The following is a 115,343-nucleotide window of genomic DNA, read 5'->3' as shown; positions in this document are numbered from 1 at the left end:
AGCAAAGGCTTCAACGAAAATCTGCGTCGGCGCGAATGAACCGAAATCGACAACGGTACCCGCCCAGTCCAGGACCACGGCTTGCAGTTGTGTAGGGTTTTCATAATTCATGATGATTGCTCCAGCGTAGTTTAAGGACAGATTTGATTCAGGAGTTGGTACCCACAACGACAGGCTTTATCGAAGCCGAAACTAACTCCGTGTTCTCAACCGTTTTCGGGCGGCTATTCCAGAAGGGGATCAACATAATGCTGGCCAGCAGAGCGGCGCCGGTGAACACCAGGAATACCGTGATGGTGTCGAAATAGCCCGGCAGCAGTCCGCCGAGCACCGCACCCACCGAACCACAGCCGTTGACGAAGCCGGCAGCGGACGCTGCGCCGTCCTTGCTGCCGAAGTCGATGGCTGCCGAACCACTGATCATCGAATCCGGCCCGTACAGCGTGAGCCCCATCATGAACAGGAGGCCAACCACCACGTACAGGCTGCCGCTCTGCATGGCCGGAACGAACAGGGCCAGGCAGATCGTAAGCACCACCAGGCTGAGGACGCAGGCAGGGATGCGACGAGCGCCGAAGTACTTGTCCGAGGCAATGCCGATCAGAATGGGTCCGATCAATCCGGCCAGTTCGAACGAGGTCGGAACGATGGCCGACGCCACCTTTCCGATCTCTGGCATCCGCTCGTAGATAATCACGGGCCCCCACAACAGGATGGCGTAACGGGCAGGCTTGAGCATGAAGTAGGCAAGGCCTAGGAACAGCACGGTACGATTCTTCACCACCGTACGTAGGCCGGCCCACATGCTTTCGCGCGGCACCGCTACCTTGCTGATGGGTTCAAGCTCGATCTCGACGGGAGGCAGCCCCACGTCTTCCGGGCGATTGCGCTGCAGCAGGAAGAACAGGACGGCTACCACCAGTACTACGGCGGCGCTACTGAAGAACGCGATGCGCCAGTCGTGAAAGGCGTCGTACGCCCACCAGCCCGCGAAGGGTGTCGCCACCAAGCCGCCGAACGCGTAAGAGGTACTCCAGTAGCCCAGTACCCGGCCACGTTCACTGGTGCTGAAGAAGCTGCCAACGTTCTTGCACAGCCCCGACCAGCCCGTGGACTGGGCAAGGCCTTGGATCAGCATGCAGGAAGCAAAGATCGGCAGGGTGGCGTAGGTACCCATAAGCACAGCTGCCACCGCGGAGATGACTAGCCCGCTGAGTACCACGACCCTAGGGCCAAAGCGGTCGGAGAAGTTGCCCCAGAGAAACTGGCCCACGGCGTAGGCCGTCAGGTAGAAGGCATCGAGGTTGGCCATCATGGACTTTTCAAGTACAAAATCCGGGTCTTCGCCAATACCTAATTTGGCTACGGAAAATGCCTTGCGAGTGAAGTAGAAGGCGGCATACGCCACCCAGGTAATTAGAAAAACTTGAACGCGCCAACGCTGGAGAGATTGCCAGCCAGTTGCGAGAGAAGCTGCATTCTTGTTCATGGTGTTCTGATCCCGGTAATGGTGCCAGACAGCGCAAATCGTTAGTTTTATTGTTGTTTTGGACACAGAGAATTTATGCACGCACACACCATCGCTAGATAGCAATGAGCTGGCATCAAGTATGAAAAATTTAATAGTGCGATCGCTGACTCCTGCTCGGCGTTACCCACCGATAAGTCACCGAATCCATGGTAAAAAAAGGTCCTTGTCCAAAGGCGCGATCCACTCGCACCCATGCTCGATTAACAAGGACCTTTAAAGGGGTTGATCAAGCAGCCGATTGCTGGATGTCTACATCCATAGCTAGCAGACTATCGGCAATGGCTCGAAGCAATTGATGCACAACGTTTTCATCAATCTGACCGATGCAACCGATGCGGAAACTCTCGGCGACGGTCAACTTTCCTGGGTAGATGATGAATTGACGAGCTTTCAATTCGTCGTAAAATCGCTTGAACTCAAAGTTCGGATGTTCAGGGCTGAAGAAGGTGGTAATAATCGGCGACAACCAGCGGTCTTCGAGCAGCGTTTTGAAGCCAAGCTCGCGCATGCCGGCCACCAGCACGTCGCGGTTGCGGGTATAACGTGCTAGTCGGCCATGCACACCACCTTCGGCGTCATGCTGTTCCAGCGCCTTATGGAAGGCCACGACGCTGTGGGTCGGGGGCGTGAACCGCCACTGGCCGGTCTTCTCCATATAGACCCATTGCTCATATAGGTCGAGGCTCAGGGAGTTGGCACGGCCTTTCGCGGACTCCAGAACACTGCGTCGAATGATGACGAAACCGAACCCAGGAATGCCCTCGATGCATTTGTTGGCGGAAGATACCACCACGTCAAATGGAATGTCCTGGACGGTCAGCGGCACCGCGCCAAAGGAGCTCATCGCATCGATGATCAGGCTCTTGCCATGAGCTTTCACAACATCGGCGATTTCCCGCAGCGGGTTGAGGATGCCCGAGCTGGTCTCGCAGTGGACAAGAAACACGTTGGTGACGTCTGGGTTGGCCTTGAGCAGGACATCAACTTCGTCGGGCTGCGGCGGCAGGTAATCCCCCTTGTCCAGGATAATGAAGGCGCGGCCGAGGTATTCCAAGGTCTTGGTAGCGCGTTGACCGTAAGCCCCATTCATCAGCACTAGCGCCTTGCCATCACGGGGGATGGCGGTGGCCAGCGCCGCCTCTACCGAGTAGCTGCCACTGCCTTGCAGCGGCACGCAGGCGAAGCTGTCATCGGTTACACCCGCCATGGCCAGCAGGCTCTTGCGAACGTCCGCAGTCACCTGGTTAAAGGCCTTGTCCCATGAACCCCAGTCGCGAAGCATGGCTTCCTTGGTGGCTTTAGAAGTGGTCAGAGGGCCTGGCGTGAGCAGGTAGGGTTCGCCCAAAGCTGGTGCTGCTAGCGTCTGAGATCTTGGAAACTCAGCTTTGATCATGATCTTCTCCGGCATGCTGTTTTTGTTAAGGAGTGATGCATGGGCTGATCAAAACACTCGCCTTTGAATAAGTGAAATCGATTTATCACATTTCACAAATAAGCTGAACTTATTAGTCGCAATCTTCACCGCAAGTCGTTATTTTGGTTCGTTTTTTCAAACATCATGTCTCGATAGCAGATACTCGATTCGTAAGCTAGGTTTGTAACCACTGTCGGTATAAGTGTACCTTCGAACAGGATTCAGCCTATTGGACAGTTTGCGAAGGGACGCCTCAACCAATGCGCATGGTGCAGAATTCAGCTTTGGCTTATACGGTAGTGCTGTGGTTAGTGACTACATTGGCGTGCTTCATCGCTGCAGCCAATGCTGATCCACAACCCAGTAACGCCGCATTACCCAAGATGCCCTCGACGGAAGTTTCACCGATTGCATTGGCCGACATCCTTAATCGCGCTGATGAAGACCAGCAGCGTGTGGATAGGGTGAAGAGGCTGCTTGCTTCTCCCGATCCTGTTGCCCATCTAGGTCGCTCGCTCGACGACATAGCTCGTCCGGCCTACGCCAAGCAGCACAGTGCTCACAGCCTATTTTTTGGTGAGCTGCCTGTAATGCGAATTGAAAGCCTGGCTCGACATTGGGAGTTCGATGCGCACCGTCTGGAGCGGTGGGAAATACAAGCGCGCAGAGCATTTAGCCCTTACTCGGATAACGCCCTGCAATTGGCACAGCGACGCGCGATTTGGTCATCAACCAAGGCTGCGGGGGTGTTAGATACGATTCCATCAGTGCTTTCCGCTCGCATCACAAGCTTGATTGCTCAAATTGATGCCACAGAGGCCGCTCTCGAAGTAGAGCTCTCGCGTCAACTTGCCCTCACGCAGCGAGCAAGCGAGCTCAAAGCCACCATCGAAGCCGGAAGTAACCGTGTGTCGGTCGCACTAGATGAGCTTGATCGCAGGTTGCTGCGTCTCGATGTGGCGCCTCTTTGGCAGACCATCGGCTTGAGTATGGATCAGACCTCGACATGGGACGCCATGTGGCAAGGCCTGGATATAGAAGAACAATTTGCTCGCAACTACAACTCGGCAACCACTCCAAATCAGCTTGCGCTTAAGCTGGTGCAGCTACTATTGCTGCCCCTGATCTTTTGGTTGGTCATTCGTAGCCGACGCTCGCAACGCATTAAAGCCGAGCCGAGGAAGCTTACGCGTGCGCTGCGGCGCCCTTTCTCAACTTCACTACTACTGTGCATACTCGCCATGCTTGTGCTCGAGCCAGATGCCCCGTTACTGGCTCAGGAACTTGCGCTTTTAGCAGCCCTGGTGCCAGTGCTGCGGTTGCTGCCCAGCGGCGCGCTTCGTGCCCTTGGCGTGTGGCCCTATATAGCCATTTTCCTTTACGGGCTCGATAGCCTGGGCATCCTGGCAGCCTACAAGGGTGGGATCTACAGGCTCTACCTTCTTGCTGTGAATGCCATCGCACTGGTGCTAACCGTCTGGCTTCTTTGCCGGGCGTTACCTGTCATACAGACTCCTGACAGTCGACTACAGAAAGTCATGCGCCCCATCGGCTGGGTGGCCGCAGCCCTACTCATCACAGGACTTTTAGCCAACATTCTCGGTAATACTTCACTGGCCGAAACACTTACAACCGGCGTGATAGATAGTGGCTACATGGCATTATTGCTTTATGCAGGCATCGCCGCATGCGCTGGGCTATTCCAAGCGCTGCTCGACCAGCCGGAACTGGCTAATCGCCATTTCATTCGTAATCAAGAGACTTCTCTGCAGTCAGGGTTTACTCGTCTGCTAATAGTCGGCGCTGTAATCGGTTGGCTCATCTACAGCATGGATCGGTTCCGCGTCCTCCGACCAGTGTATAGCGTGGGTAGCACCGTCATGGAGTTTGGTATCAATGTAGGGGAGGTATCCCTGGATATCGGTGACTTACTTGTTTTCCTGTTATCTGCCTGGGTTGCGTTCTGGGCGGCCGGCATCGTAAGGCGGGTGCTCCGTGCAGAGTTGCCACACCATGCAGGGTTGCCCAGGGGGGTTGGCAATAGCATCGCATCGCTCAGCTACTACGGCGTTCTGTTGTTGGGTTTTCTAGTGGCACTCTCTGCGGCAGGATTCAAAGTCAGCCAACTGACGCTAATCTTTGGTGCGCTGGGTGTAGGGATCGGTTTCGGCCTCCAGAACGTGGTTAACAACTTTGTTTCTGGGTTGATGCTCATGTTTGAGCGGCCGATTCAACCTGGCGATCTCGTGGATGCAGCAGGAACCTCAGGCACGGTGCGTGAGATCGGATTGCGCGCTACCACCATTCGCACATCAGATGGCGCCGATGTGGTTGTGCCCAACGGCTTGCTGCTCAATGGCAATCTTGCCAACTGGACTATGTTTGATAAGAGCAGGCGTATTGAAATTCCTATAAGCGTTGCCTACGGCTCTGATCCTTCTACGGTAATAGCGGTGATAAGTGCAGTCTTATGTGACGCACCGGAGTTGGCTGAGCGGCCAGCACCTTCAGTTATATTGACCGGATATGGGGAGGCCGCTTTGAATTTCACGATAAGTGCATGGACGCACGATATCAGCATCTGGGGGAGGCTGCGTGGTGAGATACTTTCCCGTACGCTTGCTGCGCTGCAACAGGCAGGCGTCTCGGTTCCCTCTAGGCAGCTTGATGTGAATTTGCACACCTCGCGGGATGCAAAAACACAGCAGCCTTAGCATGGATAAGATGCCGATGCATCATCGGCAGATGACTCGATCACATTAAAACTCAGATCTACGCTTTCCCCGCCTGTTCGGGCAACGCATGGGGCTCACCGGCCAGATAAGAGACGAACGCGTCAGCGCTCATTGCCTTGGCGAAGAACCACCCTTGAGCGTAGCGGACGTTGTGGGCGCGTAAATACGCTGCTTGCTCTGCAGTCTCAACACCCTCCGCGACTATAGCCAAGCCTAGCGAATCCGCCATATCGATTAAGTGGTCGATGAGCGACGCGGCCGACTTTGGTTGAGAAATACGATCAACGAAAGATTTATCAATTTTCAAGATATCCAGCGGTAGCTGTTGGAGGTTCTGCAGATTCGAATATCCCGTTCCAAAATCGTCCAGTGCCGTCACATAACCCGACCCGCGGGCTTTGCTCATGGTCTCCTTCGCCGATCTCAAATCCATGAACCCCGTCTCAGTTGCCTCTAGCCAAATCTGTGAAGGGTAAACACCGGCTTTCGTTCTCATCTCATCCAGGACATCGATAAAACGTCCGCTGGCCACGTCTGATGCTGCTAGGTTGATAGAGACATGCATGGAGCGATCGGCCACAAGCACATTTCTCAGGTCGCGTATCACCTGGGTCATGACCTGCTCAGTAATGGCTTGGATAAGGCCGCTCTTTTCGGCCAGGGGGATAAAAACGTCAGGGCTGATTGTCACATGATCGGGCTTTATCCACCTTATCAACGCCTCCGCACCCACGCATCGCCCCTGCTCAAGCTCGATAATCGGTTGATAATGCACTACGAACTCGTGCCGCTTCACCGCGCGCTCAAGGGCTGCCACGGGTGATAGGCGCCGCTTCGATATTCGCACGATACCGAGCACCGCGAAGCCTGCAAGCAATGCGCCCAGCGGGAGCATGTAGGCCGAGTGCCTCAGAAGGATACGCAAGAGTTCTGGGCGGGGTATTGCTGCAATCGCTACCCAGGAACCTTGCCGGATGGATGTGTAGAGGTAACCCTCCCTGAGACCTCGGGTCGGGCCCATGTGCGCCAGCGTGACGATGGTTTTGCTTCCTTGGCTGGTGGCACCTATGAGATCACCGTTAGTCGTCGCTATTGCAAGCCTGACACGATGATCCAACAGCACATCCAACAATTGCTCGGAATCGACAAGCACGTTGAAGGCCGCGTATTCCAAAGCCATCAGTGGCTTGGCAGACCCCAATAGGGGTGAGACCCGAATCGATATTTTCACACCATCGTCAGTTATAAAATCTGCAGGTAGTGCGTCGATTTTTTTACCAATCATCCCCCAAGAGCCACATACGAAAATGTCCTCCTGAACGTAACCTACTGATTTCACTGAAAAGGTATTGATCGCAACAAGACGCATCTGGTCGATGCTCTCCGGGCTGCAAGGAAGCAGGTCGCTGGACGCAACTGACTTTAGAGCAGTTGAAGCTTGAAGGAGTACTGCCTGGGCACGCTGGGACAATAAAACAGCAATGTCTTCTAGCTGCCGCTCGGTGCTATGGAGCGTCAGCAGCCATCCGATCCCACCCATCACGCCCAATGCCAGGCAAGTGACGAGAACACTCGCGATAACGCCCTGCCAGATCACAGACGACCGCATTGGCTCCGCCTAGTTTATGAAAAAAGGAAATAATGCTCAAAATTTAGACCGCCATCTGAACGCGACCAAACAAGACTGGTTGCCACGGGTTTGGCGAACACCTCTCGTCAGGCATCCACGTCAAGAATCGAATCCAGAATAGGATAATCCTATTTACCAATCGCTCCCCTAGGTATCAGTCAATTCTGAAGCTGATCTTGTATGGCACAGCCTCACCCCGCCTGGCGGATGCGCGCATCTGAAACACCTGCACCTTGTACTTACCCGATGCCGGTAGTGCTCCAGTCCAATCTGAGCCAATACCACCGCCACCCAATGCGCTGGACTGTCCCGGCTGATCTCCGGGCGCGAACACATTGAAGTTGGCGTTGCTGTTGCCGGTGATCTGCACGGTCATGCGCTGTCCTGACTTCGCTGCCAACGTGTATTCGACGGTGTCATAGCCCTTTATGGTGCCGTTAAGCTGCGCATTATTGGCTCCTTTCACGAAGCTCACCGGTACGGATGAGGCCTTGTCTGCGGCCCAGCAAAGGGATGACACGAATGAGAGTGCTATGCCGTAAATCATGACCTTTTTCATGAGCATTCCTACAGTTAAGAGCTTTACAGGAAGATACGTAGTAAAGGTACCAAGGATTGCTAAAATAGCCAGCGATCGAGAATAAACCTGTGAACGAGACGTTTGACCCTGTTCCGCAGCCTACGAAATCAAGACCACCGGCTTCAAGATTCAAACTACAGCCCTTGGCAGTCAGGCCTTGACCCACAGCCTAGACAAGTAGGTAAACGCGATAATGGACAATTTCCCAACCCAGGCTCTGCCCCTGATCCTCTTAGAATCCAACGGCTTTCGCATCAGCATGTGGCCCAACATCCTATTTCCGTCGATTAGTCCGTGACACGTCTTAGCGCATACGCAAGTTAATGGCTTAAGTTTGTATGCAGGCTTTGTCCTGACCATCATCATGGGCTAGGTGCGTGCTTGACTGGTTTGGGTTGCGTGAGTTTTCTATCCATGTGCCTAGTGTGTTTGCCCTGCACCAAGCGTCTGTCATTCTGAAATACCTGAATAGCACTAGGTGCTGGCAGGTAGATGACCATCCCCCCCGGCAGGTATTCAATCTCCAATGAAGCAGATCCAATTGGCGCCTCCATAACCACCTTCACCGATGCTCCGCGATCAATCCAAAACTCACTTGAAGCGGGTTCGACTACAAGTAGAAGGCGAGCCGAACCGCTATTAATAAATCTTAATTCCTGCTCGTTTCTCATCTTTAACACATCTGGCTCGGTTAGGCTTGAGGGGTATGGGAAGTAATATTTTTGCCACAGCGACAGCCGTTGAGTCCTGCAAAGGCAACTGAAATACACCTCCCGGGTCCGCTCAAAAACAGTTGATTGGCAACTCAAAAATCAGCATGTGCATGTTCACATCGCCATCCGGCTGTCCACGTTTCGCATCATGCAAACCCTCACGTATACGTATCCGCAGGTCCTTGGCTACACCAGACTGAACCACATATCTCGCCTCCAGATCGAGCTCTTGATGTTGTGCGTCATCAGCGCCGTTCCAAGCTCCATAGTGGCTGTTCTCTGAACTCTGGATGTCGTAGCCGACTACGTAGCGAGCCATGAAACTCAAGCCCGGGAAACCGCTTGCAGCCATGTCGAGGTCGTAGCGTAACTGCCAAGACTTTTCATTAGGTCCATTAAAGTCCGACGCCATTATCGGATTGCTCAGGTAAATGGAGTTGCCAAAGGCGCCAGATCCGTTATTGCCAAAACCAATATAATCGAACGGGGTATCACCAATGATCCGCTGGTAGGCGATAGCCAGCCGATGCCTTCCAAAGACATAGGAAACCTGGGAGGAGTAAGCCGTTGTGCGAATGTCGCCGGCGTTAGCCCGTCCTTGGTCCCAAGTGTGGTAGAGGTTCACGTCCAGAGAGAGTCGGGATCGGTCATCCAGGTCCCAGAGGTAGTTTCCTCCTAGATAAGCTTGCCGCCAGAGGTCTTCGAAGTCCGCAGCATAAGCGCTCACGCCCCAGTGTTTCTGGTCATAACGCCCGCCGGCGAAGCTGACCGAATCGGTGGGTACGAATGCATAGTTCGCCCAGAGTTCACCTTTGTTACTGGTAGACGAAGGCTCGGTGCCGGCCGTGAAGCGCCCCGTCTCCAGAAGCAACCCTTCGACATCGCGGTTACTTAGCAGAAAGCCAGTGGCCGTACTGGGAAACAGCCGAGTGTCCGACGTTGCAAAAACCGGGTTCGTAACTTGCATCTGGCCGTAGCGCATTTCAGTAAAGCCGTACTTCGCCTTGATCAGCACACCGGCGCGGCCAAAGCTTCGCTGCGCCTCCCCCTCGTGGTTCATCTGGATATTGCCGTAGCCCGCATGACCATTACCACCCTCAAGCTTGAAGCCGCTGAATCCATAAGCATCAAGACCAATGCCTATCTCGCCCTGAGTGAATCCCGACGCGAAGTTTGCTCGCATACCCAGTGACACGTCGCGAGGGTCACGCCTGTCATGAGTGAAGCGATGATGTCCATCACCCTTCATCTGGCTATTGAGTACTGCGGATCTGCTTGTTATCACGAGATGACTGTCCTCAATAAAACCATTTTCAGCATGCGAGTACGCGGAGAAAACCAGCGGACACAGGAGAATCAGCGGCCTATAGGCCGATAAGATCGTCATCAATCTACTCACCAGAAATCTATCTATCAGTTTTTTTTATTGTCGAGACAGTTGGTGCTACCTATTACATGCCCGGCTTAATCCAGCCGCTTGCCCACGGTTTCGTTCACCATCGTCAGGCCTAACAGGGTCGCAATGAGGCAGAACATCACGTAGAAAGCAGGTGCGTGTTTATCGCCCGTAAGATCGATCAGGCCAGTGGCGAAGAATTGAGCAAAGCCTCCGAAAATGCACACACCCAAGCAGTATACGAGCGACAGCCCAGTGGCCCGGATCGAGCGAGGGAACATCTCGGTCAGCATCACCATGGATGGCACAGTGATCAGCACAAGCAGGAAGGTAGTGGCGAACGACACAAACAGCAGAGTGCCCAGCGTGGGAAAGTGGGTCATCAGCATGAATGCCGGATAAATCAGAAACAGCATTGGAATGGTGCCCATCGCGATGGTGCGACGCCGACCGATACGGTCACTCAGGCGCCCGGCCCAGAGCGACAAAATGATCTGCACCGCGGCCCCCAGACAGGAAGCGCCAATGCCTACCTGCATGGGTAGCTTGAGAATCGCTACCGTGTAGTTGGTCATGTAATCGAGCACAATGTAGCTACTAGCGGTGCCACCGATGGCCATGAGTACCCCGGCAACGAGGGTGCGTCGATGCCGAGTGACAATCTGCTTCAATACCGGCATTTCCTCATCGCCGATTTCACGCTTCTCTGCTGTTTCCTGAAGGTGTCGGCGCATGTAGACGCCGATGGGCAGAATGAACAGGCCCACTGCAAATGGTACACGCCACCCCCAGCTTTCCAGTGCCTCGGCACTCAGGCACGTGGTCAGCGCCAGGCTGATAGCCGATCCCAGAAGAAAGCTCAGTCCTTGGCTGAAGAATTGCCAGCTGCCATAGAAGCCGCGGTTATGATCGCCTGCGTACTCCATGAGCATGGCAGTGGATGCTCCGACTTCGCCGCCTATGGCGAATCCTTGGATAAGCCGGGCGAGCACCACCAGCACTGGAGCGGCGAGGCCTATCTGGGCGTACGTTGGCGCAGTCGCCAGGACCGCCGACCCCAAAGCCATCAAGCTAAGGGTCAGCAGCATGGCCGGCTTGCGACCCGCCCGATCGGCGTAGGCGCCGATAACAATTCCGCCCAGAGGGCGCATTACGAAGCCCAATCCGAAGGTCGCCAACGCCAGCAGTAGCTGACTGAGCTCACTTTGTGCCGGGAAAAACTGGCGACCAATCAGTGTCGCGAAAAAGCTGAAGACGGAAAACTCGAAAAACTCCAAGGCCGAGCCGATGGTGATTGCCGCGATTGCACGATAGGTCAGTACTCTTGAAGCCGGTGCGGCTCCAGCCGCTTGGGATACGGTTGCAGACATGACAGGTCCTCTGCCTCGCAATTGTACGAGGCTGGCAGTTAGCGATGATCAGGCCAGGAAGGTTTCCACCAGACGTACCCAGTAGCTGGCGCCCAGCGCCAGAGCTTCATCGTTGAAGTCGTAGCCAGGGTTATGCACCATGCAGCCACCCTCCCCATCGCCATTGCCGATGACTAGGTAACAGCCAGGACATTCTTCAAGAATTACCGCGAAGTCTTCGCTGCCAGTTAATGGCTGGATTTCGCCGATAACCGAATCCGCTCCTATCCAGTCGAGCGCTACTTGCCGTGCGAAGGCGGTAGGCTTTTCATGATTGAACAACGCTGGGAATCGTTGCCCCTCATCCACCGAAACGCTGACCCTAGCCCCAAAGCTTTCCGCCTGAGACTGGGCAATCTTGGTGATTCTATTAATGAGGTCATCACGCACCGTTGTCTTCAAGGCACGGACACTCAACTGCAGTCGGCAGTGTTCAGGAATGACGTTGGCCGCGTGCCCGGCGTTGAACGCGCCTACTGAGATGACGCCGCAGTCGAGCGGGTCGATATTCCTGGCCACTACGCTTTGGAGCGCCATGACAATCGCAGATCCGGCGAGAATGGAGTCAACGGCCTTATGCGGCATGGCACCATGACCACCGACGCCGTGGACATCGATAGTTACCGTGTCTGTCGAGGCCATGAATGGGCCAGTACGAAAACCGAATTTGCCCACTGCCAAGCCAGGCATGTTATGCATCGCGAATACTGCGTCGCAGGGGAAGCGCTTGAACAGCCCATCCTCGAGCATGCTTCGTGCGCCTCCATCTCCTTCTTCGGCGGGCTGGAAGATCAGATTCAGGGTGCCATCAAAATTGCCATCCGAAGCGAGAGCCTTGGCTGCCGCCAGCAGCATAGCCGTATGGCCGTCATGCCCACACGCGTGCATCTTACCTTCGAAGCGGCTCGCGTAGGGCAGCCCGGTCATTTCCTCTATGGGCAAGGCATCCATGTCAGCACGTAGACCAATGCTGCGCAAACCTTTACCGCGCTTAAGTTGACCAACTACACCTGTCTTCCCTATTCCACGATGAACTGCATAGCCCCATTCCTGAAGCCTTGATGCAACCAGGTCGCTGGTCGCGTATTCCTCAAAACTCAACTCGGGATTTGCATGCAGGTGTCGACGTACACCTATCATTTCTTCTTCGATGGCCTTGATGCCTGGGAGAACCGCAGAGTTGCTCATGATGTTTCCTTCTTGTTGTTCTTGGCATGGTTGGGCATGCTCGGGACCATCATAAAAAACCACCTAACGCCTCAGGCAGCCGCAAAGAGGTTGGCCTGAAAACCAAGGGTTTACGCCGGAACCTCTGTCTTATGAAGCTGCATCAACTCCAGGCCCTGGTATCGATAGCCGACAATGGCAGTATTCGTGCCGCGGCTCGCAAGCTCGGTATTTCCCAGACCGCCGCGGCGAAGGCTGTGCGAGAGCTCGAAAGCGAGCTGCAGTTACCCCTACTCAATCGCAATGCCAGCGGCGTGGGTCTGACGCACTACGGCAGATCCTTGCTTACCCACGCTCGACAGATGCTTGAGCAAATGGGTCGCGCACAGCAGGAACTCGCCCATCTCAGGGGGGAGACTGAAGGCCATTTACGGTTCGGGATATCGCCCTGGATGGGAATGTCGCTGCTTCCTGAGGCCGTTCGCATGTTTCGCCAGCAGATGCCTGGAATCCGCCTGGAAATCTTCGAAGGCTTGATGGCGGTGACACTCCCTCGTCTGCGCGAGGGCACCATGGATTTCGCCATAGGGTTGGTTTCCGCCATGCTGCCGCGACCGGAATTCACTTGCGATCCCTTGTTGTCCTACGAGATGTCGGTTATTGCCCGAAAAGGTCATCCGAAGGCTGGCAGCGGCTCGATTCACGATTTGCTGGACCAAGACTGGATAGTCAACTATCCGGACACAAGCCAAGAAGACTTCATGCACGAGCTGTTCTGGCAGCACGCAGCGCAGATACCTATTAACCAGATTCAGAGAGCCCAGTCATTACAGTTGATGTTTTCCCTCATGGAGCAAACCGACATGCTGGGATATTGTCCTGAGCCAATGCTGACGGTGCCGATGTTTCGCGAGCGTATAGTTCGCCTGGATTTAGCCGAGGCATTCGCAACCGACACCATAGGCATCGTCACGCCTCGCAACGCCCAACTAGGCGCTGCCGCCCGGATCTTCGTCGAGTGTTTGCTGCAGACAATTCGCCGCCGAGCGCGCTCGTCCAGACCAGAGGATACGGTCTTGTTCAACACTCTTAATTTACTCATCTAAGACTGGTTCAGCGGCGCAACTGAAAATGGTTGTTTTCTACCACCATCATTTTTAAGTCCCGAGGCAGCTCATCAGCCGTATAGTTCTGAAACGCAGTACGATCGTCGCACTGGACGATTTTGGTACCGGCTACTCGAGCTTGCAGTACCTGCAGCGTTTGCCCGTCTATCTGATAAAAATAGATAGGGGGTCGTCGAGCGCATTGACTAGGTGGATGACTACCCAATGCTAGAACACACCAACGGCCTAGCTCATGAAATGGGGCTGGCCATGGTTGGCGAAAGGCAAAGGACAACACAATCCTGATTCATGCGAGACGATCACGCCCGCCGTGCCTGCTGGTTCGATGATCCAACAGCTCGACCGGTTACCCCTCGCCCTACGGAGACACATGATGGAACGAGTATCCGGCACTGCAAGCACGGATGGCCAGTCGCCTAGAAAGGTCGACAGACTGCATTTACGCTGGTTGATCCTGATATTCGTGATGGTTTCGGTATTAGCGACTTTGGCCAACAGCTTGATCACAGCCTACCGAGTGCAACAGGATGCTTTGATCGAACATGCCCTGGAGTCCAACCGCGCGTACGCAGCAAAGGTCGCCTCCAGCATCGGCGAGTTCCTGCAGTCGGCTCATAGTCATCTCCGCTTCAGTGCAGACGAGTTGGGTAAGCATTGGGGAAATGCTGAAGTGCTGCGAGCTGAAGCTATCCGCTTGCAACGCCAGGATACCGATTTCAACTCCATTGCCATCATCGATGCGACCGGGAGGATCAAAGAGGCCTACCCGGATCGGATGCAGATCAAGGGATCCACGCCTCATTCTCCGGTAGCCGACGAATTCCTCGCTGCGCGCCGCCCGGTGGTCAGTTCCGCCTACATGTCTGCTGCCGGCAACCTGGTCGTCATGATCTCCCAGCCGATCTTCGGGCCTTCTGGAGAGTACTTGGGCGTAATAGGTGGATCGGTGTATCTGCAAAAGCAGAGTGCTTTGCACACCCTCATCAGTCGACATTTCCATCATGAAGGGACTTTCGCGTTCGTGGCTGATAGCCAGCGACAACTGCTCTCACATCCCGAAGAACAACGCATCGGCGAAAAACTGGGATGGAGCAAAACAGTAGATGCAGCGCTTCGAGGAGAGAGTGGATCGATGGCCGTAGAAAATTACAAAGGCGTACCCATGCTGGCGGGGTATGCTCAAGTGCCAGATGCCGACTGGGCAGTAGTCGCGCAGCAACCACGAGAAATAAGCCTGGCGCCTTTGAAGGTCCTGATGCGAGATATGGTATTGGGAATGATACCTGCCAGCTTGCTCGGGCTGCTTATGATCTGGTTTGGCGCAGTCCTTATTTCAAGACCGCTGCAACAGCTCTCGAAGATTGCAGCGCAGTTGTCAGCGTCCGATGCGACCGAGCGACTGAAGGGTATTCGCACCTGGTATAGCGATGCGGCTGCAATTCGCCGAGCGATGCTGGTAGGGGTTGAATTACTGCAGGTGAAGATCGGGCGTCTGAACGAGGAGGCGCGGACAGACCCTCTGACAGGGTTGGCCAATCGCCGAGTCATGACCGATTCGCTGGCCCGGCTGGATGCTTCATTACGGAATTACTGCGTACTGGCTCTCGATATCGACTTCTTCAAGAAGGTCAACGACACCTATGGCCACGATATAGGCGACGTTGCACTGAAGCATGTCGCCGAGATTCTTCGCATCAGCTCCAGAGCCAATGATCTGGTATGCAGGGCGGGAGGCGAAGAGTTTACTGTCGTATTGCCGGATACGGATATCGAGGCAGCCAGGGTTATCGCTGAGCGGATCCGCCAATCAATAGCTAATCATCCAGTTCCTGGCGTAGGCAGCATGACTGTCTCCATCGGTGTCGCAGGCAATGGCCGAGGCAAACCTTGCTCTCAAACCCTGCTCAAGCACGCAGATGAGTATCTGTATGAGGCCAAGCACAGCGGTCGGAACCGCGTCTGCAGTGGCGTCGTTGAACTGACCTCTGATCAGTAGCTTGAGGGTGTTGAACAACATAGTGCCCTCTGGCATGCACGAGCGGGCACACAAGCGAATCTTTTGCAGCAAGCACTCGGCAGAGACTTGCGCAGCCGCGTTCAGTTGGACATTCAAAGGTGGGCCGATGCCTACCGTGTCGGTCGCGAATCAAACCCACCTGTTCTCCACGATTGCAGCATAGGGTAATGCTCTTTAGAAATAATCTGAGGTTCTGCATGATCAGGACAATGGGCACCTGCGCATTCACCTGATGGGTTCACATGCGGAATCAAGGAAAAGGTGGTCGCTCCTAGCTGTCGATGTATTCTCTGAAAAGATACCTGAACATCCCGATAGAACGCTCAACTGGGGCCTTCAGTGCCGGTCTGAAAGCAACGTATTGCTCTGCTAGAGTGAAGACAATGGCCGCTGCGAGTCAGCTCCAAGGCCGGCTGGCAAGCAGTGCTAAGGGCGGCCAAGCAGGACCGCTCATAAGCGGAGCTCAATGGCATCAATATGTGCTGAATGTGCATTACTAGGTATGAAAATGTCGGTATCCAATGCGCAATTGAAAGCCTTTCATGCAGTCGCCGTGCATGGCAGTTTCACACTGGCCGCCCAGAGTCTATTTCTGACTCAGCCTGCCATTTCCGATCAGGTACGCAAACTTGAGGAGCGCTACGGCGTGATGTTGTTTCACCGGAACAAACGGTCGGTGAAACTCACGGATCTAGGTGAGCAATTACTAAAGATCACACAGCGTCTGTTTGCTATAGAGCTTGAAGCAAAGGAGTTACTCCAGGATTCGCGAGCACTGCAGACTGGCACTTTGACGCTGGCAGTCGATGCAGCAGTGCACGTGCTCCCCTTCATCGCCCAGTTCTGTAAACGTTACCCAGGTATCGTAGTAAGGATTGAAACCGGCAATACCGACGATTCCCTTCACCGCCTTTTCGCCTATCAGGCCGATCTCGCGCTGCTTGGACGAGACGTTATTGATGAGCGGCTGATGGCGATTCCTTTGCGCAGCGACCCGTTTGTAGTGTTCGTCGCCCTTAATCATCCATGGGCAGAACGCGCTTGCGTCACGCTTGCCGATCTGCACGAAACACCATTGGTACTGCGTGAGCCAGGTTCAGTTACGCGCCAGGTTTTGGAAGAAGAAATGATTCGTTTGGGGCTGACAATTCGCCCAGCTATCCAGGTGGAAGGCCGTGAGGCCGCGCGTGAAGCCGTTGTCGCCGGAATCGGCGTGGGTATGGTCTCCGCCGCTGAGTTTGGTGCCGATGCGAGAGTGGCCGCATTACCAATCCTCGACTGCACGCGCCGCATGACAGAAACCCTCGTTTGCCTGCCGGAACAGACTTCGCGACGAGTGGTGGCAGCCTTCTTGGAAATGGTAAACGGGATGCTCACTCAATACTCGCCAGATGATCAGGAAGCTTGATCTCCATAAGGTTGCATTAAGCCATGGCTCGAATGGGTTCCCCAATGCATTCAGGCCGTAAGGAAGCATCCCATTCACTGGAGTGACTTTCCTGGCCAAGGCAAATATTTCGCTCAACATAGGAACGAAGAGATTCACCTGATTGGTTTCGCAACTGCATTTTTGGCCGGCCTCCAGCTGGAGGGTTGAGGGTTGGGCGAGGGCGAGGTGATCGCAGGAGCGGATGAGAAAGACCTCACCGGCTCCTGCGACATTTTTAATTTCCTACATCCACCAGTGGATTTAGAGAATTAAAACTGTCGCAAAGAGGCCCAGTTTCCGTGGCCTTCAGCCCGATTCGGAGTAAACGCAAAACTGTCGCGAGCCCCCAAAACCGTTGACTCGGACAAATGCGCCAGAGAATAAAAACTGTCTAGCCCAGTAATGACGGGCCTTACAGCCACCTCTGAGATTTCAGGAGTGGATGTCCTGCCCGCTATTCGGGTTGAACCCAGCAGCCCGGGCTCTCACTGTCGAAGAAATCGACGTCAACTGGCCCCAGGTCATCCTGAATGATTTGGTAAGCCATGTTGCAATAAGGCTGATATCCCCGAAAGACTGAGACGGCTACGCGCTCAATGCCCGTCCCCTTCATTCGCTTGAGCAAATGCCTGTCGTGCTCCCCCAAGCCCCAACCGAACAGTGTCAGTGTCTTCCGGGGCGCCGTAAGCACCTCTCGATAGACAGTCGACAGGTAGTAGCTATTTTGAATCGAAGCTACCTTCTGACGCATGGTTCCTTCACTGACAAACAGCGGTACCACACGCTCGTTTTTCCACTCCTGAAGAATGGCTTCCAGCAAGCCGCCGCCCAATGCGCGGATCTTGAACTCTTCCTCTATGTTGTTGCGGCATAAAGCTAAGCTGCCATGGGGGTAGAACACCAACGTATTCACTCGCTCCTTGTACAGCTTCCGGAATCGACGCCAGTCGTCATCGAATACCCCGCCATCGACGAAGCAGTCTTTGAACATATGGCCGTCCGGGATGTTGAGACCATAGGCCACCGTCCAGTAAACCAGCAGGTCATAGTTTAGCGACAAGACCGTGTCGAACTCCTTCAGATACCGGTACATGTTCGGCAGATGATCGGTGATCTGGTGATATTCAGGGTGAACATCCCGCACTGCCTGGATCAGGCAATCCCGGACGCGCACGTAGGCTTCGTGGGTACGCTGATCTGGGATCTCCAACGATTTGTTGACGTTGGATGCTTGCCAGACGACCCGCAGAATTAGCTCAAAATCTTCTGTCTCAAAAAACTCGAACAGACGCGCCACGTCGTTCTGGAGCAGCTCATTTTCCCTGACATGTTCTAGCAGTGAGCGGTACGCAAAACTCTGCGACACAGCGATACTCGCGCCGTTGCCCAACAAGATGGTACCGCGCTGATAATGCTGAGCTATTTCTGCCCATGGCTTTACGGGGTATGGCATAGAGGCCACCTTCGAGTTGTGATCGCAGGATCATATCTCTGATGGTTCCATCGAGTCTTCTAGGCCGCCGACGTGTCTTCGCAACACGCTAGCTCAGATTCAAGCCCTGGTGACGAAACGCTCAGCGGCCGCTCAAATGGACCCTTCAAAATGGACCTCATGTTCTAACGCGGCATCGGGATTTGGGATAAGAAGCTTGTAGGAGCCTCAGGCCGACAACCCTCGCCACCGAAATCAAACCGCCAATATCCCACGTCATGCCACGCACCGAGTTTGAACCCGACCTGCGAAAACGTACCGATGTGCTGAAAGCCGAGTCGCTCATGGAGACCCACGCTTCCTTCGTTCGGTAAAGAAATACCCGCGTATGCAGAACGATATCCTAGCTGCTTCAGAACCGGCAGGAGAACGTCATAAAGCTGCCGGCCAATCCCACTCCGACGCTGCCCCTCTGCAACGTAGACGGTCACATCTACCGCCCACCGATATGCCGCTCGCGCTCGATGCTGGCTAGCATAGGCATAACCGACCACCCGACCTTGCTGCACAGCCACAAAATATGGATAGGTATGAAGCGTCGTCTCGATACGCTGGCGCATTTCTTCCGCGCTCGGCGCTACCTCTTCAAACGAGATGGCAGTGTGGAGCACAATCGGAGCGTAGATAGCCTGTATGGCTGCAGCGTCTTCTGGACCAGCAATACGAATCTCGATTCCGCTATGCATCCGGCTGCTCCAAGCTGTTCAGGTATTCCACTACTTCGTTTACGGTGCTGCGCGCGGTACGGGTGACGCCGATCAGCGTCGCCGAGGCCAGGGCGGTCCAGTCGCCATATCCGACCAGCCAGAGGCGCGGCTCGCGAATAGAGCGCGACCCGTCAACCTCGACCTTACCGCTGTCATCCAGCACGTCCAAGTCCCGCAAGTGATCCAGAGCCGGCCGGAAACCGGTACACCAGATCACCGCATCGACCTGGGTTTTCTCACCATTGGGCCAGACGACCCCGTCAGGCGTGAATGAGACAAAAGGCCTTACAGACCGTAGGGCTCCTCGCTCGCGGGCCCGGACCACCGGGGGCACCATGACTATATCGCCAAGCCCGCCGACCGGTACGTTGATAACACGGCCCTCCTGTTGAGCCTTGAGGCGCTCGGTAGCCCGCTCGAACAGCACCCGGCCATCGACATCATCAGGCAGAAACGCCGGCTCCTCCGTGGTTACCCACGTTGCGTCGGCGACCTCGGACAGCTCCGCATAGATTTGCGCCCCCGAGTTGCCACCACCAACGACCAGCACGCGCTTTCCTTGGAAAGCCTCTGGTGACTGATAATGGGCGGAGTGAATTTGCTGCCCCCCGTACAGCTCTATCCCCGGATAAACCGGAACATAGGGTTTGCTCCAAGTCCCCGTTGCGCTGATGACGGCACGGGCTTCCCAGTCGCGGTCCTTCGAGCGAACACGAAGGCCACGCCCGGTTCGCTCCACCGCCGTAACGCTGACGGGGCGAACGATAGGAAACCCGTAGCGCGCCTCGTACTGCTCCAGATAGCTGACCACGTGATCCCTATCGGGATTACCTTCGGTGACTAGCGGCATCGGCCAGCCCGCGATCGAGCTCCATGCTGAGGGTGAGAATAGCGTCAGCGAGTCCCAGCCATGGCGCCACGCCCCGCCCGCAGCCTCTTCGGCGTCGAGCAGCAGAAACGACAACTTGGCCCGCTTGAGAAAATAGGCCACCGTAAGCGCGGACTGCCCGCCGCCAATCACGATGACATCGAGTAGTTCGCCGTCGGTGGCCATGGTCTCTCCTGTCTGGCTGGAGCGCTCAGTCTTCGCCGAATTGGTTGATGTAGTTGATGTGCGCAGGCTTCTGAATCGCCCGTGGGCGAAGCTCCTGCACCCAAGCGATCGCCTCGCGACGCGGCATTCCGGATTCGATCAGCAGACGGGCAGCGAACAGCCCGGTGCGACCGGAGCCGCCCTTGCAGTGGATGGCCAGGGCCTTGTTGGAAGCGAGCAAATCGTCTAACTGGTGGCGAATCTCCCCCAACCGAGCCTCGAAGGTTTGATCAGGAGCCTGATCATCCTCGATCGGCAACTGGTACCACTCCAACCCATACTGCCTGGCCGCGACGCCAAGCTCACCAACGCCGTTTTCCTGAAGCTCTGTATCCGACATCAGGGTAACCAGCGCCACGGCGCCAGCCTGCTTCAGCGTCTTCAGGCTTTCAGCAAGATCGCTGGCCTGGGTGCCCGGGCAGGGTGTGAAAATTAGCGCTCCTGGGGCATGGGGCAGCGATTTCATCGAGTAGGGATGTGACATGCTCATGACCTCAAATGGACCGCAGATTGACTCGCTTGGACAGCTCTTCCGCCGACTCCTTGCGCTCGGAGTAGCGATCCACCAGGTAATCCTGGCGGTCGCGCAATAGCAGCGTGAACTTGGTCAGTTCTTCCATCACATCAACCAGCCGGTCATAGAAGGAAGAAGGTTTCATGCGCCCGGCATCATCGAACTCCAGGAAGGCTTTTGGAACCGACGACTGGTTAGGGATAGTGAACATGCGCATCCAACGGCCCAGCACGCGCAATTGGTTCACCACGTTGAACGACTGCGAGCCACCACAAACCTGCATCACCGCTAATGTCTTGCCCTGGGTCGGACGTACGGCGCCCATGGCCAAAGGTACCCAGTCGATCTGCGCCTTAAAGACTGCGCTCATAGAACCGTGACGCTCGGGCGAGCACCACACCTGGCCCTCGGACCATTGCATCAGCTCGCGGAGTTCCAGCACCTTCTCGTGGGAGTCCGGAGCGTCATCCGGGAGCGGCAGGCCGGAAGGGTCGAAGATACGGGTTTCGGCGCCGAACTCTTCCAGCAGGCGCGCAGCTTCCTGGACCATCAAGCGGCTGAATGAGCGTTCGCGGGTCGATCCGTACAGCAGCAGGATGCGTGGTTTATGCGTGGAGGGATCCTTCGGCTCCAGACGCTCCAGCGACGGCAGATCGATCAGTTCTGGCTGGATATTTGGCAGGTGGTCGTTCATTTCAGTCTCCATTGATCCAGGGCCTACAGCGCGCCGATGCGAGCAAGTTCGGCTTTCAGTTCGTCCTGGCTCAGTTGCGAGAAGGGCAGCGCAATGAAAGCGCGCACGCGCTCATCGATCTTCGCAAGTGTGGTCTGGAAGGCTTGTTCGATTTCCGCCTCACTGCCGGTAACCGCCGAAGGGTCGGCCAGGCCCCAGTGGGCTTTGAGCGATGGACCGAAGAAGATCGGGCAGGCTTCGCCGGCAGCTCGATCGCACACGGTGACGACTATGTCGGGAGGAGAGCTCTCGAAGACATCCGAGGCCTTGCTTGAAAGACCAGCGGTGGGGATACCGGCGGCTTCCAAGGTCTTCAGCGCCCGCTCATTGACCTTGCCGCTTGGGAAGCTACCCGAGCTCACAGCTTCCATACCCTCGGGGGCCAGATGATTGAACAGCGCCTCGGACAGGATGCTGCGGCAGCTGTTGTGGGTGCACATGAACAAGACTTTCATCAGATATCTCCGGTTCAAAAGCTCAGGCGTATGGCCAATGCGGCCAAGGTGGCAAGCAGGATCGGCAGCGTCAGGACGATACCGGTGCGGAAGTAGTAACCCCAGGTGATAACGATGTTTTTGCGGGCCAGCACGTGCAGCCACAGCAAGGTGGCCAGGCTGCCGATTGGGGTGATTTTCGGACCGAGGTCACAGCCGATGACGTTGGCGTAGATCATGGCCTCACGCACGATGCCAGTGGCCTCGGCGGAATGGATCGACAAAGCTCCTACCAGTACAGTGGGCATGTTGTTCATGACCGACGACAGGCCAGCGGCGAGCAGCCCCGTCCCGAGGGATGCGCCCCAGACCCCGTAGCCGGTGAAGACATTGAGGATCTGCGTCAGGTAGTCGGTGAGGCCGGCATTACGCAGGCCATAGACCACCAGGTACATGCCAAGCGAGAACACCACGACCTGCCAAGGCGCGTCCTTGAGCACCTTGCGGGTTGAGATCACGTGCCCATGCGCAGCGATCAGGTAGAGGATCAGCGCACAGGCAGCAGCGATGGCGCTGATCGGAACGCCCAGCGGCTCGATGGCGAAGAAGCCGACCAGCAACAGCGCAAGCACCCACCAGCCGGCAACGAACGTCGCCTTGTCGCGGATAGCGGCTTCGGGAGCCTTCAGTTGGTCGAGTTCATAGGTTCGCGGCAGGTCCTTGCGGAAGAACCACAGCAGCATTCCCAGCGTGGCGGCGATACTGACCAGGTTCACCGGCACCATGATCGAGGCGTACTCGCTGAAACCGATGCCAAAGTAGTCGGCGGAAACGATGTTCACCAGGTTGGACACCACCAGCGGCAGGCTCGCGGTATCGGCGATAAAACCTGCTGCCATGACAAATGCCAACGTCGCCGCCGGGGAAAAACGCAGGGCAAGCAGCATGGCGATAACGATCGGCGTCAGGATCAGCGCTGCGCCATCATTGGCGAATAACGCCGACACTGCTGCTCCCAGGAGAATGATGAAAGCGAACAGCTTGCGGGTACTGCCGTTGCCCCAGCGGGCCACATGCAACGCTGCCCATTCGAAGAAACCCGCCTCATCCAGCAAAAGGCTGATGATGATGACAGCGATAAACGTTGCGGTGGCGTTCCATACTATCTGCCACACCACTGGGATATCAGACAGATTCACTACGCCCGCCAGTAGCGCCACGACCGCCCCTAGACCAGCGCTCCAGCCCACCCCCAGACCCTTTGGCTGCCAGATCACCAGAACGATCGTTGCGAGAAAAATCAAAAATGCGATGAACATGGCTCAACTCAGTCAGCGAAGTGAAAATCAAGCACAAGCAGCAGGGCTTTGTGGACGCTCGCCCATTTCAGCAAGGCGCACAGCATCGGCGCTTAGCCACTGGGCGTTTGCATCGACAACACTCTTGAGCATCATCTGCACCCATTCTGGCAAGGACGGATTGAGGCGGTAATACACCCATTGTCCCTGCCGCCGGTCCATGAGGATTCCGGCTTCTCGCAATTGAGCAAGATGCCGAGAAATCTTCGGCTGGCTGAGGTCGAGTGCGCAGGTCAACTCACATACGCATAGCTCGCCTTCACTGGCGATCAGCAAGGTCATCCGGGCTCGTGTTTCGTCAGCGAGACATTTAAAAACGATGGGGGGGGTTAGGGTTTCCCGCATTTGACCTCCTGGGGAACGCAGCACGGGCGGCTCATATCTGGAGGCTCGAATATATGACCATTCAGATATACGGTAAAGCAGATATTAATTCACTGACCAGATGACCGAGTCACAGTAGGAGGCAAAATCCAGGGTTCGCGCCCTTATCCGGATATTGATTCCCTTCCCATCGAGTCCACGATGAACCACCCTGAGATGTCTCTCCGATTGCTTGGTGCCGATCAGATCCAGGGGTTGGATGAGTATCTTTCCGCAGCCGGCTTGCCTACCCCGGACCTTCTGCAGCACGACCGCATGTTCTATTCCTTTCACCGTGGAGAAACGGAACTGGGATATGGGGCATCGAAGGATGGCCAGGCTCGTCTAATTCGTTCGCTGGTTGTGGATCCTGGGAAAGAGGATCCGGGGTCGGTACCTTGCTGCTTAGAGCACTTGAACGCATAGCCGAAGCCGACGGGGCTTAAAGCCTCTGCGGACCACAATTGCGCCCGATTTATTCGAGGCTCGGGGATATGAGCGCAGAGAGCGATCCCTAGCCCCTAGGGTGATTTCCAACTCCGCAGAGTTTGAAAAGCTCTGTCCCGTGTCGGCTTTACCTTAGGCACCCGCAAACTGTCTATGAGGGAATAGCGCTGTCAACCCAGCACAGCCTTACAAAGATGTAATGCCTGGATCACATGGATGACAGCTACCGGGCCTTAGGCTGCAGTCATGTTTTCATGGAGTAATTGAAATGATCAAAGCCAAATGCATCGCCGGCCTACTTCTCTTAATCGCCTCCTCATCCGCTTTTTCCGAAGGAGGTTCTGATCGTTTGCACGGAAAAATGATTCAGGCGAATGAGCAGGCTATGCGTGCATACGCAGCGGCCAATGGAAAAAAGCCACCTGAGGTGATCCATTATCGCTATGGAATGAAGCTGGACGTGGCGAGAGTCATCAGCAGGACTTCGACCAACGGCAGCTGCGACGTGATGCCGGCACAGATGAATTACGAGGACTCAACAGGAGAGCTGAAAATCCTTGAATATCGCACTGCCGGAATTAACTGCAGGGGTCAAAACTGACCGAAGCACAGGTTAATTCTTGAAGTCAGCTGATCACCAGTAGCGCCAGCTGATCGGCCGCCAGGGGGCTTGTGATCGACCGACCGAGGTCTTCCCTAAGTACTTTGCAAAAGAACGACGGTCGGTCGAAATTAATTAGGCAGCCATTGCTTCGCAGGATTGTGCGCAGGCCAAACAGGCTTGTGCGCAATGCTGACAGTGGTCTGCCGTGTGCTTACTGCACTCCTCCCCGCAGGCGCGGCAAATCCTGGCGCACAACGCACAAAATTCCTTGGCGAGCATGCTTTCTCGTGCCATCAAGGTAGCCGCCAGCCTGCACATATCTGCGCAATCCCTGTCCAACTTGATGCAGTCAGCCATCATTTTTACGTCCTGCTCTTGCAGGCAGGCTGACGCGCAGCCTTCACAGGCCAGCGCACAGCGCAGGCATTCCGAGATGCATTCATCAAAGCTACTGTTCATGATCATATCTCCGGTATCGGGTCGATGTGATGCCAGTGCACCGTCTCATGACGGTATGTAGCGTTCGACCTGAGGGGTTCCTGAAGATTGATTACATTTCTGTAAGCTTGTCCGAATCATCTCAGTATGAAGGCGTGCCCGATCATTCAAGGCTTTTCAATCACTGCTTCTGGATGCTCACGATTTTCGCGGAGCTTCCCTCCATGCGGAACCCAAATTTCACCTTGTCGCCTACGTTCAAGCCCTTCAGCTGTGCAGGCTCAGATTGGAAGCCCATGGTCATCGCCGGCCATTTGAGCTCTGCTACCGGGCCGTGCGCTAAGGTGATTTTCCCGCTTTGAAGATCCAGCGCCTTTATTGTCCCCTCAGCATGCGCAGTGGGAGCCGCCTGGCTCCCTTGGCCCCCCTCGGCGGAGGCTGGCATTTTCTTCATGTCCATACCATCCATGTCCTGGGCATGCACACTGGTGGCAAAAGCGGTGACCAGGCCTGCGATGACAATTAGCTTTTTCATTGGATTTCTCCTGAGAGGTTGGGGGTAGTTACAGCAAGTTCGCGGCGACGGATCAGCCAGTACGCCGCAGGGATTACAAAAAGGGAAAGCAAGGGGGCGGTGAGCATGCCGCCCACCATGGGAACCGCGATGCGGCTCATGACCTCGCTGCCGGTACCGCTGCTCCAGAGGATGGGCAGCAAGCCTGCAACGATGACCGCCACAGTCATTGCCTTGGGCCTGATGCGTTGCACCGCGCCCTCACGGATCGCGTCGAGCAGCGCTGTTCGTGTGGTTTCGCCTTTGGCTTGACGCTCAGCCCAAGCGTTATTCAGGTAGATGAGCATGATCACTCCGAACTCCGCCGCTACGCCGGCCAGGGCAATGAAACCAACGCCTGTGGCCACCGACAGGTTGTAGCCCAGCAGGTACAGCAGCCAAACGCCTCCGGTCAGCGCGAACGGTAGTGTGCCCATGATGAGCAACGCCTCACCGAGGCGCCCAAAGGTCAGGTAGAGCAGCACGAAGATGATGGCCAGCGTCGCCGGCACCACCCAGGCCAGACGGGCATTCGCCCGCTCCAGGTATTCGAACTGGCCGGAGTAGCTCAAGCTCATGCCTGGATCGAGCTTCACCTCGCTGTTGATCGCCTGACGAAGGTCTGCCACAACAGACGATAGATCCCGGCCGCGCACATCGATGTACACCCAACCCGAGGGGCGAGCATTCTCGCTCTTAAGCATGGGCGGGCCATCAGCGATACGTATGCGGGCCACGCTGCCGAGCGTCAGCTGACCGCCCTGCGAGGTGTAGATCGGCAGCTGACGCAACGCCTCCACGGAATCACGCCATTCGCGTGGATAGCGCACGCTGATGGGATAGCGGGCCAAGCCTTCAACCGTTTCTCCAATGGTTTCGCCACCAATGGCGCCAGCCACGAGGGCCTGTACGTCGGTGATGTTCAGACCGTAACGGGCAGCGGCATGGCGATCGATATCCAGATCAATGTAGCGGCCACCAGTCAAACGCTCCGCCAGCGCCGAAGTCACTCCAGGAACCTTTTTCGCTGCCCGCTCCACAGCGAGGGTAGCCCGGTCTATCTGGTCTAGGTCGCTGCCGGCCACCTTGACGCCTATTGGGCTCTTGATACCGGTGGCCAGCATATCGATGCGGTTGCGGATGGGCGGGATCCAGATGTTGGTCAGCCCAGGCACACGCACAGTGCGATCAAGCTCCTCGATGAGCTTCTCCGTGGTCATTCCTGGACGCCACTCACTCTTGGGCTTGAGCCGAACGATGGTCTCGAACATCTCCAGCGGTGCCGGGTCGGTAGCGGACTCGGCGCGGCCGGCTTTACCAAAGACACTGGCCACCTCGGGAACAGTTCGAATCAGACGATCCGTTCGCTGCAACAGCTCTGAAGCTTTCTGCGCCGAGAGTCCAGGCAAGGCTGAAGGCATGTAAAGCAGATCACCTTCATCGAGCGGAGGAAGGAACTCGCCCCCAAGATGATTCAAGGGCCACAGACTGCTGAGCAGGATGAGCAATGCTCCAGCGAGGGTAACCAGAGGCCGGCGCAGGACGACCTCTAATGCCGGACGGTACAGCCGGATGAGGCCCCGGTTGAGCGGGTTGCGCTGTTCCGCAGGCAGTGGCCCTCTGATCCAGTACCCCATCAGCACCGGAATCAGGGTCACCGATAGCGCAGCCGCCGCTGCCATTGCGTAGGTCTTGGTAAAGGCCAGGGGTGCGAAGAGACGCCCTTCCTGGGCTTGCAGCGTGAACACCGGGATGAACGATAGCGTGATGATCATCAGGCTGAAGAATAGTGCCGGTCCTACCTCGACGGCCGCCTCTGTCATTACCCTCCAATGCGCTTCGCCTCGCAAGGGTTGACCAGGATGCCGGGCATGCCAAGCCTCAACACGTTTGTGGGCGTTCTCGATCATGACCACGGCAGCGTCCACCATTGCACCGATGGCAATAGCGATTCCGCCAAGGGACATGATGTTGGCATTGATACCCTGATGACGCATGACAATCAGCGCAATCAAGATTCCCACGGGAAGCGACACGATAGCCACCAACGACGAGCGCAGGTGCCAGAGAAACGCTGCGCATACCAACGCCACTACTACGAATTCCTCGATCAGCTTGTGACTGAGGTTCTCCACGGCACGGTCGATCAACTGGCTGCGGTCGTAGACGGTGACAAGCTCCACCCCGGCTGGCAGGCCTTTCTTCAGGGTTTCTAGCTTGGCCTTGACGTGCCCGATGGCCTCACGAGCATTCTTCCCGCTGCGCAGGATCACCACCCCTCCTACGGCTTCGCCGAGGCCGTCCAGTTCGCCTATGCCTCTGCGGGCTTCCGGACCTATCTGCACCGTAGCGACGTCGCCTAATGTCACCGGCACGCCCTTGGTAGCCAGTCGCAGCGGTATCGCTCTGAAATCATCCAGCGATCGCAGGTAGCCGGCCGCACGTACCATGAACTCCGCTTCGCCCTGCTCCAGTACACCGCCACCGGTCTCCTGGTTGGCCTTGCCTATAGCCTCAACCACCTCAGCCTGGGTGATACCGAGGCTGGCCATGCGCAGCGGATCGAGGACGACTTGGTACTGCTTGACCATACCGCCGATGGTGGCTACCTCAGCGACATCCGGCAGGGTCTTGAGCTCATAGCGCAGGAACCAGTCCTGCAGGCTGCGCAGTTGCGACAGGTCATGGCCGCCGTTGCGATCGACCAACGCATACTGATAAATCCAGCCCACTCCGGTGGCATCCGGGCCCAGTACCGGCTTGGCTGCCTCAGGTAATCGCGATTGCGCCTGGCTCAGGTACTCAAGCACCCGTGAGCGCGCCCAATACAGATCGGTGCCGTCCTCGAACAGCACGTAGACGAAGCTGTCACCGAAGGCGGAGAAACCGCGTACCGTTTTGGCCCCCGGAACCGAGAGCATGGTTGTGGTCAGCGGATAGGTCACCTGATTCTCAACGATTTGGGGAGCCTGGCCTGGGTAGGACGTGCGGATGATCACCTGCACGTCCGACAGGTCGGGCAAGGCGTCGATTGGCAGGCTACGCACCGAGACGAAGCCCCATGCCACCAGAAACAGCGTGGCGAGGAGCACCAGCACACGGTTGCCTACCGACCAGCGGATCAGTTTGGCAATCATGGTTGGCCCTCCACCACGTTGATCTGCTCAACTACCATGCCCTCGTCGCGTTCGCGTATGCCAAAGCGAATCTGCGCACCGACCTTGAGGCCATCAAGGAGAGACTGATCAACCACAGGAAAGGTCATGGTCATCCCTGGCATGCCCAGGGTGATGAAAGGACCGTGGGCAACGGTGAGCTGGGTGCCGTCTATCTGCACGACACGGCCATCCGCTTCATGCAGGGCTGGCCCCGCATTAGGCTGACTATCCTGCGCCGTCGCCGCCTCGATGCCTTTCAAATTAGCGTCGGAGTCCAACAGGAATTGCCCGGACGCGACGATGCGCTGTCCTGGCTGAAGGCCCTGCAACACCGCAACTTTCCCTCTGCTCTCCTGGCCCAACACGACTTCCACCGGCCGGAAGCGACCACCGTCTTCAGCCAGCATCAACAGGTCTCGCTTGCCGGTGCGGATGACCGCCTCGGCAGGCACCAAGAGGCTTTGCTCGGAAGACTCGCCGGGATGGAGAGCCACTTGAGCGGTCATCCCAGGACGAAGCCGTCCATCCGGGTTGGGCAACTCGATACGCAGGCGCAACGTGCGGCTCTGCAAATCGGCATCGGCGAGCAACGCGGTCAACTTGCCCGGTATGGGATCGCCTGGGAACGCTGGCAATTGCGCCCGCACAGGCTGGCCTTCGCGAAGACCTTGAGCCTGGGCTTCCGGCACAGCCGCTTCCAGCCAGACGTTGGCCACTCCATTGATCTTCGCCAAGGTAGCCCCCGGCGTCAACGTCATTCCGGGTCGCAAATCGAGAACCTGGATGACTCCGGCCGTGGGTGCGGAGAGTGTGACCGAGAGCTGCACCTTCCCAGTGCTCGCGACCCGGTTGATCAGGTCGGCCGGCATGCCGGCGAGCACAAGCCGCTGTCGTGCCGCCGCCGTCAGCTGCGTGTCGCCGGAATGCCGCAGCGCCAGGTATTCCTCCTGCAAACCAGCCCACTCCGGGGTTAGCACATCGGCTAGAGGAGCCCCTTTGGCAACGATGTCGCCCGTCGCTCGACCATAGACGCGCTCGACGTAGCCGCCAGTCCGGGCCTGCAATACGCTGAAGTCGCGTTCGTCGAACGTTAGAACGCCGCTCACACTCAGGGTCCGTTCTAGCCGGCCAGCCGTCACCGTCGCCAATCGAATCCCAAGGTTTTGCTGGAGCCCAGCCGAGACCTGAACCGCAGGCTGCTCCTCGCCAGCCGTGTCATCCGAATACTTGGGCACGAGCGGCATGTCCATGAACGGCGATTTTCCGGGCGCCGGGAAGTGCTGCTGGGGATACATCGGGTCATACCAGTACAGCGCTTTTTTTTCCTCACCTACTGGCTGGGATGAGGAATACGCACCTCTTCCACCTAGCCAGAAGCCCGCGCCTATCCCAATAGCAAGGGCAGCAGCCACGAGCAAACCAATCGACCTATTCCTCATGCCCGCACCTCTCCATAAACGAAATGCAGACGCGCTGCTGTTGCCGCCAACTGTCCTTGCAGGTCCACATCCTGTAGCAGCGCTTCCACACGCTGCCGGCGTGCCGACAGCACTTCACTCAACGGCGAATTACCGGCGCGGTAGTCCGCCAGAGCGAGGCGTACCCGGTCCTCGGCCAGGGACAAAAGTGTTTCGCGACTGCGCCGTACAGCCCGTTGCAAGCGTTGGTACTCGGCAAGGTCTGTTTCAAGCTGAGCTTGATGCTCGCGCAGGGCAGCGTCCTGCTCATTTTCCAATTGGCGAACTTGTGCGCGTCGTGCCGCAATCATTGGGTCTTGCCGGGAGCTGGTGAACAACGGCAACTGGAAGCTGACTTGCAGGCTGACCATGTTGCTGAAGTCCGGACCACGGCGCTGATAATCCACCCCCCAGGACCAATCCGATTTCTTTTCCGCCTGAGCCTGGTGTACCTGGGCTTGAGCCTCGCGTGTCATGGCGTTGTAGGTATTGAGCTCCGGATGGGCATGGACGGAGTGCAAGTATTCAGCTGCATCTACAGGCCAGACAGGGAACGTCGGCGCGCCAACTTCGGCGTCCTGCCCAATCCAGCGCTTCAGCGCGGCTCGCGCCTGAGCTGACTGACTCAACAGAACGTCTTTCTGCTCGTCCAACTGTGCCAATTCCTGTTTGGGAGCCAACGTATCGGCCGTTGAGCCTGCGCCTCCGGCCAGGCTGGCCCGCACCGTGGAAGCCAGCAGCTGGTTTTCTTTGTAGAAGGCGTCGAACTGTTCAAGCTTTCGCTGCACGGTGTATGCAGCCACCCAAGCCTGTGCGGTTGCCGCCCGAACTTTCAGCCGTTCGAACAGCGCCTCGGCATCGGCTCGCTCGACCGTGGCCTGCGCTGTCTCTATGCGAGCTTTGCGTTTGTCCCGGTTCGGTACTTCTTGGGACAGGCCAACCACCTGCATGGTCATGAAGTCTCTGTTCATGCTCCAGCGGTCGGTGCCTTCAATCGGCAGGTTCTGTACCCCGAGATTCAGGCGCGGATCGGGTAGTTCGCCCGCTGGAATGACTGCGCTGCGCGCAGCTGATGCCTGCTCCTGGCGGGCCTGTAGAGAGGGAGCGTTGCGTTCAGCCAGTTGCAGCGCCTCATCCAGCGACAGCGTTGCAGCCTGTGCCGAGACAGCCGGCAGCAGTATGAACAGGACGGCCGTGGTTATCCGTCCCTGAAAACGTTGGGGAGTCATGAAAATGATTCCTCGAAAGATCAGCGCCCAGGCGCGTGCCATCGCCCCGCTGCTAGGCGGAACGACGGTGTGAAATTAAGAGGGAATCAGACGCGGGGAGGCCGCCATGGATCGGGGGGAGAGCCTGTCGCTATGCCTACCGCGTAGGTATCGGCAGGTCGTGGCTTGGCAAAGGTCAGCCCAGGCGTCAGGAAGCTGAGCTGCACTGTGCTAGCAGTCCTGCACTCCTGGCCGACCTTGCAGGATTTGGCGTGATCGCCGGCCTTGCCCAGGTCTTGGTCCTGGCAGCAGTCATGATCCATACCCGCCATCATTTCCATGCCCATGGTCTGCATTGGGCAAGGTTCAGTCGCCGAATCGATGCCCGCCATCCCGTTAAGCGGAAGCGCCACGATAAGCATCAGGATGGTGAGCAGTCGAATGAACCGATTCATGATGGGCGAGTATAGATTACCGGGATGAGTTCAGCATTAAGGGGTTGGGGCTGCACTAACCCACCGCTTAGAGGCTGGGAGACTGATGAAGAAGGTTGTGACACCCTCCGCTGAAGTACACCAGATTCGTCCGCTATGAGCCTCGATGATAGAGCGGGTTATCGACAGACCCAGGCCTGCATTGCTTGGGCCGCCTTCGCGCCTGGCTGGATCGGCTCGATAGAATCGGTCGAAGATCTTGCCAATGTGCTGGGAATCGATGATTACCCCGCTGTTACGCACGGAAAGCGTCACGCTTTCAGGCGTCTGCTCGATTCGCACTGATATCTCGTTACCTTCCGGGGTGTAGCGCAACGCGTTGGATAGAAGGTTGGAAAGCGCTCGGTCAATCATCAGGCGATCGCCACGAACCTTACCCTGCCCGTGTAGGGTCAGCTGGATGCCTTGATCCTCAGCCAGGAACTGGTAGTACTCGAACAGCTTGGAAACGAGGTCGGAGAGCTCCACATCAATCTGCTCAGGGACGATCAGACCGTTATCCGCCTTGGCGAGGAACAGCATGTCGTCGATCATGCGCGACATACGCTTGAGGTCTTCCAGGTTCGAATAGAGGTTCTCCTCATAGGCATCCAGGTCACGCTTCTTGGTGAGCACCACTTCAGTATGGGTCAGAAGGTTGCTGACTGGCGTTCTCAACTCGTGAGCGATATCGGCAGAGAAGTTGGACAACCGAACGAATGCATCCTCCAACCGTCCCAGCATCCCGTTGAAAGACAGGATGAGCTCCTGAAGCTCTAGCGGCACGGGCTCCAGGGGAATGCGCTCGCGGAGCGATCTTGCCGACATCCCGGTGGCCACTTTGGTGATTTGCCCAACAGGCCGAAGCCCACTCTTGGCCACGACCCAACCCAAGCCTGCGCTTACAATCGCGCTGATCACCAGGCCAATTCCGAACCACCATTGCAGGGTGACAAAGAAATGGGCGTGAGTGGTGACATCGAGCATCAGCACGGCCGTCACCGGTTCCGGCTCGCCTGCAATGGTCAGCTGGGCGGTAATGCCGCGAAAGTTCTGCGATTCATCCTGCCATTCCCAGACCGCACCCCGGTGCGCCTGCTCGAACCGCTGGGGAATTTGGGAGGCTTTGGGGTCTGAAAACAGGACCGTACCGTCAGCCTTGGTGATTTTCGCCGACAAATCCTGATGTGCGCCGAGCAATGCCCGCAGCTGCTGCTCCTGATCGTGGAGCCCGCCTCGCGCTGCTGAGATGGACAGGATATGACGCGTTGACTCCAGCTTTTCGGAAAGCGCCTGCTCATCCAGCATCCGGAAATGGTGCTGGCTGAGCCCGTAGAAAGCCACCCCGGCAACCACCAGGACAGCAGTCACTGCGAACATGAACATCAGGGTCAGTCGCTTGACGAGCGATGATTGCGGGCGCATCACTCGGGCACATCCATCATGTAGCCCATGCCTCGGGCGGTATGGATGAGCTTTGGCGCGAAGTCGTCATCTATTTTGGCCCGCAGTCGGCGAATCGCTACCTCAATCACGTTGGTGTCACTGTCGAAGTTCATGTCCCAGACCTGAGAAGCGATCAGCGACTTGGGGAGCACCTCGCCGCGTCGGCGCATGAGCAGCTCCAGCAGGGAAAACTCCTTTGCGGTAAGGTCGATCCGCTTGCCGTTTCGCGTAGCTCGACGCTTGAGCAGGTCTACCTCAAGGTCTGCCATCTTCATGGTGGTTTGAGCAGCACCACCGTTGCCTCTGCGCAACAACGTGCGAACCCGAGCCAGCAGCTCCGAGAACGCAAAGGGCTTCACCAGGTAGTCATCAGCGCCCAGTTCCAAACCTTTCACGCGGTCGTCTACGCCGTCTCGGGCCGTCAAGAAAAGAACCGGCACATCCTGACCCGCCGCACGGATCTTGCGCAGGACATCCCAGCCATCGAGCCCCGGCATCATCACGTCGAGTATCAGCAAGTCATACGCTTCGCTCTGTGCCTGTTGCAGGGCGTCAGTGCCTGTCATCACCCGGTCAACGGTGAAGCCAGCTTCTGTCAGACCTTGCTGGAGGTAGACACCGGTTTTTGGCTCATCTTCGGCTACGAGTAATTTCATCTGCTCTCATCCACGCGGGGTGCATCTCCAGTTTGCAGGAAAAAAGACGCCCAACCAGAAGCTGACGGAAAAGTAATGTCGAGATCAGTTTTCTGACAGCACCGCGAAGCTAACTTGACCCTGTACCTGACGCCATGAGGCGCAGAACCCACTGAGGATCTCCAGATGAACATGGTCAAAGCAATTGTGATGGTCGTTACCTTCGGCATGGCAGGCATCGCCCTGGCAGAGGGCGGCGCGGACCGGACCTTTGCGCGGATGGAAGCGGCTCGCCAAAGCTCCATGCAGGCATTCCAAGTTGCGCAGGAGAAGAAAGAGCAGGCGCCAGTTGCCGCCCAGTCCAGCAAGCATGCCGGCCACGAAAGCTGCTGATCCCAGCTTACAGAAATGTAATCACCCCGGAATCTGAACTATGGCAGTTTCAGACTACGGCCTCTCATCAGCCTCGCGCAGTGACGAAAGTCTACGAGACTGGTGAGAGCTCCAATGAACCCAAGGGCTGCCCCATCGAGCAGCCTGGATATCAGCGATCTACCTGACTGGACGCAACGGCATGCAAAGCAAAACCACGAGACGATCTTTCGTCAAAGGCCTGGCCGCTACCGGACTTCTGGGTGGGCTCGGCATGTGGCGCGCGCCGGTCTGGGCCGTGACCAGCCCTGGCCAACCGAACGTGCTGAGCGGCACGGACTTCGATCTGTATATCGGCGAACTCCCCGTCAATATCACGGGTGCAGCTCGCACGGCCATGGCCATCAACGGTTCGGTGCCAGGGCCGATCCTGCGATGGCGCGAAGGCGACACCGTGACACTGCGCGTACGCAACCGGCTGAAACAAGACACCTCCATTCACTGGCACGGCATCATCCTGCCCGCCAACATGGACGGTGTGCCGGGCTTGAGCTTCCACGGCATCGCTCCCGATGGCATGTACGAATACAAGTTCAAGGTCCACCAGAACGGCACCTACTGGTATCACAGCCACTCAGGCTTCCAGGAACAGTCCGGGGTCTATGGGGCGTTGGTGATCGATGCCAAGGATCCGGAGCCGTTTGTGTACGACCGTGATTACGTCGTCATGCTCAGCGATTGGACGGATGAAGACCCGGCGCGGGTGCTCTCCAAACTCAAGAAGCAATCTGACTACTACAACTTCCACAAGCGCACTGTTAGCGACTTCGTTGACGATGTGAGCGAGAAAGGCTGGTCGGCCGCTGTAGCGGATCGGAAGATGTGGGCTGAAATGAAGATGAGCCCCACCGACCTCGCTGACGTGAGCGGGTATACCTACACCTACCTCATGAACGGCCAGGCTCCGAACGGCAACTGGACGGGTATCTTCAAGCCCGGCGAGAAGATCCGCCTGCGCTTTATCAACGGCTCGGCCATGACCTATTTCGATGTCCGGATTCCTGGGCTCAAGATGACGGTTGTGGCTGCCGACGGCCAGTACGTCAAACCCGTATCGGTCGATGAGTTCCGGATCGCCGTTGCCGAAACCTACGATGTCATCGTCGAACCTGAAAACGAGCAGGCCTATACAATCTTCGCGCAATCCATGGACCGTACCGGGTACTCCCGAGGCACCCTGGCAGTTCGTGAAGGCTTGCAAGCGCCCGTGCCGGAGGTAGATCCACGCCCGATCATCGCCATGAGCGATATGGGCATGGACCACGGCAGCATGGGCGGAATGGATCACGGCGGCATGGCTGGCATGGACCAGGGGAACATGGCCGGGATGGATCACAGCAAGATGGCTGGGATGGACCATGGCAGCATGGCCGGCATGGACCACAGCAAGATGGCTGGAATGGACCATAGCAGCATGGCCGGCATGGACCACAGCAAGATGGCTGGAATGGACCATAGCAACATGGCCGGCATGGATCACAGCACGATGGCTGGGATGAGTCATGAGGGCATGGCCGGCATGAGCGGTGCAATGCAGAGCCATCCGGCTTCCGAGACAAACAACCCGTTGGTCGATATGCAGACCATGTCGCCGACCCCGAAGCTGAACGATCCGGGAATTGGCCTGCGCAACAACGGGCGCCGAGTGCTGACCTACGCCGATTTGCGGAGCACCTTCATCGATCCCGATGGTCGAGAGCCTGGACGCACAATCGAACTGCACCTTACCGGCCACATGGAGAAGTTCGCGTGGTCGTTCGACGGTATCAAATTCTCTGATGCTGAACCGCTGCGGTTGAAATATGGCGAGCGTCTTCGCATCACCTTGGTCAACGACACCATGATGACTCACCCCATCCATCTCCACGGTATGTGGAGTGATCTGGAGGACGAGAACGGCAACTTCATGGTTCGCAAGCACACCATCGACATGCCACCTGGCTCAAAACGAAGCTATCGCGTCACCGCAGATGCCTTGGGACGTTGGGCCTATCACTGTCACCTACTGTTCCACATGGAAATGGGCATGTTCCGAGAAGTCCGTGTGGACGAATGAGCTGGAGATTTGAGATGAGCAAACCAATGAAACGAAGCGCCTTTTTCCTCTCTGCTGCGATGGTCGGCATGTTGGCTGTTTATGCCCCGTCGTCGTGGTCCAGCGACAACCATGATCAGCATTCCCAGAAATCTACCGAGGCCGGTAAAGCCAAAGGTTCGCAGGACAAGCAGGGTCAGGGGATGAACCATGAAGGCATGGACCATGGGTCCATGGAAAGTATGGACCACGGCTCGATGAAGGGGATGGACCATGGCTCGATGGAAGGCATGGACCACGACAAAATGATGGAATCGCATGGCAGCGACAAAGCTAAGGCAGGGAAAGATGGTCAATAGCCTTGGGCGGCCTTCGCTGCTGGCCCTGACTGTTTCAATCGGCATGCTGGGCGTAACGCCCAGCTTCGCCGCTGAAGAAATGGATCACTCGGGCATGGATCATTCGAAAATGGGGCACGGTTCCATGCAAATGGATGCTGTTCCGTCCGAATCGATGCCGGCGATGGATCACAGCAAGATGGGGGTGAGCAAACAGCAGAAACAGCCTGCCCCTGTTGATCACAGCCAGATGGAGCATGCTCAAAGCCAGAGCAAATCCAGCCCGGTGGACCATAGCAAGATGGACCACAGCAAAATGGGCCATGGAAACATGAAGGGCATGGATCACGGTTCGATGAAGGGCATGGACCATTCCCAGATGAATCATGGTTCAGCGATTTCTCCGACCACAACGAGTCGCACGCCGATTCCAGTGCTCACTGATGCCGACCGCGAGGCAGCCTTTCCGCCTTTGGGTGGCCACCAGGTGCACGACAGCGGAATCAACAGCTTCTTCCTGTTGGACCAGCTCGAATACCAAGACGCCGATGAGGGCAGCACCCTGGCCTGGGACGCATCAGGCTGGGTAGGCGGCGACATCAATCGACTCTGGGTTCGCTCGGAAGGCGAGCGCACCAATGGGGTAACCGAAGACGCTGAGCTGCAACTGCTATACGGGCGCTCGGTCAGTCCTTGGTGGGACGTGGTCGCCGGAGTCCGTCAGGATTTCAAACCGGAATCACCGCAGACCTGGGCAGCCTTTGGTATTCAGGGCATGGCCTTGTATGACTTCGAGGCCGAAGCTACGGCGTTCATCGGCGAGAACGGCCAGACTGCTGCGCGTCTTGAAGGCGAATACGACATCCTGCTGACCAATCGCTTGATTTTGCAGCCCACGGCCGAGGCGAACTTCTATGGCAAGAACGATCCTGAGCGCGGTGTTGGATCGGGTCTGGCCAATACCGAAGTCGGGCTGCGTCTACGGTATGAAATCGTCCGCCAGTTTGCCCCGTACATAGGCGTTACCTGGAGCCGCTCCTACGGCAACACCGCTGACTTCATCCGAGACGAGGGTGGAGATGTTGATGAGGCACGCTTCGTTGCCGGTATCAGGATGTGGTTCTGAGAATTCCAACATGAAAAGAACAATTACAACGCTGCTTGTGGCCGGTGCTGTCGGAAGTGCTGCGGTATTGGGCACCGCGTATTTCGGCTTGGTGAATGTCGGCGCCGATGATCCTCACTTCCCGGCTGTCCATTCGTTTCTCGCCATGGCTCGCGACCGGTCGATTGAGGTTCGAGCGCGAGACATTGAAGTGCCTGACCTGAAGAACGCTGCGTTGATCAAGGCAGGCGCAGGCAACTACAACGCCATGTGCATTGGGTGCCACCTCGCCCCTGGCGTTGGAAAGACAGAACTTAGCCAAGCGCTATACCCGTCGCCACCTGACCTCACCAAGGTGGGTGTCGGAGGCGAACCGGCTGCCGCATTCTGGACGATCAAGCACGGCATCAAAGCCACCGGCATGCCCGCTTGGGGCAAGAGCATGGGTGATGAGTACATCTGGGGAATAGTCGCGTTCCTGGATCAACTTCCCGAAATGAATCCCGAGCAGTACAAGGCTTTGGTGGCCACGAGCGGTGGCCATCAGCACGGCGGCGGCGAAAGCGATATGCATAACCATGAGGGCCAGCACGGCGGGAGCGGGCATGCCGAGCATGGCGATCACGACGAAGCGGCAGACAACGATCATGCCCAGGCAGCTCACGACCATGGAGCTCCACCCGCAGGCGCCACCCAAGCGGCAGATCATCACGGTGACCACAATGCGGCCGAAGCCCATTCGGACGCCCACCCGAAATCGTCGACAAAGACGCATGTTCACAAAGACGGTAAGGAGCACACTCATGCCAACTAACCGGATACTCGTTCGTCTAGCCGCTATCGCTGGGCTGCTGGTGACCTCAGCGGCCTACGCTGCCGAGCCTTTGTCCATCGACGTTCACCGAGACGCGAACTGCGGTTGCTGCAAGAAATGGATCGCGCACTTGGAAGCCAATAGTTTCAAAGTGACCGACCATATTGAGACGGACATGAGCGCAGTGAAACAGAAGCTGGGCGTAGCGCCACGGTTAGCGTCCTGCCACACAGCCGTGATTGATGGAAAGTTTGTTGAAGGTCACGTGCCAGCTGAGCAGATTCGAGAACTCAAGGAGCGGAACGATCTGGTCGGGATCGCCGTGCCAGGAATGCCAGCTGGATCCCCAGGCATGGAGGTTGATGGCGTAAGCCATGCCTACCAAGTCATTGGGTTAACCAAAAGCGGCGCGGACCTAGTAGTCGCCAACTATCCAGCCAAATAACGCACCGACCAGAAGGACGGCAGTAGGCTGACTGCCGTCCCATGTATCCCCGCTAGAAAGCTTCATCAGCTCAACACGACGACACAGAGGGCCTGCAACGCGTAGCTAATCAGATTCGCGGCGCTCGCGGACTGGCTTGAGTACGATATCGCCGTTGATGAGCTCTATGGAGAGTCTGTCGCCCGTCGTGACCCCGAGCTCGCGCAGAATGTCGTCAGGTAATTCCACAATCACATCGCCGGAGCCGTCGCCGGGATCCAGGCACTTTACCGTGGTGCGCGCTGATTCAGTCATTGGGCTCTCCTGCCAGAGCTACCAGTCCCCATCATACTCCAGCAGCCATGCAAGCGGTGATTTGCTCAAGCAGCTTTGCAAATGCCATTTTGTTGGAGTGTTCAGTACGCCGGAAGCCCCTTGCGACTGAGCTAGATCCCATCGACGAACATCGAAAGGGGCCGCAACCCCAAACGGTGCGTAGCTCGTCCGCTTCAATCGGACGGCAAGTTCGTGCCGAAGCTGCGTTCAATCTTTCTGCGGTGCAGCCCGGTTAGGCAATCCCTAGCAGCAGCTATGCCTGAATTGCTCGCTCTTGGTGATGACGCTCAGTGGCAGCCGCACATGGATGAGGTTTGTCGGGACAGGGCGATATCATATGGCCAGTTTACGCTCTGGTCGCTACAGTATCAGCAGTACAATAAGGACGTGCCTGTATGAGAAGGAAAGCTCGCATACTAATCCTATGCAAAACATACCCGTCACCCAGCGCTGCCTATACAGAGACTTCGTGCGTTGCGGGGATGGACGAGGCAGGCAATCTGATCCGTCTTTACCCTGTACCGTTCCGCCTGGTCACTGATGATCAACGATTTTCAAAGTGGCAGTGGATCGAAGCCTCCATCGAAAAAAGCTCCAACGATCACCGACCTGAAAGCCATAAGATTGGCGTGGATACGATTCAGCCCCAAGACATTATTCCAACCTCGAAAGCGTGGATTCGAAGGAGGGAAATGCTTAGCAAGCTGCCCATCTACGACAGTTTTGAGGCTCTGGAGCAGGCTCGACAGAATTCCAATGTCACGCTCGGCTTGATCAAGCCTGAGCGAATTATTGGATTAGAGATCCGTAAAGCCGCGTCAGAAAGCTGGACTGATGAGGAGCTTGAAAAACTGGAGAGACTGCAGCGCCAGCCCGGTTTATTCGATCAGGACGATGTCAAAGCCAGCATCAAGCGCCTAGAGAAGGTGCCCTTCGATTTCTACTACAGCTATGAGTCAGTACTTGATGGTGAGGTAAAGATTTATAAGCACAAGATCGTAGACTGGGAGGCAAGCCAGCTGTACAGAAACATGCGCCGAGCTCATGGGCCTAACGGCTGGGAAGCGCCGTTTCGACAGAAGCTGGAGGTCGAGTTACCAGGAAAAGATCTTATGCTTCTAATGGGAACGATTCATCGATTTCCGCAACAGTGGCTTATCATCAGTCTCATCTATCCACCTAAGCAACCGCCCGAAGCAAATCAGCAAATTTCTCTATTTTGAGAGGCAGATGCCGCGTATCCAGGGATGAATCCAATTCACTCGCAGCCTCGGCGATAAGGCTGCGGTGACAAAAATTCGCGTCAGCTTCGTAGCAAACCATACAAATGCGCTGGCTTGAGGCATCAGCTGTCAGGTTCTCCAGAAGGTCCATCCGGGTACGGATGTAAGCCCTGAAGTCGCGCGCATAGACCCCCCAATCGCCATCGACCTTATAGCGGTTTCGAATCGGTTTTGGGCAACCCAAGGGAGGGGAATGCTCGTAGGCAATTCCTGCATCCGCCAAGCACTGGGCGAAAGCCTTCTTGGAGAAACCAGGCTTTCTGGACAGAGGGTACTCGCGAACGTCCAGAACCTTGTCGATCTGAGCTTGCTTAAGACGAGCGATGAAGGAGTCGATAGACAACCCTTCATAGCCTGCGGTGTAGATCGCCATGTGAAATCTCCCAGCGGCTTCCTGCGGCTGTTCTGCAAATAAATGAGAGACTATACCATTCTAGCCATGCTGTACCCCATGGGCATTGGATGGATGGCCATCTCCAAGAGGTAGCGACGAGCGGATGGTAGGGGCCAGAAATCATCTCGGTCCGCGTTAGGTGGAAGCGCCTTCGCCGAGAGGCTATTGAGGTTTAGGACTTCGAATAGAGCATCGCAGCAGCCAAACCAGTGCATTCCTCAAGAAGCGCCGCTATCACGGATCGGAGCTTACTCGCGTCATACACACCTGATTCAACATCCTCCTGAGTGGTTTCATAAAACGCCTTTGCGTAGCTATCTTTGAAATCGAGGGCGCCCTGATAAATACCTAACGACTCCTTGTAATTCGTCCAGGTCACCTGCGCTGGGGGTCGCCCCTTAAGATTGAGATCGAGATAGCACTCGATAGCGGCCGCGCAGCCGTTGATGTCAGCGTTGGCAACACCACACGGGCCTTTCGCCGGAAACTCGCGCAGCTCGTCCAAGTCAGGAAGAACCATAGCTTTCATGTTCACTGGGAATTGAAAGCGTTTGAGTAGATTTTTATAGGTATCCACTCCTTCGGCGTCGTTATCGAACAGGAAGACCACGCGATTGTGAACATCAATTTTGACCAGTCCCTCGGCGAACTTGGACAGATTACCTGTACCGGAAAATGGGTGACGCTCCTCGATGTCAATGAATCGAAAAAAATCCTCGATGTCCGGGCGGAGCAGCGCCAGACCCCGCTTCAGAATGTGGGTATCAGAAGTGCCTTCAGTCGCTATCAAATAGGTCTGGGTCCGACGTGCGTTCCCAATGAAATCCTCATTTTTAGCCCATCCTGCATCCACAAAATTGCCGTAATCCCAGACGACATCTTCACCTAGATTAGCGGGGTTTTCGGCAAGGATTCGCAGAGTTGCATATGGGCTCAGAAATCCTAACATTGAGCCGAAATGGCTGCGCTCGGAGTAGCCTCCGATGTCTCGATCAAACACTCCCGTCGGGAGTAGAGATGCCGCTGGATCAGCCGCAAAGCGGCCCCGGCCCTGTGCATGATCGGAATCGTAGCTGGCGACATAGTCGCTTTTTAGGTCTCGCAATGCGTACGCTTTGATGAAGTCGATAAATTGATCGAAAGTCAAACGGTCGGATCGACGCTCACCTGGCAGGTATTCCTCGAACTGGTCTCTGTCGAGCACGACCTGATTTTCGTATTCCGACCTCACCGCCGCCAATGTGTATCCGAGCAGCTCCAACCGTGACACCATCGAACCAAGTGTCCGGCAAAAACACAGCTCCATTTGCTCCAGACTTTCAGGGCTATGAGCGTAGTCGTAGTCGATGCCCTCGTGCCGACGGTACTGGCGGTCGGACTCTTGATAGAGCATCCCGTGATCCATGCCCATATAGCCAGTGTTGTATGTGAGATCGAGGCTACCCACAGACAGCGTAATTGGTGTGCTCATAAGATCTTTGTACCTGGAGTTAACTGTCTAACGCCAATGCATGACGCGAATCTGGACATGCTTGTACTGGCACGTGATAGCACATTTCAGCGGCGTCGGAGATGCATCCGAGCTCAGGTGCTCTATCCTGGTGTACCTGCCCCTCGCTAACTCAGGCGTGTAAACCTGTTTTTTTCACTGTAAACCACTCTGGTTAACAGTGAAAAAAATAGGTTTACACGCCAGCAATCATAGGGCCCGCGAACGGAATTCTTCGCCACACCATCACTTGGGTTTGGGGTCCTTGTCGTCCTCCATCAAGGCAAAGAAAGCTTTGGCCTGCTCTTCCTCGGAGAGCTCCTCAACCGGAGTCCGCCGCGGGCGCGCAGTCGGCTTCTGCAGAGCATTCGCTGAGGCATCAAGTTGCTTTTTTACAGATCGTTCCGACGCAGTGAGCGATGAGTCGAAAACCTTCTGGGTGACTCGGTCCTGCCGTTCAGCTCGCGCAAATTTCACTACGTTGGACGTGAACGCGGCTGGCAGGTCAAACGGACACCGCAGGTCTGGATGCTGTTTGGACACCCGACCACCCAGAGCCAATTTTTGAAGGTGTTCGACCTGTTTGGCACTGGACGTGTAAGCCGCTGAGCGGTAAGCATGGCCGATGTCTTGAAGGGAGGCCGCATGACGGCCTGCACTGCGGCACTCAATGTACGCCTGCTTCAACAACTCCACCGCCAGGCGCTTGATACCGAAGGTGCAACGGTAAATTTCCCTTGCCAATTCACCCTGATTACCGCGAATCGCGCCATTGCCCACGCGAACACATTCATCAATGAAAGCTTTCCAGTCGGAACTGCCAGGCTCATCGGGAAGCATGATTCTTGGGTCCGTCAGCAAGCGCTGCTGATCCTCATTGTTTCTCTCAAACAACTTGTGACCCAAGCTGTAATTGCACACGTAGACCATTGGCGGACCGATACCAGCCATGTTCAAGAGGATATCGGTAACCTTCGCTGCACCAAGCCCCTTTTGGATGTACTGCATTTCATCCAGGATGACTAACGATACCCCATCACGATTCGCCCTACGCCGGCATTCACTCAGCAGCTCAGCAACGGTCAGTCGCGACAGAGGCAACTCAACGAACTCTCGAAGAAGGGCCTTAGCATTGGTGGTACCTCGGGCGCTTGCATACCAATGCGACCGCAACGGTAGCTCACCCTGGAAGTGATCGCAGGACAGATCAACGGGGCCAGGCAGAACCTTGCGCAGCGCAGCAATGGTCTGGCTCTTCCCAACCCCTGCAAGCCCTGTAAAACACACCGGCACAGCATCGACTGCAGGTGCTTCATAGAGCCCTCGGGCGTACTCGCGCTCAGAAGAGAACAATGCTCGCGCATGCAGCGCTGCGCGCCCCACCATCTCCTGGATGAACTCAATCGTAAATGCGTTGGGAATGAACGATTCACGCAATGCTTGAGACAGCACCTCTGCCGCCAACCGAGGTTCAATTTCGTACAGACTTTCCAATGGCTCAGGTCGACGCGTGATGATCTGGCGGACCTGATCAGCCGTTTGGCAGCCGTCGAACCAACTCGCAATGGCCTCATTCATTTGGCTTTACCTCGGAATCGATCATAGTCATCTGTATCTCGCTGCGCAGATGCCGATTTAGGTGGTCGACCAATTCTTCTCACGCCACCTTTACACTCTTCACCGGTATCTTCTTTGAATCTATCATCGTGAAATTGATGAATTGCCGGCATCTCATTACGAAGCAAAGTTTGAGATTTTCGCCTTAAGGCATCTAGTGACTGAAGATCACGTAATGATATGTCCCGATCACCGTCAACGGTCCTTTGCGTCGTTACAAAGTCCAGTTCGAACAGTGTGCCTCCTACCTCAATCCATATATGCCGAACGCACATAGTCAGTACATATACATCAACTTCAATAACGCTGCTCCTAGCAACTCGATCAAATATCCCGGTATTGATCAAATCAACAGACCTATACTTGCGCCCGTACAGATAGACTGCGTCTTGACGTACAACGGCCGGGTGCACAGACAGGAAGCTCTTTATGGCAACCTCTTGCTGCATCCCGATTGCAGAATTACGGAAGCGGCTGTCCCAGTAATTCCAGATACCCAGCGGGGTGGGCTTTATTCCGCACCAATACATTTCGGTTTCCATGCGGCCACTTGCGTCAGACGACCGGTTGTCTTTCAGGACTTGGTGAATCTCCCTGCGGGCCATTTGGACAAAATTCAGTGTGCTATGAACATAGGTGGGTTGATCGAGGTCGGATTTTGCTCGCGGGTGCGATGACTCAACCGTAGCTTTAGACTGGCCAGAAAAAACTGGCGTATTTTCAAGTGTGCCTAGCCAGTGGATCTCAGGCTCCGTGTCCAGGGCTGCTGCAGGACCTCGATCAAACACCAGCCCACCTGCCAAGCCTTCGCAGGGCCACCAGTCCGGTTTGATGGTTACTCCGAAAAGCCCACAAAACCATACTTTGTCGACAGCCATGGAAAACAGACACATCCGATAAGCTTCTTTGGTTTCTTTACCTTCGGCAAATCCAATGCCAACCACCATTCCGGACAATCCACACACGGCACGAACGACGCAAAATCCGTCAACGGGGCTACCCTCTGTCAGGCCCGAAAGTTTTTCAACTATGTAGTAACCATCAAACTCGACCTGCTGATTTAGATTCGTCAAGCGTTCTGAGAAACTGCCCAAACTGCCGCTCTGGTCGCGGGTCTTTTGTTTACCTCTTACGCCAATAGATTTCTCTTTAGCGCTAACTTGTTGTTCGATGCAGTAACGCACTTGGTCAATAGTTGGAAATGGGTGCCCTTTACGATTGATGAAAAATGCTACTCCATTTCGTTCAACGGAAACGCAACCAAATTCCTCTGTAAGGATTTTTCGGTAAACTTGACTATATGTTTTGTCAGCGGAACGGAACCTAAGATACGCAGAAAGGATTCTTTCCCTCATGGCGCTATCGGCCCGGTAACCCCACTCTTTGCCATTGGGTGATGGCCGGCCCAGCCTGCGTAATTTCCCCGGCCCCTCCCTGTCCCACCTCCCGATGCGGTGCAGGGGAGGCATGAGAGCCCACTTGTTTTGTCCAAAAGTAATGTAAGTGTAGAACCACAACCTCAAGCGAGCTGCATTTTGCTGAGGCGACTGGCTTTTGGCATGAGCGTTAATTACAGCGTCCGGATCGTCACTGGCTAGAACCTCCTGGAGACGAACCATCAGGCCTGAGATAGCCAGAAAACGGCGGTTGACCTTTTGGTCGTAGGTTTCCTTAGCAGAAACCCGCTTCGTTTCACGATCTGAAATTGCGATCCCCTTAATCGGTTCCAGCCATGGCGGAAATTTGTCCGTCTCCCCTGACGCCAGCAGCGCACCCGCTTCGAGCGCTTCTTCGAACTCGAACCTTGTGAGGGTGATCAAGGTGGTGCGCACGTCTTTCGCTAGATCACTGAACTCCACCAAGCGCACCCGGTTGTGGACCGCATCACTGTTCAGGAAATGGTAATAGTGGCCTTTGACAAGGCTCCGATAACCTTCAGGCGCAAATAACCTAGCGCCCGTGATCACGGCTCAATCTCCAAGAAAAATTTGCCGTAGGCTGCCAGCAGATCACCACCGTCGGTATCGAGAGGATGGTCGATCAGAATCGGCTTGAAGAAATTTACTGGCAGCTTTCGGTCCCAGATGTCTTGGTAGACCTTCGCAATAAACTGGTCACGCTTACCCCATCGGGCTGCATACCGGTAAATGATGGGGTGGATCAAGGCCCCAGCATGCACAGCGCCCTCAATCTCAGCGCTAAACTCCCTGAGCAGCTCGGGGTCGTGGGTCAGCGGCAAGCCATGCATCGGAAATAGCAGATCGAGATTGCCCATGACGATCGGGTCCAGACGATCCAAAGACATTTGCACGGTCCTGATACCGCCGCTTGCGTAATGCAGTTGCTCTAGGGCTGTGCGTAGCTCAGCATGATCACGGTCCTTTTTTTGCTGATTAGGGGTCTTGGCTGCTGAGTAGCGCCTCTCGCTGAAGGCATGAGCTTGATCCTTCACCGTCCAATTGACCGCGTAGGGTTTCCCATCTGAACCCATCAAATACAGTAAAAGGTCCCCCTGATAGGGAAAGGGCATTCTCTGTCGGCTACCAGCTTTAGTGGTAATCACCACCTGGTGATGCTTGAAGCCAATTTGCTTGGCAATTTCCATCGTCCCAGTGACAGGATGAGAAAAATGTCCTTTGGTGAGTGGATGCCCGTGCAATGGATGCGGGGCGTGATATGGCCACAGCATCTTCTGCTCGTGAATATCGAGCAGCTGAGGATGGAAGAGCGCGAGCTGTGCGAACACCGCTTCTGGGGTGGACAGCGAGTGAATCGCACGGCCGAGCTTCCGGCTATTCATTCTGCTGATACGAGAGCCCTTAGGGGCTTCTCGTGGAACCGCTAAAATCGAAGGCGTGTAGATATCGCCCCACGCGAAGTGAGCTTGTCGGCTCCTGATGAGGGCAAATCTCTCCTGCAAAGTCATCAATACAGTCCAATGTCTACGGACCTAGGATCGTCATCCAGCCTGGGGATAATTTGCTGGATGCCCCTATAGCCCTTGCCTCCCGGGCGTACCCAAGAGTGCGGGTTGTGGATAACGCTCACCTTCTTGTGGATGAACGAAGCCCTGCAGGACTTGACGTCCCGCATGTTCGGAATAGACAATGGAAAGGTCAGGTCGCTAAATTCTGACTTATCCACAGAGGCCCAAGGTCGCACTTGGGCCTTTGTCTATCTGAATTCTAGCGCTAATTAACTAGTCAGATTTCATTCAATACTTCCTTATTATTCATACGTGTTAAGAATCTAGGACATAGTTAGCAGCTATCTGCAATGGATTCGCTGGGTGTACACGTATCTGTGTGCACATTTTAAAGCGCTTCGCTTAGCAGGGTATGTTACCGCCGTGGTTAACAGGGTGACAACTGAAAAGTCATCCCTCTCTGGGTCGCGACTGGATTCAAAATTGTCCAGCTTGGGTCATTATCTAGATCAACCGTGCGCCTCACACCCATCGGATATATATCTTCACCCCCTTATCTCAACTGATAATTTAAGGGTTTAGCCCCAATCAAATAAAATGTTGAAAACGACAAGCGTTTGGTGAGGGAAATGGCTGATTCTGCAAATGCATCTGTCCCTGTCGTTCGATGGCTACCGGATGAGACCTTTTTCAGTATTTGTTGTCGTCAGCATCGTTTTATGTGCCACGTTACTAAGGCTAGCACCACTGCATGGCTATTTGGTGAGGGATCAAGTAGTGTGCAGCATGACTTTCCTAGCAGACTAAACTCTTTGCCCCAAAAAGCCAAAGAAGTATGGGGAAGCCCATTCAACATCATTACAGAACATACGATATTGCCGTTGTTTTTTCCTTTTCAATCCAAGGAAAGAATTGACGACGTCTTTCATACAGTTTCAAACAATTCTTTGGGCACCTTAAAATATCGCCTGGGTCTGGTGACCGGTCGCTTTGGCGCAGAGCACCCATTGAAAGCATGCCTCGAATGTTTAAGGGAAGACCGTATCAATCATGGGGTCGCCTACTGGCACCTGTCCCATCAGTATCCAGGCGTCACGTTATGCCCTAAGCACGGAACTCTCATCAGGATTTGCTCGGCCAACCGGCAGTGGTCGGACTCTGCGCACTGGGTATTACCTGCCGAGCACCTAATAGCGAGCGTTGCAGAGCAGCCCGTATGCCCGACAGTGGTACAAACCCTCAAGCGTTTAGGACACTCAGTGATTGAGTTAGCCAAGCTAGGCATTTCTGAGCAATTTCGTCCAGAAAATGTCACGGCTGCTTATAACGAAGCTATTCGTCGCCTCTCAGTCAATACAGAAGCATGCTTTGATGCCCAAGCAGACCTAGCTTCGTTCGCTTCACAACTGCAACCGTATCTTCCACTGGCCTCGCTTCCGACCACTCCAAAGAGAGCTGAAACTTTTATACAGAGTCTGACCCGTACACCGCGCGTTTACTCCCATCCGCTCAAACATCTGATTTTGATCACCTGTATATTCGGCGAGTTTGCGCCGTTTTTATGTGCGTTAAAAAGATTTCAGTCTCCAGGGGATCAGGAAACCCCAGTACAGTCTCCAGACCACGGAAGACGAGCAGTAGGCGATAAAGCAGCACACCGATTTAAAGGTCAGGAAATCAGGGATAGAGTCTTCAAAAAACTGAAGCCTAAAAAGCTGAAACCCGAGCTTCGGGAACAAATCTTGGGTTGCTTGGGCAAAGGAGTGGAGAAACATTCCATAGCGGAACGATATGACGTTTCGGTTTCTACAATAAACAGGATCCTAAGTGCTGATCCTCTACTGATGGCTGCTTGGACAACTCAGCGCAGGGAGCTACTGCTACACAATCACCGTGCGGAGTGGGTTAGCGCCATCGGCATGAATCCAGACGCCAGTCCGAAAAGCCTGAGATCAATGCTCCCCAAGGTCTATCAATGGCTATACCGGAACGATAATGACTGGTTGATGGCTCAAACTAAGCGGATGCCAAGTGGTCGCGTAGGCAACAATCAAAAAATCGATTGGAGTGCTCGCGACAGGCAACTATGCGAATCAATTGAATTGAGCATTCAAAGACTGAAATACTCGGCCACGAATTTCCCTGTTCGAGCTAGTCATATTTTCGCGTTGGTGCCCACACTGCATCGGTGCCTAGAAAAAAGGAATCGCTACCCAGAAGCACGAAACCTACTAGAAATTGTTACCCAATCGACCAAGACTTAACATGCAAGTGCAGCAACGCTCAGTCAGCTATTCCCGACAAGTGGTCGCATACCTACCATTACCATAATTTCGCCATAGAGACTCAATAGGAATCAAATCTTTATCATACTCGTACAAATCAACAACAAATTCATCGAAAGTCTCATAGGCATAAACCACGATTTTCAAAATTTCTTCGGGGAAAAATTCCGTCTTTACAACAGGACTCTCAAATCTTTTTTCTTCCAAATTATTTGAAATCCGATCGAGATACTCAATCATGGCTGTCCGCTCAGATTTCATCCGCTTCGTCAGTTTCTTGAGGCTGCGCAACTTATCGGAGAGAATGGCCACTGCAGAATGGATTGAAATGGAGAATTCATAAGCGCATAGCGCTTCTACGAAGCGAGCATGTTTGAGAGCATCTTCATCCAAGTTCATTACGCTCTCTGCGTTACCGAGGTGTCGCCCAGAACACTTTCTCCACATCACATCGAGATTGTGGCCTTTTGATGAGAAAGGTTGATCGCAATATGGGCAAGTGGACAGCAGCACCACATTGTGTGTGGCACACACGCTCACATGATCAGGGAAATTTCGTCGCCAGTAGGAAAAGCCCAAATCCTGCACGTCCTGCCTGACGCATTCCGGGCAGTAGGCGTGCAAGTCGGAATTAGTAATCGCCATTCGGGGTTTGAGATACGCCGTTCGAGAATAACTGGCATCTCGGGTATCCCTGATAACAAACTGCAGGGGCAATTGAGTGTGTTCGTGCAGCAAGCGGTTGAAGCCATAGCATCCTTGCCAACCCATCGTTGAGGCGATCACCTTAACTGCTTGGTGAGTAATCTCCCCTTCAGAAAGCCATCGTAACCTGTCTACCCTCCAGTCCATAAAATTCACGAGCAAATTGCGGTCAACATATGAGCGCAAAGATTCATCAGGTTGGATACGCAACAGCATGGATGGGTTGGCCCCTCAGCGACTGATCCCGCGTCATCGTTCAAAGGTTGCGGTTGAGCAAACATTGCCAGAAATAAGGTGTAAAAAAGGCACCCAAAGGTGCCTTTTCGGAAGGTTCGAGGAGTAGTCGCAGCGATCCTTTAACTCCCAGCCTTGCGACCTTGGGTTCAGAATCCGACCGGCTATGCCCGTCGTCACTACTTCAGAGAAACCAGCATTCTCTGCTGCCGAAATTGCGGGGGGGCCTTGCTGGTACCCAGTCCCAACGGATGCGCAGTTGCAGTCCTCGACTACAAGCCTATACAGCGTGACACACCTGTCAATTAGATTCTGAGGCGTAATTCCAAGTCGGGACAACGGCGTGCATCACTGCACCCCGCCAACCCGGATTGGTCACGAACAGGGTTACCCGCGACAGCTTTATTTCCCTTGCGACAGGTTTAATTCCCTAAATCTACCAGCAATTCACCACGCCCAAGCGTTACTCAACCGTAACCGACTTGGCCAAGTTACGCGGCTGGTCCACATCGGTGCCTTTCAGCTCAGCCACGTAGTAAGACAGCAACTGCAGCGGAATGGTGTACAGGATCGGCGCTAGGGCATCGGCGATGTGCGGCACCTGGATCACGTGGGTGCCCTCGCCATTAGTCATGCCCGCATGTTCGTCAGCGAACACCACCAATTCACCACCACGGGCCCGTACTTCCTGCAGGTTGGACTTCAGTTTCTCCAGGAGTTCGTTGTTCGGCGCAACGGTCACCACCGGCATATCGTTGTCCACCAGTGCCAATGGGCCATGCTTCAGTTCGCCAGCTGGGTAGGCTTCTGCGTGAATGTAGGAGATTTCCTTGAGTTTGAGTGCGCCCTCCATCGCCACCGGGTACTGGGCGCCACGGCCGAGGAACAGGGTGTGGTGCTTGTCGGCGAACAGCTCGGCGATTTTCTCGACGGTGGCGTCCATGGCCAAGGCTTCGCCAAGGCGCGTCGGCAGGCGGCGCAGCTCTTCGACCAGGTCGGCCTCGACACCGGCCGGCAAGGTGCCGCGGACTTGGCCGAGCGCCAGCGTCAGCAGCATCAGCGACACCAGCTGGGTGGTGAAGGCCTTGGTCGAGGCCACACCGATTTCCGGGCCAGCGAGGGTCAGCAGGGTCAGGTCCGACTCACGGACCAGCGAGCTGATACCCACGTTGCAGATTGCCAGGCTACCGAGGAAGCCCAGCTCCTTGGCGTTGCGCAGAGCAGCGAGGGTGTCAGCGGTTTCACCAGATTGCGAAATGGACACAAAGAGGGTGTCTGGCTGCACCACCACCTTGCGGTAGCGGAATTCACTGGCCACTTCCACCTGGCAAGGGATGCCGGCCAGGCCTTCGAGCCAGTAACGGGCGACCATGCCTGCGTGGTAGCTGGTACCGCAGGCAACGATCTGCACATTGCGCACTTTGGCAAACAACTCTGCAGCCTGAGGGCCGAAGGCCTGGACCAGAACGTGATCTTTACCCAAGCGCCCTTCCAGCGTGCGCTGAACCACGGTTGGCTGCTCGTGGATTTCCTTGAGCATGAAGTGGCGGTAGTTACCCTTGTCGGCGGCCTCGGCGCCTTCATGGTACTGCACGGTTTCGCGCTGGACTTCATGCCCGGCCTGGTCCCAGATGGTGACCTGATCGCGACGGATCTCGGCGATATCGCCTTCTTCCAGGTACATGAAGCGGTCGGTCACCTGGCGCAGGGCCAGTTGGTCGGATGCCAGGAAGTTCTCGCCCAGGCCCAGGCCGATGACCAGCGGGCTGCCGCTGCGTGCGGCGAGCAGGCGATCAGGCTGGTGGATGCTGACCAGCGCCAGGCCGTAGGCACCGTGCAGGCGTTTCACGGCCGCCTTCAGCGCATCTGCCAGGTTCGGCACGCTTTTCAGGGTATGGTGAATCAGGTGCACGATGACTTCGGTATCGGTCTGCGAGGCGAAGACATAGCCCAGGCCCTTCAGTTCTTCGCGCAGCTCCTCGTGGTTCTCGATGATGCCGTTGTGCACTACCGCTACTTCATTATCAGAGAAGTGCGGGTGGGCATTGCCTTCGGTGGGTGCACCATGCGTCGCCCAGCGGGTGTGGGCGATACCCAGCCGACCACTCAGCGGCTGGGCAGCAACGGCCGCTTCCAGCTCGCTGACCTTGCCGATACGGCGGCGACGCTGCAGCTGGCCTTCCTGGGTGAGCACGGCCAGGCCGGCGCTGTCGTAGCCACGGTACTCAAGCCGCTTGAGGCCTTCGATCAGGATGGCGGTGATATTACGTTCGGCGACGGCACCAACGATTCCACACATGAATTATTGCTCCTGGCTGATCGCGGCACAGATCAGGTTGATGCCGCGGGCTTGAATGTGTTCGCGTGCCGCTGCGGGCAGGCGTTCATCTGTAATAAGGGTATGCACGCTGCCCCAGGGCAGCTCGAGGTTGGGGATCTTGCGCCCCACCTTGTCCGACTCGACCATCACGATCACTTCGCGGGCGACCTCAGCCATTACCCGGCTCAGGCCAAGCAACTCGTTGAAGGTGGTGGTGCCCCGCGCGAGGTCGATGCCATCGGCACCGATGAACAACTGGTCGAAATCGTAAGACCGCAGGACCTGCTCGGCGACCTGCCCTTGGAACGATTCGGAGTGCGGGTCCCAGGTTCCGCCGGTCATAAGCAGTACCGGTTCGTGCTCGACCTCGCTGATGGCGCGAGCCACATTCAACGAATTGGTCATCACCACCAGGCCGGGCTGGCGGCCCAGTTCCGGAATCATAGCGGCGGTCGTGCTACCGCTATCGATGATGATCCGAGCATGCTCGCGTATACGACCCACCGCTGCACGGGCGATAGCTTTTTTGTAGGCAGAGACCGGGTGCGCGGGTTCGCTGAGCATTTCCTGCGGTACCGGTACTGCACCGCCGTAACGGCGCAGCAGCAGGCCGTTCGCCTCCAGCGCGGCAAGGTCCTTACGAATGGTCACTTCCGAGGTTTCGAAACGCTTGGCCAAGGCATCCACACTCACTTCGCCCAGCTCGCTAAGCATGGCCAGGATGTTGTGGCGGCGTTGAGGGGTGTTTCGTTTCGACATGATCAGTTAAATTTCGTTTCGAAAGATAATGGTTGCAATCAAAACCTAAGATGAGCGATTCGTCAAGCTGTGCATAACTTTACTGGCGGCAATTTTTCTTGGCTTGTCCGCAACGCCGGCACCGCGATGTATAGCACCGGCTTTGCCGGTGTTCGCGGGCTTGCCCGCTCCCACACGGGCCGCGCCCACACATCGGGTTGCATAGAGCACAAAAAAAGCCGACTTACTCACATAGGTCGGCTTCGAGGGAAGCAGCTGTGGATAAATCAGCTCTTCTTGATCTTCTCCGGCCGCTTCCAACCTGGGATGTTGCGCTGGCGTGCCCGGGCCACTGCCAGATCACCTGCTTCAACAGCCTGCGTAATGGTAGAACCAGCGGCGGTAGTGGCGCCGGCCTGGATCTCCACAGGCGCTACCAGCGAGTTGTTCGAACCGATGAATACATCCTCACCCATCACTGTCTTGAACTTGTTGGCACCGTCGTAGTTGCAGGTGATGGTACCTGCGCCAATGTTGGTACGGGCGCCGATTTCGGCATCGCCCAGGTACGTCAGGTGGCCAGCCTTGGCACCCTCTCCAAGGTGAGCGTTTTTCAGTTCTACAAAGTTACCCACATGGGCTTTGGCATCCAGCACGCTGCCAGGGCGCAGCCGAGCAAACGGGCCGGCATCGCTGCCCTCGCCCATCACCGCACCTTCAAGGTGACTGTTGGCCTTGACCACAGCCCCTTTGCGCAGGGTCGTGTTCTTGATTACACAGTTGGAACCGATCTGCACATCGTCCTCGATGACCACTTTGCCCTCGAGTACAACGTTGATGTCGATCAGCACGTCACGACCGACGGTCACCTCACCGCGCACGTCGAAGCGCGCCGGGTCACGCAGGGTTACACCCTGGGCCATCAGGCGACGCCCTTCACGCAACTGGTAGTGGCGCTCCAGCTCGGAAAGCTGGCGACGGTCGTTGGCCCCCTGCACTTCCATTGGATCGTGTGGCTGCTCGGTAGCCACCACCAAACCATCGGCCACCGCCATGGCGATGACGTCGGTCAGGTAATACTCACCCTGGGCGTTGTTGTTTGACAGACGACCCATCCAGTCAGCCAGGCGCGCCGCTGGCAGCGCCAGAATGCCCGTGTTGCCTTCGTTGATCGCTTTTTGCGCTTCGCTGGCATCCTTGTGCTCAACGATGGCGGTGACATTGCCTTGCTGATCGCGAACGATGCGGCCATAGCCGGTCGGGTCGTCGAGGGTGACTGTGAGCAGGCCCAGTTGCTGGTCATTGGCCTTGGCCAGCAGCCGCTGCAGGGTCTCCACTTCGATCAGCGGCACGTCGCCGTACAGTACCAGCACAGTATCGGCAGTCAGCGCTGGCAGTGCCTGTGCAACGGCGTGGCCGGTACCCAGCTGTTTGTCCTGCATGACGAAATTCAGGTCATCGGCGGCCAGGCGCTCGCGGACCAGTTCGGCACCATGGCCAATGACCACATGAATACCTTGCGGCTGCAGCTGGCGCGCGCTGTGGATAACATGGCCGAGCATGGAGTTGCCGGCGACCGGGTGCAGCACCTTGGGGAGCGCCGAACGCATGCGCGTGCCTTGGCCTGCGGCGAGAATAACGATATCGAGGGACATTACTGGCTACCAATCCTGGGCGGTCAGCTGCGTGACCAGAATAGAAATTCGGAAAAAGAAAAAGGGTAGCCGAGGCTACCCTTTAACTCAATCGCACTGGCAGTAAGCGGCCTGGGCCGGATTACTTACCTCTGCGCATTTGCTGGACAGTACGCAGCTGAGCAGCCGCCTCGGCCAGACGTGCGGCTGCAGCGCCGTAGTCGAAGTCCGAGCCTTTAGTGTTCAGCGCGTTCTCGGCAGCCTTGAGGGCTTCCTGAGCCTGAGCTTCGTCCAGGTCGGCAGCACGTTGCACGGTGTCGGCAAGAACCTTCACCATGTTCGGCTGCACTTCGAGGAAGCCACCGGAGATGTAGAACACCTCTTGAGTGCCACCCTGCTTGGTCAGCGTGATCGGACCTGGCTTGAGATTGGTGATCAGCGGCGCGTGGCCTGGAGCGATACCCAGATCGCCCAGGTTGCCGTGCGCTACTACCATCTCGACCAGGCCGGAGAAGATTTCTCCTTCCGCGCTGACGATGTCGCAATGGACTGTCATAGCCATCTGCTTGCCTCAACCTGATTAGCGCCCCTTGCGGGGCGCCGGGATTACAGTTTCTTGGCTTTCTCGATCGCTTCGTCGATGCTGCCGACCATGTAGAACGCTTGTTCTGGCAGGTGGTCGTAGTCACCTTTGAGGATGCCGCTGAAGCCAGCGATGGTGTCTTTCAGGGAAACGTACTTGCCTGGCGAACCGGTGAAGACTTCGGCCACGAAGAACGGCTGCGACAGGAAGCGCTGGATCTTACGAGCGCGGGCTACCAGTTGCTTGTCGCTTTCGGACAGTTCGTCCATACCCAGGATCGCGATGATGTCCTTCAGCTCTTTGTAGCGCTGCAGAACATACTGAACGCCACGAGCGGTCTCGTAGTGCTCGTTGCCGATCACGTTCGGGTCCAGCTGACGCGAAGTCGAGTCCAGTGGGTCGACCGCTGGGTAGATACCCAGGGAGGCGATGTCACGGGACAGAACGACGGTGGCGTCCAAGTGGGCGAAGGTGGTCGCTGGCGACGGGTCGGTCAAGTCGTCCGCAGGTACGTATACGGCCTGAACGGAGGTGATCGAACCTTCCTTGGTGGAGGTGATGCGCTCTTGCAGAACGCCCATCTCTTCAGCCAGGGTCGGCTGGTAACCTACTGCAGAAGGCATACGGCCCAGCAGTGCGGATACTTCGGTACCGGCCAGGGTGTAACGATAGATGTTGTCGACGAACAGCAGAACGTCGTTACCTTCGTCACGGAACTTCTCAGCCATGGTCAGGCCGGTCAGCGCTACGCGCAGACGGTTTCCTGGTGGCTCGTTCATCTGACCGTAGACCAGCGCTACCTTGTCGAGAACGTTGGAGTCCTTCATCTCGTGGTAGAAGTCGTTACCCTCACGAGTACGCTCACCCACACCAGCGAACACGGAGTAACCGCTGTGTTCCATGGCGATGTTACGGATCAGTTCCATCATGTTAACGGTCTTGCCGACGCCGGCACCACCGAACAGACCAACCTTACCACCCTTGGCAAACGGGCAAACCAGGTCGATAACCTTGATGCCGGTTTCCAGCAGGTCGTTGCCGCCTGCCTGGTCAGCGAACGAAGGCGCTGGCTGGTGGATACCGCGACGCTCTTCTTCGCCGATCGGACCGGCTTCGTCGATCGGGTTGCCCAGTACGTCCATGATGCGGCCCAGGGTGGCCTTACCAACAGGAACGGAGATGGCAGCGCCGGTGTCGACGACATCCAGACCGCGCTTCAGGCCTTCGGTCGAGCCCATCGCAATGGTACGAACCACGCCGTCGCCCAGCTGCTGCTGAACTTCCAGGGTGGTTTCCGCGCCTTGTACTTTCAGCGCGTTGTAAACACTCGGCACGACGTCACGTGGGAATTCCACGTCGATGACGGCGCCGATGATTTGAACGATACGTCCGCTACTCATAGCTGGATCCTCTGATTTTTTGAACCGTTAAACCGCGGCAGCGCCGCCGACGATTTCCGAGATCTCCTGGGTGATCGCAGCCTGACGCGCCTTGTTGTAGATCAATTGCAGCTCTTTGATCAAATCACCGGCGTTGTCTGTGGCGTTTTTCATGGCGATCATCCGGGCTGCTTGTTCAGCAGCGTTGTTCTCGACCACCGCCTGGTAGACCTGCGACTCCACGTAACGCACCATCAAGCCGTCCAGCAGCTCTTTTGCGTCGGGTTCGTACAGGTAGTCCCAGTGGTGCTTGAGTTCCTGATCCGGGGTTGCCACCAACGGTACCAATTGCTCGACCGTCGGTTTTTGGGTCATGGTGTTGATGAACTTGTTCGAAACCACCGAGAGGCGATCGATACGGCCGTCCATATAGGCGTCCAGCATCACTTTGACGGAGCCGATCAGATCATTGATCGACGGCTCTTCGCCCAGGTGGCTGATCGCGGCTACAACGTTGCCGCCAAAGATGCGGAAGAAAGTCGCACCCTTGCTGCCGATCACGCACAGGTCGATTTCCACGCCCTGTTCGCGGTTTTCGCTCATGTCCTTGACCAGGGCCTTGAACAGGTTGGTGTTCAAGCCACCGCACAAGCCACGGTCACTGCTCACCACGATATAACCGGCGCGCTTTACAGGGCGCTCGATCATGAACGGGTGGCGGTATTCCGGGTTGGCGTTGGCCAGATGACCGATCACCTGGCGGATACGCTCCGCGTAAGGACGGCTAGCAGCCATGCGCATTTGTGCCTTGCGCATCTTGCTGACCGCCACTTTCTCCATGGCGCTGGTAATTTTTTGCGTGCTTTTGATGCTCGCAATCTTACTGCGAATCTCTTTTGCGCCTGCCATGTATCACCTATCAGGTTAGCAAGCGGGGGCCGGAGCCCCCGCTGCGGCTTACCAGGTCTGGGTGGCCTTGAACTTCTCGATACCGGCTTTCAGGCCTGCGTCGATTTCGTCGTTGAAGTCACCCTTCACGTTGATCTTCGCCATCAGTTCGGCGTGATCACGGTTGAAGAAGGCGATCAGTGCTTGCTCGAAGCTACCGACCTTGGAGACTTCCACGTCAGTCAGGAAACCACGCTCAGCGGCGTACAGCGACAGAGCCATGTCCGCGATGGACATCGGCGCGTACTGCTTCTGCTTCATCAGCTCGGTTACGCGCTGACCATGCTCCAGCTGCTTGCGGGTCGCTTCGTCCAGATCGGAAGCGAACTGGGCGAATGCAGCCAGTTCACGGTACTGAGCCAGAGCGGTACGAATACCACCGGACAGCTTCTTGATGATCTTGGTCTGAGCGGCACCACCTACGCGGGATACCGAAACACCGGCGTTCACTGCAGGGCGGATGCCCGAGTTGAACATGGCCGATTCCAGGAAGATCTGACCGTCGGTGATGGAAATCACGTTGGTCGGAACGAACGCGGAAACGTCGCCAGCCTGGGTTTCGATGATCGGCAGGGCGGTCAGGGAACCGGTCTTGCCAGTGACTGCACCGTTGGTGAACTTCTCGACGTATTCTTCCGAAACGCGCGATGCACGCTCCAGCAGACGGGAGTGGAGATAGAACACGTCGCCTGGGTACGCTTCACGTCCTGGTGGACGGCGCAGCAGCAGGGAGATCTGACGGTAGGCAACGGCCTGCTTGGACAGGTCATCGTAAACGATCAGTGCGTCTTCACCGCGGTCACGGAAGAACTCGCCCATGGTGCAGCCGGCGTATGGCGCCAGGAACTGCAGTGCGGCGGATTCCGAAGCACTGGCAACAACCACGATGGTGTTGGCCAGGGCGCCGGTTTCTTCCAGCTTGCGAACGATGTTGGCAACGGTGGAGCGCTTCTGGCCGACAGCAACATAAACACAGAAAATACCGGAGTCTTTCTGGTTGATGATGGCGTCGATGGCCATGGCGGTCTTACCGATCTGACGGTCGCCAATGATCAGCTCGCGCTGGCCACGGCCGACAGGGATCATGGCGTCGACGGACTTGTAGCCAGTCTGTACAGGCTGGTCTACCGACTTACGCCAGATCACGCCTGGAGCCACTTTCTCGACCGCGTCGGTCTGGGTGTTGCCCAGCGGACCTTTGCCATCGATCGGGTTGCCCAGTGCGTCAACGACGCGACCCAGCAGTTCCTTACCAACAGGAACCTCCAGGATGCGGCCGGTGCACTTGGCGCTCATGCCTTCGGCGAGGGTGTCATAGGCACCCAGGATCACTGCACCTACGGAGTCTTGCTCCAGGTTCAGGGCCATACCATAGACGCTGCCAGGGAACTCGATCATTTCGCCGTACATGACGTCGGCCAGACCGTGGATCCGCACGATACCGTCGGATACCGAAACAACGGTACCTTCGTTACGGGCTTGGGAGCTCACATCGAGGTTGTCGATGCGGCCCTTGATGATTTCACTAATTTCGGAAGGATTGAGTTGCTGCATTGCTCTGCTGCCCCTTCAAACTCAAGATTTCAATGCTTCGGCCAGTTTCGCGATTTTGCCGCGAACAGAGCCATCGATTACCAGGTCACCTGCGCGGATGACGACGCCGCCAATCAGGCTGGCATCCTCCGACGCGTGCAGGCGCACTTCCTGGCCTAACCGTGCACTGAGAACCTTGGCGAGTTTGTCTTGCTGTTCTTGGTTCAACGCGAAGGCACTGGTGACTTCCACGTCCACGGATTTCTCTTGCTCGGCCTTGTACAGGTCGAACAGGGCGGCAATCTCCGGCAGAAGCAGGAGACGGTCGTTTTCCGCGGCAACATGAATGAAATTCTGTGCCTGTGCATTGAACTTGTCACCGCACACGTCAATGAACGTGGCGGCCTTTTCTGCGCTCGTCAGTCGCGGGGCCTTGAGCAGGCGCTGCATGGTGTCGTCTTGCGACACCGCAGCAGCCAGGCCGAGCATGGCTGACCAATTGGCCAGTTGCTGATGGGCCTGGGCGTGCTCAAAGGCAGCCTTAGCGTAAGGTCGGGCCAACGTGGTCAGTTCTGCCATGATCGCCCTCGCTTAAATTTCAGCGGCCAGTTTGTTAACCAGCTCCGCATGCGCGTTTTGATCGATTGTGGCGCCAAGGATCTTTTCAGCACCGCCAACGGCCAGGGCACCCACTTGGGCACGCAGGGCGTCTTTAGCACTGTTCAGTTCCTGTTCGATCTCGGCCAGAGCCTGAGCCTTCACACGGTCAGCTTCGACGCGGGCCTGTTCACGGGCTTCCTCGACAAGCTGAGCAGCGCGTTTCTTGCTTTGCTCAATGATTTCGGCTGCCTGTGCCTTAGCTTCACGCAGTTGCTGACCCGCTTTTTCTTGGGCCAGCTCCAGGTCGCGAGCTGCGCGGTTGGCAGCGTCCAAGCCGTCAGCAATCTTCTTTTGGCGCTCTTGCAGAGCAGTGATGACCGGAGGCCATACGTACTTCATGCAGAAGAGTACAAAAATCAAGAAGGCAACGGATTGGCCAATCAGGGTTGCATTAATATTCACGCCAACACCTCGCTCGGTCTTTGGTTCATCACAGCTATCAACTCGTGGTTACGAGTGATTAGCCGGCGATTTGACCAACGAACGGATTCGCGAAGGTGAAGAACAGAGCGATACCAACACCGATCATGGTTACGGCGTCGAGCAGACCGGCAACGATGAACATTTTAACCTGCAGCATTGGAACCATTTCTGGCTGGCGAGCAGCGCCTTCCAGGAATTTGCCGCCCAGCAGGCCGAAACCAATGGCGGTACCCAGAGCACCCAGGCCGATCAGCAGAGCAACAGCGATAGCGGTCAGACCAACTACAGTTTCCATCTTTCCTCCCGACTTTTACGTCGTATTGGTTAGGTTTTTAAGTTGAAGCGGTAAAACAAATCGTTTGGTACAGCATGCCCTTGCGGACTTTTTAAGCCCTCCCCCCAAACGAGCGGGGAAGGCTATCAGACACGCCAGGCGGTCTTAATGGTTATCTTCGTGCGCCATCGACAGGTAGACGATGGTGAGCATCATGAAGATGAAAGCTTGCAGGGTGATGATCAGGATGTGGAACACCGCCCACGCCCATTGCAGCACGACACCCAGGCCGCTCAGCCACAGCAGGCCGGAACCGAACATGACCGCGATCAGGATGAACACCAGTTCGCCGGCATACATGTTGCCGAACAGACGCAGTGCCAGCGAGATCGGCTTGGCGATCAGGGTGACGAATTCGAGCAGGAAGTTGACCGGAATCAGCAGGATCTGCACGAAGATGTTCTTGCTGCCGAACGGGTGCAGGGTCAGCTCACCGATGAAGCCGCCCAGGCCCTTGACCTTGATGCTGTAGAAGATGATCAGCGCGAATACGCAGAACGCCATGGCCAGGGTCGCGTTCGGGTCGGTGGTCGACACGGCGCGGAACGGAATGTGCGGATCACCGGAGATCAGGATGGCCAGCTGAGGAATCCAGTCGACCGGTACCAGGTCGACGGCGTTCATCAGGAATACCCAGACGAAGATGGTCAGCGCCAGCGGTGCGATGACCGGGCTACGGCCGTGGAAGGAGTCCTTCACGCTGCCGTTGACGAAGTCGACCATCACTTCCACGAAGTTCTGCAGGCCGCCAGGCTGGCCGGAGGTGGCCTTCTTGGCCGCCATGCGGAAGATGAACAGGAAGATCAGACCCAGCGCGACGGACCAACCCAGGGTGTCCAGGTGGAACGCCCAGAAGCCCATTGCCTTGGCTTCTGCAGCCGAATGGGCAAAGCCCCAGCTGCCGTCTGGTAGTTGACCGTAGGTCAGGTTCTGCAAGTGGTGCTGGATATAGCCCGAAGCGGTTTCTGCTGCCATGGTTGCCTCAAACGCCCTAAGGTCTCGAAAGTCTTTTATTCATCAGCAGGGGCGCGAACCAGCTGACCAAAAGGGTCAACACGAAGACGCCGAATACTGCTAGCGGCGCCAGTGGCTTCACTCCTGCGAAGGTCAGTGCAAAAAGCACTGCCGTCAAAATCATCTTGCCTGCCTCGCCAGCGTAGAACGACTTGACGATGGCTTGTGCCGCCCGAGCTCCGCTAAAGCGAAAAGCCTTCCAGGCGAAATACACGTTGGGCAGCCAGGCAATCAAACCTCCGCAAAGGCCTGAATATCCACTGACCGCCCCTTTCCACTGCCACAACACCAGGGTCGCCAGCAGGAATACGACAAATTGAGCCAGCAGTACCGGAAAAACCGCCCAGCGATGGAAAGGCAGGCGGTTTGGCGTGCGGATTTCCATCACAACTGCTCCTCGGAAGTCGACCAACAAGTCAGTGATGACTTGGCATAATTTGTGCCGACAAAATGCGCGCAGAGTATAGGGGTGGTTTAACCCCTATTCAACTCTTCGGTAGTGATTTCCGACTGCCCGCTACAACAGCAATTGTTTCAGCGGATGTGTGCAAGCACACCTTGCAACTCGTCAAGCGAGTTGTAGCGAATAACCAATTGGCCTTTGCCCTTGTTGCCGTGGCGAATCTGCACAGCCGAGCCCAGGCGCTCTGCGAGCCGCTGTTCAAGGCGCGTGATATCCGGATCAGGTTTGCCCGTTTCGACCGGTTCAGGTTTGTCGCTGAGCCACTGGCGAACCAGTGCTTCAGTTTGGCGCACGGTGAGACCACGTGCGACAACATGACGCGCCCCCTCTTCCTGGCGATTCTCATCCAACCCGAGCAATGCGCGGGCATGACCCATTTCCAGGTCGCCGTGGGCGAGCATGGTCTTGATCGCCTCTGGCAAGGTAATCAGGCGCAGCAGGTTGGCCACGGTGACCCGCGACTTGCCGACCGCATCGGCCACCTGTTGCTGAGTCAGTTCGAACTCCTGCTGCAGCCGCTGCAGGGCCAGCGCCTCTTCCAGCGGGTTGAGGTCTTCACGCTGGATGTTCTCGATCAGTGCCATGGCGATGGCGGCCTCGTCGGCCACTTCGCGGACCATGGCCGGGATGGTGTCCAGGCCGGCCTGCTGGGTGGCACGCCAACGGCGCTCACCGGCAATGATCTCGTAGCGGTTATCGCCGATCGGGCGCACCACGATCGGTTGCATCACCCCATGGTTGCGAATCGAGTGGGCAAGTTCTTCCAGCGCCTGTGGGTCCATGTCCCGGCGTGGCTGATATTTGCCACGCTGGATCAGTTCGACCGGCAGGTGCTGAAGCTCCTTCTGGTCGATCTTCACAGCCTGCTCTTCGAGCGCGCTCACGGTAGGACCACTGAGCAGTGCATCCAACCCACGTCCGAGACCCCGTTTCTTGACGGCCATACGGATTCCTTAAGTTGTCTGTGCAGTGCGCGACTGACGGCGTTGCCGGCGAACCAGTTCCCCAGCCAGCGCCAGATAAGCCAGGGCGCCACGCGATTGCTTGTCGTAGGCCAGGGCCGGCATGCCGAAGCTGGGGGCCTCGGCCAGGCGAATGTTGCGCGGAATGACCGTGTCGTAAAGCTGGGGCCCGAAGTGCTCCTTGAGCTGGGCCGACACATCGTTGTTCAGGCTCAGGCGGGGATCGTACATGGTCCGCAGCAAGCCCTCGATCTTCAGCTCCGGGTTCAGCCGGGCAGCGATGCGCTTGATGTTATCCACAAGGTCACTGAGACCCTCCAGTGCGTAGTACTCGCACTGCATGGGGATGATCACGCCATCGGCTGCGACCAGGGCGTTGAGCGTCAGCATCGACAGCGACGGCGGGCAATCGATCAGGATGTAGTCGTAGTTGTCACGGATGGGCGCCAGCGCGTTGCGCAGGCGGCTTTCCTTGACCTGCATTTCCAGCAGCACCACTTCGGCGGCGGTCAGGTCGCGGTTGGCCGGCAGCAATTGAAAACCACCGTGCTCGGAGTAATGCATGGCCTGGGCCAGGTCGCACTCCCCGATCAGCAGGTCGTAGACCGAGTGCTCGAGTTCGTGTTTGTCCACACCGCTGCCCATGGTTGCGTTGCCCTGCGGATCGAGGTCGATCAGCAGCACACGACGCTTGGTTGCGGCCAGCGAGGCGGCGAGATTGATACAGGTGGTGGTCTTGCCTACACCACCTTTCTGGTTCGCGATTGCGAATACCTTAGCCATTGATGCGCGTGTTCCCAGTCATGCCTTGCGGCGCAGTATCAGCAGATGGCGCTGGCCCTGGCAACCTGGAACGGTCAGGGCCTGTTCGCTTTCCACTGTGAAGTCTGCGGGCAATGCTACCAGTTCATCGGCAGGATGCAGCCCCTTCATTGCAAGCCATTGCGTCCCGGTGTCGCCCAGGTGGCGGGTCCAGTTGGTGAAGTTCTCCATGCTGCTGAAGGCACGGGAGATGATCCCATCGAACGGTTGTGCAGGTTGGAACGCCTCGACCCGGCTGTGGATAACCGTGAGGTTGTCCAGCTTGAGTTCCATTTTCACCTGGGTCAGGAAGCGGGTTTTCTTGCCATTGGCATCGAGCACGGTCACCCGCTTGTGCGGATGCAGGATAGCCAAAGGAATACCAGGCATGCCACCACCACTGCCGACATCCAGCCAGTTGTCCCGCGCGCTGTGGATAAACGCCATGACGCTCAGACTGTCGAGCAGATGCCGCGAAACCATCTCGTCCGGGTCGCGCACGGCGGTCAGGTTGTAGGCTTTGTTCCATTTGATCAACAAGGCCAGGTAGCCGAGCAGTTTTTCATGCTGCTCGGCACTCAGTTCTACACCAAGCTGCCGCGCACCTGTGGACAACTCTTCAGCATGTTGCGGGGTAACCAGGGCACTCAAGCGCTTTGCTCCAATTCGCGGCCAGCGCCGCGTTTTTTCAAGTGAATCAGCAACAGGGAAATCGCCGCCGGGGTCACGCCTGGAATGCGCGATGCCTGGCCCAGGGTTTCCGGGCGGGTCTGGCCCAGCTTGCCCTGGATCTCCTTCGACAGGCCGGAAATGGTCGTGTAATCGATATCCACAGGCAACCGGGTGTCCTCGCTGGCACGCAGGCGAGCGATCTCATCCTGCTGGCGGTCGATGTAACCGGCGTACTTGGTGCGAATCTCGACCTGTTCGGCGACCTGTGGATCGATTGCCTCACCGCCGGTGGCCTCGATCAGGCCGGCGTAGTCGATTTCCGGGCGGGCCAGAAGGTTGAGCAAGCTGTACTCGTGGCTGAGCGGCGTGCCGAACTTATCCACAATGGCTTGGCCTTGTTCGGTATTGGGTCGTACCCAAGTCGACTTCAGGCGCTGCTCCTCGCGTTCGATACCGTCGCGCTTGGCGCAGAAGGCCGCCCAGCGCTGGTCATCGATCAGGCCCAGTTCACGGCCCTTTTCAGTCAGACGCAGGTCGGCGTTGTCTTCGCGCAGAATCAGCCGGTACTCGGCACGCGACGTAAACATACGGTACGGCTCCTGGGTGCCCAAGGTAATCAGGTCGTCGACCAGTACGCCGATGTAGGCCTCGTCACGGCGAGGGCACCAGCTGTCACGGCCTTGTGCCCGCAACGCGGCGTTGGTCCCGGCCAGCAGGCCCTGGGCGCCGGCTTCTTCGTAACCGGTGGTGCCATTGATCTGGCCGGCGAAGAACAAGCCGCCGATGACTTTGGTCTCGAGGCTGTACTTGAGGTCACGCGGGTCGAAGTAGTCGTACTCGATGGCATAGCCAGGGCGCACGATGTGGGCGTTTTCCATGCCACGGATCGAACGGACCAGTTCCAGCTGCACGTCGAACGGCAGCGACGTGGAAATACCGTTCGGGTACAGCTCATGGGTGGTCAAGCCCTCGGGCTCGATGAACACCTGGTGGCTTTCCTTGTCGGCGAACCGGTGGATCTTGTCTTCGATCGATGGGCAGTAGCGCGGGCCCACACCTTCGATCACGCCCGAATACATCGGCGAGCGGTCGAGGTTCGAGGCAATGATCTCGTGGGTACGCGCGTTGGTATGGGTAATCCAGCAACTGACCTGGCGCGGGTGCATTTCGGCATTGCCCATGAACGACATCACCGGTATGGGCGTATCGCCTGGTTGCTCGGTCATGACCGAAAAATCCACCGAACGACTGTCGATACGTGGTGGCGTACCCGTTTTCAATCGGCCCACGCGCAGTGGTAGCTCGCGCATACGGTGTGCCAGCGCGATCGAAGGCGGATCACCGGCACGACCACCTGAATGGTTTTGCAAGCCGATGTGGATCAGACCGCCAAGGAAGGTACCGGTGGTCAGTACCACCGATTCGGCAAAGAAACGCAGACCCATCTGGGTCACCACGCCTTTGACCTGATCCTGCTCGACGATCAGGTCATCGCAGGACTGCTGGAATATCCACAGGTTTGGCTGGTTCTCCAGGATTTCACGAACCACCGCCTTGTAGATGGCGCGGTCGGCCTGGGCACGGGTTGCCCGTACAGCTGGACCTTTGCGGTTGTTCAGAACGCGGAACTGGATGCCGCTCTTGTCGGTAGCCAATGCCATGGCGCCGCCAAGGGCATCGATCTCTTTGACCAGATGGCTTTTGCCGATACCGCCGATAGCGGGGTTGCAGCTCATGTGACCGAGGGTTTCCACGTTATGGGTCAACAGCAGGGTTTTCACACCCATGCGTGCTGACGCAAGCGCAGCCTCGGTACCGGCATGGCCGCCGCCGATGACGATCACTTCAAAACGGGAAGGGAAATCCACCACGCACCTCGTGCCTGTTTTTGCGAATAGAGAAGGTAAGCCGACAAGTATAGGGACTTACCCCCCCTTAAAGAAACCGTCTGAGCAAATTTTGACCAGTCTGTGGATGAGTGGCACACAACAGAAATCAAAGAAGAGAAATTTATAAAAGCTTTGTTTTTATGTTTATTCTTATGCACAGCCCTATCTGTGGATAAACCTTTGCAGGCGTTGAATTACGTCATGTACAGAGAAATTAAAGCCTGTGGTTGGAGTGGCCTGAGGGGTATGGATAACGTAATTTAGCCTGTGGATTAAATGCCTGTTTACCCACAGGGGGTTTTGTCCTCAGAAAAAAAGCATGCTTATCAACGGAGCTGAAGGCGGGTTTTCCACAGGGCTCCTGAGCGCATTTCCAAGCTTGTGTATGAAAAATTGTGAGCCTGTACTGGCCTTCTCGCAGGTAAACCCGTTCCCACAGGAGGGCGGAACAAGCATGGCAAGCAGGAAGCTTGTGGGTGCTGGCAGGCCGGCGATGGCGCCCGCACGGCAGATGCGTGAATTCCAGGCAAAAAAAAAGCCGCTCCCGAAGAAGCGGCCCTTGGCAGTGCCCGGCTGTGGATTATTTGCCGATACAGAAGCTGGAGAAGATCCGCCCCAGCAAATCATCCGAACTGAATGCCCCGGTGATCTCGCCCAACGCATGCTGGGCCTGACGCAGGTCTTCCGCCAACAGCTCTCCCGCGCCCGCCAGGGTCAGTTGTGCGCGGCCATGCTCCAAGTGCTCACTGGCCTGGCGCAACGCATCCAGGTGGCGCCTGCGGGCGCTGAAACCGCTCTCGGCAGTCTGTTCATAACCCATGCAGGCCTTCAGGTGGTCGCGTAGCAGCTGCAGGCCTGCGTCATTGCCCTTGGCGCTGAGGGTGATCGTGACGTGGCCATCATCACATTGTTCCAGCCCTACCCGCTCGCCACTCAGGTCTGCCTTGTTACGGATCAGCGTAACCTTCGCCGGGTTTGGCCGCTGGTCGAGAAACTCTGGCCACAGGGCAAACGGGTCGCTGGCTTCCGGCGCTGTGGAGTCGACCACCAGCAATACCCGGTCAGCCTCGCCAATGGCCTTCAGCGCCCGTTCCACACCAATCTTTTCCACATGGTCATCGGTGGCCCGCAACCCGGCGGTGTCCACCACATGCAGCGGCATGCCATCAATGTGGATATGTTCGCGCAAAATATCCCGTGTGGTGCCGGCAATGTCGGTGACGATCGCCGCTTCGCGCCCGGCCAGCTGGTTCAGCAGGCTGGATTTACCGGCATTGGGCCTGCCGGCGATAACCACCGTCATGCCGTCGCGCAGCAATGCACCCTGCCCGGCCTCGCGCTGCACGGTGGATAACTCTCGGCGTACGGTATCGAGCATCGACAGCACGTGCCCGTCGGCGAGGAAGTCGATCTCTTCTTCAGGGAAGTCGATCGCTGCCTCGACGTAGATGCGCAATGCGATCAACGCCTCGGTCAAACCATGCACACGCTTGGAGAACTCGCCCTGCAGCGAGCGCAGGGCGTTGCGGGCCGCCTGGCTGGAGCTGGCCTCGATCAGGTCGGCAATAGCTTCGGCCTGCGCCAGGTCGAGCTTGTCGTTGAGGAATGCGCGCTCGCTGAACTCACCTGGGCGGGCCAGCCGACAGCCAACTTGTACACAGCGCTGCAGCAGCATATCCAGCACCACCGGGCCACCGTGGCCCTGCAGCTCAAGCACGTCCTCGCCGGTGAACGAATTGGGCCCGGGGAAGAACAACGCGATCCCTTCGTCCAGTACCAGCCCTTCCTCATCGCGGAAGGGGCCGTAATGGGCGTGGCGCGGGGTAAGCGTACGGCCGGTGATCAATTGCCCAGCCTTGGCGGCCAGGGGCCCGGACAACCTGACAATCCCCACCCCGCCGCGGCCCTGGGCGGTGGCGATGGCTGCGATGGTTTCACGCACAATGTTCATGCTCGAAAGCCTCTACGACAACAACGACAGATAGCAAAAACGCCCCACTAGGGGGCGTTTTTATTCACAGGCTAGCGTAGCAGCCCGTCAGGCAGCAGCTTTTTTCGTGGCTGCTTCGATGCGACGTGTGATGTACCACTGCTGCGAGATCGACAAGCAGTTGTTCACAACCCAGTACAGCACCAGACCCGCTGGGAACCACAGGAAGAAGAAGGTGAAGATGATCGGCATCATTTTCATCACCTTGGCCTGCATCGGATCCGGCGGCGTTGGGTTAAGGCGTTGCTGGATGAACATGGTGGCGCCCATGATGATCGGCAGGATGAAGAACGGATCCTTGATCGACAGGTCGGTAATCCACAGCATCCATGGCGCCTGGCGCATTTCAACGCTTTCCAGCAGCACCCAGTACAGGGCCAGGAACACCGGCATCTGCACCAGGATCGGCAGGCAGCCGCCCAACGGGTTGATCTTCTCTTTCTTGTACAGCTCCATCATCGCCTGGGACATCTTCTGGCGATCATCACCGAAGCGCTCTTTCAACGCGGCGAGTTTCGGTGCAACGGCACGCATGCGCGCCATGGAACGGTAGCTGGCAGCCGACAACGGGAAGAACAGGCCTTTGATCAGCATGGTCAGCACGATGATCGACCAGCCCCAGTTGCCCAGCAGGCTGTGGATATGTTGCAGCAGCCAGAAGATCGGCTGGGCGATGAACCACAGGAAGCCGTAGTCGACGGTCAGTTCCAGGCCTGGGGACAATTCCTTGAGCTTGGACTGGATCTTCGGACCGGCATACAGCATGGCGCTGGTTTCAACCTTGCCACCGGCAGGTACGTTCAGTGCCGGGCCGGTGTAGCCGATGATGTAGTTGCCTTGGCTGTCCTTGCGCGTCTGAACAACGTTGTTGTCCGACTTGGCCGGGATCCACGCGGTCACGAAGTAGTGCTGCAGCCAGGCTACCCAGCCACCAGACACATTTTCTTTCAAATTGCCCTTGTCCATGTCCTTCATCGAGACCTTTTTGTAAGGCTCGGAAGCTGTCCACAGGGCTGCACCCAGGTAGGTGGCGGTGCCGGTCGCAGTGCTCGAAGACGGATCGCCGCTGGCGTCACGCTTGAGCTGGGCAAACATGTTGCCGCTCCACGGCTGGCTGCTCTGGTTGTCGATCAGGTAGCTGACATTCAGGTCGTACTCACCGCGCTTGAAGCTGAAGCGCTTGATGTAGTTGACGCCGTTGTCGCTGAACTTGAGGTCGACCACCAGTTGCTGCTGGCCGTCAGCCAGTTGGTAGCTTTTCTGCTCGGCGGCATACAGTGGGCGGCCGCTGGCGCGGGCATCCGGGCCGTTGGCGCCGGTCAGGCCACTTTGTGCCAGGTAGACACGCTCACCACCATTGTCGAACAACTGGAACGGGATGTCCGGGTGGTCCTGGCGGCGGGGGTATTTCGGCAGGTTCAGCTGGACGATGTCACCACCAACCGGGTCGATAGCCAGCTCAAGGACGTCGGTCTTGACGCGGATCAGGTCCTTGCTGAGTGCGACCGGTGCCAGTTCGGCAGGGCTGGAGTCGGCGTTGGCGCTCGGTACATCGGCGCTGGCACCGTTGTTACCGGCCGGCACGCCATCGGGCAAGCCCGGCGCAACAGTGCTGGCAGCAGTATTCTGAGTCGGCAAGGCAGCTTGGCCGTAGTCATCGTTCCACTTCAGGACCATGACGTAGGACACGACTGCCAGCGCGGCGATCAGGATCGTGCGTTTAATATCCATGATTACTCGGCTATCGAAGAAGTTCGGGAGGAAGGAGCGGGTGGAACGGGGTCGAAACCGCCTGCATTCCACGGATGACAACGCCCCAGGCGACGAACAGCCAGCCACCCACCACGCCACAAGCCATGATTTTCGATGGCTTCGTAGGCGTAACAGGAGCAGCTGGGGAAGAAACGACAGTGGCTGGCCATCAGAGGACTAATGGCGTAACGGTAAAACTGGATCGGAACGAGCGCCAGTTTACGCATCTTGGCTGTCTACCCCTGCGCAATTGGCGGTGACTACTGGTGCTGGGCGGGAGCGCGCCAGGCGTTTCCAGAGTTTGCCAAAGTGTTGGTGCAATTCCGGGTTTTCTACTTCACCCAATCCCTTGCGCGCGACGATCACGATGTCCAGGCCGGCGAGTAACTGCTGGTTCAGACGAAAGGAATCGCGCATCAAGCGCTTGAGGCGATTGCGTTGAACGGCGAGTTTGACGCTTTTCTTGCCGATCACCAGGCCCAGCCGTGGGTGATCGAGGCCGTTCTCGCGAGCAAGGATAAGCAGGTTTTTCCCTGGAACCTTGCCGGTTGGGGAGTCGAAGACCGCTTTGAAATGCCGGGGTGTAAGCAGTCGCTTTTCCCGACTGAAGTCCTGACTCACCACCTGTGCCGAAAAATCAAATGGCCAGACGCTTACGGCCTTTGGCACGACGACGCGACAGAACAGCGCGGCCGTTCTTGGTAGCCATACGGGCACGGAAACCGTGAGTGCGCGCGCGCTTGATGGTGCTTGGTTGGAAAGTACGTTTCATGGCGTGTTACCTGGTTTGTCGACGACGGGCCGGGATGGCCCCCTTTTTACGAGACCGGCGATTCTAGAGAAAGCAAGCCCGTAGGTCAATTTCCAACCAGTCTTTCCCTATAGAGCATGTGATGGACGGCACTGCTCGGCCATGACCCCCAGGGTGCTTGATCGAAGGTACGCCTTGGGGACAACATGAAAAAAAGAAGAGAGATATAAAAAGCTTTTCTGATAAACCTATAAAGCTTAGGTGGATAACTTTCTGTGGATAACCTACTCAAGGCCACGGTTAATGGGATGTACAGCGTTTCATAAGTATGTTGTGAAGCCGTGCTGCACTTGTTTCGTAGGTGGTCGCAACCTGTGGATTAAATAGCCTGTTATGCACATGTGAATTATCCACAGGCTACAACTCAGGGTTGTGCATAGCCCTCATGGCGGGTTATCCACAGAGCTTATCAACACCGCCTTCATGCCAATCTGGTCGATAAATGGCTGATTTGTCATGGTTACTCATGTGTCCACATGTGGATAACTGGACGCTCGACCGGTACAATGGCGGTTTGTTTTTGCCTCATCCGGCTTTCAAACTCAGGGGATATCCGTGTCAGTGGAACTTTGGCAGCAGTGCGTGGAGCTTCTGCGCGATGAACTGCCTGCCCAGCAATTCAACACCTGGATCCGTCCGCTACAGGTCGAAGCCGAAGGCGACGAGTTGCGCGTCTATGCGCCTAACCGTTTCGTTCTCGATTGGGTCAATGAAAAGTACCTGGGCCGCTTGCTCGAATTGTTGGGCGAGAACGGCAGCGGCATAGCACCTGCCCTTTCCTTATTAATAGGCAGCCGCCGCAGCTCGGCCCCGCGCGCCGCGCCCAACGCGCCGGTCAGTGCTGCGGTCGCCGCTTCACAGGCGCAGACCCAGGCTAAAAGCCAGACCCTCAAGGCTGCGCCTGCTGCGGCTACCCTCGAACCTGCAGCAGTAACGGTTACCGAATCTGTTCCGATGGATGAAATGGCCGAGCCGTCTTCGCGCGACAGCTTCGATGCCATGGCTGAGCCGGCCGCTGCGCCAGCCACCAGTGGCAGGGCCGAACAGCGCACCGTACAGGTTGAAGGTGCGCTCAAGCACACCAGCTATCTGAACCGAACCTTCACCTTCGATACCTTTGTCGAGGGTAAGTCGAACCAGCTGGCGCGCGCAGCGGCCTGGCAGGTCGCAGACAACCCCAAGCATGGCTACAACCCGTTGTTCCTTTATGGCGGAGTGGGTCTGGGTAAAACCCACCTTATGCATGCTGTGGGTAACCACCTGCTGAAGAAGAACCCGAACGCCAAGGTTGTGTACCTGCATTCGGAGCGCTTCGTCGCAGACATGGTCAAGGCGCTGCAGCTCAATGCCATCAACGAATTCAAGCGTTTCTACCGTTCGGTAGATGCGCTGCTGATTGACGATATCCAGTTCTTTGCCCGCAAGGAGCGCTCCCAGGAAGAATTCTTCCACACCTTCAACGCGCTGCTTGAGGGTGGCCAGCAGGTCATCCTGACCTCCGACCGCTACCCCAAAGAGATCGAAGGCCTGGAAGAGCGCTTGAAGTCGCGCTTTGGCTGGGGCCTCACGGTTGCCGTAGAGCCGCCAGAGCTGGAGACGCGTGTAGCCATCCTCATGAAGAAGGCTGACCAGGCCAAGGTCGAACTGCCGCATGATGCAGCGTTCTTCATCGCCCAGCGTATCCGTTCCAACGTTCGCGAACTGGAAGGTGCGCTGAAGCGGGTGATCGCTCACTCGCATTTCATGGGGCGCGATATCACCATCGAGCTGATCCGCGAATCGCTGAAGGACCTTCTGGCCCTGCAGGACAAGCTGGTCAGTGTGGATAACATTCAGCGTACCGTCGCCGAATACTACAAGATCAAGATCTCCGATTTGCTGTCCAAGCGACGGTCGCGTTCCGTGGCGCGCCCTCGCCAGGTGGCCATGGCGCTGTCCAAAGAGCTGACCAACCACAGCTTGCCGGAAATCGGCGACATGTTTGGCGGGCGCGACCATACGACCGTGCTGCACGCCTGTCGCAAGATCAACGAATTGAAGGAATCCGACGCGGATATCCGCGAGGACTACAAGAACCTGCTGCGAACGCTGACGACCTGATGGCCGTGTGCGCAGCTAATTGAAGGCAAGGGACTAGACCATGCATTTCACCATTCAACGCGAAGCCCTGTTGAAACCCCTGCAACTGGTCGCCGGTGTCGTCGAGCGCCGTCAGACCTTGCCGGTCCTGTCCAACGTGTTGCTGGTCGTGCAAGGCCAGCAACTGTCGTTGACCGGTACCGACCTGGAAGTCGAACTGGTAGGCCGCGTGCAACTGGAAGAGCCGGCTGAGCCTGGCGAGATCACTGTCCCGGCGCGCAAGCTGATGGACATCTGCAAAAGCCTGCCCAATGACGCCCTGATCGATATCAAAGTCGACGAGCAGAAACTGTTGCTCAAGGCCGGCCGTAGCCGTTTCACCTTGTCCACCCTGCCTGCAAACGACTTCCCCACAGTGGAAGAAGGCCCAGGTTCGCTGACCTGCAACCTGGAACAGAGCAAGCTGCGCCGCTTGATCGAGCGCACCAGCTTCGCCATGGCTCAGCAGGATGTGCGCTACTACCTCAACGGCATGCTGCTTGAGGTTTCCCGCAACACCCTGCGTGCAGTGTCTACCGACGGTCACCGCCTGGCCCTGTGCTCCATGACGGCGCCCATCGAGCAAGACGACCGTCACCAGGTCATCGTGCCCCGCAAAGGTATCCTGGAGTTGGCGCGCTTGCTGACCGACCCAGAAGGCATGGTCAGCATCGTGCTCGGCCAGCACCACATTCGTGCGACCACTGGCGAGTTCACCTTTACCTCCAAGCTGGTAGACGGCAAATTCCCCGACTATGAGCGCGTATTGCCCAAAGGCGGCGACAAGGTGGTGGTTGGCGATCGTCAGGCGTTGCGTGAGGCATTCAGCCGTACCGCGATTCTTTCCAACGAGAAGTACCGCGGTATTCGCCTGCAGCTGGCTGCTGGCCAATTGAAGATTCAGGCCAATAACCCCGAGCAGGAAGAGGCGGAAGAAGAAATCAGTGTGGACTACGATGGTAGCTCGCTGGAAATCGGCTTCAACGTCAGCTATCTGCTGGATGTGCTGGGCGTGATGACCACTGAGCAAGTTCGTCTGATCCTGTCTGACTCCAACAGCAGTGCGCTGCTGCAGGAAGCCGGGAATGATGATTCTTCCTACGTTGTCATGCCGATGCGCCTGTAACCTGTAGCAGGCGACATGTCCCTTCGACGTATCATGGTCACCGCGGTGCGCAACCTGCACCCGGTGACGCTCTCACCCTCCCCCCGCATCAATATCCTTTACGGCGCCAACGGCAGTGGCAAGACCAGTGTGCTGGAAGCCGTGCACTTGCTTGGATTAGCGCGCTCATTCCGCAGCACCCGTTTGAACCCGGTCATACAGTACGAACAGGCTGCCTGTACCGTGTTTGGTGAGGTGCAATTGACGGAGGGCGGCACCTGTAACCTCGGTGTGTCCCGCGAGCGCCAAGGGGACTTTACCATTCGCATCGATGGGCAGAACGCTCGTAGCGCTGCGCAGTTGGCAGAGCTGCTGCCGTTGCAGCTCATCAATCCGGACAGCTTTCGGCTACTGGAGGGCGCACCAAAAATTCGTCGCCAGTTCCTGGATTGGGGAGTGTTCCACGTGGAACCTCGCTTCCTACCCGCTTGGCAACGGCTGCAGAAGGCGCTGCGGCAGCGGAACTCATGGTTGCGGCATGGTACACTTGACCCAGCTTCGCAAGCCGCCTGGGACCGGGAACTGTGCCTGGCCAGTGCGGAAATAGATGAATACCGTCGCAATTATATCAAGGCCTTGAAGCCCGTCTTCGAGCGAACCCTGAGCGAACTGGTCGAACTGGACGGGTTGACCCTGAGCTACTATCGAGGCTGGGACAAGGACCGGGAACTGCAAGAAGTACTCGCCTCCTCTCTCCTTCGCGATCAGCAAATGGGCCATACCCAAGCCGGTCCGCAGCGCGCTGATCTGCGTCTTCGCCTAGCTGCCAATAATGCAGCCGACATTTTGTCGCGTGGTCAGCAAAAGCTGGTGGTGTGCGCACTGCGCATTGCCCAAGGCCACCTCGTCAGCCAGGCTCGCCGCGGTCACTGTATTTATCTCGTGGATGACTTGCCGTCCGAACTCGACGACCAGCACCGCCGCGCTCTGTGCCGCTTGCTTGAAGAATTACGCTGCCAGGTGTTCATCACCTGTGTAGATCACGAATTACTGAGGGAAGGCTGGCAGACGGAAACGCCAGTTGCTTTGTTCCACGTGGAACAAGGCCGTATCACCCAGACCCACGACCATCGGGAGTGAAGGCATGAGCGAAAATCAAACGTACGACTCCTCCAGCATCAAGGTGCTGAAAGGTTTGGATGCCGTACGCAAGCGTCCCGGCATGTACATTGGCGACACCGATGATGGTAGCGGCCTGCACCACATGGTCTTCGAAGTGGTCGACAACTCGATCGACGAAGCCCTCGCCGGTCACTGCGATGACATCACTGTCATTATTCACCCGGACGAATCCATCAGTGTCCGCGACAACGGTCGCGGCATTCCGGTCGATGTGCATAAAGAAGAAGGTGTTTCCGCCGCTGAGGTCATCATGACCGTCCTGCACGCCGGCGGTAAGTTTGACGATAACTCCTACAAAGTCTCCGGCGGTTTGCACGGTGTTGGGGTTTCGGTCGTAAACGCCCTCTCCGAGAAGCTGGTATTGACCGTTCGCCGCAGCGGCAAGATCTGGGAACAGACCTACGTTCACGGTGTTCCACAAGCGCCGATGGCGGTTGTGGGTGACAGCGAAACCACGGGCACCCATATCCATTTCAAGCCTTCGGCTGAAACCTTCAAGAACATCCATTTCAGCTGGGACATCCTGGCCAAGCGGATTCGCGAACTGTCGTTCCTCAACTCGGGCGTCGGCATTCTGCTGAAAGATGAGCGCAGTGGTAAGGAAGAGTTCTTCAAATACGAAGGTGGCCTGCGAGCGTTCGTTGAGTACCTGAACACCAACAAGACGCCGGTCAACAACCAGGTGTTCCACTTCAATGTGCAGCGCGAGGATGGCGTAGGTGTTGAAGTTGCCCTGCAATGGAACGACAGCTTCAACGAAAACCTGCTGTGCTTTACCAACAACATTCCGCAGCGTGATGGTGGTACCCACCTGGTGGGCTTCCGTTCCTCGCTGACCCGTAGCCTTAACAACTACATCGAGCAGGAAGGTCTGGCGAAGAAGAACAAGGTAGCCACCACTGGCGACGATGCCCGTGAAGGCCTGACCGCGATCATTTCGGTGAAGGTCCCGGACCCTAAATTCAGCTCACAGACTAAAGACAAGTTGGTTTCCTCGGAGGTGAAAACCGCCGTTGAGCAGGAAATGAACAAGTACTTTGCCGACTTCCTGCTGGAGAACCCCAACGAGGCCAAGGCCGTCGTTGGCAAGATGATCGACGCTGCGCGTGCTCGGGAAGCGGCCCGCAAAGCCCGTGAAATGACCCGTCGCAAGGGCGCGTTGGACATTGCCGGCTTGCCGGGCAAATTGGCGGACTGCCAGGAAAAGGACCCTGCCCTTTCTGAGCTGTACCTGGTGGAGGGTGACTCCGCAGGTGGCTCCGCCAAACAGGGCCGTAACCGCCGTACCCAGGCGATCCTGCCGCTGAAGGGGAAGATCCTCAACGTCGAGAAGGCGCGCTTCGACAAGATGATCTCGTCCCAGGAAGTAGGCACGCTGATCACGGCGCTGGGGTGTGGCATTGGCCGCGAAGAGTACAACATCGATAAATTGCGTTATCACAACATCATCATCATGACCGATGCTGACGTTGACGGTTCGCACATCCGTACCTTATTGCTGACCTTCTTCTTCCGCCAATTGCCGGAGCTTGTCGAGCGCGGCTACATCTACATTGCCCAGCCGCCGCTGTACAAGGTCAAGCGAGGTAAGCAGGAGCAGTACATCAAAGACGACGAGGCCATGGAAGAGTACATGACCCAGTCGGCCCTGGAAGATGCCAGCCTGCACTTGGACGAGTCGGCGCCAGCGGTTGCCGGTGTACAACTGGAAAACCTGGTCAACGAATTCCGCGGCGTGATGAAAACGCTCAAGCGTCTGTCGCGCTTGTACCCAGAAGACATCACCGAGCATTTCATCTACCTGCCGGAAGTGACCGTCGAGCAATTGGGCGATCATGCTGCGATGCAAGCCTGGCTGGTGAAGTTCCAGGCGCGCCTGAGCAACAGCCAGAAGTCCGGCCTTGGTTATCAGGCTAGCCTGCGCGAAGACAAAGAGCGCAATGTGTGGCTGCCGGAAGTGGAAGTGACCTCCCACGGCCTGGCCAGCTACGTCACGTTCAACCGCGACTTCTTTGGCAGCAACGACTACCGTACGGTCGTGAAGCTGGGGGCCAACCTTTCTACCCTGCTGGGCGAAGGTGCTTATGTGCAGCGCGGCGAGCGCCGCAAGGCGGTCAGCGAGTTCAAGGAAGCACTGGACTGGCTGATGAACGAAAGCACCAAGCGGCATACTATCCAGCGATACAAAGGGCTGGGTGAGATGAACCCTGAGCAACTGTGGGAAACCACCATGGACCCAACCGTGCGCCGGATGCTCAAGGTCACCATCGAAGATGCCATCGCTGCCGACCAGATCTTCAACACCCTGATGGGTGATGCGGTCGAACCACGCCGTGACTTCATCGAGAGCAATGCCCTGTCGGTTTCTAACCTGGACTTCTGACCGGCTGTAGGTTCACAGAAAAGCTGCACGTTTTCACAAATAGATGACCGGCCGGGCCCGAATCTTAGTCTCTGCCGGTCACCATCAAGCCCGCATTAGCGGGCTTTTTTTTGCTTCCAATTCCTGTGGGCACCCTGCCCCCCAACGGCTGGTCTGAGGCTGGCCACCTGCGTATGGATTGTGGAAAGGAAGATCAGGCCGAAGGGCTCGGCGGATGAATCTGTAAGGGAGTAGCGAATCCAGCAAGTATTTAATATTGCACCGGAATACAAGTAGATTAATTAAATCTGCCTGTATTAATTTAATACATAACAAGAAACTGTAAGAAACACAAAATTGGCTAGTTGGATTAAATGTAGATTTCAATGGGATGTTGGAATAAGATCTATGACTGCATTTTGTAGCTTCCAGACTGGATGTCTACGCGAATCAGACAGTTGAAGCAAAAACCTAAGATCAAACAGAAACTGCTGGTGCGGTGACAAGCGTCTTGCTTAGAAAGAAAGAGATCAAGGCGATCTCCGGAAATTCTGATTAGTCATTAAATCCAGACCATTCCAGCAGAAAGTGGAGGCCCAAATGTAGAAAAACGCGACCAAAACCGAGAGGTTCTGACCGCGCTTAGCGAAGCGGACTTGCGACGTAGGAAACCGCAATGTCTGCTTTTTCGAAGCCCCTGTCAATCCTCTCCCATCTTTTCGACCTTAGCGAGGCTACTCGACGGCACAGTGTTGCCTGTCGAAAGGCCTCACTTCGCCCGCCCTGCGCCTTGATTTTTTGGCGCAGCGTCGGCGCTCGTTTCGAGATTTTCGGAGGTGTTTCATGACAGTACGAAAGGTGGTCACGCGGCGATCCAACCATTACCGCGGCTACTTCCCATCGCTCAAAAATAAAAAGCCTGTGCCCTGGGAGTCCCAGCTCGAAGGCGCTCTTTTTCGGCTTCTTGAGCTGTCTCCTGCGGTCATCGGCTACGTCCCCCAGCCCAGTGAGGAACGTGTTCCATCGCTCCAGGGCTACTTCAAATATTACCCAGACGTACAGGTTTTCCTCGCGGATGGGCGCGAGTGGTGGTTTGAAGTGAAGCCTCACGACCGACTGAAGATAGCCAGCGTCAGGCAGCGACTGGATGCCGCTGAGCGCTACTTCAACGCCACCGGCCGTAACTTTTCAGTGATCACTGAGAAGTTAGTTGAAGGTGAGCCCCTGGCTACCAATCTTCGAAGGCTGATGTATCACCGGCGCGGTCCAGAGCTTTCGCGTCAAATGTTGGAGGAGGTAATCGCCGCCTTCAACGAAAGGCCGCCCATGACCCTTGCAGATTTGCTCTGCGTGGTTGGTGTCAGCAAAGCCTGGCGCTTGTTAGGCCTTGGGGTGGTTGGCATTGACCTTGATAAGCCAATCGAGACCGACTCCCCGGTCTTCCTGCAGGGAGGGCACCGTCATGCAAACCTTTTCCCTTAGGGTGAAATTGGTCGTCATCGTTCGTGGCGTGCTGATGGTGCTTGAGAAGAGGCTTATTGACCGGAAGCTGCTCTTTTTCGATGAGCTTGGTGAGCCAACGAAGCTATCCGAGAAGGAGTTCTATGAGGCCTACGAGAAGCGCGAGATCGAGATTTCCGCTGATCAGCCTTATCTCGGGAAGGTTCCGTATGTACGGAATATCCCTCCAGATATTTCATGCTTCCCCAAAAAACATGGGGATGAGGCATTGCGTCGACGCAAGTATCTGGACGCATTAACCAAGCGTGGTCAAAACAAGCTGCCGGGTGACGAAGACATGATCAAGTACCTTAGAAAAATCGCCAAGAAAATTGGGGATGCATGCGCACCCTCGGTTTCTACTATTCGGCGTTGGGCCGCCAAATACATTGGTCAGAACGTAGTAAAGCTGATCCCTCAGCATGCAAAAAAGGGCCGGGCTCCCGCGATACAGGGCGAGCTCGAAGTTATTCTCGAAGGGGTGATTAATAGCACCTACCTGCGGGATACGATTCCTGCGGTCAGCGTGGTCGTTTCAGAATTTGAGGACCAGATTAAAGAAAGGAACAAAAGTCGTTTGCCCTCGGATCAGCTCAAGATCCCAAGCGGAATGACTGTCCGAAGGTACATCGCCAAGCTGGATCCGTATCTTGTGGATAAGGAGAGGCTTGGAAAACACGCAGCAGACAAAAAGCACCGCGTTGCGGCGGGTGTCCTACGTGTCCATGAGATTTTGGAACGGTGGGAGATTGATCACACGCTATTGGACGTACAGCTTGTGGATGAAACCTCGGGGCTGTGTATTGGGCGCCCCTATTTGACGATCGTCCTGGACCGCTTCTCTCGAATGGTGATGGGATATCTGCTTCACCTGTCGGCGCCAAATACGGAAACCGTGCTTCGTGTGATCGAACGCTCAATCCGCCCAAAGGCCGAACTGCTCAAGCGTTTTCCTAAAGTGAGAAATGAATGGTGGGCACGTGGGCTGCCGGCTCGCATCGTCCCAGACAACGCGGCGGAATTTCACGCGGGTGATCTCATCATGGGGTTCAACGAGTTGGGTATCGAGATCATGTATCCCGCTTCTAGGGCCCCTCAAAGGAAAGGTGCTGTAGAACGCTTTTTCAGCACACAGAACCTGGGGCTTATCCACAACCTCCCGGGTACCACCTTCTCGAATATCCAGCAGCGTGGCGATTACGACTCGGAGAAGAATGCATGCTTCACGCTCGCTCAATTGGAAGCGGTGGTAGTGAAATGGATCGTCGATGGTTACCACCAGACTCCTCATCGGGGGCTGGCCAACAGGACACCGGCTCAAGTCTGGGGGACTAGCGAAGCGAACCATGTCATCAGCCTTCCCGTCGACCTGGATTCGTTGGAGTGCATTCTGGCCAAGCGGGCCTCGGTGAAGGTTCACCATTACGGCATCGAGGTTGCCAAAGTGGGCTACCACTCTACGGAACTTGCTGAGCTCCGTATGCGTTTGGCAGACGGAGAAAAGGTAAACGTCCGCTATCGAGACGAAGCCGGGCACGTTTGGGTTCACGACCGCTTCAGAAACTTGTTCTTCAAAGTGCCCGCCAAAGATGAGCGAATGGCCGGTAAGAGCAGGGAGGTGTGGAAGGCTGCCGAGAAAGCGCTGCGAGAAAAATACAATGAGCAGCCTAGCTTCGAGGCTACGCACAGGTGCTACCAGGAAATTATGGAGGATGCAGACGAGGCCCGCCGTTCGCAGACGCTCAGAAAACGGCGCGCAGCTGCCATAGCGAAGATTGACAAGGAGGGTCGAGTGACCGAAAGCACGCCTCCACCCAAGGTACTCGCTGAAGTGGAATGGACCGGTGACTCTATTCCTAACATTCCGCCAGCAGCCTTCAAGGTCTCGGTTCGTCGCCCTGCTGGGAGTTCTAAGCCATGAACGCCATCGATCTGTACGAATGCTATGAGCATGGTGAATACAGCTTTACGCTCCGCGATCGTTTTATTCACAGCCCTCAAGTCGAGCGAGCGTTGACGCGACTAGGAGAAATCCACGGCGATAGTCGGCGTACCAGAGCAAGTAAAGGGTTGCTGATCCACGGCCCAAGCGGTGTGGGCAAGAGCACATTGGTTAAGGAGTACATTCGGTCACTGGAGGAATCGGAGAGTCATGACCCGCAGAAGCGGGCAGTTCTGTTCGTTGAGATGCCTTCGTCTCCTACTAAGAAGAACCTGGCAGCAGCCATTTTGGCAGAGTTGAAGGATCCTTTTGCTGAGGCACGAGGACATTCGGCTGAGGTTAAATTTGCACGCGTAGTCCTCCTCCTGAAGAACCTTGGCGTGGAGATGTTGGTACTCGATGAGGCGCAGCATCTGGTCGATTATCGTCGTAACGGTGCGTATGAGGCAGCAGACTGGATCAAGAGTCTGATGAATGAAACCAGTATCGCTTTTGTTCTGATTGGGCTGAAGCGCACCGAAAATCTCCTGCTAGCAAACGAGCAACTGCGACGCAGGTTTTCGGCCACGGTGGCATTCGATCGCTTCACCTTCTCCGCTAATGCGTCTCTTCATTTCGTGATGTTGTTGCAGGCAATCGAGGGCGAACTGCCTATTCAAACCATCAGTTTTGTTGAGCCAGCGATGATTAGACGCTTTTACCTGGCTTCCTATGGATTGATCGACTACCTCATAAAGATTGTGGACAGGGCTGTTTGGCTGGTTCAAGTCCAGGACCTTGCCGGGATTGAACTTCCGGTGCTTGCCCAGGCTTTTGAGGACGAGGTTTGGAGCTACGCCACCGAGGAGCGAAACCCCTTCAGTGCGAGCTTCAATTTCCAGCCTCTGTTCGGCAAGCGGGAGCCGTTTGAGACGTTCGAAGAGAGCAATACCTGACGGCCAAGGGCCGGGCTTATCAGCCCGGCTCTACTCCCCTGATTTTTATGTCTTCGATTTTATGGATGTGTAGGAATGTTTGGTCTTTTAATCAACCCACGACCACACCACGACGAAAGTCTTTTGGGGTACCTACAGCGCTTGGCGAAAGCCAACGGATTACCCAGAAAGGAACTGCTCACAGCCTTTGCACGAGCCGACGAGACTGATGTTGCGGACTGGCTGCAGATGATGGAAGGACCACTGAGCTGGCCTACGGTCGCTGCTGAGTTTCGTGATCCTAGGCCCAAGGGGGTCAAGTTATGGACGACTCATCACGCGCGGTACTGTCCGATCTGTTTGGGTGAGGCCGGTTATTGGAGAGAAAGCTGGGGCTTGACGCTGGTTACGACGTGTTCTGTCCACGGCACTGAACTCCATGGACGGTGCCCCAACTGTTTGAAGGAAACCGATCCAAGCGCGATGAGTGCGAATTGTTGCCAAGCGTGTGGCACCTCTTTGTGCGGGACCAATTTTGAGATCGCGCCTGCGAGTGATACAGCCGCCTGGCTCACCTCTGGCTTTGAAGATAGGTTTTACGCCGACTCGTTGCCTGCTGATGCGGGATTGGCTGCCCTCACCTACGGACAGTTTCACGAGTTGTCATCGCGTCTCGCTGTCAGAAGTTTGCCTACGGAAAGAACCCAGCCGCTGAAGGTTGCTGATTCGGGTTCGCTAGAGATATCGCGGCTTATGGCAAACGCGGCGGGCGTGGTTCTCATGAACTGGCCTCTCGCATTCAGAGAACTGCTGAGTGGCCTCAAGGCAGTCCATTCCGATAACGAACATTGGACGCTCAGCAGATCGTTCGGCCCGATATACCAAGACATCCACCGTGATCTGGATGACCCTTGTTTTGACTTTCTTCGTCGAGAGTTCGAATCATTTCTGCAGCATGCGTGGGAAGCACCGTTAGCGAAGCGAAATCGCAATTTGAGTGTGGAGACGATTGAGAGACATCGTTGGGTGTCCTTCGCTTCGGCTGCTGAAGCTTGTGGTCTCGGGGTATCAGTCGTAAAACGCCTTCATCAGCAGGGGCAAATCGCCTATCGGGAGAAGCCCCATGAAGATCGTATTTTTACGGTCGTGGACCTGGATCAGTTGAAGGTAATCTCGCAGCAAATCCAGGGCGCGGTTGATATGAAACAAACCGTGAATTTGCTAAGCCTCTGTCACACGCGGGTTAGGCAGCTGCTGGCTGCTGGCACCCTCCAGTTCTTTGGTGGAGAACCGCGCCCAGGCGAAAGGTGGCTCATTGACCGCCGCTCGATCAACGAAATGATTGATGAGAAGCTGCCCACCAGCACTGACCAGAGTCTGGTGACGATCAACTACTTGGCCAAACATTCTCTGCCCAAGGGCGGTGGGCTGATCGAGTTAATTCAGGCAATCCGTGCAGGTGAACTTCGTGCCTACCGACAGGCCGAGACTGGCCCGGTTGGCGTGGGGGCGTGGTTACTCAAGGCGCAAGAGTTTGCATCGTGGCAACAAGCCCGAACAGGGGGCAAGGGCTTAACCCTACCCGGTTTATCAGTGGTCAAAGCAGCTGCGCTATTGGGTGTCAAAGAAGAATGCGCTTACGCGTTTGTTCGGCTTGGCCTGCTTTGGAGCACCAACGTCGAACACGGCAGGCGTACGCAACTGGTGGTTAAGCCCCAAGCCATCGATAGATTCAGGCGAGGCTACATTTTGGGACCGGAGATCGCTGTGTACCTGGGAACGTCGACCAAGGAAGCGTTCAAACTCCTTTGGGAGGCCAGGTTTCGCCCTGTTGCGGGGCCATCCATTCCAAACGCGGCTTGCCGGCAGTATGTTTGGGTGAGAAGCAAAAAGCTGATCGATTACCTCGCAAGTGAAGCCGCCCAGATCGACGATCCTGAAGCCATCACGTTTTTATCCACACCGATCGCTCAGCCTCGTGATTGCCGATTCAGGCATGTGGGATCAAGATAGTTAGCACGCTTCCTTTCTTGATTGCTAAAATCATCGAACCCATTTTGGAGAATCTTATGTCCCGTCTCGCTGAATTCCGCCTGCTCGAACAACAGCTCGCAGCCCAACTGGCAGAGCTGGAAGCGCTGAAAAATGACTCTGCCCTGAAGCAGGAAATGGAATTTGAAACGAAGCTGCGCAGTTTGCTCAACGAGTACGGCTACGGTCTGCGCCAAGTGGTGATGATCCTCGATCCGCAAGCGGTGCCTCCAGCTTCGAATGCCCCAAAGGCACTTCGGAAAGCACGCGTGGTGAAGGTCTACAAGAATCCGCACAGCGGTGAGATCGTTGAAACCAAGGGTGGTAATCAGCGCACACTCAAGGCCTGGAAAGACGAGTATGGCGCTGAGGTAGTAGAGTCTTGGCTCGCCAACTGATTGCACTGCAGGCGGCTTCTGGCACGAGATAAATCGTGGTGCGCCCCGAATGCGAATTCCCATTCTGGGGCGTGACGAAATTTTCTGCGGGTGGTGGTGACACACAGTTTATGCGCATTAAATAGAGGTCCACTTCAAAAAATGGACTCCAAAATGCGTAACGCTCTCGTTTCAATCTCAGTGAACACCATCGCGAGCCTCCTGACTGCGCTCGTGCTTCACTGGATCACTCCCCCTCCTACTGACCCGTCGATTCGACTAATCACTGTGTCAAGCTGCGCATCCCAAAGCGCTGCGTAGCTGAGTGATCTGTAAGCGTCCGGTCAAGTCACCTTCCGAACTCCAGCATTAAGGGAGATGGTGTCTGCGTATCTTCAAGCGGGCGCGATCACCTTTGTCGTCAGGATTTCCATGCGTCAACGAAGCTATCGGCTCCCGGCGTCACCGAAATAATCATCCTTTGCGACCAGACCAAGATCATCGGTGAAATCCTGGCCATCCTCGCTGAACAGATTTTGAGTCCGCCGCTCCTGCTTGAGGTAAGCCAATGTTTGGAAGAAGCAATCCTCACACAGGTGCAGTTCATAGCGCTCCCCATCATGGGCAGTACCATAGCCCCAGTGTGCTTGTAGGGCGCCGAACTGATTCCCGCCAGTATCCAAGCGGGTGGAGCAACGGCACACATCGCACACGACGTCTATAACGGTCTCGACTTCGACTCTTCCGGTTATTTTCATCGCTGACTCCTACAAGCGCCTCTGACTTTCGCGTTCAGCATGCTACCTCCAGGACGGAGCGTAGGCTTGCCATTGTAGTCTCCATTGTGTGAATCCATAGCCGTTCTTTAACGGTCATGATCATGGAATGTAGTGGTCACTTCCATGCCAATGGCTACTCAGATCAAAGTGATCTGGCCTTTAGGGCCCGCGCAGGTCGGTCAGGCATGCTTTGGGCGGGCTTCAAACCAGTGGGTGACCACCAAAAGGGTCAGTTAGGCCTACTGCTGCCTATCCTCGCTCGTTACCATCCAGAGACCCTCTATTGATACGGTTTCAGCAAAGATGGATATCTATAAGCTCCGCATCGAAGACACAGAAAGCAAGATCATCGACAAGGAAGGTTTCGAGGCCGAGACCTTCCGCAGAGATCCGTGGTACCAGCCTGGAAGTGCGGGCAAGCTAGCTCAGTTTGCTGTATGCCCGGCATGCGACAACCCTGTCCAGCTGGTTGGGCTGTATGAGCTACCGCCTAACGTGAAGAACCCATTCGGGAAACATGCTACTAAGAGCATTCGCGGCATCGCTCCATTTGATAGTGAGGCCCGTAACGATTGCCCGTACTTCCAGCCTCGCCAGCACAAGAAAACAGAACGAAAAACCAGGTTTGACGGTGTTCCGCGGAAGATTCTCAAGCTGTTGATAGAACAGTTCGATCGCGTGGTTTACATCCTGGAGAAAGAGACCCAACTGGTCCTTTCCGAGAATGCGTTGAGAGGCATGCTGCAGCGTTACAAGGGAGAGCGTGGCTACCTCTATACCGGCGCGACGCTTCGCAATGTGCCATGGATCTTTGCTTACATGTCGGACGCCACCCGCCTGTTTGGCCAGAAGGTCAGTGGAAATGCTGAACTGGTAAAAGCTATTGCCTCTGAGGTACCGGGGGCAGAAATTAGCAGCACCGGTCGGCTGGAATCGAAGAAGGTGCCTGGTTCGAAGGCGGCATATTTTGATCTCAAAATGAGTTTCATCCGCCATCGAATCGTCAAAGACAGTGAAGCGTCCGGCTTGGTTGAAAGCATGGAGTTTGTGGTGTCACAGCCTCGCAGAGGTGAGCTTGAGCACATTCACAAGGAAGTCATCAAATTCGATTCGGCTTGGTTCGAATCCCTTATCCGGATGCCGGTTGATCATCCTTATCGCAGAATGGATAGAGTGAAGATGGCCCGGGAGGAACTGGGCGATCTGCTGGAGCTGCCTCAAGCCTGAGGGGCCCTGCTGTAAACCACTTTTTTTCACTGTAAACCACAGTGGTTTACAGTTGAAAAAAGTGGTTTACAACTCAGCTACGGCACGCGCCCTGGCGACTCCCCAGGCCAACGCGCTCGTCATTGATTCGTTCGGCCTGGTGTCGAACGCTTCCTCGTACAGAGCGGTTCCCGACGGCGCGTACACACCGATAAACAGCTGCGTTGCGCCTATCCGCGAAAGCCTTACCTGCACGTCGAGATAAGATCCGTCATTCAGGATCTCTTCGTGAGTCCGGTGATGAAGCGTAGGATCTGCCCAGCTCCAATAAACATCTCCGCGCAAACGCATGCAGCCCCCTGCAACCGATGGATAGCGATGGATTCCAAGCTAGCCAAAGCGAGGCGGCAATCAAGCCGATCTAAGCTGTTTGTGAGTCGCGCCCGACAAGTGACCACCTTGGATGACTTCGAACTGCCCCAACCGATCACGCAAAGCAGAAGACTCACGACTGGGTCCGATTGATCAGCGAGACAGTCGGGAAGGTTTGCACACAGCCCAAACAAAAAAGCAGCTCCCGAGAGCTGCTTTTTTCTTACTCCCCCTTTTTGTGCTTGTGGGGTTTCAGGTCCGGATGGTCCTTCTGCTTTTCAGGGGTGACTCGCTGCCTTTTGTCCGGAGTGCCATCTTCATTGGTGCGCTTTGGGCCTGGCTTGATGCTCATGCAAAACTTCCTTTTCCGCTTGGGTTGTTGAATGCAGCTATGTAATTAGTCCAGCTTCTCTCAGCTGTCAAAGCAGGCTGGTGCAGAACCGCCTGGCCGATGATCCGGTCCACATCGAACATTCAGAGGCCAGAATAAGAGCCTCCGGCCAAGGGCTTGCAAGGGGCTGTAAAATCCAGCGCTGAGCGATACGAAGACGTCTGGACGTTCATCATGCCGAGCACGGTGTGGAACAGGTTGTCGTGGCTCAGCGGTGACGTGGTTTGAGCTTTCAAACAACCCACGTTGACCTTTTCACTCTTCGCGAGCGAGTCAGACATCCAAAGTACTAACGGCACCTTAGTTTGCTCGTCAGGAGCCATCGCGTAAGGCAGCCCATGCAGATAGAGCCCACCCTCCCCCAGCGATTCGCCGTGGTCCGAAACGTACATCAGCGCAGTGTCGAACTTGGTGTTGGCCGCCAGGATATCGATGAGATTTGCAGTCACATAATCGGTGTAGAGGATTGAGTTGTCGTAGGCATTGACCACCTCCTCCTGCTTACATTTGTCGAGCTCGTTGGTCTCGCACACCGGTGCGAATTTCTTGAATTGCGAGGGGTAGCGCTTGTAGTAGGCCGGGCCGTGACTGCCTTTGTAGTGGAGCACCAGGACAGCATCGCCTTCCTGGCGCTTGATGAAGTCTTGCATCTCCGTGAGCAGCACCCCGTCCTTACACTCCTCGCTGGTGCACAGTTGGGAATCCGCGTGAGAGGCAGCCTTGTGGTTGGGAACCCTGTCGCAGACCCCTTTGCACCCCGAGTTGTTGTCAGTCCACATGACACTGATGCCAGCGCGTTGAAGCACGTCGAGCAGCCCTTCTCGGCTCTTGGCCAAGCCATCTTTGTACTGGGCCTTACCCACGTCCAGGAACATGCATGGCAGCGAGACCGCGGTAGCGGTACCGCAGGAGCTCACGTTCGTGAAGCTAATGACATTTCGCTTTTCTAGTTCCGGATTCGTTTCACGGGAGTAGCCGTTGAGGGAGAAGTTGGCGGAGCGAGCGGTCTCTCCTACTGCCAGTACCAGCAGCCTCGGTTTACGAGCCGCACCCTGTCGATTAACTACCGCATCAGTACCAATGGCCGTCAGCGTTTGAGGTGAGGCCAGTTGACGCTTCAGGTACCCATGGCCAGCCGCAAACAAGTTGGTAGGTACCAGGATCAGCCGGATCTCCCGATTGTTGCGCAGCAAGGAGGCGTACGACTGGTACTGACTCAACGCGATGCCAGATAAGGTCAACAGAGCGAGCGACAGAGCAATGAACCTGCTGACCAAAGCTTTGGCCCAAGGCTTGCGCCGGAGGGGAACCCGGGCGATCAGGTAGACGGGCAACACCCCAACCATTGCGACCCAAAGACCCAGCTTCCAATTCAGCAGCTCGGTTGCCTCAGCGACGTCGGTCTCCACAACGTTGGTGAACATTGTGTAATCGACCACGATGCCGTAGGCATTCATGAAGTAACTCGCGAAAGACGCGCTGATCAGTACCAGACACAGCAAGGGTTTGGCCAGCCGCCCCCATGACAGCAAGCTCAGAACGGTAAACACCCATGCGAATACTATGACTGGGAGGCTGGCCGCTAGCAGCCAGTTCACTTCATCGGTTTTGAATACCAGCTTCCAGAGCACGTTCCAGAGCTCAGCGTTCGCGAATAGCAGCAACCAAAAAGTCACCAGGCCGATTAGCAAATTAGTACTGATGCCTTTCTGCCGCGCATTGCGAATAGCAAAGATCCATTTGCTTAACAGGGTGTGAACAATGGATTTGGAAGGTGTCATTATCAAACTCTGGAAGCTGCTTATCCATGGCGGTAGCTATGGAGTTAGCGGGAGCTACAAGGCAAGCCGTCGACAGATGCTGAGCGATTGCGCAATGTGCGGAGCGCCAGAGGCCTTAGGCCCCTCGGCGTTGGGGACGCTTAGTATGTGTGAGGCATAGGGATAAAAAGAGAAATGAATCTCGCTGAGCGCATTATTTCCGGGACCTGATAACGACACGATGACCTCGGGATTACAATGCTGACAGAAATCCAATAACTGCTGTTTTGATTGTCATTGATCACGCTATGATCAAAATTAGGGGAATGCCACCCACCAAAAACAATGCGCCGCTCAGCTAGATAAATTTAATTTCACAAACAAAACGGTTTCGTTTTGTCGTAGGCTAATTTTGAACTTTCAATTCAACTTACAAGTCTTTCTCGCGAGCAGAACATTATTTTCAACTTTTGCTCGTTAATATGTCACCCATCAATGAGGGGCGAATACCATGAGCTTTTTCAAAAACATCCTGGGCGGGCACCATGGCCGTGGAAACCACGGTGGAGGCAAGCACCACAGCGGGGGACATGGGGCCGAGCAGTATGATCGCCATGGCCGGCAGCAGGGCTGCGACGGCGGTAATCAGGTGTATGACGGCGGGCGCCCTGCCACTCCTGCCCCCATCAAAGATCTGCAGGGCTGCAGGCAGTGCCGGACGGCCAACGATCCGTCAGCACGCTTTTGTCTAAACTGCGGAACACCGCTATCGAGTGGTTGCACCGCCTGCGGCTCGCTGCTGAGTGCAGGGGCAAGATTTTGCAGTCAGTGTGGCCAAGCGACGCTCTAAGGCTAGGTAGACAGGAAGGCCAACGAGACCACAACCCTGCGCAAGGAGAAATACGTGGGTTCAAATCATGACCATGGCAGCGCTGCAGTACGCGAGGGGCATCAGAAGAAGCTAATCATGGCGCTCGCCTTGACTGGCAGCTTCATGATTGCAGAAGTGATCGGTGCGTGGATTACCGGCAGCCTGGCGCTGCTGTCGGATGCATCTCACATGTTCACAGATACTGCCGCCTTGGCGATCTCACTGATTGCACTTCAGATAGCCAAGCGGCCGGCAGATCAGAAAAGAACCTTCGGCTATGCGCGCCTGGAAATTCTGGCTTCGACGTTCAACGCCGTGCTGCTCTTCCTGGTGGCGATGTACATCTTGTATGAGGCCTACCAGCGCTTCTTCATGCCGGCGGAGATCGCTACCGGAGCGATGATGTGGATCGCAATCGCCGGCCTGATCATCAACCTAATTTCGATGCGCCTTCTGGCATCTGCGAGCAACGAGAGCCTCAACGTCAAAGGAGCCTACCTCGAAGTTTGGAGCGACATGCTCGGCTCGCTAGGCGTAATCATCGCGGCACTCATCATCCGCTTCACCGGCTGGACTTGGGTCGACACGATTGTCGCTGTGGCAATCGGCCTCTGGGTTCTGCCGCGGACGTGGCAGTTGCTTCGCGAAAGCCTGGGAATCCTCATGGAGGGTGTGCCGAGGGAGCTCGACGTGACGGCAATCGAGGCTACCATCCTCGGCGTAGATGGCGTTACGGACGTTCATGACTTGCACGTCTGGGCCGTCAGCAGTGGCAGCAACGTGATGACGTCGCACGTAGTGATACGGGATTCTGCAGATGGGGATGCTGTGCTGGCGGCCGTCGTGGATGCTGTCAGCGATGCATTCGAAATCCATCACTGCACCATCCAGATCGAGCGGGCAGCTTTCCACGAAAGCGTTCCGTCGCCTTCACACTGATCGATCGGTAAAAACCAAACGAACACATTACCCTCCTGGCTGAGGGTGATGTCGTAGAAGACATGCGGTGAAGGATGGCGTAAACGGCAGGAGCACTCCGAGAGGGGTTGGTGAATGGCTTCGCCTGCCCCCGACCATAACCTCCAGAAGGTTCAGCGATGGCTTGGATCATCACGAAGTATCTACTCACTGCCGGATTAGTGATTCTCGTATCAGAGCTGGCAAAGCGCAGTGACAAGCTGGGCGGGCTGGTCGCCGCCCTGCCGCTGGTCACGGTCTTGACGCTGGTCTGGCTTTACCTGGAGAACCAGAGCATGGAGAAGATCTCCAATCATGCTTGGTACACCTTCTGGTACGTGCTGCCGACCCTTCCGATGTTCATCGCTTTTCCAGTGCTGCTGCCCAAACTGGGATTCTGGCCAACGCTTATCAGCAGTATCGTCATCACCATGGTGAGCTTTGGGGGCTTTGCCCTGCTGCTCCGTCGATTTGGCATTGAGCTGCTATAAGTCACGAGCCAGGACTGCAATTCAGGGGCCGTTCAACGACTATTGATGCACTCACCTTTGACCAAGTAGCGAACCATATGTAGTTCGCCCTTTGAGTCTTCGTAGGTCATCATGCTTCTCACGTTACCGCAGTACCGCACGCTGGGCGATACATACACCAACTTACTAACGTCAAGGTCCATGCCATAGGCGTAGTCTTCAAGCTGAGGCATGGGCTTTTTTACGCGCTGAGCATAATCCGCAGTAGCCTCTCTAGCAGAGCGCTCAATGCGTTGATTGATCTCCATACCGCTTTGGGCATTAGCTGTTAGTGATGTAAAGAGCATAAACACGGCGATCGCTGATACAGTAGTGTTCATAAGAAGTCCCTTAATAAAAAAGCGCCCGTAGGGGGGCGCTAAAATTCACCTACCAAAGGAGCGTATGGTTTACAGGTGAATGCACTGGCGTGAACAACTGCCCGTCGCTCTTGCCAAGCTGCTTTGAAATGAGACAATTTCCAAAGCAGCGATGCCTCTTACGCTGCCGTTAAACTAGCAAAGGAGGCTAACACCAAGATGATCGCGCAATTACAATTTGGACATGTAATAGATTGTAAGATAATTATTCGAGAGAATACTGAGCCGCCACGTGAGCTATTCCACGGAAAGGAGCACCAGTTTGCAAGCGTTCATGGGTACTGCCTGGTTGGCGACTCGATCCGAGGACGATACCAGCCCTGCAAGCTAGCGGCAGAAATACTGCCTGTCCTGGCCGATTCCACCCGTCAGGCGAAGCTGTCGTACACCGTTGCAGGCCCCAGAATCCGCTAAGCTCAAGGGTGGAGCCTGCATGACTGTCAGAAATCTTGCGGCTACATTACAAATTTGTAGGATTTCGCCGCGGCCAGCTTCTTCGCGTTAAGATTCAAGCGTCCTCAGGTGACCCGGCGTATGGACAGAGGTAGCGACTACCACATGCCATACCCTCAGCCAAACTTTCGAAAAGCCTGCAACCATAATCTTGGCGGATTAGGCCAACTCCTTCCTCACACCTTGAGATAAGTTATGCGCGTTCTAGTTGTGGAAGACGAAATTAAAACTGCCGAATATCTTCAGCAGGGCCTATCCGAAAGCGGGTATGTCGTAGATATCGTGCACAACGGTGTCGATGCCCTGCACTTGTTCAACACTAATGTCTATTCGTTGGTCCTTCTGGACGTGAACCTCCCGGGTATCGACGGCTGGGACCTGCTGGAAACCATCCGCAAGACCAGCCGGGTCCGCATCATCATGCTGACCGCCCGCGGACGCATCAATGACAAGCTCAAGGGCTTGGACGGCGGCGCGGATGACTACCTTGTGAAGCCATTCGAATTCCCTGAGCTGCTTGCACGCATCCGTTCGCTGCAACGCCGTGGTGATGAGCTAGTCGAGAAGAGCTCGTTGAAAATTGCCGACCTAGAACTCGACTCCGTCCGCCATCGCGTTTTCCGCGGTGGAACACGCATCGATCTCACCACCAAGGAATTTGCGCTTTTGCACCTGCTCATGAGCCGAACGGGCGAAGCACTGACTCGCTCTCAGATCATCTCGTTGGTTTGGGATATGAATTTCGATTGCGACACCAATGTCATCGATGTAGCCATCCGGCGCTTGCGCTCGAAGATCGATGACCCGTTTGAAACCAAGCTCATTCACACGCTTCGTGGCGTTGGGTACGTTTTTGAGGAACGCGCATGAGGCCATTCAGCCTGGCTGCAAAGCTGGGGTTTAAAGTTGGGTTGATGAGCGCAGCGTTGCTGCTTCTGTTCGCCACCTTCGGCTATATGATGGTAGGCAAGGCTCTGGAAAGAAATGCCAGAGCGGACCTGGAAGTAAAGATGGCGGGGATGGCTCACAACCTGTCCACCATCCCGGACATCTCCGGCGTCAACGCGGATGCGCATCAGCTTGTCGATTTGGTCATGGGCCACAACAACCTGTATGTGAGCATATTCGATACCTCACAGAACCAGACTCCCCTGCTCTCGATTGGCTCAAAACAGGTCAATCTGGAGGTGCACAAGTTTCAGCCGGCGGCCCAGCCCAAAGAGCACGAATGGCGTGATACGCAGGACCGTCCTCTGCTGAGTGCTTCTCGGATAATGCGCTTGGGCGATGGAACAGAGGTCAGCGTCTATATGACCATGGACCAGTCATCCAGTGAGGCGTTACTCGATGCGTTGCTGACCTGGGCCTTGATGATGTCCCCTGTCATCCTCGCGCTGATCCTGGCCATTGGCTGGTGGACTGTGCGCAGAGGCCTGCTGCCTCTGACCAAATTCCTCAAGGTAGCGTCAAAGATCTCAACCGAGAGCCTCGACCATCGTCTTCCGACTGATGGGATGCCGGCAGAACTCAAGAAGCTCGCCGACGGCATCAACATCATGCTGGCTCGCCTGGATGATGGGGTTCAGCAGCTCTCGCAGTTTTCTGACGACCTTGCTCACGAACTTCGAGCACCGCTTTCCAACCTGATGGGCAAGGCCCAGGTTGCCTTGACCAGAGAACGATCGCTTTCCGAGTACCGGGAGGTTCTGGAGTCGTGCACAGAAGAGCTGGACCGCATGAGCCGCATGGTTTCCGACATGCTGTTCTTGGCCCAGGTCAGTCATCCAGCATCCATGGTGGAGTTCGAACCCGTCTCCTTGGTCGACGAGGTTCAGCGAGTGTGCGATCTCTTCAGCATTTCAGCAGAAGAAGGCGAGATTCAGCTGCAGATCTCTGGCAGTGATGACGTGGTGCGCGGGAATCGCCTGATGGTTCAACGTGCCGTCTCGAATCTGGTCTCGAACGCGATCCGTTACTGCCCTCGCGGCCGCACGGTCTACGTTAAGGTGCAGCATAGTGCGAGCGGTACGACGTTGAGTGTCGGCAACCCCGGCCGCGGTATTGCCAAGGAACACCACGCGCACTTGTTTGAGCGGTTCTACCGTGTGGACAAGAGCCGAGCACGGAGCGAAGGCGGTACCGGTCTTGGCTTGGCCATTGTGCAGTCGATCATGAGTCTGCACCAAGGATCGGCGAGCGTGGAGGTGACCGAAGAAAACTTCACCTGGTTCCACCTTCACTTTCCCGCAGCCCAGCAAATGCAGCCGGCAATGAGCGCCGCTTAAATTGCGCAGGCACGATTAGGCCCGTCAATCGACGGGCCTTTTGTTTGCCTCAATGCATCAGTGCCGAAGGACCACAGGGTCCATGGGCGACCGCAGAATCACCGACTTAATAATCTTCTGCTCGTCAGGATTGGCGTTCTTCCACAGGTGTGAGAAGTACTGAGCATTCACTTTCTCTTGAGCACTTACGCTGCCGGCGGCATCGATTAGGCGCATGGTCGAGTAGACACAGATCAGCGCCAGAATGAAGAACGCCGTGGCGACCACCATCACATAACGCTTGGCCAGCACCGGTGCCCGCTTGAGCTCCTGGATAGAGGCGTCCGCCGCCTTTGTCGCTGCTGTAAGCTCCGAGATCAGTGGCTGGATGGCGGTGTCGACTCCGCGGCATGCAGCTGAATACGCTGATGCAGCGGCGCGCAAGGCAACCTCCTCCGCGTTCGACCAAGCCTTCTCCGCCTTTCGCACCTCCTCCTGAATCTGCCGGCCGACAGCGTCCAACTGCTCCACCAGTTCGTTCGACCTCTCCAGAACAGCGCTGGAGGTGCGCGTCTGCGAGGTCAGCTCATCGAGCTGGACAGTGAGTTTTTCAGTGCAGCGGCGAAAGTCACCGATAGCAACTGCCCAGGGCTCTATGTCATTCATGGCTATCTCCTAGGGCGGCCAACAACGCCGCGCTGAATTAACGCGCTAGATATCAAAATTGTAATTTAAGAGAAAAATCGAAGTCGCCCTCGACAGTGCCGAGATAGACATGATCCTTCCAGATTTGAAGATTTAACGCATCCTATCTGCAGCCAAAATTACGGAATTGTAATTATTGACTCACCTTGTCGTTAGCTTCGCGTTCCTAAACTACAAACCAACAAAGGCCGCTAATCAGGTTGGCCTAGTATGAACCGAGGTTCACAATGAAATTTGTCAAATCTATCGCTATTGGCAGCCTGCTGCTGGGTCTCATGGGTACCGCTTACGCTGAAGGCGGCTTCGAGCGAGCGAAACAGTTCAACGAGAACTTCCGAACCGAACAGGCTCGCCTATGGAGCGATGACTCTTCGGACCAGAACAAACAACAAGTCGCTCAAGAGCAAAAGAAAGAAAGCAAGGATGGTAAGGAACAAGCCGACAATTAATCGGCGGTTAAATAGGACTTCAAATGACGAAAGAAATCGACAAAAAAGCCAGGGTAAAACCTGGCTTTTTTGTGCTTTGAATTTAGCCTTCGTTCTTGCGAGGCGTTTCCGCATTGCTTTCTCCGGCCAGACCCTCGGCACCTTGTGCGGTGCGTTTCCAATGGCACAGCAGGAGCTGGCTGGCGTTCGCTTCGGTGATCGATGTGCAAGCTAGATCAGCGGGCAGACTATCCTTGCTGTCTCGCAAGCGCCTGGACAGATAGAACGAGCCATCCCGCGGCCACTTGGCAGGATCCTTGATGTTCTCGGACTTCCCACTGCTGTAAAACTCCGACGAGTATGAGCGGCGGCCAGGATAGATCAGGGGAGCGGAATGAGCAGACTGCACATTGAGCCAGGCTTGAACCACATCTCGCTGATTCTGAGGTCGCTCCTCTAGTACCCCGGCGTAGATGATGCCCGCACCGATGATCGGCAACACCAATGCGCTCGCAGCGGCAGCCCAGGTGGTCTTCGGGCCAACTTCGCTGACCCGTGCAGACAGCAGCAATGCCCACGCTGGCAGCGCGGGTAGCAGGTAGGTCCACAGAATGTTGCCTGCAAATGTGAAGAAGACCGGTGTCGCCAATGCCCACAGCCAGAGGTAGGCTTCGAAGCGCTGCATCGATCCACGCTTGCGGATCAACAGTGGTAGGAACAAGGCCCATGGCAGTAGCGACAGTCCGAGCTGGATCCAAATGGTGCCATATGGCTTGGCATGAGCACTGCCGTATAGGTCGCCCGCCCAGTTACTGACGACGTAGCGGCTCCAGTGCTCACCAACGAAAAAGTACTCCATGAAGCCGGGCGTTTTCATCTCGGCTGCGACATACCACGGCACGGATATACCGAACATGAGTACAAGGCCGCTAATCCAGGGAAGCCTCAGTACCCGTCCCCATTCCTTGTAGATAACGAACCAGGCGAATGCCGGCGCCCCCATAAGCACAAGGGTCAGCGGCCCTTTGGCAAGCAAGCCCAGCCCGAGACCTGCGAACATCAAGTAGGCATCCGCCTTGCTGGCGCACTTCATCCAACGCCAGAAACCGTAGCTGGCCAGCAGAATCGAGAACGACAAAACAGGGTCAGTCAGCACAACACCGCTGGAGACCAGGCCAAGTGTGGTGCTGGAAAAAATAATGGCAGCCCAGATGCCGGCGTTACGAGAAATCTGCTGCGTACCGACTTTGATGATGATGAAACAGCTTGCCAGGTGTAGTAGCCACGCTGGGAAACGCGCAGCGAACTCGTTAACGCCGAAGACCGTCATGCTCGCGGCCTGGGTCCAGAAGGACAACGGAGGCTTGCCCCAGAACGGTACCCCGTAGTCGAACATGGGCGTGATCCAGTCATTCAACTCGACCATCTTGCGAGCCATTTCAGCGTAGCGGGCCTCGGATGTGTCCATCAGCGGGTAGATGCCCAGCCCCACCAAACGCAATAGCAAAATCGAACCCAGGATCCACCACAGCGTCCTCTCGTTCTTCAGGCTCAGCATTTCTTACCCTCGATCGAAGCCATCGAGGGGTGGAGTGACACGGGATCCACCTTGTTGCTGTGCTTCAGGAAATAGAGAGGTCGGCGCTTCACTTCCGCGAGTGTCACGCCCAGGTACTCCCCCACCATGGCGACACCGACGCACATGAATGAAGCCAATCCGACGATCAGGTGATGGATGTCGAAACTGCCTGCCACAAGCGACGCAAGCATGTAGCAGATGCTGGAGACGAATAGTCCGAAACTGATGAGGCTGAAAATGCGCAGCGGTTTGCGAGAGAAGCTGACGATGCTCTCGATGGCCAGATTGAACAGACCAGATGCATTCCACTTGGTGCTCCCGGCATGGCGAACAGTGCGATTGTAGGGCAGTTCGATGGTACGAAAGCCTACCCAGCCGATCATGCCTTTGAGAATCCTGGAGCGTTCGTCCAGCGCCCGCAGTGCTGCCAGCGGCGCAGGCCCAATCAATCGGAAATCGCTGACATCGGCCGGCATGTCCACCTTCTCCACCAGGCGCTGCATGACCCAGTAGTAAGCCCGGGCACTCATGCGCTTGAACCACGAATCACCGATTCTCAAGTTGCGCTGCATGTTCACTACGTCGTAGCCGCGTTGCCAGTAGTCCACCATGGCCGCGATGAGCTCTGGTGGATCCTGCAGGTCGACATCAATGAAAATCAGCGCACTGCCACGGGCATGATCTATCCCGGCACTCAGTGCAGCCTCTTTGCCGAAGTTGCGACTCAGGGACAGGCAACGTACAGATGACCCATCCTGATAGTGGCGAAGAATGTCGGCTGTCCGGTCACTACTGCCGTCGTCGACATAGAGGATTTCGCAGGAGACGGGTAAGCGCTTAACCACGCGGGTGATTCGCTGGTGGAACTCGGGGATGGTTTCCTCTTCCTGGAAGCAAGGGACCACGATGGTTAACAAGGGATCAGGGCGCTCTGGAAAGCGATGTAATGTCTGCATGATTGAATGTCCAAAAACGATGTGCAATGAATCCAAGTGCAGTGAGGCTTAAGGTCACTAGGACTTGGGAGATAAGCGGTGACAGATTCGACTTGATGAGGAACCACATACCCACGCCATTGCCGAAGTTTGTGGCTAACGCGACCAGTGCAAACCTGACAGGCTGAAACTTACGAGAGCCATCTGCCACAAAACAGAGCGCCCTATTTCCAATAAAGCTTGCGATTGCGCCAACCATGCCGCCACAGATACTGGCCAGCAACGGAGTAGCGAATTCTGTCGTAACCAGCACTAGGAACACCACGTAATGGATTCCCGTTGCTATGAAGCCGATCCCCAGATAACGAATTAGTAAGGTAATAAGAGGTGGGTTTTGATTTTCCATGCCCAAAGCCTATGGAGGCAAAGGTGAAAAAATAGTGAACTAAATGTAAATGCGTAATTAGCCGAATCTATATATGATAAGTAATGAGTTGGCGCGCTAGGCTAGCACGCTACAATATCAAAGGGATTGCCTGAGGATTACGCTTTTGAAATAAAGGCCTGCCAATAACGCACGCATGACCTGTGCATTACAATGTTGTCAAGATAAGGAAATGTCAGACGACATTGAGCTAGATTCCCCGAATGAAGGGGGATCGAATGGTTACACAAAATGAAACATATACAAGCAGCGTTGTTCCTTACAGTCCTGACATATTGGATGATCTGCCAATTGATGATCAGCTGGCCGTAGAGTTTTTCGCAACAGCACGTTGTGCCAGTTTCAAACAGGCGGCCCGAGGGCTCAATGTGCCAGTGGTAGGCCTTCGCAAACGCTTGGAGAAACTGGAAGAGCACATTGGTGCTCCCGTGTTTGTCTACAAGCACAACAAACTTGCTCTGACCCGGACAGGCGAGAGGGTCAGCCAGTACCTGTGCCAACTCTTCGGCCCTGAAGGCCTGGGAAAGTCCGGTGAAAAGGAGGTCCCGAGGCTTACCATCGCGATCACAGAGCCAGTACTGAGCGACATCGTGAACCGCGATCTAGTCGCCTACGTGCGCGATCATGCCGAAATGCAGCTGGAAATCCATTCAGAGTGCACAGCGCAGATGCTTTCTGAGTGTGAAGTCGATGTGGGTATCGCTTTCGTGAGCCCAGATGATGAGTGCGCGTTTGATCGCCATCCTACGTATAGGTTTGAACGGCTCGGCCGGATTGGGCACGCGCTGTTCATTTCCAGCCGCTACTCAAGGAGCGTCACCCTTCCAGTAGAGAGCTTGGACTTGCACAACTTTATGCTCGTTGTCCCTTGGAATGAAGAGATCTTGGCGGGCTCACGAAAGTGGGCATCGATAATGGCTGAGCATCAGGGCGGTACCACTCGGGTCAAGAGCTACAACCTATCACGAGGCCTTGTCGTTGGTGGTGCGTGTATTGGAGTGCTGCCCGACTACAGCCGAAAATTGGAGAGAAATATCCTACCCGTGCCGGGTTTCTTGGACGACCTGGAGGAGAAAGATGTCTATCTTGTTATCAAATCGAAACTGATACGTAATCCGCAGGTTTTGGAAATTCGAAGATTGATCAAGAAGAGCTTCTTTGATAAGAAGGACTGGCTTGTTCGGTAACAGTTTTGTTAGGTTTGAAACTCTCCCGTTAACACTTCAGAAACACAACTGTCATATTCGCTTGCAATCTAGTCAGAGTGCTTAGAACAAAGGCATCTTGTTACAGCAGGTGACAACCGTGGCCTGCTCCCATCTGCAAGATCAATTTAGGCCGGCGCAGGGCGAAACACAACGTCGGTACCTAAGCACTTAACATACGAGAGGCAAGCAATGATCCGTTCTTCGAACATGCGGGAAAAGCTGTTGGCTGCCGCAATAATAGGCACATTTTCCTCGCAAGCATTCTCCGGAACAGTAACCACTGACGGAGCTGACATCGTTCTGAAGACCAAGGGCGGTCTTGAAGTATCGACTTCTGACAAGGAATTCAGTTTCAAACTGGGCGGCCGAGTTCAGGCCGATTACGGCCGGTTCGATGGTGTCTTCACCAAGAATGGCGATACCGCTGACGCCGGCTACTTCCGTCGCGCCTACCTTGAGCTCGGGGGCGTGCTGTACCGCGACTGGAAGTATCAGCTCAACTACGACCTTTCCCGCAACACGGGCAACGACTCCGACGGCTACTTCGACGAAGCCAGCCTGACCTACACCGGTTTCAAGCCGGTTCAACTGCGCTTTGGCCGCTTCTACACCGACTTCGGTTTAGAGAAAGCTACCAGCTCGAAGTGGATCACCGGGATGGAGCGAAATCTCTCCTATGATCTGGCAGAGTGGATCAACGACAACGCCGGTATGGGTGTGCAGGCCACCAGCACCATCGCCGACATGGCCTATGTATCCGGTAGCGTTTTCAGCGAAACCAACAACAACTCGGATGGCGACAGCACCAAGCGCTACAACGTACGTGGCGTGTTCGCACCGCTGCACAGTGATGGCAACGTCCTGCACGTCGGTGCTCAGTACGCCTACCGCGACCTCAAAAACAGTGCGGTCGATACCCGGATTCGTTCGCGTCTGGGCGTTCGCGGTGTAGATACCAATGGCGGCGGCGATGCCGGCACCAACGGCAACCGCATGCTGTTTGGCGGTGCCGCCGCACAAGAGGGCCTGTGGAAGGACGATTCGGTCTGGGGTCTCGAAGGTGCCTGGGCCACCGGCCCGTTCTCGGTGCAAGCGGAATACCTTCGCCGCAAGCTGAAAGCTGACCAGGCCAACAACGACATGAAGGCCTCCGGTTACTACGCCCAGATGGCTTACACCCTGACCGGCGAGCCGCGTATCTACAAGCTCGATGGTGCCAAGTTCGACACTATCAAACCAGAGAACAAGGAACTGGGTGCCTGGGAAGTCTTCTACCGCTTTGACGACATTAAGGTCGAAGACGGCAACCTGGTCACCGCGGCGGACCAGTCGAACGAGCGCAAGGCTAAGAGCCACACTGTTGGTGTGAACTGGTACGTCAACGAGGCAGTAAAACTCAGTGCCAACTACATCAACGTGCGCACCGACAATAACGAGAACACTGTGGGCGACGACAGCGGCAATGCCATCGTGACCCGCCTGCAATACGTCTTCTGATCACTCACTAGCGGACGAAAAAATCGGGGGCGCCTTTTGCGCCCCCGATTTTTTTTGGCCCAATCAAATGAGTGATCACGCGTCTTTGCGGTAGGCCAACAGGCGCAAGGCGTTGAAGACCACCAACAGTGTGGAGCCCTCATGGATCGCAACAGCGGCACCAATGCTCAAGCCCATGATGGTTGACGGAACCAGGATGGCCACAATCCCCAAGCTGACGAACAGGTTCTGGCGGATGATCGACCGCGTGTGACGGCTCAGCCCCACCGCAAAAGGGAGTTGCCTGATGTCGTCAGCCATGAGCGCGATATCAGCCGTTTCCAGGGCGACATCAGATCCGGCAGCCCCCATTGCGATGCCAACGCTCGAATTGGCCATCGCAGGGGCATCATTCACGCCGTCACCCACCATGGCCACCTTGGCGCTAAGGCGCAGGTTCTTGATGGCCTTGACCTTGTCCTCCGGCATCAGGTCTCCCCACGCCTCATCTAAGCCAACTTGTTTGGCTACAGCCTCTGCAACACGGTTGTGGTCTCCAGAAATCATGACCATGCGGTCGATGCCCATCTCTCTAAGCGTCTGGAGTGCCTGTTTGGCCCCCTCACGGGGTGTGTCCAACAGCCCGATAGCGCCCAGATCCTTGTCAGCACGACGTACCACCATGGTTGTGCGGCCCGACTGACGTAGACGCTCCGCAGCCTCCAGGGCTGCCTTGCTGAGTGCGGGAATACCATTGGTACCGAACATCTCGACCTTGCCAATCCATACGAACTGCCCATCAAGCTCAGCACGCACGCCGCGGCCAATCATGTTGCTCATGTTCATGGCTTGGAATCGGCGCCGTGTGCCAATCATCTCTTCACCGTCACGCACAATTGCCGCAGCCAGCGGGTGGTCGCTCATCGACTCCACAGCGATGGCGACGTTTAGCAGATCCTCGATCTGCGTGCCGCCTATGGGTATTACATCGGTAATACGTGGGCGCCCTTCGGTCAGGGTACCGGTCTTGTCGAATGCCATGGCATTCAAGGAGCCAAGCTCTTCAAGTGGCGCACCGCCCTTGATCAGCACGCCACCTCGGGCTGCCCTGGCGATGCCAGAGAGAATGGCGCTTGGTGTAGCGATCGCGAGCGCGCAGGGGCTGGCTGCAACCAGTACGGCCATCGCCCGGTAGAACGAGTCACGAAACGGCTCGTCAAGGAAAATGCCGGCAAATAGCAGCCCGACTACCAGCAGCAAAACCAACGGGACGAATATGCGTTGGAATCGGTCCGTGAATCGCTGGGTCGGTGACTTCCTCACTTCGGCTTCACTGACCATCTTGATGACCCGCGCCAAGGTACTTTCCGTGGAGCGCCGTGTTACCTCAACCTCGATGAGCGTTTCGCCATTGATAGTACCGGCGAAGACTTTCGAGGTAGCCTCCACGGCATCTGGTTTGCTGCGTGCGAGTTCGGCATCAGCGACAGGCTGCTTGTCCACGGGGACGCTCTCACCCGTCACTGGCGCCTGGTTGATGCTTGAGGAGCCTACGACTACAAAACCATCGGCCGGCAGGCGATCATTGGGCCGCACGATGACAACGTCACCGGGAACCAGCAGCTCCACGGGCATTTCCACCGTGCCATTTGCTCTGCGTACGATCGCGGTGGCTGGTGCGAGCTTGGACAGTGCCTCAATCGCTTTCTTGGCCCGCCCCATCGCGTAGCTTTCAAGGGAATGTCCCAGACTGAACAGGAACAGCAGCAGAGCTCCCTCTGCCCAGGCGCCAATGCTTGCGGCACCGGCTGCGGCGAGAAGCATCAGCGAGTCGATCTCGAAGCGTTTCTGGCGGATGTTGCTGATCGCTTCCTTAGTGGTGAACCATCCGCCGAACACGTAGGCCGACACGTACAGAATTAGGGGCAGTCGATCGGTCAGCCCAAGTTTTCCTGCGAGGGCTCCGGCACCCAGGAGAGCACCACAGATCAGCGCGAAAATCAGCTCGGTGTTCATGCCCAAAATGCCGCCATGCTCATGGCTATGACCTTCATGCCCAGCTTGGTCATCAGGGCGTTCAAGCAAACTCTTCATAACTCGTCCCTTCTGGGGTCAAGGCTTCCAATTGCCCTCTGCAGTTGGGGAGCCGTCTCTGTTGGTTGGCTAAGATCTATTGCACGGTTTGCCCGGCCCAGGCGCTAAAATTTTGAACCTATGGAGGCAACGGGCGTAATAAAAAATGCCAGGCACTGCCTGGCATTTACGAAATCTCTAATTGTACTGTTCAAATCATTTACTACTTGTTGTTGATGCATTGCGAATACATCGAGTAACGAACAGTCTTGAGCGTGCCCTGGGAGTCCTCAAAGGTCATCAACCGTGGGTAGACCTGGCAGGTACGGGGGTCCTGCGACTGACGTACGAACTTAGCAACGTCGATCTTCATGCCATATTTGTAATCCTGAATCTCTGGCATTGGCTTGCCATTTTTCTCTGCGTATTTGGCCACTGCGGCCTGATGTTCCTTGGTGTATTGCAGCTGCTTGCTTTCGGAAAAAGTGTTGGCCTGTGAAGCCACCGAAAAAACAACAAGTGCTGCAGCGATTATTAGCTTTTTCATAAAACCCTCTCAAATTCAAAACTTCTCGGGCGTAACCTTAGCAATGCATAGGCATCACCGGCATGACGAGAAACTTACAATTTTGAAAGGTAAGTGCATCTACTTCACTTTAAACAAAAAAGCCCACAACACGTGTTGTGGGCTTCTCTTTAGCGGAGGCTGTTAGCTAACCACTTCGGCCTCATCGCCGTCTTCATCCTTGCGGTGTGCCCAGTGATACAGGGCAGGCAATACCAGCAAGGTCAGTGCGGTGGAGGACAGGATCCCGCCAATCACCACCGTTGCCAATGGCCGCTGAACTTCTGCACCGGTACCGGTAGCCAAAGCCATCGGGATGAAGCCCAGGGACGCTACCAAGGCTGTCATCAGAACAGGCCGCAGACGGGTCAATGCACCTTCATCGACTGCCTGCCTGAGCGTTCGTCCCTCCTCCCTTAGCCCGCGGATGAAGGCAATCATCACCAGGCCGTTCAGTACTGCAACACCGGACAGTGCGATGAAGCCAACACCTGCCGAGATCGACAGTGGGATATCCCGCAGCCAGAGCGCTACGACACCACCGGTGAGTGCGAATGGAATACCGGTGAAGACCAGCATACCGTCCTTCAGGTTGTTGAACATCAGGAACAACAAGGTCATGACCAGCAGCAAGGCGACTGGAACAACGATCTGCAGGCGTTTGGCTGCCGATTGCAGCTGCTCGAACTGGCCACCCCAGGTCGTCCAGTAGCCCGCAGGGATTTGCACCTTCTTATCCAGCGAAGCGGTCGCCTCCTGAACGAAGGACCCCAGGTCGCGGCCTCGAACGTTGGCACTAACGATGACCAGACGTTTGCCGTTTTCGCGGCTGATTTGGTTCGGGCCCAGTTGCAGGTCCAGATTAGCGACCTGGGACAGCGGGATGAAGCCGATCTGATTGGCACCCTGAGCCGCATTGGCAGGTACCGGAATGAGCAAGCTGGACATACCCGCTACGTCGGTGCGGACGGTCTCTGGCAGGCGCACCACCATGTCAAATCGGCGGTCGCCCTCATACAGCGTGCCGGCTTGGCGGCCACCCACGGCGATAGCGATCGAGTTCTGAACATCCGCGATATTCAGGCCGTAGCGTGCTGCTTTTTCGCGGTCGATGTTGATAGTCAGCACCGGCAGACCGGATGTCTGTTCAACTTTCACTTCCGACGAGCCCGGTACCGCTTTGAGCGCTGCAGCGATCTTGTTGGCAGTGTTGTTAAGCACGTCCATGTCATCGCCGAAGACCTTCACAGCAACGTCACTACGTACGCCCGAAATCAGCTCGTTGAAACGCAGCTGGATTGGCTGCGAAAGCTCATAGTTGCTTCCTGGAACTCCCGCAGCGGCCTTCTGCACCTCAGCAATCAGCTCATCGCGTGGCTTCTTGGGGTTAGGCCACTGATCCTGAGGCTTGAGCATGATGTAGGCGTCGGAGGCGTTCGGCGGCATCGGGTCAGATGCAATTTCAGCAGTACCCGAGCGTGCGAACATCCGTTCAACTTCAGGCACCTGCGCTATTACCGTTTTCTCCAGACGCTGCTGCATCTCGACGGACTGAGTGAGGCTCGTTCCAGGCACACGCATGGCCTGAAGCGCAAAGTCGCCCTCACTGAGGCTTGGGATGAACTCGCTACCCATACGACTTGCCAGTACACCGCTCAGCACGACCAAGGCTGCCGCGGCCGAGAAAGCGATGTTCCGATGTCCCAGCACCCATTGAAGAACCGGCTCATAGCGCAGTCGAGCTGTGCGCATGACCACGCCTTCTTCTTCCTTCACCTTGCCAGTGACGAACATGGCAATAGCTGCAGGAACAAAGGTAACGGACAGGACCATTGCACCCAGCAGCGCCATCACAACGGTGAAGGCCATCGGGTGGAACATTTTGCCTTCGACGCCGGTGAGGGCGAAGATCGGCAGGTATACCACCATGATGATCAGCTGACCGAAGATCAGCGGCCGGCGAGCTTCTCGCGCCGCGGCAAAGACCTCGTGGAAGCGTTCGGTTTTGGTGAGCATGCGGCCATGCTTATGCTGCGCATGAGCCAGTCGACGGATCGCGTTTTCTACAATTACCACGGCACCGTCGACGATGATGCCGAAGTCGAGTGCCCCCAAACTCATTAAGTTGGCACTGACCTTGTTGTTGAACATGCCTGTGAAGGTGAACAGCATGGACAGCGGAATCACCATCGCGGTGATCAGAGCCGCACGAATGTTGCCGAGGAACAGGAACAGAATGGCGATTACCAGAACCGCGCCTTCCACCAGGTTCTTCTTCACCGTCGCGATGGCTTTTTCAACCAGGTTGGTACGGTCATAAACGGTCACGGCCACCACGCCCTTTGGCAGGGTGCGGTTGATGTCCGCCAGTTTGGCGGCGACAGCTTGAGATACGGTACGGCTGTTTTCACCAATCAGCATGAACACGGTACCGAGCACGACTTCGCGGCCGTTCTCAGTAGCAGCGCCTGTACGGAGCTCTTTACCGATGCTGACATCAGCAACGCTGCTGATGCGAATCGGTGCACCGTCCACACTGGTGATCACGATGTTAGCAATGTCTTCGATGTTGCCTACCTGGCCCGGCGCACGGATGAGCAACTGCTCACCATTACGCTCGATGTAGCCGGCGCCGACGTTGGCGTTGTTTCTTTCCAACGCTGCGACCAGGTCATTGAGTGTCAGCTTGTAGGTAGCCAGGCGCTTTGGATCCGGCGCAACCAGGAACTGCTTGGCATAACCGCCGATGGTATTGATCTCGGCCACACCCGGGACATTGCGCAGCTGAGGTTTGATGATCCAGTCCTGGATCACGCGCAGGTCGGTCGGGGTGTACGGCGTACCGTCCTCTTTGACCGCGCCATCTTCGGCTTCAACAGTCCACAGGAAGATCTCGCCGAGGCCGGTAGATACCGGACCCATGACGGCCTCTACACCTTCTGGCAGCTGTTCCTTCGCAACCTGTAGCCGCTCGTTGATCAACTGGCGGGCAAAGAAGATGTCAGTGCCATCCTTGAAGATCACGGTGACCTGAGACAGGCCAGAGCGAGACAGGGAACGGGTCTGCTGAAGGCCCGGGAGACCGGCCATGGCCGTTTCAACTGGAAACGTGATCCGTTGTTCGGTTTCCAAGGGCGAATAACCAGGCGCTGCAGTGTTGATCTGTACCTGGACGTTGGTGATATCGGGTACCGCATCGATGGGCAGCTTTTGATAGCTGTAGATACCGATACCCGCCATGATCAGAACAGCGATCATTACTACGATGCGCTGCTCGATGGCGAATCTGATGATACGTTCAAACATGAGAAATCATCCTGTCAGTTCGCATCAGTGACCGTGTTCGGCAGAAGCTTTGCCGAGCTCGGACTTGAGTGTGAAGCTGCCACTGGTTGCTACCTGGGCGCCGGCTTCAATACCGTCGATGATTTCCACGTACCCATTGTCGCGGCGACCCAGTTTTACTGGGCGGGTGTCAAAACCTTCTGGGGTGCGTACGAATACCGAGGGCTTGTCTTCAACGGTCTGCACAGCGTGCTCAGGGACCGCTACGGCAACTCGATCGGTCTGGGAGGTGACCGCAATGTTTACGAACAGGCCTGGACGCCAGGCGCCGTTGGGGTTGGTCAAGGTGACGCGCACAGTGGCTGCACGGTTTTGCTCGCCCAGCAGGCTGCCGACATAACCCACCTTCCCTTCGACCTGGACGTTCATGTCAGGCGAAGAGACTTTCACTGCACGGCCAGTCGTGACCTTGCCCAGATCTGTCGGCGGAACTGCGAAGGTTGCCCAGACCTGATTCAGGTCGGAAAGGATGAAGGCGTTGGTCGCCTCGCTGACGACTTCGCCAACGGTCAGGTGTTTCTCCACTACCACGGCGTCGAAGGGAGCGCGGAGCTCGTAACGATTACCGCCAACGGAGTTAACTGAGGCACCGATTGCGCCGACCTTCTGCTTGGCGTTGGCCAAGGAGATATCCGCCTCTTGCAGAGCTTGGCGTGCTTGGAGGTAGTCTTGCTCTGCAGAGATCTTGTCCTGCCACAGTTGCTTCTCACGCTCGAAGGTCACACGCGCCAGTTCGACGCGACGCTGTGCGGCCTGTTGTTCGCTGCGCAGGTCAGAGATCTGCTGGCTGGCGATTACCGCGAGGACTTGCCCTTTCTTGACCGTCTCGCCCAGGTTGGCCTGGACAGCCTCAACAACGCCAGGAACACGAGGAACCACATGGGCAGTACGATCTTCGTCGAAGCGAATTTCGCCCGGGAAGCTCACGACTGTACCCAAATCACGGGGCGCTGCAGCTTCCAGGGCAACGCCGGCGGCCTTGATCTGTTCAGCGCTGAGCGTCAGCTTGCCCTCTTCTTCACCGCCCTCTTCGCTATGACCTTCTTCTCCATGACCCTCATCCCCCTTATCTTTGGCGGCAGATGCGGCTTTCTTTTCGTCGCCATGACCGTCGTTAGCGCCGTGCTCGGCGGTGCTGGCGGCCTGTTGCCCGGAACTGCTGTTCCAGGCAAGGCTGCCAAATCCGAGGGCTGCCACAGCGGCTACCGCGAGGGCGATCTTGCGTTTGTTATCCATTGCTACTCCTGCTGATCGTAGGCACCGGCTTGTTCAAGGCTGGGTGCCGAAGAAAATGTTTGGCCCGTTCAGCGAGCGCCGGCAGTTGAGCCGACTTCGCCATAAACCCTTTCCACCTGCGCACGCGCATTGGTCGCCGCTGCCAACGATTCGAGGTATTGGCCACGAGCGACGATCAAGGTGCGCTGGGCATCCAGCACTTCGATGAAGCCAAATTTGCCCATCTCGAAGCCGCGGGTTGCGGTCTCTACGGCTTGTTGGGCTGATGGCAGAATGGTCTTGTCGTAGGACTCGACCTCCTGCATGGCGGTGGACCACTGGTTCAACGCGGTTTGGGTTTCGGTGCGCAGACGCAGCTCCACAGCATTGCGCTGGTCTCGGGCCTGATCTGCACGACGAGAAGCGGAAAGAATGTTGCCTTGGTTACGATCGAACAGCGGCAACGGCATGGACAGGCCCACAGTGTTGACCCGCTCGCGCACAGAGCGGTCGTACTGGCTACCTACGCTGACAGTAAGGTTTGGAATGCGCTGGGCTTTCTCTGAGCCGAGCGAGGCGTCGCTTTTATCAATCTGCACCACGGCTTGGCGCATTTCTGCGGTCTGATCGAGCTTTGCCAGCAGATCTTCAGTGCGAGGCGGCAAACCCGGGGAGAGTGTTGGCGATTCGAGTCGATCAAACACGGTGACTGAGCTCCCGGTAATTTGAGCGAGCTGTTGGTAAGCGGTCGCTTTTTCCGTTTCGGCACGTCGAACTTGCAGCTGGGCTTCGGCCAGTTGCACTTGAGCGCGGGTCGCCTCCACTGGGGACGATTTACCTGCGCGAACACGGCCATCGACGATGCGAAGACCGCGTTCAGTCAATTCGAGAGATTGCTTGGCCAGGTCGAGACCTGTCTGGGCTCGCAACGCGGCATAAAAGGCTTGGACGACATCTGCACGCAGGCCGTTAACGCGACGGTCTAACTCAAGCTGTGCGGCGGTCTGCCCGTATGTGGCGACGTCAACACGAGCCCCCCGCTTACCGCCCAGCTCAAGGGTCTGGCTGAGAGAGACAGTCGTCTGGCTGGTATTACGACGGGTGTCTTCCACGTCATACGAGATTGTGGGGTTGGGGATAAGCCCGGCCTGCTTGCGAGCACCATCAGCGATCCCAATCTCTTGCCTGGCAGCGGCCAGGTCTGGGTTGGCATCCATGGCCGTCGAAAGCGCCTGGGGCAAGCTGATGCTTTGGGCAAGGGCTGCAGGAGCCATCAACCCAGAGATGACTGCACAGAGTGCAGCGATCTTCCAGGGCGAGACGGGGGTCTTGGGTAAGACATTGCGGTTATACCGGGGCACTTTGATGGTCCTCGTGCACAAACTTCGATAAAGCTTGGCGAGAACGCCGAAACAGCTGCCAAGCCCCACTTGATTAGGTGATGGCACTCTAATGAGCGGTAGCTATCAGAGGGGTGGCTAGAAAATTACAATTTCGTAAGAAAGCTTTGTAATGCCCGTAAATACTGGGAAACCCAACCCGACACGATGATTTCGATACAAGCAACGGAGATGGCAAACACGCGGTGCGAAGGTGCCGAATAACAGGTAGATAACGAAATTGTAATTGTCCTATCACCCTCCCGTTATCTTCGGCCTGCAAATATGAGCTCGCGCTACGCTAGGCGCGCCGCCGGGTCAGAACAACTAACGACACCCGCGCCGGTAAACATAATAAAAACTGCCGTGAATCAAAGGAGCATCGGATGAAAATCAAAGTACCACTGTATTTGGCGGCAGTTTCTGCGCTGTCTGGAAGCTATGCTATTTCGGCACAAGCTGAAGACAAGCCAGAAGGCTTCATTGAAGGCAGCAGCCTTACAGTGTTGAACCGTAACTTCTACTTCAACCGTGATAACCGCGACAGCACCGCCCCCACTTACAACAGTGGCAAGGGCAATACGAACGGCTACTCCGAAGCCTGGGCGCACGCGATCATCAGCAAATTCAACTCCGGGTTTACCCAAGGTACCGTTGGTTTTGGCGTTGATGCCTTTGCCATGATCGGCCTCAAGCTCGACACCGGTGATGGGCGCAACGGCGGCCGTAGCTCCTTCGACGTGCTGCCCGTTGATAACAAGGGTGAAGCTCGCGACGAATACACCAAGGTCGGCGGCGCAGCCAAAGTCCGCTTGTTCGATACCATCGTGAAAGTGGGTGATGTCTTCCCATCGACCCCGGTCGTCGCATCGGGTGACTCTCGCCTGCTGCCAGAGAGTTTCCGCGGTGTGACCGTTGAGAACACCAGCATCCAGGGCCTTACCCTCCAGGGTGGTCGTCTGCATGCGATGAGCCAGCCGGTCTCAAGCAACCTGAACGACAACTTCGTGACGTTCTACGGCGGCCCGGTCAACTCGCCATGGATCGGTTACGGTGGCGGTGACTACTCGATCAACGACAACTGGACTGTGAGCGTCTACGCCAGCCAGCTGAAAGACGTCTGGAATCAGTACTACGCCGGCACAAGCGTGGTTTACCCGCTGAGCGACGATCTGGCGCTGATCGGTGGCTTCAACTACTACAAAGCCGTAGATGAAGGTAAAAAGCGCCTGGGTGAATTCGACAACAACATCTGGAGTGCCAAGGTCGGTGTGCGTTACGGTGCCCACACCCTGGCCCTGTCGCATCAGCGCAACAACGGCGACGACGATTTCGACTACCTGCGTCAGTCGGACTCGATTTTCGTCGACAACTCCATCCAGTACAGCGACTTCAACTCGCCGAAAGAGCGTTCCTGGATGCTGCGCTATGACCTGAACTTCACCAGCTACGGCATTCCAGGCCTGACGTTCATGACCCGCTACGCCAGAGGCTCGGGCGCGGATTACTCGAACGCTAACCAGTTCTACATGCGCACCGACGACAACGGCAACCCGCTCGACAATCAGAAGCGTTGGGAGCGTGACGTCGAAGTCAAATACGTTGTCCAAACCGGTCCGGCAAAAGATCTGTCCTTCCGGTTGCGCCAGGCAACCACGCGTGCCACTGCTTTCGAATCGGATCTGGATGAAACTCGTGTAATCATCGAGTACCCGCTTTCGATTCTGTAATTCGCTAACTGGGCCAGTTATCCATTGGCTGGTCCTGTTAGTAAAACGAGCATTACGCATTCACCTTGAGTGGCTTAAGTGCTCCTTTGGTAAAAGGTGGATATTTGGCGCCCATTGGGCGCCTTTTTTTTGCCTAGAATTCAAGTAGGCGTTCGATTGTACGCATCGCATGCCGGTGAAGTTCATGACTACACCAATGACCAGTCTCTTCAATGTGAGCGACCTCGCCGTCATCTGAGCGGAACGAAGCCAGCACAAAGAAGAAAATAACCCAATACTTCATAAGGTCAAATCACCTGCTGGAGAGAGGGCCCGCAACTGTCAAACCCAAACCGCGACAAGATATACCGCCAGACTATCAACTGTATTACCTAGAAATTACAAATCCGTCATTTGAGCCCCGGCACGCTCATTTTGATTTACCATCCCTTTCAATAATGCCGGCGCGCGTGCGCGGTTAATTGCTCAGTGATATCGAGACAAAATCCCATGCGAATTCTGGTAATTGAGGATGAAGTAAAAACTGCGGAGTATGTGCGTCAAGGTCTGACGGAGTGTGGCTATGTCGTAGATTGCGTCCACACCGGTTCAGATGGATTATTCTTGGCCAAGCAGCACGAATACGAGCTGATTATTCTCGATATAAACCTCCCAGAGATGGATGGTTGGCAGGTTCTTGAGTTGTTGCGCCGTAAAAATTGCCCTTCCCGCATCATGATGCTGACGGCAAGAAGCCGGCTGGCGGATAAGGTTCGGGGGCTGGAGAACGGCGCAGATGACTACCTGATCAAGCCATTTGAGTTCCCTGAGCTGCTGGCTCGGGTTCGCGCCTTGATGCGTAGGTCAGATCACCCCGCATCAGTAGAGGTCATTCGCGTCGCTGACCTAGAGCTTGATCAGAGCCGGCATAGGGCATTCAGGGACGGTCAGCGCATTGACCTGACCACGAAAGAATTCGCGTTACTGCATTACCTGATGCGTAATACCGGTGTGGTGCTGAGCCGCACCCAAATTATTTCGCAGGTTTGGGATATGAATTTTGACTGCGACACAAACGTTGTAGAGGTGTCGATTCGAAGACTCAGAGCCAAGATAGATGACCCTTTCGAGACCAAACTGATACATACGCTTCGGGGCGTAGGGTATGTGCTTGAAAAACGATAGTTGCCAAGCTCTCTAGTACCGAAAATCGGCTACATACTCCCGTCGCTTGCGAGCTTGAGGGTTCTGTCTACGATCCGCGGCGCTGATTCCTCACCCAACAAATGAGGTAGGCTGTACATGAGGTATAGCATCGATTATCAGCAGGTTTCGCAAGGTCAGTCGCATGCCAGGGTTGATGCCTGTCCAGCTGACATTATCTTCAACAGTGACCATGGCCTAGTTCTTATTCCGTGCGTCGGCGATGTTATCAACCTTCCCTCTACTTCGGTAAAAGAAGGGGTTTGCGGCATCGTTAGATCAAGGATTTTCAATTATCTAAGAGGTCCTGAAGAGCTGTACTGTCACGTCAATATTCTCGTTGAAGAGGCGGATATCAATTTCGGAAATCTGATCTCGGAATACATGCGCAATCAGGCACGTGCACGCTCGCCTTCTTCATAAAGTCGAAGGCGGGCCTGGCCATTAATGGTTATGTACCGGTGAGGGTTCAGCAGAGCGAGCGCCTACTGAGCACCGGAGATGAATAGTCACAGCCTAGTGGTTTAACGCGGTACTGCTGGTTTACGCAGAGCTGGACTCATTGTTTTTTGAATGGCGCATTGCAGCACATAGAAATATAAAATCCCGGAAGCAAATACGATTGCGGACAGATAAGCAAACTCAGAGTCCAGAACCCCGGAAACCATATACAATTTAATCGTGATAGAACCCATGATGATTCCGGTACAGTACATGACGCCTGTGAACTGATTGCCCAAAAAACTCAGGATGCCGCTGAAAGCATTGTTCGCACTCAACAGCATTGCTTTCAGAATCGTCCAGCCGAGAATTGGCAGAAAAGCCTTGATCATGAAGGCGAATAACATTGATGATGCAAATAGTTTTATCGGGGTTTCTGCCCACGGCTTGATGGTGCCGTCTACTTCAACGCCGGTATACAAGATGATATTAAGAATAATCGCCATAATGGTGCATATACCGAGGCGTATCATTTCCCGCTTAAGCGGGGCCATCATTATCACTGCGTGAATCTTGTTTCCAAAGTATCGCTTTAGTCCTTGGGTCGACATTTTTCTTCCTATGCTCTCGGGTATGACGCTGTTGTAGCGTTGTATAACGGTCATGCTTTTACCCGAAGAGAGGTGACGCTTCAACGGTTCTGAATTGCGCAGGGGATCTCATGTCCTTCCCTGGCTGGGTAGCTTGCTGAGAAATTCTCATCTGCCTGCGTGGCAAAGATGCGGCCACCCCGCCGCCGTCAGAGCTCTGGAGGACTGGTTGCTGTGAGCAACTCATCGAGTGACGGAACCTTAGCGTTAGCACTGAGGACGAGTGTCCTGGATCGGAGTATGGATACATCAAAGAAAGATTCGCACTCGACTCTTCCATTCACTTCTCTCCAGTGGGTGACTTCTGGTATCAGCTCATTAGGCACCGGATGTAGTGCCATAGGGTTATGGAAGACCTCCACTTCAGCAGACCACGGCTCGTAGCCATATTGCGGCCAGAGCTGACCGTAGTCGCTGGACGCTACATCCAACAGAAATGGGATACCTCGTGATGCTCCTGGAGAACGGTCGAAAAACTCACCAAACCGCAAGTATCGGTACCCGTCTAGATGAGCTCCACCTGAGATCGGCACTCGGCTGAGCTTTGGCACTGTGCAGGCATTGGTGAAAATGACCGCTGAAAGATGGGCATTTTCCCTTAGCGTAAATAGGCCGTTGGGGCGCCCTGATAGCAGAGATGTCTCTTCCCGCACAGTTATCAGGTGCGTTCCACGATGCGCAGATGAGTGAACTGCAAAGCCATATAGATAGCTGATGAGCGACTCCCTGCTCCACAGCATTGAACTGGGCGCATGGAAATCGGCTAAGGCCAGAACGAGCGGCTTACCCTCCACGTGCGGTAGGGATTCGTAACGCTTGTCCAATTTGTTTTGGATGGTCCTCGCAAACCTTTGTAAGCGTCCGCCCAACTCACCTTGCGTAAGTCAGGCCGGCACCCACTGATGCGGCAGCAATTGCCCGATCTCACTG

101 protein-coding genes (1 of these 101 running past the window's edge) are annotated in these 115,343 nt (G+C 56.0%); 35 read left to right on the top strand and 66 right to left on the bottom strand.

The window, feature by feature from the left end:
- The 3 genes from phnX to QME24_RS10090 form a co-directional block, all read right to left on the bottom strand.
- A protein-coding gene (gene phnX, locus QME24_RS10100) for a phosphonoacetaldehyde hydrolase (RefSeq protein WP_280091156.1) crosses the window boundary here: on the bottom strand, window positions 1-111 show its 5' end (the start). It extends 717 nt beyond the left edge of the window; 111 of the gene's 828 nt are visible here — the first part of the coding sequence; the start codon lies at window positions 109-111; its stop codon lies beyond the left edge, outside the window.
- Between the two features lie 37 nt (window positions 112-148).
- Window positions 149-1,489: an MFS transporter gene (locus tag QME24_RS10095; RefSeq protein ID WP_280091155.1), complete on the bottom strand. Its 1,341-nt coding sequence runs from the start codon at window positions 1,487-1,489 to the stop codon at window positions 149-151.
- Between the two features lie 268 nt (window positions 1,490-1,757).
- Entirely contained in the window at window positions 1,758-2,924 is a 1,167-nt protein-coding gene (locus tag QME24_RS10090; protein WP_280091154.1) for a 2-aminoethylphosphonate--pyruvate transaminase, read from the bottom strand.
- A 281-nt stretch (window positions 2,925-3,205) separates the two neighbouring features.
- Here QME24_RS10090 and QME24_RS10085 point away from each other — a divergent pair, with 281 nt between their 5' ends.
- Complete coding sequence (locus tag QME24_RS10085; RefSeq protein ID WP_280091153.1) at window positions 3,206-5,659, top strand: mechanosensitive ion channel domain-containing protein; 2,454 nt, start codon at window positions 3,206-3,208, stop codon at window positions 5,657-5,659.
- Window positions 5,660-5,717: 58 nt separating this feature from the next.
- On the opposite strand, the gene QME24_RS10080 is transcribed toward QME24_RS10085, so the two are convergent.
- From QME24_RS10080 to QME24_RS10060, 5 genes are all read right to left on the bottom strand, one after another.
- Entirely contained in the window at window positions 5,718-7,289 is a 1,572-nt protein-coding gene (locus QME24_RS10080; RefSeq protein ID WP_280091152.1) for an EAL domain-containing protein, read from the bottom strand.
- A 175-nt stretch (window positions 7,290-7,464) separates the two neighbouring features.
- The gene (locus QME24_RS10075) at window positions 7,465-7,869 is read right to left on the bottom strand and encodes a hypothetical protein (RefSeq protein ID WP_280091151.1); all 405 of its coding nucleotides are present in this window, start codon (window positions 7,867-7,869) and stop codon (window positions 7,465-7,467) included.
- Window positions 7,870-8,673: 804 nt separating this feature from the next.
- Entirely contained in the window at window positions 8,674-9,990 is a 1,317-nt protein-coding gene (locus QME24_RS10070) for an OprD family outer membrane porin (protein WP_280091150.1), read from the bottom strand.
- Between the two features lie 77 nt (window positions 9,991-10,067).
- Complete coding sequence (locus QME24_RS10065) at window positions 10,068-11,369, bottom strand: MFS transporter (RefSeq protein ID WP_280091149.1); 1,302 nt, start codon at window positions 11,367-11,369, stop codon at window positions 10,068-10,070.
- Between the two features lie 48 nt (window positions 11,370-11,417).
- The gene (locus tag QME24_RS10060; RefSeq protein WP_280091148.1) at window positions 11,418-12,596 is read right to left on the bottom strand and encodes a M20 aminoacylase family protein; all 1,179 of its coding nucleotides are present in this window, start codon (window positions 12,594-12,596) and stop codon (window positions 11,418-11,420) included.
- A gap of 131 nt (window positions 12,597-12,727) precedes the next feature.
- Between QME24_RS10060 and QME24_RS10055 the strand changes: the two genes are divergently transcribed.
- From QME24_RS10055 to QME24_RS10040, 4 genes are all read left to right on the top strand, one after another.
- Window positions 12,728-13,681 carry a LysR substrate-binding domain-containing protein gene (locus tag QME24_RS10055; RefSeq protein WP_280091147.1) on the top strand — a complete coding sequence of 318 codons (954 nt, stop codon included), beginning with the start codon at window positions 12,728-12,730 and terminating at the stop codon, window positions 13,679-13,681.
- 139 nt (window positions 13,682-13,820) lie between these two features.
- Complete coding sequence (locus QME24_RS10050) at window positions 13,821-13,913, top strand: hypothetical protein (RefSeq protein WP_280091146.1); 93 nt, start codon at window positions 13,821-13,823, stop codon at window positions 13,911-13,913.
- Window positions 13,914-14,075: 162 nt separating this feature from the next.
- Window positions 14,076-15,698: a sensor domain-containing diguanylate cyclase gene (locus tag QME24_RS10045; protein ID WP_280091160.1), complete on the top strand. Its 1,623-nt coding sequence runs from the start codon at window positions 14,076-14,078 to the stop codon at window positions 15,696-15,698.
- A gap of 529 nt (window positions 15,699-16,227) precedes the next feature.
- The gene (locus QME24_RS10040) at window positions 16,228-17,127 is read left to right on the top strand and encodes a LysR substrate-binding domain-containing protein (protein WP_280091159.1); all 900 of its coding nucleotides are present in this window, start codon (window positions 16,228-16,230) and stop codon (window positions 17,125-17,127) included.
- Between the two features lie 475 nt (window positions 17,128-17,602).
- On the opposite strand, the gene QME24_RS10035 is transcribed toward QME24_RS10040, so the two are convergent.
- The 8 genes from QME24_RS10035 to QME24_RS10000 form a co-directional block, all read right to left on the bottom strand.
- Window positions 17,603-18,601, bottom strand: coding sequence for a DUF4917 family protein (locus tag QME24_RS10035; RefSeq protein ID WP_060519736.1), 999 nt, complete (start codon window positions 18,599-18,601; stop codon window positions 17,603-17,605).
- A 164-nt stretch (window positions 18,602-18,765) separates the two neighbouring features.
- Entirely contained in the window at window positions 18,766-19,326 is a 561-nt protein-coding gene (locus tag QME24_RS10030) for an arsinothricin resistance N-acetyltransferase ArsN1 family B (RefSeq protein WP_060519738.1), read from the bottom strand.
- Entirely contained in the window at window positions 19,319-20,401 is a 1,083-nt protein-coding gene (locus tag QME24_RS10025) for an ArsO family NAD(P)H-dependent flavin-containing monooxygenase (RefSeq protein ID WP_101195987.1), read from the bottom strand. The genes QME24_RS10030 and QME24_RS10025 overlap by 8 nt, the downstream gene beginning before the upstream one ends.
- A gap of 25 nt (window positions 20,402-20,426) precedes the next feature.
- A complete protein-coding gene (locus tag QME24_RS10020) occupies window positions 20,427-20,930 on the bottom strand; it encodes a cyclin-dependent kinase inhibitor 3 family protein (protein WP_082422063.1) in 504 nt (167 codons plus the stop codon).
- A gap of 4 nt (window positions 20,931-20,934) precedes the next feature.
- Window positions 20,935-21,648, bottom strand: coding sequence for an arsenical resistance protein ArsH (arsH, locus tag QME24_RS10015; protein WP_060519744.1), 714 nt, complete (start codon window positions 21,646-21,648; stop codon window positions 20,935-20,937).
- 23 nt (window positions 21,649-21,671) lie between these two features.
- Entirely contained in the window at window positions 21,672-22,142 is a 471-nt protein-coding gene (locus QME24_RS10010) for an arsenate reductase ArsC (protein WP_031314387.1), read from the bottom strand.
- Between the two features lie 14 nt (window positions 22,143-22,156).
- A complete protein-coding gene (locus QME24_RS10005) occupies window positions 22,157-23,440 on the bottom strand; it encodes an arsenic transporter (protein WP_060519746.1) in 1,284 nt (427 codons plus the stop codon).
- A gap of 27 nt (window positions 23,441-23,467) precedes the next feature.
- Window positions 23,468-23,824 carry a metalloregulator ArsR/SmtB family transcription factor gene (locus QME24_RS10000; protein WP_060519748.1) on the bottom strand — a complete coding sequence of 119 codons (357 nt, stop codon included), beginning with the start codon at window positions 23,822-23,824 and terminating at the stop codon, window positions 23,468-23,470.
- Between the two features lie 733 nt (window positions 23,825-24,557).
- On the opposite strand from QME24_RS10000, the gene QME24_RS09995 reads away from it, so the two are divergent.
- Window positions 24,558-24,890: a DUF2790 domain-containing protein gene (locus QME24_RS09995; protein ID WP_039614978.1), complete on the top strand. Its 333-nt coding sequence runs from the start codon at window positions 24,558-24,560 to the stop codon at window positions 24,888-24,890.
- Between the two features lie 135 nt (window positions 24,891-25,025).
- On the opposite strand, the gene QME24_RS09990 is transcribed toward QME24_RS09995, so the two are convergent.
- From QME24_RS09990 to QME24_RS09955, 7 genes are all read right to left on the bottom strand, one after another.
- Window positions 25,026-25,352, bottom strand: coding sequence for a four-helix bundle copper-binding protein (locus QME24_RS09990; protein WP_101195988.1), 327 nt, complete (start codon window positions 25,350-25,352; stop codon window positions 25,026-25,028).
- Window positions 25,353-25,512: 160 nt separating this feature from the next.
- Window positions 25,513-25,866 carry a copper-binding protein gene (locus QME24_RS09985; RefSeq protein ID WP_060519755.1) on the bottom strand — a complete coding sequence of 118 codons (354 nt, stop codon included), beginning with the start codon at window positions 25,864-25,866 and terminating at the stop codon, window positions 25,513-25,515.
- Window positions 25,863-29,021 (bottom strand): efflux RND transporter permease subunit, encoded by a 3,159-nt coding sequence (locus QME24_RS09980; RefSeq protein ID WP_060519757.1) that lies wholly within the window; start codon window positions 29,019-29,021, stop codon window positions 25,863-25,865. Before QME24_RS09980 ends, QME24_RS09985 begins: the two co-directional genes overlap by 4 nt.
- A complete protein-coding gene (locus QME24_RS09975; protein WP_060519759.1) occupies window positions 29,018-30,481 on the bottom strand; it encodes an efflux RND transporter periplasmic adaptor subunit in 1,464 nt (487 codons plus the stop codon). The genes QME24_RS09980 and QME24_RS09975 overlap by 4 nt, the downstream gene beginning before the upstream one ends.
- Window positions 30,478-31,728 (bottom strand): TolC family protein, encoded by a 1,251-nt coding sequence (locus QME24_RS09970; RefSeq protein ID WP_280091158.1) that lies wholly within the window; start codon window positions 31,726-31,728, stop codon window positions 30,478-30,480. Before QME24_RS09970 ends, QME24_RS09975 begins: the two co-directional genes overlap by 4 nt.
- Before the next feature lie 470 nt (window positions 31,729-32,198).
- Window positions 32,199-33,605: a heavy metal sensor histidine kinase gene (locus tag QME24_RS09960; RefSeq protein ID WP_060519764.1), complete on the bottom strand. Its 1,407-nt coding sequence runs from the start codon at window positions 33,603-33,605 to the stop codon at window positions 32,199-32,201.
- A complete protein-coding gene (locus QME24_RS09955) occupies window positions 33,605-34,282 on the bottom strand; it encodes a heavy metal response regulator transcription factor (protein ID WP_060519766.1) in 678 nt (225 codons plus the stop codon). Before QME24_RS09955 ends, QME24_RS09960 begins: the two co-directional genes overlap by 1 nt.
- Window positions 34,283-34,447: 165 nt before the next feature.
- Here QME24_RS09955 and QME24_RS09950 point away from each other — a divergent pair, with 165 nt between their 5' ends.
- From QME24_RS09950 to QME24_RS09925, 6 genes are all read left to right on the top strand, one after another.
- Complete coding sequence (locus QME24_RS09950) at window positions 34,448-34,654, top strand: co-regulatory protein PtrA N-terminal domain-containing protein (RefSeq protein WP_060519770.1); 207 nt, start codon at window positions 34,448-34,450, stop codon at window positions 34,652-34,654.
- A gap of 181 nt (window positions 34,655-34,835) precedes the next feature.
- The gene (locus QME24_RS09945; protein ID WP_060519772.1) at window positions 34,836-36,749 is read left to right on the top strand and encodes a copper resistance system multicopper oxidase; all 1,914 of its coding nucleotides are present in this window, start codon (window positions 34,836-34,838) and stop codon (window positions 36,747-36,749) included.
- 14 nt (window positions 36,750-36,763) lie between these two features.
- The gene (locus QME24_RS09940) at window positions 36,764-37,087 is read left to right on the top strand and encodes a hypothetical protein (RefSeq protein WP_019470286.1); all 324 of its coding nucleotides are present in this window, start codon (window positions 36,764-36,766) and stop codon (window positions 37,085-37,087) included.
- Window positions 37,077-38,192 (top strand): copper resistance protein B, encoded by a 1,116-nt coding sequence (locus QME24_RS09935; protein ID WP_060519774.1) that lies wholly within the window; start codon window positions 37,077-37,079, stop codon window positions 38,190-38,192. The genes QME24_RS09940 and QME24_RS09935 overlap by 11 nt, the downstream gene beginning before the upstream one ends.
- Before the next feature lie 10 nt (window positions 38,193-38,202).
- Complete coding sequence (locus tag QME24_RS09930; RefSeq protein WP_060519775.1) at window positions 38,203-38,985, top strand: cytochrome c; 783 nt, start codon at window positions 38,203-38,205, stop codon at window positions 38,983-38,985.
- On the top strand, window positions 38,975-39,430 hold the full coding sequence (locus QME24_RS09925; RefSeq protein ID WP_060519778.1) for a DUF411 domain-containing protein: 456 nt from the start codon (window positions 38,975-38,977) through the stop codon (window positions 39,428-39,430). The genes QME24_RS09930 and QME24_RS09925 overlap by 11 nt, the downstream gene beginning before the upstream one ends.
- 105 nt (window positions 39,431-39,535) lie before the next feature.
- On the opposite strand, the gene QME24_RS09920 is transcribed toward QME24_RS09925, so the two are convergent.
- The gene (locus tag QME24_RS09920) at window positions 39,536-39,724 is read right to left on the bottom strand and encodes an AbrB/MazE/SpoVT family DNA-binding domain-containing protein (RefSeq protein ID WP_060519780.1); all 189 of its coding nucleotides are present in this window, start codon (window positions 39,722-39,724) and stop codon (window positions 39,536-39,538) included.
- Window positions 39,725-40,227: 503 nt separating this feature from the next.
- Between QME24_RS09920 and QME24_RS09915 the strand changes: the two genes are divergently transcribed.
- Window positions 40,228-40,968, top strand: a complete 741-nt coding sequence (locus tag QME24_RS09915) for a hypothetical protein (RefSeq protein WP_197864294.1) — start codon at window positions 40,228-40,230, stop codon at window positions 40,966-40,968.
- On the opposite strand, the gene QME24_RS09910 is transcribed toward QME24_RS09915, so the two are convergent.
- The 5 genes from QME24_RS09910 to QME24_RS09890 all read right to left on the bottom strand — a co-directional run bounded on the left by QME24_RS09910 (window position 40,925) and on the right by QME24_RS09890 (window position 47,454).
- Window positions 40,925-41,401: a DUF488 domain-containing protein gene (locus tag QME24_RS09910; RefSeq protein ID WP_280091144.1), complete on the bottom strand. Its 477-nt coding sequence runs from the start codon at window positions 41,399-41,401 to the stop codon at window positions 40,925-40,927. The genes QME24_RS09915 and QME24_RS09910 overlap by 44 nt on opposite strands.
- 193 nt (window positions 41,402-41,594) lie before the next feature.
- A complete protein-coding gene (locus QME24_RS09905) occupies window positions 41,595-42,893 on the bottom strand; it encodes a HEPN/Toprim-associated domain-containing protein (protein ID WP_060519785.1) in 1,299 nt (432 codons plus the stop codon).
- A gap of 264 nt (window positions 42,894-43,157) precedes the next feature.
- Window positions 43,158-44,489: a hypothetical protein gene (locus QME24_RS09900; protein WP_060519786.1), complete on the bottom strand. Its 1,332-nt coding sequence runs from the start codon at window positions 44,487-44,489 to the stop codon at window positions 43,158-43,160.
- Window positions 44,486-46,495: a transposase gene (locus tag QME24_RS09895; protein ID WP_165961575.1), complete on the bottom strand. Its 2,010-nt coding sequence runs from the start codon at window positions 46,493-46,495 to the stop codon at window positions 44,486-44,488. Before QME24_RS09895 ends, QME24_RS09900 begins: the two co-directional genes overlap by 4 nt.
- Window positions 46,492-47,454 carry a hypothetical protein gene (locus QME24_RS09890; protein WP_060519787.1) on the bottom strand — a complete coding sequence of 321 codons (963 nt, stop codon included), beginning with the start codon at window positions 47,452-47,454 and terminating at the stop codon, window positions 46,492-46,494. Before QME24_RS09890 ends, QME24_RS09895 begins: the two co-directional genes overlap by 4 nt.
- Before the next feature lie 629 nt (window positions 47,455-48,083).
- Between QME24_RS09890 and QME24_RS09885 the strand changes: the two genes are divergently transcribed.
- Window positions 48,084-49,718, top strand: coding sequence for a TnsD family Tn7-like transposition protein (locus tag QME24_RS09885; protein ID WP_082422064.1), 1,635 nt, complete (start codon window positions 48,084-48,086; stop codon window positions 49,716-49,718).
- A gap of 27 nt (window positions 49,719-49,745) precedes the next feature.
- Here QME24_RS09885 and QME24_RS09880 read toward each other — a convergent pair whose 3' ends face one another.
- The 22 genes from QME24_RS09880 to rpmH form a co-directional block, all read right to left on the bottom strand.
- Complete coding sequence (locus QME24_RS09880) at window positions 49,746-50,660, bottom strand: TniQ family protein (protein ID WP_110765414.1); 915 nt, start codon at window positions 50,658-50,660, stop codon at window positions 49,746-49,748.
- Window positions 50,661-51,141: 481 nt separating this feature from the next.
- On the bottom strand, window positions 51,142-52,977 hold the full coding sequence (glmS, locus tag QME24_RS09875; RefSeq protein ID WP_280091142.1) for a glutamine--fructose-6-phosphate transaminase (isomerizing): 1,836 nt from the start codon (window positions 52,975-52,977) through the stop codon (window positions 51,142-51,144).
- Between the two features lie 3 nt (window positions 52,978-52,980).
- Window positions 52,981-53,760 carry a DeoR family transcriptional regulator gene (locus QME24_RS09870; RefSeq protein WP_192441751.1) on the bottom strand — a complete coding sequence of 260 codons (780 nt, stop codon included), beginning with the start codon at window positions 53,758-53,760 and terminating at the stop codon, window positions 52,981-52,983.
- Window positions 53,761-54,023: 263 nt separating this feature from the next.
- A complete protein-coding gene (gene glmU, locus QME24_RS09865; RefSeq protein WP_280091141.1) occupies window positions 54,024-55,391 on the bottom strand; it encodes a bifunctional UDP-N-acetylglucosamine diphosphorylase/glucosamine-1-phosphate N-acetyltransferase GlmU in 1,368 nt (455 codons plus the stop codon).
- Window positions 55,392-55,512: 121 nt separating this feature from the next.
- On the bottom strand, window positions 55,513-55,932 hold the full coding sequence (locus QME24_RS09860; RefSeq protein WP_029886844.1) for a F0F1 ATP synthase subunit epsilon: 420 nt from the start codon (window positions 55,930-55,932) through the stop codon (window positions 55,513-55,515).
- A 44-nt stretch (window positions 55,933-55,976) separates the two neighbouring features.
- A complete protein-coding gene (gene atpD / locus QME24_RS09855; RefSeq protein WP_009684662.1) occupies window positions 55,977-57,353 on the bottom strand; it encodes a F0F1 ATP synthase subunit beta in 1,377 nt (458 codons plus the stop codon).
- A 27-nt stretch (window positions 57,354-57,380) separates the two neighbouring features.
- Window positions 57,381-58,241 (bottom strand): F0F1 ATP synthase subunit gamma, encoded by an 861-nt coding sequence (atpG, locus tag QME24_RS09850; protein ID WP_009684663.1) that lies wholly within the window; start codon window positions 58,239-58,241, stop codon window positions 57,381-57,383.
- Window positions 58,242-58,289: 48 nt separating this feature from the next.
- Window positions 58,290-59,834 carry a F0F1 ATP synthase subunit alpha gene (gene atpA, locus QME24_RS09845; protein WP_009684664.1) on the bottom strand — a complete coding sequence of 515 codons (1,545 nt, stop codon included), beginning with the start codon at window positions 59,832-59,834 and terminating at the stop codon, window positions 58,290-58,292.
- A gap of 21 nt (window positions 59,835-59,855) precedes the next feature.
- Window positions 59,856-60,392: a F0F1 ATP synthase subunit delta gene (locus QME24_RS09840; protein WP_003253191.1), complete on the bottom strand. Its 537-nt coding sequence runs from the start codon at window positions 60,390-60,392 to the stop codon at window positions 59,856-59,858.
- Between the two features lie 12 nt (window positions 60,393-60,404).
- Window positions 60,405-60,875: a F0F1 ATP synthase subunit B gene (locus QME24_RS09835; RefSeq protein ID WP_003253189.1), complete on the bottom strand. Its 471-nt coding sequence runs from the start codon at window positions 60,873-60,875 to the stop codon at window positions 60,405-60,407.
- 58 nt (window positions 60,876-60,933) lie between these two features.
- On the bottom strand, window positions 60,934-61,191 hold the full coding sequence (atpE, locus tag QME24_RS09830; RefSeq protein WP_003097235.1) for a F0F1 ATP synthase subunit C: 258 nt from the start codon (window positions 61,189-61,191) through the stop codon (window positions 60,934-60,936).
- Between the two features lie 144 nt (window positions 61,192-61,335).
- Entirely contained in the window at window positions 61,336-62,205 is an 870-nt protein-coding gene (atpB, locus tag QME24_RS09825) for a F0F1 ATP synthase subunit A (protein ID WP_003260030.1), read from the bottom strand.
- A 16-nt stretch (window positions 62,206-62,221) separates the two neighbouring features.
- Window positions 62,222-62,629 carry a F0F1 ATP synthase subunit I gene (locus tag QME24_RS09820; RefSeq protein ID WP_009684665.1) on the bottom strand — a complete coding sequence of 136 codons (408 nt, stop codon included), beginning with the start codon at window positions 62,627-62,629 and terminating at the stop codon, window positions 62,222-62,224.
- Between the two features lie 149 nt (window positions 62,630-62,778).
- Complete coding sequence (locus QME24_RS09815) at window positions 62,779-63,651, bottom strand: ParB/RepB/Spo0J family partition protein (protein ID WP_054904300.1); 873 nt, start codon at window positions 63,649-63,651, stop codon at window positions 62,779-62,781.
- A 9-nt stretch (window positions 63,652-63,660) separates the two neighbouring features.
- Window positions 63,661-64,452, bottom strand: a complete 792-nt coding sequence (locus QME24_RS09810; protein WP_009684667.1) for a ParA family protein — start codon at window positions 64,450-64,452, stop codon at window positions 63,661-63,663.
- An 18-nt stretch (window positions 64,453-64,470) separates the two neighbouring features.
- On the bottom strand, window positions 64,471-65,121 hold the full coding sequence (gene rsmG / locus QME24_RS09805; RefSeq protein ID WP_009684668.1) for a 16S rRNA (guanine(527)-N(7))-methyltransferase RsmG: 651 nt from the start codon (window positions 65,119-65,121) through the stop codon (window positions 64,471-64,473).
- The gene (mnmG, locus tag QME24_RS09800) at window positions 65,118-67,010 is read right to left on the bottom strand and encodes a tRNA uridine-5-carboxymethylaminomethyl(34) synthesis enzyme MnmG (RefSeq protein WP_280091140.1); all 1,893 of its coding nucleotides are present in this window, start codon (window positions 67,008-67,010) and stop codon (window positions 65,118-65,120) included. The genes rsmG and mnmG overlap by 4 nt, the downstream gene beginning before the upstream one ends.
- A gap of 601 nt (window positions 67,011-67,611) precedes the next feature.
- On the bottom strand, window positions 67,612-68,982 hold the full coding sequence (gene mnmE / locus QME24_RS09795) for a tRNA uridine-5-carboxymethylaminomethyl(34) synthesis GTPase MnmE (RefSeq protein ID WP_154211357.1): 1,371 nt from the start codon (window positions 68,980-68,982) through the stop codon (window positions 67,612-67,614).
- An 87-nt stretch (window positions 68,983-69,069) separates the two neighbouring features.
- Entirely contained in the window at window positions 69,070-70,752 is a 1,683-nt protein-coding gene (gene yidC, locus QME24_RS09790) for a membrane protein insertase YidC (RefSeq protein ID WP_009684671.1), read from the bottom strand.
- Window positions 70,753-70,754: 2 nt separating this feature from the next.
- The gene (yidD, locus tag QME24_RS09785) at window positions 70,755-71,000 is read right to left on the bottom strand and encodes a membrane protein insertion efficiency factor YidD (RefSeq protein WP_009684672.1); all 246 of its coding nucleotides are present in this window, start codon (window positions 70,998-71,000) and stop codon (window positions 70,755-70,757) included.
- Entirely contained in the window at window positions 70,993-71,397 is a 405-nt protein-coding gene (gene rnpA, locus QME24_RS09780) for a ribonuclease P protein component (RefSeq protein ID WP_029886846.1), read from the bottom strand. Before rnpA ends, yidD begins: the two co-directional genes overlap by 8 nt.
- A 13-nt stretch (window positions 71,398-71,410) precedes the next feature.
- Window positions 71,411-71,545, bottom strand: coding sequence for a 50S ribosomal protein L34 (gene rpmH / locus QME24_RS09775; RefSeq protein WP_003253163.1), 135 nt, complete (start codon window positions 71,543-71,545; stop codon window positions 71,411-71,413).
- Between the two features lie 594 nt (window positions 71,546-72,139).
- Here rpmH and dnaA point away from each other — a divergent pair.
- The 9 genes from dnaA (at window position 72,140) to QME24_RS09730 (ending at window position 85,136) form a co-directional block, all read left to right on the top strand.
- The gene (dnaA, locus tag QME24_RS09770) at window positions 72,140-73,684 is read left to right on the top strand and encodes a chromosomal replication initiator protein DnaA (RefSeq protein ID WP_029886847.1); all 1,545 of its coding nucleotides are present in this window, start codon (window positions 72,140-72,142) and stop codon (window positions 73,682-73,684) included.
- Window positions 73,685-73,724: 40 nt separating this feature from the next.
- Complete coding sequence (dnaN, locus tag QME24_RS09765) at window positions 73,725-74,828, top strand: DNA polymerase III subunit beta (protein ID WP_029886848.1); 1,104 nt, start codon at window positions 73,725-73,727, stop codon at window positions 74,826-74,828.
- Between the two features lie 15 nt (window positions 74,829-74,843).
- Complete coding sequence (gene recF / locus QME24_RS09760; protein WP_054904297.1) at window positions 74,844-75,947, top strand: DNA replication/repair protein RecF; 1,104 nt, start codon at window positions 74,844-74,846, stop codon at window positions 75,945-75,947.
- 4 nt (window positions 75,948-75,951) lie between these two features.
- Window positions 75,952-78,372 carry a DNA topoisomerase (ATP-hydrolyzing) subunit B gene (gene gyrB / locus QME24_RS09755; RefSeq protein WP_154211356.1) on the top strand — a complete coding sequence of 807 codons (2,421 nt, stop codon included), beginning with the start codon at window positions 75,952-75,954 and terminating at the stop codon, window positions 78,370-78,372.
- 822 nt (window positions 78,373-79,194) lie between these two features.
- Window positions 79,195-79,833 carry a TnsA endonuclease N-terminal domain-containing protein gene (locus tag QME24_RS09750; RefSeq protein WP_135003182.1) on the top strand — a complete coding sequence of 213 codons (639 nt, stop codon included), beginning with the start codon at window positions 79,195-79,197 and terminating at the stop codon, window positions 79,831-79,833.
- The gene (locus QME24_RS09745; RefSeq protein WP_280091139.1) at window positions 79,814-81,772 is read left to right on the top strand and encodes a DDE-type integrase/transposase/recombinase; all 1,959 of its coding nucleotides are present in this window, start codon (window positions 79,814-79,816) and stop codon (window positions 81,770-81,772) included. The genes QME24_RS09750 and QME24_RS09745 overlap by 20 nt, the downstream gene beginning before the upstream one ends.
- The gene (locus tag QME24_RS09740) at window positions 81,769-82,728 is read left to right on the top strand and encodes a TniB family NTP-binding protein (RefSeq protein ID WP_280091138.1); all 960 of its coding nucleotides are present in this window, start codon (window positions 81,769-81,771) and stop codon (window positions 82,726-82,728) included. The genes QME24_RS09745 and QME24_RS09740 overlap by 4 nt, the downstream gene beginning before the upstream one ends.
- A gap of 438 nt (window positions 82,729-83,166) precedes the next feature.
- Window positions 83,167-84,720: a hypothetical protein gene (locus QME24_RS09735; protein ID WP_223998163.1), complete on the top strand. Its 1,554-nt coding sequence runs from the start codon at window positions 83,167-83,169 to the stop codon at window positions 84,718-84,720.
- 56 nt (window positions 84,721-84,776) lie between these two features.
- Entirely contained in the window at window positions 84,777-85,136 is a 360-nt protein-coding gene (locus QME24_RS09730) for a histone-like nucleoid-structuring protein, MvaT/MvaU family (protein ID WP_104833706.1), read from the top strand.
- Window positions 85,137-85,561: 425 nt separating this feature from the next.
- Here QME24_RS09730 and QME24_RS09725 read toward each other — a convergent pair whose 3' ends face one another.
- Window positions 85,562-85,873, bottom strand: coding sequence for a hypothetical protein (locus QME24_RS09725; RefSeq protein WP_104833705.1), 312 nt, complete (start codon window positions 85,871-85,873; stop codon window positions 85,562-85,564).
- Between the two features lie 324 nt (window positions 85,874-86,197).
- On the opposite strand from QME24_RS09725, the gene QME24_RS09720 reads away from it, so the two are divergent.
- Window positions 86,198-87,121, top strand: coding sequence for a hypothetical protein (locus tag QME24_RS09720; protein ID WP_104833704.1), 924 nt, complete (start codon window positions 86,198-86,200; stop codon window positions 87,119-87,121).
- 66 nt (window positions 87,122-87,187) lie between these two features.
- On the opposite strand, the gene QME24_RS09715 is transcribed toward QME24_RS09720, so the two are convergent.
- The 3 genes from QME24_RS09715 to QME24_RS09705 form a co-directional block, all read right to left on the bottom strand.
- On the bottom strand, window positions 87,188-87,451 hold the full coding sequence (locus tag QME24_RS09715) for a hypothetical protein (protein ID WP_104833703.1): 264 nt from the start codon (window positions 87,449-87,451) through the stop codon (window positions 87,188-87,190).
- 244 nt (window positions 87,452-87,695) lie between these two features.
- Entirely contained in the window at window positions 87,696-87,824 is a 129-nt protein-coding gene (locus tag QME24_RS09710; RefSeq protein ID WP_003253468.1) for a hypothetical protein, read from the bottom strand.
- A gap of 122 nt (window positions 87,825-87,946) precedes the next feature.
- Window positions 87,947-89,644 (bottom strand): phosphoethanolamine--lipid A transferase, encoded by a 1,698-nt coding sequence (locus tag QME24_RS09705; RefSeq protein ID WP_104833702.1) that lies wholly within the window; start codon window positions 89,642-89,644, stop codon window positions 87,947-87,949.
- Between the two features lie 490 nt (window positions 89,645-90,134).
- On the opposite strand from QME24_RS09705, the gene QME24_RS09700 reads away from it, so the two are divergent.
- The 3 genes from QME24_RS09700 (at window position 90,135) to QME24_RS09690 (ending at window position 91,942) form a co-directional block, all read left to right on the top strand.
- Window positions 90,135-90,473, top strand: coding sequence for a zinc ribbon domain-containing protein (locus QME24_RS09700; protein WP_104833701.1), 339 nt, complete (start codon window positions 90,135-90,137; stop codon window positions 90,471-90,473).
- Between the two features lie 54 nt (window positions 90,474-90,527).
- A complete protein-coding gene (locus tag QME24_RS09695) occupies window positions 90,528-91,433 on the top strand; it encodes a cation diffusion facilitator family transporter (RefSeq protein ID WP_104833700.1) in 906 nt (301 codons plus the stop codon).
- A 158-nt stretch (window positions 91,434-91,591) separates the two neighbouring features.
- On the top strand, window positions 91,592-91,942 hold the full coding sequence (locus tag QME24_RS09690) for a DUF3147 family protein (RefSeq protein ID WP_182363781.1): 351 nt from the start codon (window positions 91,592-91,594) through the stop codon (window positions 91,940-91,942).
- A gap of 32 nt (window positions 91,943-91,974) precedes the next feature.
- On the opposite strand, the gene QME24_RS09685 is transcribed toward QME24_RS09690, so the two are convergent.
- The gene (locus QME24_RS09685) at window positions 91,975-92,301 is read right to left on the bottom strand and encodes a DUF2790 domain-containing protein (protein WP_004577661.1); all 327 of its coding nucleotides are present in this window, start codon (window positions 92,299-92,301) and stop codon (window positions 91,975-91,977) included.
- A gap of 687 nt (window positions 92,302-92,988) precedes the next feature.
- Here QME24_RS09685 and QME24_RS09680 point away from each other — a divergent pair.
- Both QME24_RS09680 and QME24_RS09675 read left to right on the top strand, forming a co-directional pair.
- A complete protein-coding gene (locus tag QME24_RS09680; protein ID WP_003253457.1) occupies window positions 92,989-93,663 on the top strand; it encodes a heavy metal response regulator transcription factor in 675 nt (224 codons plus the stop codon).
- Entirely contained in the window at window positions 93,660-95,078 is a 1,419-nt protein-coding gene (locus tag QME24_RS09675) for a heavy metal sensor histidine kinase (protein WP_104833696.1), read from the top strand. Before QME24_RS09680 ends, QME24_RS09675 begins: the two co-directional genes overlap by 4 nt.
- Before the next feature lie 57 nt (window positions 95,079-95,135).
- Here QME24_RS09675 and QME24_RS09670 read toward each other — a convergent pair whose 3' ends face one another.
- Window positions 95,136-95,723, bottom strand: a complete 588-nt coding sequence (locus QME24_RS09670; RefSeq protein ID WP_280091136.1) for a hypothetical protein — start codon at window positions 95,721-95,723, stop codon at window positions 95,136-95,138.
- Between the two features lie 266 nt (window positions 95,724-95,989).
- Between QME24_RS09670 and QME24_RS09665 the strand changes: the two genes are divergently transcribed.
- On the top strand, window positions 95,990-96,211 hold the full coding sequence (locus QME24_RS09665; protein ID WP_003253450.1) for a hypothetical protein: 222 nt from the start codon (window positions 95,990-95,992) through the stop codon (window positions 96,209-96,211).
- An 82-nt stretch (window positions 96,212-96,293) separates the two neighbouring features.
- Here QME24_RS09665 and QME24_RS09660 read toward each other — a convergent pair whose 3' ends face one another.
- The 3 genes from QME24_RS09660 to QME24_RS09650 are packed head-to-tail and all read right to left on the bottom strand — an operon-like array spanning window position 96,294 to window position 99,110.
- On the bottom strand, window positions 96,294-97,748 hold the full coding sequence (locus QME24_RS09660) for a glycosyltransferase family 39 protein (protein WP_104833694.1): 1,455 nt from the start codon (window positions 97,746-97,748) through the stop codon (window positions 96,294-96,296).
- Entirely contained in the window at window positions 97,742-98,725 is a 984-nt protein-coding gene (locus QME24_RS09655; protein ID WP_104833693.1) for a glycosyltransferase family 2 protein, read from the bottom strand. The genes QME24_RS09660 and QME24_RS09655 overlap by 7 nt, the downstream gene beginning before the upstream one ends.
- Complete coding sequence (locus tag QME24_RS09650) at window positions 98,691-99,110, bottom strand: GtrA family protein (protein ID WP_004576062.1); 420 nt, start codon at window positions 99,108-99,110, stop codon at window positions 98,691-98,693. Before QME24_RS09650 ends, QME24_RS09655 begins: the two co-directional genes overlap by 35 nt.
- 257 nt (window positions 99,111-99,367) lie before the next feature.
- Here QME24_RS09650 and QME24_RS09645 point away from each other — a divergent pair, with 257 nt between their 5' ends.
- Together QME24_RS09645 and QME24_RS09640 are read left to right on the top strand one after the other, a co-directional pair.
- Window positions 99,368-100,336 carry a LysR family transcriptional regulator gene (locus QME24_RS09645; RefSeq protein ID WP_280091135.1) on the top strand — a complete coding sequence of 323 codons (969 nt, stop codon included), beginning with the start codon at window positions 99,368-99,370 and terminating at the stop codon, window positions 100,334-100,336.
- A gap of 210 nt (window positions 100,337-100,546) precedes the next feature.
- On the top strand, window positions 100,547-101,854 hold the full coding sequence (locus QME24_RS09640; RefSeq protein ID WP_104833691.1) for an OprO/OprP family phosphate-selective porin: 1,308 nt from the start codon (window positions 100,547-100,549) through the stop codon (window positions 101,852-101,854).
- A 75-nt stretch (window positions 101,855-101,929) separates the two neighbouring features.
- Here QME24_RS09640 and QME24_RS09635 read toward each other — a convergent pair whose 3' ends face one another.
- From QME24_RS09635 to QME24_RS09615, 5 genes are all read right to left on the bottom strand, one after another.
- Window positions 101,930-103,927 (bottom strand): heavy metal translocating P-type ATPase, encoded by a 1,998-nt coding sequence (locus tag QME24_RS09635; protein WP_280091134.1) that lies wholly within the window; start codon window positions 103,925-103,927, stop codon window positions 101,930-101,932.
- Between the two features lie 202 nt (window positions 103,928-104,129).
- Window positions 104,130-104,453, bottom strand: a complete 324-nt coding sequence (locus tag QME24_RS09630) for a DUF2790 domain-containing protein (protein ID WP_104833689.1) — start codon at window positions 104,451-104,453, stop codon at window positions 104,130-104,132.
- Between the two features lie 162 nt (window positions 104,454-104,615).
- Window positions 104,616-107,777: a CusA/CzcA family heavy metal efflux RND transporter gene (locus tag QME24_RS09625; RefSeq protein ID WP_280091133.1), complete on the bottom strand. Its 3,162-nt coding sequence runs from the start codon at window positions 107,775-107,777 to the stop codon at window positions 104,616-104,618.
- 24 nt (window positions 107,778-107,801) lie between these two features.
- Window positions 107,802-109,052 carry an efflux RND transporter periplasmic adaptor subunit gene (locus tag QME24_RS09620; protein WP_280091132.1) on the bottom strand — a complete coding sequence of 417 codons (1,251 nt, stop codon included), beginning with the start codon at window positions 109,050-109,052 and terminating at the stop codon, window positions 107,802-107,804.
- Between the two features lie 68 nt (window positions 109,053-109,120).
- Window positions 109,121-110,392: a TolC family protein gene (locus QME24_RS09615; protein WP_133164861.1), complete on the bottom strand. Its 1,272-nt coding sequence runs from the start codon at window positions 110,390-110,392 to the stop codon at window positions 109,121-109,123.
- Window positions 110,393-110,796: 404 nt separating this feature from the next.
- On the opposite strand from QME24_RS09615, the gene QME24_RS09610 reads away from it, so the two are divergent.
- The 3 genes from QME24_RS09610 (at window position 110,797) to QME24_RS09600 (ending at window position 113,745) form a co-directional block, all read left to right on the top strand.
- Window positions 110,797-112,140 (top strand): OprD family porin, encoded by a 1,344-nt coding sequence (locus QME24_RS09610; RefSeq protein ID WP_003253422.1) that lies wholly within the window; start codon window positions 110,797-110,799, stop codon window positions 112,138-112,140.
- Window positions 112,141-112,629: 489 nt separating this feature from the next.
- On the top strand, window positions 112,630-113,304 hold the full coding sequence (locus tag QME24_RS09605) for a heavy metal response regulator transcription factor (RefSeq protein WP_003253420.1): 675 nt from the start codon (window positions 112,630-112,632) through the stop codon (window positions 113,302-113,304).
- A gap of 117 nt (window positions 113,305-113,421) precedes the next feature.
- Window positions 113,422-113,745, top strand: a complete 324-nt coding sequence (locus QME24_RS09600) for a hypothetical protein (RefSeq protein WP_280091131.1) — start codon at window positions 113,422-113,424, stop codon at window positions 113,743-113,745.
- 101 nt (window positions 113,746-113,846) lie between these two features.
- Here QME24_RS09600 and QME24_RS09595 read toward each other — a convergent pair whose 3' ends face one another.
- Entirely contained in the window at window positions 113,847-114,374 is a 528-nt protein-coding gene (locus QME24_RS09595; protein ID WP_341790874.1) for a hypothetical protein, read from the bottom strand.
- Window positions 114,375-115,343 lie beyond the last annotated feature (969 nt).

It is taken from the genome of Pseudomonas sp. PARCl1 (genome assembly GCF_947311875.1).
Lineage (GTDB): Bacteria > Pseudomonadota > Gammaproteobacteria > Pseudomonadales > Pseudomonadaceae > Aquipseudomonas > Aquipseudomonas juntendi.
The sequence above is the reverse complement of the archived record's forward strand: the minus strand, read 5'-3'. Positions and strand labels throughout refer to the sequence as shown.

Coding starts and splice junctions, on each gene's coding strand:
- QME24_RS10095 (WP_280091155.1), bottom strand. CDS start 1,489: ATGAACAAGAATGCAGCTTCTCTCGCAACTGGCTGGCAATCTCTCCAG.
- QME24_RS10090 (WP_280091154.1), bottom strand. CDS start 2,924: ATGATCAAAGCTGAGTTTCCAAGATCTCAGACGCTAGCAGCACCAGCT.
- QME24_RS10085 (WP_280091153.1), top strand. CDS start 3,206: ATGCGCATGGTGCAGAATTCAGCTTTGGCTTATACGGTAGTGCTGTGG.
- QME24_RS10080 (WP_280091152.1), bottom strand. CDS start 7,289: ATGCGGTCGTCTGTGATCTGGCAGGGCGTTATCGCGAGTGTTCTCGTC.
- QME24_RS10075 (WP_280091151.1), bottom strand. CDS start 7,869: ATGAAAAAGGTCATGATTTACGGCATAGCACTCTCATTCGTGTCATCC.
- QME24_RS10070 (WP_280091150.1), bottom strand. CDS start 9,990: ATGACGATCTTATCGGCCTATAGGCCGCTGATTCTCCTGTGTCCGCTG.
- QME24_RS10065 (WP_280091149.1), bottom strand. CDS start 11,369: ATGTCTGCAACCGTATCCCAAGCGGCTGGAGCCGCACCGGCTTCAAGA.
- QME24_RS10060 (WP_280091148.1), bottom strand. CDS start 12,596: ATGAGCAACTCTGCGGTTCTCCCAGGCATCAAGGCCATCGAAGAAGAA.
- QME24_RS10055 (WP_280091147.1), top strand. CDS start 12,728: ATGAAGCTGCATCAACTCCAGGCCCTGGTATCGATAGCCGACAATGGC.
- QME24_RS10045 (WP_280091160.1), top strand. CDS start 14,076: ATGGAACGAGTATCCGGCACTGCAAGCACGGATGGCCAGTCGCCTAGA.
- QME24_RS10040 (WP_280091159.1), top strand. CDS start 16,228: ATGTCGGTATCCAATGCGCAATTGAAAGCCTTTCATGCAGTCGCCGTG.
- QME24_RS10035 (WP_060519736.1), bottom strand. CDS start 18,601: ATGCCATACCCCGTAAAGCCATGGGCAGAAATAGCTCAGCATTATCAG.
- QME24_RS10030 (WP_060519738.1), bottom strand. CDS start 19,326: ATGCATAGCGGAATCGAGATTCGTATTGCTGGTCCAGAAGACGCTGCA.
- QME24_RS10025 (WP_101195987.1), bottom strand. CDS start 20,401: ATGGCCACCGACGGCGAACTACTCGATGTCATCGTGATTGGCGGCGGG.
- QME24_RS10020 (WP_082422063.1), bottom strand. CDS start 20,930: ATGAGCATGTCACATCCCTACTCGATGAAATCGCTGCCCCATGCCCCA.
- arsH (WP_060519744.1), bottom strand. CDS start 21,648: ATGAACGACCACCTGCCAAATATCCAGCCAGAACTGATCGATCTGCCG.
- QME24_RS10010 (WP_031314387.1), bottom strand. CDS start 22,142: ATGAAAGTCTTGTTCATGTGCACCCACAACAGCTGCCGCAGCATCCTG.
- QME24_RS10005 (WP_060519746.1), bottom strand. CDS start 23,440: ATGTTCATCGCATTTTTGATTTTTCTCGCAACGATCGTTCTGGTGATC.
- QME24_RS10000 (WP_060519748.1), bottom strand. CDS start 23,824: ATGCGGGAAACCCTAACCCCCCCCATCGTTTTTAAATGTCTCGCTGAC.
- QME24_RS09995 (WP_039614978.1), top strand. CDS start 24,558: ATGATCAAAGCCAAATGCATCGCCGGCCTACTTCTCTTAATCGCCTCC.
- QME24_RS09990 (WP_101195988.1), bottom strand. CDS start 25,352: ATGAACAGTAGCTTTGATGAATGCATCTCGGAATGCCTGCGCTGTGCG.
- QME24_RS09985 (WP_060519755.1), bottom strand. CDS start 25,866: ATGAAAAAGCTAATTGTCATCGCAGGCCTGGTCACCGCTTTTGCCACC.
- QME24_RS09980 (WP_060519757.1), bottom strand. CDS start 29,021: ATGATTGCCAAACTGATCCGCTGGTCGGTAGGCAACCGTGTGCTGGTG.
- QME24_RS09975 (WP_060519759.1), bottom strand. CDS start 30,481: ATGAGGAATAGGTCGATTGGTTTGCTCGTGGCTGCTGCCCTTGCTATT.
- QME24_RS09970 (WP_280091158.1), bottom strand. CDS start 31,728: ATGACTCCCCAACGTTTTCAGGGACGGATAACCACGGCCGTCCTGTTC.
- QME24_RS09960 (WP_060519764.1), bottom strand. CDS start 33,605: ATGCGCCCGCAATCATCGCTCGTCAAGCGACTGACCCTGATGTTCATG.
- QME24_RS09955 (WP_060519766.1), bottom strand. CDS start 34,282: ATGAAATTACTCGTAGCCGAAGATGAGCCAAAAACCGGTGTCTACCTC.
- QME24_RS09950 (WP_060519770.1), top strand. CDS start 34,448: ATGAACATGGTCAAAGCAATTGTGATGGTCGTTACCTTCGGCATGGCA.
- QME24_RS09945 (WP_060519772.1), top strand. CDS start 34,836: ATGCAAAGCAAAACCACGAGACGATCTTTCGTCAAAGGCCTGGCCGCT.
- QME24_RS09940 (WP_019470286.1), top strand. CDS start 36,764: ATGAGCAAACCAATGAAACGAAGCGCCTTTTTCCTCTCTGCTGCGATG.
- QME24_RS09935 (WP_060519774.1), top strand. CDS start 37,077: ATGGTCAATAGCCTTGGGCGGCCTTCGCTGCTGGCCCTGACTGTTTCA.
- QME24_RS09930 (WP_060519775.1), top strand. CDS start 38,203: ATGAAAAGAACAATTACAACGCTGCTTGTGGCCGGTGCTGTCGGAAGT.
- QME24_RS09925 (WP_060519778.1), top strand. CDS start 38,975: ATGCCAACTAACCGGATACTCGTTCGTCTAGCCGCTATCGCTGGGCTG.
- QME24_RS09920 (WP_060519780.1), bottom strand. CDS start 39,724: ATGACTGAATCAGCGCGCACCACGGTAAAGTGCCTGGATCCCGGCGAC.
- QME24_RS09915 (WP_197864294.1), top strand. CDS start 40,228: ATGGACGAGGCAGGCAATCTGATCCGTCTTTACCCTGTACCGTTCCGC.
- QME24_RS09910 (WP_280091144.1), bottom strand. CDS start 41,401: ATGGCGATCTACACCGCAGGCTATGAAGGGTTGTCTATCGACTCCTTC.
- QME24_RS09905 (WP_060519785.1), bottom strand. CDS start 42,893: ATGAGCACACCAATTACGCTGTCTGTGGGTAGCCTCGATCTCACATAC.
- QME24_RS09900 (WP_060519786.1), bottom strand. CDS start 44,489: ATGAATGAGGCCATTGCGAGTTGGTTCGACGGCTGCCAAACGGCTGAT.
- QME24_RS09890 (WP_060519787.1), bottom strand. CDS start 47,454: ATGACTTTGCAGGAGAGATTTGCCCTCATCAGGAGCCGACAAGCTCAC.
- QME24_RS09885 (WP_082422064.1), top strand. CDS start 48,084: ATGGCTGATTCTGCAAATGCATCTGTCCCTGTCGTTCGATGGCTACCG.
- QME24_RS09880 (WP_110765414.1), bottom strand. CDS start 50,660: ATGCTGTTGCGTATCCAACCTGATGAATCTTTGCGCTCATATGTTGAC.
- glmS (WP_280091142.1), bottom strand. CDS start 52,977: ATGTGTGGAATCGTTGGTGCCGTCGCCGAACGTAATATCACCGCCATC.
- glmU (WP_280091141.1), bottom strand. CDS start 55,391: ATGTCCCTCGATATCGTTATTCTCGCCGCAGGCCAAGGCACGCGCATG.
- QME24_RS09860 (WP_029886844.1), bottom strand. CDS start 55,932: ATGGCTATGACAGTCCATTGCGACATCGTCAGCGCGGAAGGAGAAATC.
- atpD (WP_009684662.1), bottom strand. CDS start 57,353: ATGAGTAGCGGACGTATCGTTCAAATCATCGGCGCCGTCATCGACGTG.
- atpG (WP_009684663.1), bottom strand. CDS start 58,241: ATGGCAGGCGCAAAAGAGATTCGCAGTAAGATTGCGAGCATCAAAAGC.
- atpA (WP_009684664.1), bottom strand. CDS start 59,834: ATGCAGCAACTCAATCCTTCCGAAATTAGTGAAATCATCAAGGGCCGC.
- QME24_RS09840 (WP_003253191.1), bottom strand. CDS start 60,392: ATGGCAGAACTGACCACGTTGGCCCGACCTTACGCTAAGGCTGCCTTT.
- atpE (WP_003097235.1), bottom strand. CDS start 61,191: ATGGAAACTGTAGTTGGTCTGACCGCTATCGCTGTTGCTCTGCTGATC.
- atpB (WP_003260030.1), bottom strand. CDS start 62,205: ATGGCAGCAGAAACCGCTTCGGGCTATATCCAGCACCACTTGCAGAAC.
- QME24_RS09820 (WP_009684665.1), bottom strand. CDS start 62,629: ATGGAAATCCGCACGCCAAACCGCCTGCCTTTCCATCGCTGGGCGGTT.
- QME24_RS09815 (WP_054904300.1), bottom strand. CDS start 63,651: ATGGCCGTCAAGAAACGGGGTCTCGGACGTGGGTTGGATGCACTGCTC.
- QME24_RS09810 (WP_009684667.1), bottom strand. CDS start 64,452: ATGGCTAAGGTATTCGCAATCGCGAACCAGAAAGGTGGTGTAGGCAAG.
- mnmE (WP_154211357.1), bottom strand. CDS start 68,982: ATGAACATTGTGCGTGAAACCATCGCAGCCATCGCCACCGCCCAGGGC.
- yidC (WP_009684671.1), bottom strand. CDS start 70,752: ATGGATATTAAACGCACGATCCTGATCGCCGCGCTGGCAGTCGTGTCC.
- yidD (WP_009684672.1), bottom strand. CDS start 71,000: ATGCGTAAACTGGCGCTCGTTCCGATCCAGTTTTACCGTTACGCCATT.
- rpmH (WP_003253163.1), bottom strand. CDS start 71,545: ATGAAACGTACTTTCCAACCAAGCACCATCAAGCGCGCGCGCACTCAC.
- dnaN (WP_029886848.1), top strand. CDS start 73,725: ATGCATTTCACCATTCAACGCGAAGCCCTGTTGAAACCCCTGCAACTG.
- recF (WP_054904297.1), top strand. CDS start 74,844: ATGTCCCTTCGACGTATCATGGTCACCGCGGTGCGCAACCTGCACCCG.
- gyrB (WP_154211356.1), top strand. CDS start 75,952: ATGAGCGAAAATCAAACGTACGACTCCTCCAGCATCAAGGTGCTGAAA.
- QME24_RS09750 (WP_135003182.1), top strand. CDS start 79,195: ATGACAGTACGAAAGGTGGTCACGCGGCGATCCAACCATTACCGCGGC.
- QME24_RS09745 (WP_280091139.1), top strand. CDS start 79,814: ATGCAAACCTTTTCCCTTAGGGTGAAATTGGTCGTCATCGTTCGTGGC.
- QME24_RS09740 (WP_280091138.1), top strand. CDS start 81,769: ATGAACGCCATCGATCTGTACGAATGCTATGAGCATGGTGAATACAGC.
- QME24_RS09730 (WP_104833706.1), top strand. CDS start 84,777: ATGTCCCGTCTCGCTGAATTCCGCCTGCTCGAACAACAGCTCGCAGCC.
- QME24_RS09725 (WP_104833705.1), bottom strand. CDS start 85,873: ATGAAAATAACCGGAAGAGTCGAAGTCGAGACCGTTATAGACGTCGTG.
- QME24_RS09720 (WP_104833704.1), top strand. CDS start 86,198: ATGGATATCTATAAGCTCCGCATCGAAGACACAGAAAGCAAGATCATC.
- QME24_RS09715 (WP_104833703.1), bottom strand. CDS start 87,451: ATGCGTTTGCGCGGAGATGTTTATTGGAGCTGGGCAGATCCTACGCTT.
- QME24_RS09710 (WP_003253468.1), bottom strand. CDS start 87,824: ATGAGCATCAAGCCAGGCCCAAAGCGCACCAATGAAGATGGCACTCCG.
- QME24_RS09705 (WP_104833702.1), bottom strand. CDS start 89,644: ATGACACCTTCCAAATCCATTGTTCACACCCTGTTAAGCAAATGGATC.
- QME24_RS09700 (WP_104833701.1), top strand. CDS start 90,135: ATGAGCTTTTTCAAAAACATCCTGGGCGGGCACCATGGCCGTGGAAAC.
- QME24_RS09690 (WP_182363781.1), top strand. CDS start 91,592: ATGGCTTGGATCATCACGAAGTATCTACTCACTGCCGGATTAGTGATT.
- QME24_RS09685 (WP_004577661.1), bottom strand. CDS start 92,301: ATGAACACTACTGTATCAGCGATCGCCGTGTTTATGCTCTTTACATCA.
- QME24_RS09680 (WP_003253457.1), top strand. CDS start 92,989: ATGCGCGTTCTAGTTGTGGAAGACGAAATTAAAACTGCCGAATATCTT.
- QME24_RS09675 (WP_104833696.1), top strand. CDS start 93,660: ATGAGGCCATTCAGCCTGGCTGCAAAGCTGGGGTTTAAAGTTGGGTTG.
- QME24_RS09670 (WP_280091136.1), bottom strand. CDS start 95,723: ATGAATGACATAGAGCCCTGGGCAGTTGCTATCGGTGACTTTCGCCGC.
- QME24_RS09665 (WP_003253450.1), top strand. CDS start 95,990: ATGAAATTTGTCAAATCTATCGCTATTGGCAGCCTGCTGCTGGGTCTC.
- QME24_RS09660 (WP_104833694.1), bottom strand. CDS start 97,748: ATGCTGAGCCTGAAGAACGAGAGGACGCTGTGGTGGATCCTGGGTTCG.
- QME24_RS09655 (WP_104833693.1), bottom strand. CDS start 98,725: ATGCAGACATTACATCGCTTTCCAGAGCGCCCTGATCCCTTGTTAACC.
- QME24_RS09650 (WP_004576062.1), bottom strand. CDS start 99,110: ATGGAAAATCAAAACCCACCTCTTATTACCTTACTAATTCGTTATCTG.
- QME24_RS09645 (WP_280091135.1), top strand. CDS start 99,368: ATGGTTACACAAAATGAAACATATACAAGCAGCGTTGTTCCTTACAGT.
- QME24_RS09640 (WP_104833691.1), top strand. CDS start 100,547: ATGATCCGTTCTTCGAACATGCGGGAAAAGCTGTTGGCTGCCGCAATA.
- QME24_RS09635 (WP_280091134.1), bottom strand. CDS start 103,927: ATGAAGAGTTTGCTTGAACGCCCTGATGACCAAGCTGGGCATGAAGGT.
- QME24_RS09630 (WP_104833689.1), bottom strand. CDS start 104,453: ATGAAAAAGCTAATAATCGCTGCAGCACTTGTTGTTTTTTCGGTGGCT.
- QME24_RS09625 (WP_280091133.1), bottom strand. CDS start 107,777: ATGTTTGAACGTATCATCAGATTCGCCATCGAGCAGCGCATCGTAGTA.
- QME24_RS09620 (WP_280091132.1), bottom strand. CDS start 109,052: ATGGATAACAAACGCAAGATCGCCCTCGCGGTAGCCGCTGTGGCAGCC.
- QME24_RS09610 (WP_003253422.1), top strand. CDS start 110,797: ATGAAAATCAAAGTACCACTGTATTTGGCGGCAGTTTCTGCGCTGTCT.
- QME24_RS09605 (WP_003253420.1), top strand. CDS start 112,630: ATGCGAATTCTGGTAATTGAGGATGAAGTAAAAACTGCGGAGTATGTG.
- QME24_RS09600 (WP_280091131.1), top strand. CDS start 113,422: ATGAGGTATAGCATCGATTATCAGCAGGTTTCGCAAGGTCAGTCGCAT.
- QME24_RS09595 (WP_341790874.1), bottom strand. CDS start 114,374: ATGTCGACCCAAGGACTAAAGCGATACTTTGGAAACAAGATTCACGCA.